Here is a 115,343-nt window from a genome sequence, read left to right as displayed (position 1 = left end):
CTTCCTTTACTGGAACGAACTCACGGAGGCTACGGGTGTTGGTGTCAAAAATGCGTAAAGTCACGTGATTTAGTCTAGCGGTTGCTAACGACTTTCTTTGAAGACAACCGCCGTCGCAATGGCAGCGCGTCCCTCTCCTCTGCCAGTGAAGCCCATGTGGTCAGTGGTGGTGGCGGAAACGGATACTGGAGCGCCAAGGAGCTCGGACATCACCTTTTCCGCTTCGGCACGGCGAGGCCCCATCTTTGGGGTCTGGCCGATGAGCTGCGCAGCCACGTTGCCAACGACGAAGCCTTCTTTGTCCAACAGCTCGCGGACCTCGCGGATTAGCTGAGCACCGGACACTCCGTCGTATTCAGGTCGGCCAACACCGACGAAGGAACCGAGGTCACCGAGCCCAGAGGCGGACAGCAGGGCGTCGACAACCACGTGGGCAACCACGTCGCCATCGGAATGCCCCTCGCAGCCATCCTGGCCTTCAAACAGCAGGCAAGCGATCCAACATGGCTTGCCTTGCTGAATCTGGTGAGCGTCGCTGGCAATTCCCACCCGCGGGATCAAGTTATTCACTAGGCACCTCAAAGATCGTTGGTTCGGCGTCATCGGTGATGACCTGGGCTAGGACCATGTCCATCGGTGTTGTCACCTTGAAGGCCATCGGATCGCCTTGCACGGTCACCACTTCCCGACCCGCCCATTCCATCAAACTGGCGTCATCTGTCGGGACGAAGTCGAAGGTACCCGCAAAGAACTTCTCGTTCACGGCCTTCAGTGCGGCCAGGTCAAAGCCCTGTGGCGTCTGCACCGCCCGCAGCGTAGCGCGGTCGGGCGTATCGACGACCACAGCACCATCTACTTGTTTAATTGTGTCCGCGACTGGCACAACAGGGATAACCGCTTCGCTACCAGCGAGAACCTCTCTCGCGACTCTGGCGATCATGCCCGGAGGGGTCAGCGCCCTGGCGGCGTCGTGGATGAGGACCACTCGGTCGTCGATAAGCGTTTGCAGCCCTTGCCAGATACTGTCGGCGCGCTCGCCGCCGCCGTGGACGAGTCGGATGGGGACGCCGGCGTCGAACATGCCACGTTTGGTGAGCAGTTCGCGGGCGTAGTCTTCAATGTCTGGGCTGACCAGGACGATGATGTCATCGACCACGGCCGAGTTGATCATGGCTTGGATGCTGCGCTCGAGAAGAGTTTTTCCGCGCAGCGAGACAAAAGCCTTCGGGATCGGCGCGCCGAGGCGAGTGCCTTTGCCGGCGGCGGCGATCAGTGCGGTGACGGGGCGACTAGTCTTCGTCGTCGAAGTTGAGGTCATCGAGGTCAATATCCTCTTCCAGAGGGGCAACCTTTTCCGGTTCATTGCCTGCTGCGCGGTGGCGCTCGATGGTGGCGTCCATCTCCGCGAGCACTTCGTCGGCCTTTGCCTCATCGACGGTCTCCGCGAGCGCGAGCTCACCGACGAGCACCTGGCGGGCCTTCACCAGCATGCGCTTCTCACCAGCGGAAAGGCCACGATCCTGGTCGCGACGCCACAGATCGCGCACGACCTCGGCAACCTTGTTCACGTCACCGGAAGCAAGACGCTCCTGATTAGCCTTGTAACGACGGGACCAGTTACCCGCTTCTTCAACGTCGGTTTCACGCAGGACGGAAAAGACCTTCTGCAGTCCCTCTTCGCCCACAACATCGCGCACGCCAACGAGCTCAGCGTTCTTTGCTGGGACGCGGACAACGAGATCAGACTGGCGGATTTGCAGAACCAGGTAGTCCATCATCTTGCCGCCAAGCTCGCGCTGCTCAATGGCCTCAATCTGCGCTGCGCCGTGATGCGGATAGACGACAGTGTCCCCGACCTTGAATTCCATATCCACTCCCGTTTGAAACATTGAAGACAGTGTCAGTCATTCTACCACGGCGGATTATCCGCTTGATTACCACCAATGAGGTGTGATTTTGGGGTGAAACCACCAGTTAGACTGGAATCGAGTGTGTGTTTCCCCACGCTGGGGGCTAAACTAGCTATTCGACAAATAACTTGCCCAAAAGCCTCAGATGGGGGACGTATCCAAGTGATGATCTTCAAGACTGCCCGCCGCTCCGTTCTCGTTGCCGTAGCAGGCGCAGCCGCAATTGCACTCTCCGCTTGCAGCGCAGGCCAGATCACCCAGACCGCTGACCAGGTTGCCGCAGTGGACGGCGCAGGCGCCAACACTGAAGACAAGACCGTGGCCGTGCGCGACGTCACCGTCATCGTCAACGAAGATCAGACCGCTGGCCTGAAATTCACCGCAGTTAACACCGATACCTCCGGCAAGGAGCACGCTCTGAAGTCCGTGAAGGTTGACGGCAAGGACGTTGAACTCTCCGAAAAGCCGACCCTTAAGCGTAACTGCTCCGTTGTTGCCGACACCAAGGAAAACATCGAGAAGCTGACCAAGAACGAGCAGATCTGCATCACCTACATCGACACCAAGATCGAGAACAATGGCCTCGCCGTTGGTGGTCAGAAGCCAGTTGAGTTCACCTTCGACTCCGGCAAGATCGACCTCAAGGCCACCATCGCCACCAACCACAATGAGGATGGCCAGGACAACCGCGTTGAGGCTCCAAAGGCTCACTAATTCTTAACCTCTAGCAGGCGAAGACGCCCCCAGACGGGATGTCTTCGCCTGCTGTTGTTTTCAACAATAAGAACAAATTGCGCTTGCCGTTGTGATGCTGAAGCCGTTTTCCACTTTGACGAATCTGTTTTGACGAGGATTGCAGGATGGGCCGTGCAGCGCAATGTAGTGACCTTGAATCTTCGTCTAATCATTCTCGTCAAACTTAATGGGTTGTCAGAGCATGGATGGACGGCTGTGAATCCCACAGGATTGCCTGAGTCAGGACGAGCATCAAATGCGATCGCAAATATGAATCCCGCACAATAACATGCCGACTTTACTGCCCGTGACCTCGCTTTCCTTGTTACTTATCCTTGTCTTCCGGAACTGATCTACGATCAACATCATGGCCAAGAAGGAACGAAGCATTCACACCTGCAGCGAGTGTGGATATTCCAGCCCGAAGTGGTTGGGCCGCTGCCCGGAATGCGGGTCCTGGGGGACCTTGGAACTGGGGGCAACGCAAAGGGCGGATACGAAAGTAACGGCCCTGACCCCAGCCTCCCCTGCCCTGCCGATGAGCAAGATCAGCGCGAGTGCTAGCACGTCCATTTCGACCGGAATCGGCGAACTGGATCGTGTGCTCGGCAGTGGCATTGTTCCCGGTTCGGTCGTGTTGCTCGCCGGCGAACCCGGCGTCGGCAAGTCCACGCTGCTGTTGGAAGTTGCGGCAGGTTGGGCACGGCAGGACCGCGTCGCCTTGTACGTGACGGCCGAGGAATCCGCAGGCCAAGTTCGCCTGCGAGCTGAACGCACCGGCGCCGTCATCGATTCCTTGTATCTGGCCGCGGAATCCAATCTGGATGTGGTCTTCGGGCATGTGGAGCAGCTGAAGCCCTCACTGCTGATCGTGGACTCGGTGCAGACCATGACCGCTCCGGGTGTCGAGGGTGTTTCCGGTGGTGTCGCGCAATCGCGTGCGGTCACGGCCGCGCTGACAACGCTGGCCAAGACGAAGGGCATTCCCGTGCTGTTGGTCGGCCACGTCACCAAGGATGGCAACGTGGCTGGCCCGCGCGTGCTGGAGCACCTGGTGGATGTGGTGCTGAATTTCGAGGGCGATCGACATTCCTCGCTACGCATGCTTCGTGGCATCAAGAATCGTTTCGGCGCGACTGATGAGGTGGGCTGTTTCGAGCAGCAGTCCGATGGCATCCACGAAGTGCCCGATCCTTCAGGGCTTTTCCTTTCGCACAAGGAGGAAACCCCGGACGGCACGGCCGTGATGGTGTCGATGGACGGCGTACGCCCCATCCTCGCTGAAGTTCAGGCCCTGCTCGTGCAGTCCCCTGCGAAGAATCCCCGGCGCGCGGTCACCGGCCTCGATTCCACTCGCGTCCCGATGGTGCTGGCGGTGCTCGCTGCCCGCGCAGGCCTGAAGACCGCCGACCAGGATGCTTATGTGGCAACGGTTGGTGGCATGAAGATTTTCGAGCCCGCCTCCGATCTCGCGGTCGCCCTCGCCACCGCCTCTGCAGCCCATCATCGCGCTCTCCCGCAGCGCATGGTGGTGATCGGCGAGGTCGGTCTTGCTGGGGAAATACGTCGAGTTCCGAACATCAGGCGTAGGCTGCAAGAAGCTGCCCGTTTGGGCTACACCCGCGCGCTCGTTCCGGATGGTGAGCGTGTGGATGTACCTGGTATGAAAGTCACATACGTTAAAGACATTGCGAGTGCCCTCGCTGAAGTTAAGTTAGGTTCCTAAATGACTGAAATCGTCGCGACGCCACCATCTTCCCTCCGCGCCACCCTGGAGCGCCTCGCCCCTGGCACCGGGCTTCGCGACGGCCTTGAGCGCATCCTCCGCGGCCGCACCGGCGCCCTCATTGTGCTCGGATACGACGAGCAGGTGGAAGCCATCTCCGATGGCGGCTTCGAGATCGACGTTCCGTTCGCCCCTACTCGCCTTCGCGAACTCTGCAAAATGGACGGCGCCGTCATTCTCTCCACCGACGGCTCCCGCATTCGCCGCGCAAATGTGCAGCTCATGCCGGATCCCATGTTCCCAACCGAAGAGTCCGGCACTCGCCACCGCTCGGCAGAACGCACCGCGTTGCAAACCGGCTACCCGGTGATTTCAGTGAGCCAGTCGATGAACATCATCACGGTGTATGTGGACAAGAAGCGCCACATCCTGGAAGGCTCTTCGGACATTCTGTCGCGCGCCAACCAGGGTCTGGCCACGATGGAGCGCTACCGCACGCGCCTGGACCAGGTCAATGAGCGCCTGTTCATGGCCGAGCTTCACAACTACGCTTCCCTGTCTGACGTCATTACGGTTGTCCAGCGCCTCGAGATGCTGCGCCGTGCTGCGGAGACCATTGACCGCAGCGTCGTTGAGCTCGGTACCGACGGCAAGCAACTGCGCGTCCAGTTGGAGGAGCTATTCGGCGATAACGACAAGGACCGCGAATTCATTATTCGCGACTACCTCGTGGCCGCAGGCCTTCCTTCAGACGATGAGGTCAAGGACGCGCTGGCCGAGCTCGAGGCGCTGAGCGATATCGACATCGTGAAGCCGAGCCACATCGCCCGCATTTTGGGCTTCCCGACGGCTGAAGAAGCCCTCCACCAGTGGATTGTGCCTCGTGGTTACCGCATTCTGGGTCGCGTGCCTCGCGTCCAGCCGTTCCTGATGGACAAGCTGATTCTCGCTTTCGGCGATTCCAATAAGTTGCTGGAGGCCAGCGTCGATGAGATCGCTGCTGTCGAAAGCGTCGGTGCGCTGTGGGCCCGCCACATCCGTGACGGGCTCCTCAGGCTGAAGGCTTAGCCCAGGTTGAAGGTGAAGGCCTCGGAGTTGTTCTTACCCACCAGGGTGTGGAGGAAATAGCTGCCTGCTGGCACTGGCTGGCGAGCGTCGCACTTTCCTGGCTCGGAGGTGGTGCGGGACCAGATCGCCTCGTAGTGGCGTTCCTCGCCTGCTGGGAAGATGCGCTCGCTGGTGTCTTCGCTTGGGTTGCAGTCGGTGTCGGCCCAGACTGGCTTGTTGGTGGCCAGGTCGTAGACCTCGAAGCGCAGACCGTCCTTGCGCAGGTCAATCTTGCATTCTGCGGCGGTTGGGTTCTTTACCGTCAGGTAGAACTTTGGTCGCTCGTCGGGGCCGTAGGATGGCTTGTCAGCTGAAGCCGAGATGATGAGGTCTTCCAGCGCGCAGGTCTTCTTCACTTCCGGGGTTGGAGTCGCGGAAGAAGATGGGGTTGCAGAAGCTGATGCGGACGCCGAAGGAGACTGCGACGGGGTTGGCGTTGCCGAGTTCTGCGCGAACGCATTGGTCGGTTCTGGGGCCGCATTAGGGCTTTCCTTGGAGCCTCCGAGGCTAACCATGAGCCAAATGGAGAGAGCGACAACGATCAGCACGATGACGGCCGCCGCGACGCGACGTCGAATGTAGATAATCTCTGGAAGTCTCTGGCTCACACACTCAGCTTAAAGGGCTAGCTGCCGGAAAACAGCTAGCCCCGTGTGGTGTGTCTAGACGCCAAGCTCGACGATTGCCTCAACAGCGCCAGTGCCGAGGCGGTAGCGTGCGCCCACGACGCCGAGGGAACCCTCATCGAGGCTCTGCTTGATCACTGGGCAGCGATCGAGGATGATGTCGACGGTTTCGCGGACGTGCTCGATTTCAAATTCGTCAGCAGTGGTCATGCCCTGGCGCTTAGCCTTGAGGATCGATGGGGCAACCTTCTCTACCAGCACGCGCTGGAATCCCGGTGGGATCTCCCCGCCTTCCAACGCAGCCTTCGTGGCCTTTACAGCGCCACAGGACTCGTGGCCCATGACGATGAGGTTCTTCACGCCCAGCCCCTGCACGGCGAACTCCAGGGAAGCAAACACTGCCATGTCCAGAACTTCGCCCGCGGTACGGATCACGAAGATGTCGCCAGCACCTTGGTCAAAGATGTGCTCCACTGGCGCGCGGGAGTCCGAACAAGCGAGCACGACAGCCATTGGCTTCTGGCCAGCAACCAGCTCTTCACGACGAGCAGCATCCAGATTCTGGTGCAGCATTTCGTGATCTTGGTAGCGCTTGTTGCCCTCTTTCAGAGCGGTCCAAATATTTGCAGGGTTTACAACTGTGACGTCTCGCATACCTTCCATTGTGCTCTTTTGAGGAAAGTTTCGAAACCTTTTACAGTGACGGATTATGCTCCACACCCGACTCATCGACTGGTACCGCGCAGTCGGCCGCACCATCATTTGGCGAAACCCACACACTTCTGCCTGGGGAATTCTGCTTTCCGAGGTGATGAGCCAACAAACCCCAGTCGCTCGGGTGGAGCCCATCTGGAAAGAGTGGATTGAGCGCTGGCCTACCCCCGCCGACTTCGCCAAAGCCACCCCCGATCAGGTACTCCGCGCCTGGGATCGACTCGGCTACCCACGGCGCGCCCTCCGGTTATTGGATTGCGCCCGCGCGATCGTCGCAGAGCACGGGGGCGAGGTTCCATCGGATGTCGACAAGCTTCTCGCTCTGCCCGGAATCGGCGACTACACCGCCCGAGCCGTCGCCGCCTTCGCCTACGGCCAGCGCGTGCCCGTCGTGGACACCAATGTCCGACGCGTGTACCGCAGGCTTATCGACGGCCAGTTCCTCCCCGGCCCCGCCCGCAAGAGCGAGCTCGGGTTGGTTTCCGAGTTGTTGCCAGCAGAAGGCGCGGCCGAATTCTCAGTGGCTTTGATGGAATTGGGGGCGCTGGTGTGTACGACTCGCCCTAGGTGCGATGAGTGCCCGGTTATGGATCTGTGTGCCTGGCAGCAGGCAGGCTGCCCTTCCCCTACCGAAGAGGAGCTGGCGGCAGCCAAACGTCGGGTCCAGAAGTTTGAGGGAACAGACAGGCAGGTACGGGGCCTCATCATGAGCGTGCTGCGAACTGCGACTGCGCCAGTTCCCCAGTCAGAAATTGACGTGGTGTGGCCCGATGCGGCCCAGCGATCGCGGGCCTTGTTTTCATTGATCGAGGACGGGCTGGCGGAGCAAACCGAAGACAATCGTTTTCAGCTACCCTCGGCCACATGATCACTTATCTATGGGGCTTCGGAATTGTCATTTTCATGATCATTGGTGGACTTAGCAGTCTGAAAAGCCGGCCGGACAAGTCCATGGACGACCATGACCCGGAAATGCGCGAGGCTGCGTCCGATATTCAGCGCGACATCGACCGAGGTTGAGCTGGGTTTTAGCGGTTTACTTCCAGCGACCGCGGTAGGTCAGTCCACCCGGGAGCTTCACCCAGACGCCACCACGGCTGTTGATGGTCACTGGACCGATCTTTGTGGAACCGGAGGCGCCGGAGCCGGAGATGTTGATCCAGCTGTTCTTGCCGACCTTCTTCTTTTCACGGAATTGAATACCCATAGAGACGGATTCTACCTTGGCACGCTTGCCTAGGTTCGCCGTGTTCGTAACGAGTTGGTCGTAAATCCACTTTTATTCAAGGGCCCTCCCACTCTTGTCCTTGATTCTACGACCAGTTTGACACGACAAACGCGCCAAATGCAGACAAAGCAAAAGCCCGGCAGGACACGCCTGCCGGGCCGACCTAGAAAGGCTTACTCTACGTCAGACACCGCTTCGACTGCCTCCGGAGAAATCTCGGAGAACGTGCCCTCTGGCAGTGGCTTTGGCTTAGCGCCGAAAACGAACTTGGCGTCCTCGCCCTTGGACTCGCCGTCCCAGCCTTCGACATCCACGGTGACGATCTCGCCGGCACCGAATTCGCCGTAAAGGATCTTCTCGGAGAGGACATCCTCGATTTCTCGCTGGATGGTGCGGCGCAGCGGACGTGCACCCAGCACTGGGTCAAAGCCGCGCTTGGCCAGCAGGTTCTTGGCAGCCTCGGTGAGCTCAATGCCCATGTCCTTGGCCACGAGAGCCTTGTCCACGCGAGCAATGAGCAGGTCCACCATCTGAACGATCTGTTCCTGGTTGAGCTGATGGAAGACCACGATCTCATCGATACGGTTGAGGAACTCTGGGCGGAAGTGCTTCTTCAGTTCGTCGTGAACCTTGCCCTTCATGCGCTCGTACTGGCCCTCGGCATCTTGCTCGCCGGAGCCGGAGAAGCCCATGCCCACGGCCTTGGAGATATCGCTAGTACCAAGGTTGGAGGTGAAGATGAGGACGGTGTTCTTGAAGTCCACCATGCGGCCCTGACCATCGGTGAGGCGGCCGTCTTCAAGGACCTGGAGCAAGGTGTTGTAGATCTCCTTGTGGGCCTTTTCGATCTCGTCGAAGAGCACGACGGAGAACGGCTTGCGACGCACCTTCTCGGTGAGCTGGCCGCCCTCTTCGTAGCCGACGTATCCCGGAGGGGCACCGAAGAGGCGCGACGCGGTGAAGCGGTCGTGGAATTCGGACATGTCGATCTGAATGAGGGCATCTTCCTCACCGAACAGGAATTCAGCGAGCGCCTTGGACAGCTCGGTCTTACCCACGCCGGAAGGACCAGCGAAGATGAAGGAACCGGATGGACGCTTTGGATCCTTCAGACCGGCACGGGTGCGGCGGATCGCGCGAGAGACAGCCTTGACGGCGTCTTCCTGGCCAATGATGCGCTTGTGCAGCTCGTCTTCCATGTGGAGCAAGCGGGAGGACTCTTCCTCGGTGAGCTTGAATACCGGGATACCAGTCCAGGAGCCGAGCACCTCAGCGATCTGCTCCTCGCCCACCTCGGCGATCTCCTCCAGGTCGCCGGAGCGCCACTGCTTTTCCTTCTCAGCGCGCTCTTCACCCAACTTGCGTTCTTTGTCGCGCAGGCCAGCCGCCTTCTCGAAGTCCTGCGCGTCAATGGCGGCTTCCTTCTCGCGGCGCACGTCTGCGATGCGCTCGTCGATCTCGCGCAGGCCTTCTGGGGCGGTCATGCGCTTAATGCGCATGCGAGCGCCAGCTTCGTCGATGAGGTCAACGGCCTTGTCTGGCAAGAAACGATCGTTGATGTAGCGGGAGGACAGGTTTGCAGCTGCCGCGAGGGCGCCATCAGTGATGGAAACGCGGTGGTGTGCCTCGTAGCGGTCGCGCAGGCCCTTCAGGATCTCGATGGTCATCTCCACGGATGGCTCCGGGACCTGAACTGGCTGGAAGCGACGCTCGAGTGCGGCGTCCTTCTCGATGTGCTTGCGGTACTCATCCAAGGTGGTGGCACCGATGGTCTGCAACTCACCACGAGCCAGCTTTGGCTTCAGCAGGGAGGCAGCGTCGATGGCCCCCTCAGCGGCACCCGCGCCAACGAGGGTGTGGATCTCATCGATGAAGAGGATGATGTCGCCGCGCTGGTTGATCTCCTTGAGCACCTTCTTCAGGCGCTCTTCGAAGTCACCGCGGTAGCGGGAACCAGCGACCAGGGAACCGAGGTCCAGGGAGTACAGCTGCTTATCCTTCAGCGTCTCCGGTACCTTGCCATTCACAATATCCAGAGCCAGGCCCTCGACCACAGCGGTCTTACCAACGCCAGGCTCACCGATGAGCACTGGGTTGTTCTTGGTGCGGCGAGACAGCACCTGCATGATGCGCTCGATTTCCTTCTCACGGCCGACCACTGGGTCCAGCTTGCCTTCGCGGGCAGCCTGGGTCAGGTTACGACCGAACTGGTCCAGGACCAGAGAATTAGAGCGCTCGCCTACTCCGCCCTGGGAGCGGCCACCTGGAGCTGCGCCAGCGCCGGCAAGATTACCGCCACCGGAGGCGTCGTCAGGCGCGCCCTGCTCACCCTCGTAGCCGGAAAGCAGCTGGATAACCTGCTGGCGCACGCGAGGCAGGTCTGCGCCGAGCTTGACTAGCACCTGTGCAGCGACGCCTTCACCCTCGCGGATCAGGCCGAGTAGGAGGAACTCGGTACCGATGTACTTGTGGCCCATCTGCAGGCCCTCACGCAGGGAAAGCTCGAGCACCTTCTTGGCGCGTGGGGTAAATGGAATGTGGCCGGTCGGAGGGGTCGAACCGTGGCCGATAATCTCCTCGACCTCACGGCGCACGTCTTCAAGGTTGATGCCCATGGACTCCAGCGCCTTCGCAGCAACGCCTTCCCCCTCGGAAATCAGGCCAAGCAGGATGTGCTCGGTGCCGATGTAATTGTGGTTGAGCATGCGAGCCTCATCCTGGGCAAGCACAATCACGCGGCGAGCGCGGTCGGTAAACCTCTCGAACATGGAATTCTCCTTTTAATTGCTAATTGCACCTACTCTAACGCGGGCAGCGACGGATAATTTCCACTTTCGCGCCAGCAGCACGCTTCTCGACGCCAAAAGGCACGCCTACCAGCAGAAAAGGCGCTGTACGCCTTGAGCGAACAGCGCCAAAAACATCATAAAACGGGCCTACATGTACCACTTCGGCAGTGGGTTAAGCGATGGATTCGTAGCCAAGCAGACCCACGTGGCAACCATCTGCACTGGCTGAATCTCGGCACTACCGGACACTCGGGTCACGCACTCCCCCAAAGGACCAAATGCTTGAGGAGCATCCGGCACAGCCATACCCAGGAAGGAGGCCTGCATCGTGCTCATCAGGGCTTGATCTTGCAGCTTCTGAATAGGTGACTTCGCATTTTCGCGAGCGATTTCACCTGGAGCAAGTGGCATGTACCCACCGTAGCCAGGCTGAGCGGATGCCAACGGGGCGACAAAAAGGGAGCCAACAATAACAACAATCGATGCAATTAGTTTCCTCATAAATAACAAAATATGCGACGCCACAGCCTTCCGCAGTAGATCCGCGTAAATCATTAGAATGTGAGGGCATGAGGAAACTTGTGCGTCGAGGTGGCCTTGCCGCCAGTATTTTTGGTGGGCTTGCTATTGTCTTGTCCGGTTACCAAAGCGCCACCACCCCTTTTCGGGATTGGCCCGCTTTTGCAACACCCTCTCAAAAGTTGGTCACACACTATTCGTATTTCACGCTGTGGTCGAACATTATCGGCACCTACATCGCCACGCAATATGCTCGGGAAAGGCTCCCACAACGCGAGGCGTTTCTGCGCATCAATGCCGTGACGATGCTAGCGATTACTGGCGTGGTTTTTAATACCTTGCTAGCCAAAACCAGCGTGATTGAAGGCCTTGGAAAATTCACAAATCCAATTGTGCATACGGCAATGCCTATTGCTTTGCCCGCATTGTGGGTAGCTGACCGAACCATTTCACAGCAACGAGACATGACAGTCAACGCAATGGCGTGGTCTTTCACCATCCCCGCCGTGTGGCTCGCCTACACATTTTGCCGTGGGGCCCGCACTGGCGGCTACTACCCTTATGAGTTCTTGAACCCCACTGTTTTGGGATACCCAGCTGCTATCCGAAACGTTTGTGGTGTGGCGGCCGTTTTGGGATTGCTACTGGCAGCCATGACGGCCGTCGAGAAGCAACTGATTAAGCAATAAATCCTTGTCCGGCCCGCCAGGTCTTGGAAAGGGCTACCTCCACCGGTGAGTTTGGATCCTCAACGTTGGCTACTCGAACAAAGTCAAGGGTAACTTCGTCGCTAAGCATGCGCGCGATGCTGTACCCGTGGGCGTCGAAATCGAGGTGTTTGACCCACGGGTTTGCGTCGGTAAGCATGCCTTCGACGAGTAGTGAAGTCGAATTATCGGGTGCATGTTCAATGCCAGTCTTTTGGGTGAGTAGGTCATCGATATTCGGTGAGGTGACTGAGGTGCACACTACCTCGCAGCCGATTTCTTTGTCCTGATAAAAGACGCTATTAGCCCATTCGGAGTGGATATCTCCGGTAATGAACAGCGTGTGAGCGTTCTGGGCGGCGAGAATCTCGAGCAATCGATCGCGTTCAGCCGAGTAGCCATCCCACTGGTCGGAGTTGATCGCTGAGCCGGAGTTTTGCTGCTTTACGTATTGGATTGCTTCGTTGGCTTCCTGGTTACCCGGAATTGTAAAGATTTTCAGTGGGGTGACCATCACGGAGTTACCAAGCACATTCCACTTAGCACTATTTTGCGCCACTTGTGCCGAGACCCAGTTGAATTGCTCGCTGCCCAACATCGTACGACTTGGGTCACCAAAGTTAGCCGACGACGTTTCCGAATCTCGGTAAGTACGCAGGTCCATCATGTGCAGTTCCAGCAGGTTGCCGAACCGCAGTGAACGATAGAGGTGCCCCTGTTCAGAAGGGGACGTCGCACGGACTGGCAGCCATTCGAAGTATGCCTGCATGGCTGCGTCTCTGCGCCTCAGCCAAGGCCCTTCCGTATCCTCGGTGTGGTTTTCCGCCCCATCACGCCACGAGTTGTTCGCCGTCTCGTGATCGTCCCACATCACAATCCATGGCAGCGCCGCGTGCGCTGCCTGCAGGTTTGGATCGGTTCGGTAATGGCCATAGCGGATGCGGTAATCCTCAAGCGTGAGAATTTCCCATTCTGGGTGGGTTGGTCGAACCACACCATGCTTTCCCGAATAGTCACCGGTTCCATATTCATAGATGTAGTCACCAAGGAACACCACGAAATCCAATTCATCCGATTGCCCCCGGGTCGCTATGTCTCGATACGCAGCGAAGTGACCAGCTTCCCAATTCGCACAGGAAGCAAGCGCGAAATTTAGCCTCTGAAGGTCAACATCGCGGCGCGGAGCAGTTTTAGTGCGACCGATTGGGGACTTTTTCCCTGCATATGGACCCTCTGTAATCATGAACCGGTAGAAGTACTCGGTGGCAGGTTGCAATCCACCTGCTTCAATCTTGACAGTATGATCCTTTTCAGCGCTGGTCTTTACCTCGCCCGATCCCACTACTGCTTCAAAGTTCATATCGGTGGCAATTTCCCATTGCACTCCGGTGGGGTCACCGAGGGTTGAACCAGGTAGAGCCGATCGATCGGGGGTCACGCGCGTCCACAGAATAATGGAGGTAGGTAATGGATCTCCCGAGGCTACGCCGTGAATAAAGGGCATTTCGCTTTGCGACGCTCCCGCTAGCTCTTCGATGCGTCCCTGACCTCGTCGTCCGCCGTCTTGCGCAAAGGCAACCGCCCCTGTCGCACTGGCAGTGACCGCCGCAACGGCCGAGTATTGCATGAAAGATCGACGAGAGACTTTGTTAGACATGGGACTTAGATTCCGACACGCATCGTTCGTTAGGCAACTCCAAACCTTAACATTTGCCAATATTTCACCTAAGATTCACCTAACAAGCGGAGGGATAACTATCGCTTAACCTTGTGGTCGCCTGTTAGCAAATTTGGCCTGCTTTACTGATCTGCAGCTTTCATCAACAGACCTACCGAAGGACCCCTCATGTCACGTCGCCTCATCGCCGTCTTGACCGCCTCTACGATCAGCTGCAGCGCACTCATCGCACCCGCAGCCCTAGCTCAACCAGGACCAATCAAGCGCGTTATCTTAGGTCAGGGCGCTGACGAGACAATGTCAACAGTTTCCTGGCGCACCACCAGCAGGGGCGCTGAAGAGCTCAAGTTTTTCCCCACCAATGACCCGAGCTCAGTCACCACAATCGAGGCCAAAGAACAAAACAACGGCGCTCTACTCTACCGTTCGATGGAAGCAACCATGGCTGACCTCAGCGCCAATACTTCCTACACGTATTTCGTCGGCTCCGACGAACATGGCTGGTCCGAGCACTACACCTTCACCACCAGCGATTTTGATTCGAACTGGAACTTCCTCGCCCTTGCGGACGCCCAAATCGGCGTAAACCTCAAGAACCACGAGCAAGGTGCTAACTGGCGGACAGCTCTTAACAACGCAACAACAGACTTCCCAGACGCCGAAATGATTCTTTCCCTCGGAGATCAAGTCGACGGCTGGGGCGCCATCGAGCCACAATATGACCAATACTTCTCCCCTACCCAGCTTCGCTCCACACCCGTCGCAGCGATCGCCGGCAACCACGAGACCTATGTCGGTGGCAACAAGCACTTCCAAGAGCACTTCTCCCTCCCCAACGAACTCGAAGACACCGGCAACTACTTCTACGAGCGCAACAACGCCCTGTTCATCGGCCTGAATTCCAACCGATCCTCAGCCTCCGAAATCCAAGAGCACATCGAATTTCTGCGTGCGGTTGTGGCAAAGCATGGCGCCTCAAACGACTGGATCATCGTGACCTACCACCATGGCCCGTTCTCCCAAGGCAGCCACGTGACCGATGACGATGTCGTTGCGCTGCGTGAGGAACTCACCCCAGTGCTATCCGAACTCGGCGTCAACCTTGTGCTCTCGGGCCACGACCACATCTACACCCGCAGCCACCTCATGAATGGCAAAGTCCCGGTCATCCCTTCTAAGCGACCCGAACGCGGCGACCGCCTCACCCCCAATGCCGGAGAAGTACTGTACGTGACCACAACCACCGCAGGTGGCGGCAAGTACTACGACTTCACCGATCGCAACGGCGTGACGCACCCAGGAGCACGTCGCGAACTCATCGACCCAGCCCTCGAGCAACCTTGGACGGCCTACTGGCGCCAGGACTACACCCCGGACTACATGAACGTTTCGGTTACCCCAGAAGAACTAACACTAACCACCTACAACGTGGACAGCCCTTACGTAGTCGACAAAGTTACCTTGACCAACCCGAAGACCCCAACGGCTTCAACCGAAACATCGAAAACACAATAGTCTACTGCCTGTTCTTGCTCCGGTAGCGCTCCGACGTTCATAAGCTAGCCGCCCGCCCTGATAGAACAAGGTATACAGAAAAACCGCCGAGGCACCATGTACCTCGGCGGTTTTACTTTACTTTCTACTGCTTACGTCGCTTGGACCAAGCTAGGAACCCAAGTCCGAGCAGTGCGGCAACGCTTGCGATGCCCACGATCAGACCAAAGTTTTCCACACCAGTCTGTGCGAGGAAGCCCTTGCCTGGAATTCCCTTCTGTGGTTGACCAGGCTGGGTTGGCTGACCTGGCTGACCAGGAGCCGGCTTCACCGGAGAACCTGGCTCCGAAGAACCGGAGGAGCTCTCAGAGGAGCCGATCAGGCCGCCCACGATTGGCACGATCGGGATAATCCACCATGGAATGTCAGGCCAGTTTGGCTTGCTTGGCTTTGTGGTTCCGATGGCATGTGCCACGTCGGAGTCCTCAACTGGCTTGACCGGGGTGCCGTCGGCAAGTGCTGGCGGCTGGCCCACTACCTTCGCGGTGTTGACGTGCTGGACGCCGTCCGCTGGGGTGTCGATCGTTGCGCGGCAGGTCATCGATTCACCCGGAAGCAGGTCGTACTTCGGGCAGGTGATCTTGTCTGCGGCGATGACGTCGTCAGTGAGCTTGATGTCATTCAGCGCGCCGAGGCCCTTGTTGGTGACCTTGAAGGTGACCTCCATGGAGGTGCCAGGCACGACCTTGACACCAGGTGCCTCGTTGGCGTCGTCGCCGTTGATCATCTTGATCACTTCGATCGCTGGGACGTAGGCGTTCGCATTGTCTTCGTCGCTGACTGGTGGCTGCTGTGGCTCGCCATCATTCGGCTTCGGCGTTGCGACGACCTTTGCCACGTTCTCGTGCTGGTCCCCGATTGCCGGAGCCTTCAGAGTTCCAGTACAGGTCATGGACTCACTAACAGCGAGTGCGTTCTTTGGACAGGTGATCTCAGAGATCTTGTTGTCCGTGACCGTCACGTCCGTCAGGTCGACGTCACCGTTGTTGGTGACCTCGAAGGTGACTGCCATGTCGGAATCAGCGTCGACCACGACACCTGGCTTCAGAGAAGCGTCCTGGCCGTTGATCTTCTTAATGATGACCACTGATGGGTGGCCTTCCTTAGGAAGCGCGTAGGCATTTGCAGGATCGGTGGCGCTCACGTCACCAACCGGCAGGCCTTCTTGGTCGTAACCGCGAGCCTTGACCTCACCAATGTTGGTGTGGGTCTTGCCTGCGGTCGGCGCCTTGAGGGTACCGGTGCAGATGATGGTCTCACCGACATGGATTTCCGTCTTCGGGCAAGTGATGTCAGCGAGCTTGTCGTCCGTGACGATGACGTCGCGGAGGATCGTCTCACCCACGTTGGTGACCTCGAAGGTGATAGCCATGTCAGATTCTGCATCCACGCGCACACCAGGTGCGGTGTTCGCATCGTCGCCGTTGATCTTCTTCACCAGCTTCACGGCAGGCGTGCCTGCCTCTGGCTTAGGAGCGACCACTGCCCGGGCTGGGTTCTCATCCTTCACAGGCGGTACGGATGGTCCGTCTGGGTTGGATGGAACGTTACCGATCACCGTTGCGTTGTTCACGTGCGTAACTCCGTCGGCAGGTGCCGGGAGGGTTGCGTAGCACAGCATCGTCTCGCCCGGCGCCAGCGTCGTCTGAGGACAGGTGATGCCGGAAGCGATCACGTCGTCGGTGAGCTGGACGTCGGTAAGCGCTGCGAGGCCGGTGTTCGTGACCTCGAAGGTGACGAACATGTCCACGCCGCGAGGGACGGTGACTGGGTTGACGTCAGCGTCGTCGCCGTTGATCTTCTTGATCACCTTGATGCCCGGCGTGTACGCGTTGGCGTTGTCCTCGTCGGTCACAGGTGGCAGGAGCGGATCGGATGGCGTTGCGACGACCTTGCCCACGTTCGTGTGCTGCGTACCCACAGCTGGCGCGAACTCAGTAGCGGTACAGGTCATGGTCTCGCCCGGCAGCAGCGTCGTGCTTGGGCAGGTGATTCCGGCGACCTTGTCGTCGGTGACGCTGATGTCCATCAGCTCGACGTCACCGGTGTTGGTGACCTCGAAGGTGATGTCCATGACGGAACCTTCGGCAACTGCCACGCCTGGGACGACGGAAGCGTCCTGGCCGTTGATCTTCTTCACCAGCACGATTCCTGGCGTACCAGGTGTGGCTGGAGTGTGAGCGTTGGCTGGGTCGGTGTCATTGACACTGCCAACTTCCTTGCCGTCTTCATCAACACCGGTGCCGATAACGGTAGCCATATTGGTGTGCGTGGAGCCGGCTACAGGTGCCGGGAGCTGAGCAGTACAGATCATGGTCTCACCGATTGCCAGGTCAGTCTGCGGGCAGGTGACGGAGGCTTGATCGTCGGTGACAGCAACGTTGATCAACTTCGTCTCACCGGTGTTGGTGACCTCGAAGGTGATGTCCATCATACTGCCCGGCTGCGTGAGCGCACCCGGCGCGGTGTTGGCATCGTCGCCGTTGATCTTCTTCACCACGCTGACGCCTGGCTTACCCGCTGGAGCTGGAGGAACAACAGCGCGTGCGATGTCCTCGTCCTTCACAGGCGGTACCTGGGATCCGTCTGGGTTTGGTGGAACCTCACCGATGACGGTCGCGGTGTTGATGTGCTCAGTTCCCTCAGCAGGTGCCGGAGCGGTTGCGGTACAGACCATCGTCTCGCCTGGGAGCAACGCGTCCTTCGGGCAGGAGATGCCGAGCTTGATGACGTCGTCCGTGAGCTTGACATTGATCAGAGCAGCCAGGCCCTTGTTGGTTACCTCGAAGGTGACGAACATCGGCGCGTCAGCTGGGACGGTGACTGGAGTGTCATTGGCGTCCTCGCCGTTGATCTTCTTCACTACCTCGATGGCAGGAACGTAGGCATTGGCGTTGTCCTCGTCCTCAACTGGTGGCTGCTGTGGCTCACCAGTGTTAGGGGTTGGGGTGCCGATGACCTTGGCCACGTTGGTGTGTTGGTCGCCCACAGCAGGAGCCGCGAGGGAACCGGTACAGGTCATCTGCTCACCTGGAGCAAGGACGTTCTTCGGGCAGGTGATTCCCGTGACCTTGTCGTCGGTGACGGTAACGCCGGTCAGCTCGACGTCACCGGTGTTGGTGACTTCGAAGGTGATCGCCATTGGCTGGTCAGCAGGAACTGCGACACCTGGCGCAGAGGAAGCGTCCTGGCCGTTCAGCAGCTTCACGATTTGGATTGCTGGGTGGCCAGCCTTGGTCAGGGAGGTGGCGTTTGCTGGGTCAGTGTCTTGAACCGTGCCAACTTCCTTACCGCTGAGGTCCACGCCCACGCCCACTGCGGTAGCGGTGTTGGTGTGGCTCTCGCCTGCCTTTGGAGCAGGCATGGTGCCGGTACAGATCATGGTTTCGCCGACGTGCAGCTCGGTCTTCTCACAGACGACATTCTGGATCTTGTCGTCCGTGACCTCGACCTGGGTGAGAAGCGAGTTGCCAGTGTTCACGACCTCGAAGGTCACATCCATCGTCTCGCCCTCGCGCACGGACACGCCAGGTAGCTCATTGGCGTCATCGCCATTGATCTTCTTGACCACCTGGATACCAGGCGTACGCGGGATGTCGCGCGGCGTGGCGTTTGCTGGGTCAGTGGCCTCGACCGGAGCGGCGGTGGAGCCGTCTGGGTTCGGCACTGGCTTTGCGACGACCTTGCCGGTATTCGTGTGCTGGACGCCTACCGCAGGCGCGGTCAGCGTCGTCTCACAGGTCATGGTCTCCCCTGGCAACAGCTCCTTCTTAGGGCAGGTCAGTTCGCCTGGGATGACGGAGTCAGTGAGAACGATGTCGGTGAGGGTTGCCAAGCCGGTGTTCGTGACCTCGAATGTGACCGTCATGTCAGATCCAGCTTCAACGGAGACACCTGGTGCGGTGTTCGCGTCGTCGCCATTGATCTTCTTGACCAGCTTCACACCTGGGACGTAGGCGTTGCCCTTGTCCGTGTCAGTCACTGGTGGCTGCTGTGGCTCGCCAGGGTTCGGTACCGGAGTACCGATGACCGTCGCCGTATTGGAGTGCTGGACACCAATTTCAGGTGCTGCCAGTTCACCAGTACAGGTCATGGTCTCGCCGGCGGCGAGTTCAGTCTTCGGGCAGGTGATGTTGGCGATCTTGTCGTCAGTGGCCTTCACTCCGGTGAGTGCAACGTCACCGAAGTTGGTGACGTCGAACGTGACAGTCATTGGCTTGCCAGGCTCAACTGCCACACCTGGGGTGAGTTCAGCATCCTGGCCATTGATCTTCTTGACCACCATCACGCCAGGGTTGCCTGGGGTGACAGGGACGAAGGCGTTAGCAGGATCCTTGGCTTCCACACCACCATCAGGCAGTGGATTGCCCTTGTCATCCGTACCAGTGCCAGTCACGGTACCGGTATTGGTGTGCTGGACGCCTGGAGCCGGTGCCGGAGCAGACGCGGTACAGGTCATGACTTCACCAGGAAGCAGGGTTGTCTGTGGGCAGGTTACTGCCCCGACCTTGTCGTCGGTGACCTTCACATCGATCAGCGGTGCGGTACCGGTGTTGGACACCTCGAAGGTGATGTCCATGGTGTCACCTGCAGCCAGCAGAATGCCTGGCGCCTCATTGGCGTCAGCACCATTGATCTTCTTCACGATCGCGATGCCCGGGGTGCCCGGCGCTGGAGCTGGGACAATCGTGGCATTTGCGACGTTGTCGTCGGTCACTGGGGTGCCATCGGTGCCGTCGGTGTTGCTTGGCGTACCCACAACCGTGGCGGTGTTGGTGTGCGTGCCGTCGGTCGGCGCGTACATCATCGCAGTACACTGCATGCCTTCACCTGGGGCAAGCTCGGTCTTAGGGCAGGTGATGCCCGTGAGCTTGTCGTCGGTGACGGTCACGTTCTTCAGTGGCACCTGGCCGGTGTTGGTGACATCGAAGGTGAAGTTCATCGGTGCGAGTGCATCGACGCTCACACCCGGCGGGGTTTCCGCGTCATCGCCGTTGAGCTTCTTAATGATCTCGATGCTTGCCAGGCCTGGGGTGTAGGCGTGAGCCTCGTCGGTTGCAGTCGGCGGGGTCGGCTGGGAGCCGTCCGGGTTAGCCGGTGGCGTGCCGATGACCGTCGCAACGTTGGTGTGCGTCTGGCCGGTACCTGCAGGAGCCGGAAGCTCCGCGGAACAGGTCATGGACTCACCTGGGTTCAGGCTGGTCTGCGGGCAGGTGATGTTTTCCGGAGCTACCTTGTCGTCCGTGACCTTGATGTCATTGAGCACGGTGGAACCCGTGTTGGTGACGTAGAAGGTCAGGTACATGGTCTCGCCCGGCTGCATTGACACGCCCGGTGCCACGTCAGCGTCATCAGTGTTGATGCGCTTTTCGATGGAGATGCCTGGCACACCTGGGGTGTGCGCATGCGCCTCATCGGTGTCCGTTGGTGAAGGTGGCTGGGAGCCATCTGGGTTTGCCGGAGGCTTACCCACCACCGAGGCAACGTTGGAGTGAGTTTGAGCGTTATCAATCGCTGGGATCGTTGCGGTACAGGTCATCGACTCGAATGGAGCGAGCTCCGCCTTCGGGCAGACGATGTCCGTTGCAGCGATCTTGTCGTCGGTGACCTTGATTTCCGTCAGGTCGACGGAACCGGTGTTGGTCACCTCGAACTCGACGTTCATCGGCTGGCCTGGGGTCACAAGGACACCAGGTGCAGTGTTCGCGTCGTCACCATTGATCTTCTTGATCACCTGGATGCCGGCCACACCTGGGGTGTGAGCGTACGCAGGGTCGGAAGCCTTTGGCGATGGAGGGACGGTGCCGTCGAGGTTGACTGGAGGCGTGCCTTCTGCGGTCGCGACGTCGTCGTGAACCATGCCGCCGTCCACAGGAGCTGGGTACGTTGCGGTACAGATCATTTCCTCGCCGGAGGCAAGTTCCGTCTTCGGGCAGGTGATGCCGTCGAGGATCTTGCTGTCGGAGACCTTAACGTCCGAGAGCTTCACGGAACCGGTGTTGGTGACCACGAACTCGATGTTCATCATCGAGCCTGGGGTAACCAGAACACCTGGTTCAGTGTCAGCGTCATCACCGTTGATGCGCTTCTCAATGGAGATGTCAGCGAAGGTGCCGGAGTAAGCATTGCCTGGGTCAGTCACAGGAGGCAGCTCTGGGGTGTTGCCGTCTGGGTTCGCAGGCGGCTTCGCCGTGACGGTCGCCGTGTTGGTGTGCTGCTCGTTGGCTGCAGGGGCAGGCATCGTGGCAGTACAGGTGATCGTTCCACCGACCGGCAACGTCGTATCTGCAGGGCAGGTGAGGTTGCTGATCTTGTCGTCGGTCACGGTGACCTCGGTGAGAGGCACGTTGCCGGTGTTGGTCACCACGATCTCAATGTTCATGGTGGAACCCGGTTCGACCTTCACACCTGGGGCGGTGTCAGCGTCTTCGCCGTTGATCTTCTTTTCAACGGTGAAGGACGGTGCGCCCGGTGCCCATGCGTTAGCTGGGTCGTGATCTTCAACAGGGGTTACGGTGCCGTCCGGCGCGGTGTAGTCACCGGTCACGGTGGCATTGTTGACGTGCGTCTGTCCAGCTTCTGGGGCCTTCAGTGGCGCGTCAGCGCTGGTCCATTCACCTGGAGCCAGGGTGCCGTCGAATGGCACGATGTAGCCCTCGCGGGTGTACTTGTAGGTCGGTGGGATGATGTCGCCGGCGGCAACCTTGTCGTCGATCACCTTGAGGTTGGTGATGACGGTGTTGCCGAGGTTGATGACCTCGAAGGTGACGTTCATCGTGGAACCTGGGACCACCTCAACACCTGGAGCGGTGTTGGCGTCATCGTCGTTGATGCGCTTGATGATCGCGATGATCGGTTCAGGGGTTTCATCGGCAACGGCGTTGGCAGGGTTGGTGTCATCCACCACTGCCCCATCGCTGCCGTCGGCGTTGACCTGGGTACCGGTAGCTGTAGCCATGTTGGTGTGCTGGGCACCCACAGCAGGAGCTGGGACGAGTGCGCTACATTCCATGGATTCGCCAGCGGCGAGTTCGGTCTTCGGGCAGGTGACGGCCGAAATCATGTCGTCAGTGACTGTCACGTTGCGTAGGTCCGTGTTACCGATGTTGGTGACCGTGAAGGTCACATCCATCAGCGTGCCTTCACCAACGTGAACGCCTGGTGCCGAGTTAGCGTCATCGCCGTTGATCTTCTTGATCACTTCGATGGCAGGCGCCGGCTTGTCGGTGCCAGTTGCGAATGCTGGGTCAGAATCGGTGACGGTATTCGTGCTTGGGGTGCCGTCAGGATTCGGAACTGCGCCCGTGCCGGTGGCGGTGTTCTGGTGCAGCGTGCCGGAGGCAGGTGCTGCGATAGAACCGAGGCAGTACATGTCTTCGCCCACTGCCAGCGTGTTCTTCGGGCAGGTGATGTCGGTGACCTTATCGTCAGTGACCTTTACGTCAACCAGTGGCACGTTACCCGTGTTGACCACGTGGATTGCCACGGCCATCGTAGAGCCTTCGGCCACGGTGATGCCTGGGGAGGTGTTGGCATCATCACCGTTGAGGAACTTGGTCACGTCGATGCCAGGCTTTGCCTCCACAATTGCGTTGGCTGGGTCTTCATCGGTAACCACTGGTGGTACGGAACCATCCGGATTATTCGGCGGGGTTGCCGTGACCTTCACATTGTTGGTGTGCTGCTGACCAGGGGCCGAAGCCTCGGCTCCAGCAGTACACTGCATGGTCTCGCCAGGGGCGAGGTCAACCTTTGGGCAGGCGATGGACGTGAGGAATGGATCCTCAAGAGTGACACCCGTCAATGGCACGTTGCCGGTGTTGGTGACGTCGAAGGTGAAGTTCATGGCTTCGCCGTCGGCAAGCGTCACTCCCGGCGCGGTGTTGGCGTCGTCGCCGTTGATCTTCTTGACTACCTGAATGCTTGGCGCAGCAGGGACGATGGCGTTTGCTGGGTCATCTGCTGATACCGGGCTGTTTGGTGTGCCATCTAGGTTTGGTGGCGTATCCGCGGTGACGTAACCAAGGTTGGTGTGCTGCTCGTTTGGTGCAGGAGCCGCAAGCGTTGCGGAACAGGTCATCGACGCGCCAGCAGCCAAGGTGGTCTGCGGGCAGGTGATGGTGGAAACCTTGTCATCGCCAACGACTACGTTGGTCAGCTCGGTGTTACCGGTATTGGTGACCAGGTAGGTGATCTCCATCTGGGATCCCTCGGCAACGCTGACACCAGGAGCGGTGTTGGCGTCATCGCCGTTGATCATCTTCTTGATCGTCACAGCTGGAGCATTCGGCACGTAGGCATTGAATGGGTCCTCGTTGGTGACGGTCGTACCCGCCGGATCGGTGCCGGAAGCGGTCGCGATGTTGGTGTGCTGCTCACCCGGAGCCGGTGCTGGGCCGGTGGCAGTACAATCCATTTCCTCACCTGGGGCAAGGGTGTTCTTCGGGCAGACGATGTTCGCGATCTTGTCGTCAGTGACGCCCACGTTGTTCAGCACAGTGTTACCGGTGTTGGACACATGGAAGTTGTAGTTGATGGTCGAGTTCTGCTCCACCTTGATACCTGGAACGGCGTTCGCGTCAAAGCCGTTGCCGGATTTCACCACATTGATGCCAGGCACTGGCTTTGCGACGGCGGTGGCGTTAGCAGGGTCTTCTGCCGTCACCGGGGTCGCCGGGGTTCCATCCGGGTTAGCAGGCGGGTTGGCCGTGACGTTGCCGGTGTTGGTGTGCTGGGTGCCCACAGCTGGCGCAGGGAGAACAGCGTGGCAGGTAATGGTCTGGCCAGGCAGGATCGTATCGGTTGGGCAGGTGATGCTGCCGGCAGGGATCTTGTCGTCCGTGACGGTGACACCCGTCAGGGTGACGTTACCGGTGTTGGTGACGTCGAAGGAGATGGCCATTTCGGAGCCCTCACCGACGGAAACGCCAGGTGCGGTGTTGGCGTCATCGTCGTTGATCTTCTTCATGATCTTGATGCCAGGAGCAGCAGGAACCAGCGCGTTAGCCGGGTCGTCATCGGTGATGACTGGTGGCGTGGAGCCGTCGATAAGCGTTGGTGGCTGCGCAACAACCTTGGCGGTGTTGGTGTGCTGGACGCCAGGTGCGGCTGCGGTGCCGGTGGCGGTACAGATCATGGTTTCACCGGCGGCGAGTTCGGTCTTAGGACACTCGATGCCCACGACCTTGTCGTCGGTGACGGATACGTCCGTGACAGTCACGTTGCCGGTGTTGCGGACTTCGAAGGTGAAGTTCAGGGTCTGGCCCTCGGTGACGGTCACACCAGGTGCGGTGTTGGCATCATCGCCGTTGATCTTTTTGATCACTTCGATCTTTGGCGCAGCAGCAACGAAGGCATTAGCCGGGTCGGTGTCATTGATCGGGGCCTGCAGCGTGCCGTCTGGCAGCTGAGGAGACGCGGTCGCGGTACCCAGGTTGCTGTGCTGCACGTTTGGATCCGGTGCTGGCATGGTGCCAGTGCACTGCATGGTTTCCCCCACAGCCAAAGTGGTCTTCGGGCAGGTGATGTTGGTGATCTTGTCGTCGGTGACCTTGACGTCCACCAGTGGCAGGTTGCCCTTGTTGGTGACGTCGAAGGTGACGTTCATCGTGGAGCCCTGCGGCACGGCAACGCCTGGGATGAGGTTGGCGTCATCGCCATTGATCTTCTTGATCACCTCGATGGCAGGGGCTGCCTTCGCACGAGCGTATTCCTTGTCCGTGTCAGTAACCGGGGTAGCTGGGGTTCCGTCAAGGTTCTTCGGCGGAATACCGGTCACAGTCGCGGTGTTGACGTGTTCCTGACCAGGCTGCAGCGCAGGCAAAGTCGCGGTACAGATCATCTTCTCACCGATGGCGAGAACGTCCTTAGGGCACGTGATGTTGGTCAGCTTGTCGTCGGTAACCTTCACACCGGTGAGCTGCACGTTACTGGTGTTGGTCACTTCGAAGGTGACATTCAGTGGCTGTCCAGGTTCAACGATCACACCAGGAGCTTCATTCACATCCTGGCCGTTGATCTTCTTCACCAGATCGATGGACGCCAATACCGGCACGTAAGCGTTTGCTGGGTTGGTTGCCGTAACGTTTGGTGGCTGAGTGCCATCAGGGTTCAGCGCAGGGACTGCCGTGACGGTTGCAACGTTGGTGTGCTGAACGCCTGGGGCCGGAGCCATCAGCGCGCCAGTACAGGTCATGGACTCACCAATTGCGAGGGTCGTCTTAGGACACAGGATGTTCTGGACCTTATCGTCCGTGACCTTTACATTGTTCAGAACCGAGGTACCGGAATTGGTTACCACGAAGCTGATGTTCATCAGCTTGCCGATTGGCACCTGGACACCTGGCGCAGTATCAGCTGGGTCACCGTTGATCAGCTTGGAAATGGAAATAGCTGGAGTGCCCGGGGTAAATGCATAAGCATTGTCAGTGTCAGACACTGGTGGTTGAGAAGGCAGATTCGGAACCGTCGGCACAGCAACAACGTTTGCGGTGTTTGCGTGCGTCTGACCTGGCGCAGGGGCGAGCAAAGTCGCGGTACAGGTGGTCGAACGGCCAGCTTCAATGCGGTCAACAATGTTGTTGTTCTGGGAAGAACCCTCACACACGATCGAATTAGCTGCCACTCGGTTGTCGGTCACGGTGACATTCGTCAGTGGAGCGTTACCGGTGTTGGTCACGTCCAATGTGACCGTCATGTTCGATCCGGCCGGAACCGAAACACCAGGTGCCGTGTTGGCATCGTTATTGTTGATGCTCTTCACAATTTGGACACTTGGCTTGAGCACATCCACACATGTCGAGTCAGCACCACCGGACTGCGTCGGATCATCAGAGAGGATTGCACCTTCGCCAGAGATGAATGTTGCAGTGCCCTGGTTACAAACCTTGGTTTGCCCTGCGGCGACCTTGACCTGGAAGGTCACGGTAGCGGAGTCGCCCTTTGGAATAACGCCCGCGAAGTTGGTCATGGTGCCGTGCACTTCACGAGTGGTGACGTAAGGGGACGTACCATTCACGTCAGCGATGGCGGTGCCATTGAGCTTGGTGGAACCAGCAACGTAAGTCGTGCCAGCAGGGATCGCATCCTGGAAGGTAGCGCCGGTGGCGTTGATCTCACCGATGTTCTTGATCTGAATGGTGTAGGTGACGATGCCATTTTCCGGAACCGGGTTCGGATTCGCCGTCTTGGTTACCGTCAGACGCGGGGTTGGCAGTGCACAGGAAGAAAGGTCGCCCCATGTAGTGCCAGAAACACCGGACGTCGTGATCAAAGTCGGCTTACCCGTATTCATGTCAATGACATAGAGCCCGGAGGTGTTGGTAGTCGCGTCGGTCGACGAGGCGTACAGGTTGCCCTTGGTATCAAAAGCGAGGCCGTTGAAGTAACTTCCCAGCGTTGGCGTACCCATGTCCCCGATCAGGTTGCCCACCACGCCGGAGGACTTGGTCAGCTGATCAGGGTCGATGGCGATCAGAACAGTCGGGACCTTACTTCCACTAGTCGATGCTGGAGCTGCCAGAACATACATCGTTCCAGCACCATCGAAGGCGATGTCGCCCGACTGCAGAGATGCGAAACTCTTGGTTGTGCCCGAGGTCTTATCAAAGTAGGTAGGCACACCGTGGCTAACGACCTGAGTGGAGGACAGTGGCTTGCTGTATGCATCCAGTGGCGCACTCTGAGTCAGCGAGTTCACGTTTGGAACGCTGTACAGCACACCGTCATTGGCGAAGGACCACAGAGTTCCGTCAGCATCCACGGACATACGGTTCGATGCGAAAGCAGGGCTGGTGCCCAGCGAGGTGATCTGTCCGGTCAGCAGGTCGATGCGGTAAAGCTCGTCGCTGAACCAGTCGCCGTCACGTCCGCCGAAGTAGGCGTACTGTGGATTGGTTGGATCCACTGCCATAGCTGAGGAACCGGTGACCACGCGGTATTCACCAACCATTACTGGTGAGCCAGTGTTGTAGGTGGTCTTGTAGTAGGTGCCGTAGTAGGAGTCGTAGGCCCAGTAGAGCAGCTGTCCCGCAGAGTTGCGCTCCTGAGTCTGACGGGTGGTAACGAAGTTGATAGGCCACTTGGCTAGGGTTTGACCGGTAGTGGATACAGTACCGATTTCGCCCGGCGCATCGAATGCGGTGTACCAAGGTGTATCACAGGTGCCGAGACCACCTGTGGCGGTCGCGACAGTGACTTTATCCGTAAGCTGAACCGTCTCGGTGGCGATGCCAGTGCTGTACGCAGCATCGTAAGAGTCAAACTTGAAGGTCTGTTTGATGTCCGTGGTCTGGCGAATACTTGCTGTACAGGTGAATGTTGCCGTTCCTCCTGGCGGGATGTAGTCGTCATACGCACCACGAATGAGACCGGTAGCCGTCACATTAGTACAAATGGAGTTGGAACCGCCCATGTAGAACAGATAGCGGTTTCCCTCTTTGGATGTGTTGGTCACCGTGTAGGTGATCGTTACGTCTCCACCACCCACTGGAAGCGTCGATGGCGTCACCGTAGAGGACACGGTAAAGGCACCACTGGCGGGAGCAGTGGGGCCGGCAGCTTCCGCTTCGGGAGTGACTGGGTTCCATGGAATTGCCAAGATTCCAGCGATCACTGCGAGTGTCGCGATGATCGCCCCCACAGTCATAGTAGTTTTGCGCGAGCTTTGAAAGACCTTCAAGGTTTCTCCAATAAGTATATTGGCAGGGATATTCAGAGTAAGAGTATCCCAAGGTTTATTGATTCGATACCTGAAAATTCAAGGTTTTTTCGCAGGTTAAAACTACAAAGTTGTAATTTATAAAGTCCTTCGAGACATCCAGCGAATATAGGAATTCTTTCAAAGGGGAGATTCAATAAGAAGTAATTCAATTAACTATAGTTCACCCCCTAAAATTACCCCTTGCTTCACATTGGATAACTTTTTTCACGGAGGGCTTAGAAGATGCCTGCACACAGTTCCCCCATTAAGGTGAAATCATGCACCGCCACGCCCGATTTGTTGCAGCCACGCTTACCATCTTGTCGCTTTCCACCCCCACAGCTCACGCAGCAAGTTCAGCACTCGAAATTGCACCTCAAGACCTCGCTCCAGGAGCGCTGTTCTACCCCATGATCTACCGTCCGATTTTGGGTGTCGGCAGCCAGGACTCGGAACTAACCGTGACGTGGCGCAGCAGCACAATGCAGCCAACTGAGGTGGAACTCACGGATACAATTACGGGCGAAACACACCAGTTTTACGGCACCGAGCGAGATCGTGGTGCCCTTCTATACCGGTCAATGGAAACGACTCTCACCGATTTGAAGCCCGGCCGGACTTATTCCTATCGCATCGGCTCCCCCGAAACGGGCTGGACACAGAGTTCAACATTCACCGCCGACGGCGGGAAAAACATTTGGAATTTCCTTACAGTGAGCGATCCGCAAATCGGCGTGAACTTAAAGAACTCTGAGCAGGGCGCCACCTGGCGATCCACCTTGGACGCAGCAACTCAAGCACATCCCGATGCCGAAATAATCCTCACCTTGGGCGACCAAGTTGACGGATGGGGACCCGCGCAGCCACAGTACGATGAATTCTTCTCTGCTCCGCAGCTACGCTCCTACCCCACCGCCATCATCCCCGGCAATCACGAAACCTACCTGGGCGGAATGCGCCACTTCGACGAGCACTTCACTCTTCCTGGAGCCGAGGATCGCAATTACGCGTTTGTAAAGAACAATGTGCTGTTCATAGCCCTGGATTCCAACCGATCCACCCCGCAGGATATCGCCCGGCACCAGGAGTTTGTGCGGTCAGCCGTCGCGAAGCATAGTGGCGTGGATTGGACGGTGGTGACCATGCACCATGCTCCGTTTTCTCACGGTTCACATACTGCCGACACGGATGTGGTGGCGCTGCGAGAAGGGCTCGCCCCGGTGTTTTCCGAGGCCGGAGTGGACGTGGTCTTAAGTGGCCATGACCATATCTATACGCGCTCGCACCAGATGTCCGGCACCGCTCCGCAAGGGACGGGGCGCGGAGTGGCCGGAGATCGGCTAGCTCACCGCGATGGCGAGACGCTGTACCTCACCACGACAACAGCCGGCGGTGGCAAGTACTACGACTTCCACGATCGCTTCGGCACGTCGCACCCCGGCGCGACAATGGCGAACACAGATCCTGCGCTCGACCAGCCGTGGGCCGCGGTGTGGAATCAGGACTATACCCCGGATTATTTGGCGGTGTCAGTGCGCGCGGACGAGCTCACCTTGCGCACCGTGGACGTCCCAACGGGCGCGCTTATCGACGCCGTCACCCTCGCGAAGCCCTAGTCCCGGCGCAATCGCGCAACGTGCAACGCTAGGTAGGAAACCTCGTCGGCGGTGAGTGGTTCGCCAAGGCGGAGTTCGGCGAGGGCTGCGAGTTGGGCCGCGCGATCCATTGCTTCGGGATAGGACTTGGCCACGGCTTCGCTGACCGCAGCGGGCTCCCCCACGAGCTGCTTGTGTTGGGAGACACGGACGAATAAATAGCGCAGGTGGGTGATGAAGCGGGCGATGCTGATCTCGTCGAGCTCCCGGCCGGTGCCTTCGCGAATGATCTCAATCATTTGCTCAATCAGCCCGGTCATTTTGTAGGTATAGGACAAGTCGCCGCTGGTGAAGCTGGCGTTGACCAGGTGCATCGTGAACGCGACGGCTTCTTCTTCGCCGATGGGTACGCGGAGTTTCGAATTGATGGCGTCCACAAGGGCGCAGCCTTGCCGATATTCCTCCGCGTAGAGTTGCTGGACTTCCTCTTTGAGAGGCATCTCCAGGACTTGGCCTTCGTGGGCGCGTCGAATAGCGCCGCCAACGTGGTCAGCCAGGGCGATGACCAGCGTCAACTTGTCGCGGTGTTCTTGACGCATGCCCGCTTCGACCATCGCTTCGATGATCAGGCGTATGTGTTCGGCGGGGATGAAGGCCAGCATTTCAGCCAAGTGATCGGGGTCGCGGCCGTCCGCTGGGTAAAACACCTTCGCGATTTTCGTCTCGTCAATCCGGTCCCCATGCTTGGCTTGGAACCCAATGCCCCGCCCAGTAACAACAACTTCGCCGCCCTCGCCAGAAGTGGCAAGGACGACGTTGTTGTTGAATATTCGCAAGACACGCATGTTATGCAGTGTACTTAGTTCTCCACTGTTAGTACTTCATCACCTGCGGTTACTGCACCAGAGGCCGCTGGGACAACTCCGGCGAACTTCTTGGTGTTGGTGACGGTCATGATGACGGTGTCGTCGTAGCCAGCGGCACGCACGGCATCGAAATCAACCTTTGCCAGTGGCTGGCCGACGGTGACGCGATCGCCCTTGTGGACGAGCTGCTCGAAGCCTTCGCCCTTCATCTTCACGGTGTCTACACCGATGTGGACAAGAACCTCGACGCCTTCGTCAGTCTTCAGGCCGTATGCGTGGCCGGTCTTCATGGCGGTCACTACGGTGCCTTCAATTGGGGACACCACGGTGGCCTCGGCTGGCTTGATGCCTACGCCATCGCCAAGCGCGCCGGACGCGAATGCTGCATCAGACAGTTCCTTGAGCTGTACGAGCTGGCCGGTTGCTGGGGCTGCCACCGCTGCAACCTTGGTGAGCGTTGCGACGCCACCAGCAGCTGGGGCTACCACAACCTCTTCTTCTTCCACGACTTCGTCTTCGCCATTGATACGAGCGAGCGCCTCAGCCTTCTCTTCTGGAGTGCGGTAGTCAGTGAAGGCAATCAGAGCGAACGCTACGAAGAAGGCGACTGCGATGGAGATCGCGTAGGTCAGCATTGGGCTGAACACTGGGATGGTGAGCAGAGAGGTGAAGACGAATGCGGAGGTCTTCACGCCATCAGATGCCATACCGAGGATTGCGATGGTCAGGCCACCTGCAAAACATCCGACGAGCATGCGTGGGTAGATGCGCTTGAAGCGGAGGTGAATACCGTAGAGGGAAGGCTCGGAGATACCACCGAGGAGGCCAGCGGCCAGTGCGGAAGCGGAGGTCTGACGCATTTCGGTGTCCTTGTCACGGATGGACAGGAAGAGGACACCAGCGGTTGCGCCGAAGCAAGCGAAGTTCCATGCACCCATTGGGCCCTGGATGAAGTCGTAGCCGAGGGTCTGGATGTTGACCAACATCAGGGCGTTGAGTGGCCAGTGCAGGCCGAGTGGCACGAGGAATGGGTAGAGCATTGGGATCAGGATGGCGAACACGAACGGAGCGTGAGAGTTCATCCAGGACAGGCCGATGCCGATTTCGTTGCCGAGCCAAACACCGAATGGGCCGATAAGGAATGCGGTGAGCGGGATCATCACGACGAGGGTGAGGAATGGTACGAAGACCATGTGCACTGCGGAAGGAATGATCTTCTGGAAGAACTTGTAAGCAGCAGCAGCGACAGCAGCCATGATCAGTGGCACGAACACGTTTCCGCCGTAGCCCTGGAGCAGCATTGGCAGACCGAAAATGGTGGCCTTACAGGTGTCGGTGCCCAGTGCCTCGTTGGTGGTGCAGACGGTAGCTGCGTTCTTGGACAGAGACAGGAACTCTGGGGTAAGCAGGGCGAACATGATAGAGCCCGGTACCCAAGGATCGATGCGCAGCTTCTTACCAGCGTTGAAAGCAACCATCACTGGCAGGAAGTAGAAGACTGAGTGCCACATGGCATCGACGAAGACCCAAGAAATTGGCTTGTCGGCGGCGCGGAAGTCAACGATCTTCAGTGCGTCAAGAACGGCGGCAAAGGCGATGATGAGGGAAGCGCCGAGGAGCACGCCGAGGATTGGGCGGAAGGAGTCAGACAAGTACTCGAAGAAAGCATCAAGCCAAGGCAGCTTGCCCTGAGCCTTAGCGCGCTGAGCAGCCTTGACGTCGTCGTTGGACATGGCCTTGGCGCCCTTCATCTCTGGGAGCGCGTTCATGTCGTCGAAGACGGAGGCAACGTCGCCACCGATGACAACCTGGTAGTGGTTGCCGCCCTGAGGAACAGCACCCATAACCTTCTTGATCTTTTCCAGACCAGCCTTGTCAACCTTCTTAACATCATTGAGCTCGAAGCGGAGACGAGTTGCACAGTGAGTGAATGAGGCGATGTTGTCGGCACCGCCGATGCCGTCGAGAATGGCCTTGGCAGTCTCTTGACGAGTCGTGCTCATGTCCATCACTCCTTCTTTTGTGAGCGGGCTGGACCCCTTTGGCTTACCCGAGAAAACAAAAAAGACCTGAGACATCAGGCGCTGAACTAGAAATAGCTCAGAACCTCATGTCTCAGGTCTTGCCTCAAGAAAGTCGTTGAGTAACAACCCTGAATGGTTTGTATGTTCACAAGTTTAGCGCTGTGAGGGCGCTTAGCCAAGCCAACGGATTGTGACTTCGGTCAAGCACTTGTCGTATTAAGTTGGTCGTAAAACCCCTTGTTTTTCGCGGATGTTGTCTCGCGAAACTAGGTTTTACGACCAACTCGTCACGACGCTACCGACAGCGACTTAAGCCTCTGGCTTCACCATTGGGAAGAGCACGGTCTCGCGGATGCCGAGGCCGGTGAGGGCCATCAGCAGGCGGTCAATGCCCATGCCGTTGCCGGAGGTAGGAGGCATACCCTGCTCCATTGCGGTGAGGAAGTCTTCGTCGAGAACCATGGCCTCGTCGTCGCCGCCAGCGGCCAGACGGGCCTGGTCTTCGAAGCGCTCGCGCTGGATGACTGGGTCGACGAGCTCGGAGTAGCCGGTGGCCAGCTCGAAGCCGCGGACATAGAGGTCCCACTTTTCGGTAACGCCCGGCTTGGAGCGGTGCTGGCGAGTAAGAGGAGAGGTTTCGACTGGGAAGTCGCGGACGAAGATTGGGCCGTAGAGCTGGTCTTCGCACAGGTGCTCCCAGATCTCTTCGACGAGCTTGCCGTGTCCCCAACCGCCCTTGGCTGGAACTTCCAAACCAATCACAGCAGCAATCGCCTTGAGTTCCTCCACGGTGGAGTCGATGGTGACCTCTGGCTGGCCAGGGAACTTGCGCTGGAGAGCCTCGTTAAGAGATGGGTACATCTCGATCTGCTTCCATTCGCCACCGAAGTCGTACTTCGTGCCGTCGGCAAGCGTGACCTCAAGGGTGCCGAACACCTCCATGGCCACGGACTGGATGAGGCGCTTGATCAGGTCGGCGCCGTCGTCGTAGGTGCCCCAAGCCTGGTAGGTCTCGAGCATCGCAAATTCTGGGGAGTGGGAGGAGTCGACGCCCTCATTGCGGAAGTTGCGGTTGACCTCGAATACGCGCTCGATGCCACCGACGACGCAGCGCTTGAGGTAAAGCTCAGGGGCGATGCGCAGGTAGAGGTCGATATCGAGGGCGTTGGAGTGGGTCTGGAATGGGCGAGCCGCGGCGCCGCCGTGCAAGGTCTGCAGCATCGGGGTTTCCACTTCAAGGAAGCCTTCGGATTCCAGGAAGTTGCGCAGCGCGCGCATGACCTTGATGCGGATCATGGCGTTGTCGCGGGCAGCCTCGCGCATGATGAGATCCGTGTAGCGGTGACGCACGCGGGAGTCCTCGGACATGTCCGCGAAGGCGACTGGGAGTGGGCGCAGGGACTTTGCTGCCATGCTCCATTCGGAAGCCATGACGGAGAGCTCGCCACGCTTGGAGGCAATGACGCGACCACGGACTGAGACGAAGTCGCCGAGGTCAACGTCGGACTTCCAAGCAGCGAGGCGCTCCTCCCCTACCTCAGCGAGAGAAAGCATGGCCTGGATGCGAGTGCCGTCGCCTTCCTGGATAGACGCGAAGCAGAGCTTGCCGGTGTTACGCACAAAGAGGACGCGACCTGCGATGGCGACGACGTCTTGGGTTTCTTCGCCAACTTCCAGATTCACTGCACCATCAACAGGCTCGACGCCTTCTGCCAAGACGTTGTACTTGGCGCGCACATCCTTGATGGAATGAGTGCGGTCGACAACTACTGGGTACGCTTCGGTACCTTCCTCGAGCAGGCGCGCGCGCTTTTCGCGACGGATGCGCAGCTGCTCTGGGAGGTCTTCGTTCGGGGCAGGAATATTCTGAGAAGTCACGGCTTCTAAGCGTAGTCCATGCCCCTTAAACGGGACTAGCTGACCAGCCAGTCGTTAGGGGAAAACAGCTCGAAGTGAACAGCAGCTGGTTGCTCTTCCAGGTCTGCAATCTGATCGCGGACATTTTGCAGGAAGCCAGTGCCACCACAGAGGTAGACGTCAGCGTCCGAAGGAATGAGACCTGCCACGGACAGGCGCTGGCCCTCGGAGCGGAAGAACTCGTGGTGGTTCTTGGCCAGCTCGAGAGTCTGAGCCCGCTGGGCGTAGGTGTCCACAGACTCGTCGGCGTGCAGCACGACAACCTCGCGGTCAGAGCCCTGCAGCGCTGCCAGCATGCCCACCATAGGAGTGGAACCGATGCCCTGGGAAATCAGGACAACTGGGGTCGTGCCCTCGCGCAGCACCAGGTCACCGGCAGGCAGGGTGATGTCAACCTCGTCACCAACCTTCACTTGGTCGTGCAGGAAGGTGGAGACTTCGCCGTCGCGCTCGATCGCGACTACCCAACGGCCCTTCTCAGCGGAAACGAGCGAGTATTGGCGCAGCTGGCGGGCACCATCTGGGAGGACGACGCCGATGGAGGTGTACTGGCCAGGCAGGGCTTCCGTGAGCGCGTCTGCTTCAAAAGTGAAGAGGGACACGGCGTCGTTAAGCGCCTGCTTCTCGGTGAGGGGGGCGCGGCGGAAGACGTCACCGGCTTCGACGCCGGCGGAATCGTAGAGATCCTTTTCGAACTTGATCAGTACGTCGGCCATGAGCCAGTAGACGGCGTCCCAGGCTTCGGCAACCTCTGGGGTGACGGCGTCGCCGAGGACCTCAACGATCGCTGCGAAGAGGTTATCGTGCACGATCTGGTACTGATCAGCGGTAATGCCGAGCGAGACGTGCTTGTGGCCGATGCGGGAGAGCATCTCGACAGGGTCCGGAGCCTCAGGATCGACCAGCATGGACGCGAACACCGCAATGGACGCCGCCAGGGCCTTTTGCTGCTCGCCCTGCTTTTGATTACCACGGTTGAAGGTGTCCTTGATCAGCTCAGGGTGAGCAGTGAACATCTTGTTGTAGAACAGCGGGGTGATCTCATTAATGTGCGCGCCGACGATCGGCAGGGTGGCCTTGATCGTTGCCTCGTGCTCTGGGCTGAGGTGCGCGGACTTGGTATCAGGGTTGTGGGCCACGAACATGCGGTTGAGCTCCTTTTTGGGGGTCAGGTGGCTACCGGCAGCCCCAGCGCAACGATGGTTTTTTGCTCATTGTCCGCAAGGAGGTCTGCAACGGTGATGTCATCCATCGAAGCGAAGAAGGCTTCTTTGGCAGCAGCAAGACGAAGACGTAGCAGACAGTCGCGGGTGCGATAAGGACATTCCTCGCAGTTGATCACTTCGCCCGGCCCCTCCAGGAGCCGAAGGATATGACCGATGGACATGTCGTGGGCATCCTCGCTGAGGTAGACACCACCGACGCGGCCACGAACGCTGCGGGCGATGCCAAGCTCTGCAAGCTTTGCGACGACCCTAGCTACGTGCGCTTCAGACCCATTGATATCTGCTGCCAGGTTGGCAACAGTGCTGCGCCGGTTCGGTTCAACTGCGAGTCCTTTTTCATACTCACCAAGCCGAAGTACCAGGCGCAGACCCAGGTCAGAGAAGCGCGTCAAGTGCATGGTTCCACCTTACATTAAAGCTGAGTTTCATCTACATGTTTATTTTCGGAGCCTTCCTTAAATGTATCCCGAAGTGGGACATAATTAACAGTTTGTTCACCTTGAGGTCACTCACATTCGACCTTGCTGCAACTCTGCTTATCTAATGTCTTCTGGGCAATAACTCGCCCCATACGAGCAAACCGAAACCTTTAATTGAATTTGGAGGCCCCAAGTGGGACTTAAAGGATTGAACCTGTTTACTTCTAGCCGCACCAAGCAGACGTGTACCTACAAGTGTGGCAACGCATGCTTCGGCGCATGCGCAAACGAGTCCGACAACGAGTACTTCGGCGACATCACCCGTCGTTCCGCACTGAAGGCCGGTGCCGTCACCGTACTGGCTGTTGGTGGCGCTTCCGCGCTCGCAGCGTGCTCCCCTTCCGGCCAGAAGGATTCCGGTTCCGCTGGTTCTTCCTCCTCCGCTAAGGCTGCTCCAGCTAAGTCCCTGAAGGGCATGCAGTTCAAGGCCGTCGAGCCAAACACCAAGACCGAAGTTGTCGTCCCTGAAGGCTACGAGCAGAAGGTCCTGATCGCATGGGGCGACCCAGTGATCGAGGGCGCTCCAGAGTTCGACATCGACAAGCAGACCGCTGAGGCACAGGAAAAGCAGTTCGGCTTCAACTGCGACTTCGCTGGCCTGCTCAAGCACCCATCTGACGACAAGCGCATGGTGTACGTCTGCTCCCACGAGTACACCACCGAGCCAAACATGTTCAAGGGCTACGACGCCAAGAACCCAACCGAAGAGCAGTTCAAGATCGGCCTGGCTGCACACGGCCACACCATCCTCGAAGTCTCCAAGGTTGAGGGCTCCGGCGAGCTCAAGCGCGAGTTCGGCAAGCTCAACCGCCGCATCACCGCTACCACCCCATTCAAGGTCACTGGCCCAGCTGCTGGCTCCGACCTGCTCAAGACCGCTGCTGACCCAGAGGGCAAGACCGTCCTGGGCACCCTGAACAACTGCTCCGGTGGCCTGACCCCTTGGGGCACCATGCTCTCCGGCGAAGAGAACTTCGACCAGTACTTTGGCAACGCCGACAACCTCTCTGACGAGGACGCCAAGAAGAAGCTCAAGCGCTTCGGCATCAAGGGTACCGAGACCGAGCGTAAGTGGGAGCGTTTCGACGACCGCTTCGACGTCTCCAAGACCCCTAACGAGCCAAACCGCTTCGGCTGGCTCGTCGAGATCGACCCAATGGACCCAACCTCCACCCCGGTCAAGCACACCGCTGTCGGCCGCTACAAGCACGAGGCTGGCAACATCCACATCACCAAGGACGGCACCGTCGTGTGCTACTCCGGCGATGACGAGCGCAATGACTACCTCTACAAGTTCGTCTCCACCCGCAAGTTCAAGGAAGGCGACAAGGAAAACAACCTCAAGATCCTGGACGAGGGCACCCTTTACGTCGCACAGTTCGAGGGCAACTCCCCTAAGGAAGAAATCGACGGCTCCGGCGCACTGCCAAAGGACGGCGCTTTCGACGGCAAGGGCAAGTGGATCAAGCTGCTGACCGCCAAGGAAGACGGCTCCGCAGAGTCCCACGTTGAGGGCATGAAGGCTGACGAAGTTGCAGTCTGGACCCGTATCGCAGCTGACAAGGTCAAGGCAACCAAGATGGACCGCCCAGAGGACGTCGAGGTCTCCCCAAAGACCGGCCTGGTCTATGTCGCACTGACCAACAACAAGTACCGCGGTGCTGTCGAGGACGGCAAGAACTACCCAGGCGTCGAAGAAGTCGCACCAGTGAAGGAAAACAAGAACGGCCTCGTCCTGGAGATGGACGACGACCACGCCGGCGAATCCTTCTCCTGGAACCTGCTGCTCGTCTGTGGCGATCCGAAGGAGGCATACACCTACTTCGGCGGCTTCGACAAGACCAAGGTCTCCCCAATCTCCTGCCCAGACAACATTGCCTTCGACACCCACGGCAACCTGTGGATCTCCACCGACGGCAACGCCCTCAAGTCCAACGACGGCCTCTACGCATGTGCCGTTGAAGGCGAAAACCGCGGTGAACTCAAGTGCTTCCTCACCGTTCCAAAGGGCGCCGAGACCTGCGGCCCAATCGTCACCGACGAGCGCGTCCTGGTCAACGTTCAGCACCCAGGCGAAGGCGACGACGCCTCCGCCGACAAGCCAGCAATGCACTGGCCAGACGGTGGCAACTCTGTTCCACGTCCAGCAGTTGTCGTTGTATGGCCTAAGAAGGGCCAGGTTGGCGTAGACGCCTAAACCTGCTTGCTCTTAAGGGGCTTTTGGGGGCGCGTCCGAGTGGGTGCGCCCCCTTTTGGCGTTCTTTGGGCTGCTTCGCCAGGACGATAATCCCCGTTAGATAATGGGCCTGTAGCACTCTTGAAGTGGCCAATATCTAAGGCGGATTATCGCCCTCGCGTAGCGAGTCCCTAGTAAACCCCACCCAACCGATCGACAAGGTCCTTCACTGCCTCGGATGTAACTGAAGATAGGGCTTTGTATCGCAGCTTGCGGGCCTGCGCCAGGTATTCGAGTGCCTGGGCCAATGCTTCCCTTTCCTCGGCTGGAATGATGACGGGATTTCCGTGTAGCTCGGAAATGAGCACGCTCGCGACAGTAGCGGCGATTTCGTCGTTGGTTTCGACGATAATGTCCCCGTTGTACAGGCGGTGCATCGCTATTCCAACTGCTGGAAGCTCGATCAGTGGCGCAGCCCCGATTTCGAGGGCGGTGTGTATGACGATCTGATTGGCGGAAAGATGCTCTTCTAGGCGTGAAATGGCGTCGGGGAGGTCATCGGCAGAAACTCGTAGCAATACTGCGGAATAAGCGGATACATCCTGCCATTCGACGGGCCAGTGGACTCGGTGCCCCGCCTTGACCAGGGCAGATTCGAGGGCGTCTGCGTTGGGGTTAGTGCCGATTGCTGCGAAGTCGAGTCGGGGCGCAGTCACTAGCTGTTCTTCTTGAGGTTTGCCAGCAGCTCGGCAACAGAAATGGCGCCTTCGTTTTCGTCGCGACGACGGCGACCATGGGAAGGTCGCTCTTCCTGCGCAACAGGGGCAGGCTCAGGTTCAGGCTCAGGCTCAAAAACAGGTTCCGGTTCCTTTTCGGTGCCAGCAGTCAGATCAACTACGGCAAAGGATCCGGTATCGAAGCGATCAGCGCCGGACTCTTCTACGACCTCTACCTCTTCAACTGGTTCGTGAACAGCAGCGGCGGCCTTCTCCGTGACGGTTTCCAGCTCTCGGATGCGGGAGGCTTCTGCGGTGAGGGTTGCTGGGGCGTAAGTCAGGTCGCGACCGGAGAGCTCTTCCAGGTGTTCGCGGAGTTCAGCGAGCTGCTGGCGGATTTCGCGGAGCAGTTCGGTGTCTTGAGCGGATGCTTCGACAGCCTTTTGGCTCGCCAGTTCCGCCTGCTCAGCACGCAGCTCTGCTTCCAGAGCGTGAAGTTGTTGCTCGGAGCGCTCGCGCTCTTCAGTAGCAAGTCGGCGGTACTTCGCCACCAAGAACAGGCCAATGAATGCCGCCCAGAGGGCTGCCAACACGGCGATCTTCATCGCGGTCGCGCTGTTGGAGAACAGCATGACCACGCTCGCTACCACGGCGAGAACCACTAGCACCACCAGCATGATTTGGGATTTGTCGATGCCCGATTCAGCGGTGGTGTCGTCCTGGAACTGCGTCTGTGCCTCGTCGCTCATGGTTACATAATGTACCTGCTAGGCAGGCTCTGCGTCGGTAGGCGGTGGGGTTTCGCAGTGTCGTTCTAGATAAATACCCGCAGCGCTCAGTGCGATTCCGCCCAATGCGGAGGCGATGACGCCCGGCGTGTCCTCGGCTGCGGCAGCAAGCTGACCATAGTGTGGCAGCACGTACATTGCCATGCCGGCGTAAGCCCCACCTACCAGGGCACCGGTCCATGCCGAAGCTTTCGCGATCACCAAGTATTGCGCGGCCCGCAGCGGGCTGAGCTGGGAGCGATCCATCCCGATTGCGCCGCGTTCCTTCCGGTCCTTCATCGTGGCGGCGAGAAATACGCACACGGCAGCCAGTATCCACAGCATCAGCGAAGCACCTGGCGAGGGGGAAACAAGTTCGCCGTAAAAACCCCACGTCAAAATCGCAGCTGCGCACGCAACGAAGACAAAGGCTCCGACAAGAACTCCGACCGAAGTTTGCTTCATCAGAACTCCCCCACCTTTTTCACCTCGGCGGTATACATGCCACCAACCAGGTCAGCGACAGCCACGTCTCCCAGGGTCGCCGAAGGATCGGCTTCCAGCCACGGCACGAGGACGAACGCCCGCTCGTGGGCGTAGGGATGGGGCAAGGTGAGCACGGGGTCATCGGAGCGAACTTCGATGCCGTCGATAAGGCAGTGCACGATGTCGACGTCCAGGGTGCGCGGCCCCCACCGCACTTCTCGACGCCTATCGGCCGCGTTCTCTACCTCGTGCGCGGCGTCCAGCAGTTGGCGAGGAGTGCGGTCGGTGTCGATGATGAGGATCGCGTTGAGGAAATCGTTCTGGGAGACCGGCCCCCAAGGCGGCGTGGCATAAATGCTGGAGGCGACGACGAGTTCTGGCTGGAAGTAGTCGTAGGCGCTGCGCAGCAGGGCCTCGCGATTGTCCATGTTTGAACCGATGGAAAGCACAGCGCGCACGTTCTACCTCCGGTTGCGGGAGCGACGCGCTACTACAGCGACGTCGGCGAAAGTCAGAGGGATCGGGGCCGATGGCTTGTGGATCGTGATTTCCACGGCGTGGAGAAAGTCGTAGCGATCCATTACCGTGTCGGCGATTTCGGTGGCCACGGTTTCGATGAGGTCGCGTGGCTCGCCGGTGACGATGGTATGAATCAGTTCGGCCAGCTCGGCGTAGTTGAGTGTGAGCGTGAGATCGTCGGAGGCGGCGGCGGGGGCGCAATCGAGCCAGCATGTGGCGTCGACGTAGAAGTGCTGCCCGGCTTCCTTCTCGGAGTCAAGAACGCCGTGGTAGCCAAAGCATTCGAGGCCCTTGAGCTCGATACGATCCGCCATGTCACTCCCCTGCATTCCAGCGCGCGGCCACGTCCACTGCGTCGCGCGAAACCCCAACCTCGTGCACGCGCACGCACCAGGCGCCCATTTGGGCAGAAATGGCGGTGACGGCTGCCGTGGCAGGGTCGGCCTCTACTGGCGAGGCTAGTTCGATCCCGCGGTCCTGGCGAATTCCCGCGAGGAAACGCTTGCGGGACGCACCGACCAAGATCGGATAGTCGCCCGCCACGAACTCGGGCAACGCCTTCAGCAACGCCCAGTTGTCGGCGGCAGACTTGGCAAAGCCAAGGCCCGGATCAAGAGTGATCTGGTCTTCCTTCACACCGGCTTTCAGGGCGTTGTCGACCAGCACCTTGAACACGTTGTGCACGTCCTCGACAACGTCTCCGCTGGTGTGGGCTGTACCGGCGGCGTCGCCGAAGCGCACGGTCTTCCAGTGCATGAGGCACACAGGCAGGTCAGTGTCTGCCATGACGCGATACATGTCGGGATCAGCGAGGCCACCGGAGACGTCGTTAAGCAAGGAGACGCCTGCATCAGCGGCGGCGAGCGCGACGGATGCCCGCATGGTGTCCACGGATGTGCGGATGCCGTCGGCGGCGAGGGCCTTGATCACTGGCACCACGCGATCGCGCTCCACCTCGGCATCGACGCGGGTGGCGCCCGGGCGGGTTGATTCGCCGCCGATGTCGATGATGTCCGCGCCTGCCGCGATCAGCTCGTGCGCGTGGGCAATTGCCTTGTCGACGTCAATGTAGCGACCACCGTCAGAAAAGGAATCCTCCGTCACGTTCACAATTCCCATGACCGCGCAGCGGCCCGGAATGGTGAGATCGGCGACTCGCATTATGCACCTCGAATCAGGCTGAGGACTTCCGCGCGCGATGCAGCGCTGGTCTGGAAACCACCGCGGACTGCGGAAGTGGTGGTGACGGCGCCCGGCTTGCGGATGCCACGCATCGCCATGCACAGGTGCTCGCACTCAATCACGACTATGACGGCGTGCGCACCGAGCTTGTCGACGAGAGCGTCCGCCACCTGCGAAGTCAGGCGCTCCTGCACCTGTGGTCGCTTGGCATACAGATCAACCAGGCGAGCAAGCTTGGACAGGCCAGTGACCTTGCCGTCCTTGCCCGGAATGTAGCCGATGTGGGCCTTGCCGAAGAACGGCACCAAGTGGTGTTCGCAGGTGGAGTAGATCGGAATATCGCGGACAAGGACGAGTTCGCGATGGTCCTCGGAGAAGGTCTTGGACAACACTTCAGTAGGGTCTACGTGCAGGCCAGAGAACACTTCCTGGTAGGCCCGGGCTACACGGGCTGGGGTTTCCTTCAGGCCTTCGCGGTCTGGGTCCTCGCCTACCGCGATCAGCAGCTCACGCACTGCGGCTTCGGCGCGCGCTTGGTCGAACTGTGGATTAGTCATCCTTGTTGTCCTCGCGCTCCTTGTGGTCAGGCTGCTCATTGTCTGGCAGGCGGAAACCGATTTCCTCTGTTGGGGCTGCGCTTGGCGCCTGGTGCTTAGGGCCTTGAGGGGCAGGCTGCGCATCAGGTGCATAGTTGCTCATGCCTGGGTGCTGCTGCGCCTGCTGTGCGTATGGGTTGTTGGCATCGTTGCGCGGAGGCCAGCCTGGGGCAGACCAGTCGGCAGGTGGCGGGGTGCCACCATAGGTTGGGGCCTGGACGTCCGGCTGCTGTGGAGCTACCGGCACAGCGTTGCCCTGTGGGAGCTTGCCCTGTGCCTCGAGTTCCTTCTGGCGCTTTTCACGCGCAGCGCGGGAAGCCTCGAGAATGGAGAAGCGCTTAGGTGGTTCCTCGCCGCGCTCAATAGCGAGCTCAACTGGGGTCTTTACTGGCTCGAAGCCGATCTGGGCCGGGAAGTTTGCGGTTTCGCCAGGGAATACTTCCAGGGCGTCGCGAGGCTCAAGTCCCTCGAAGATCACCTCGAGGTCTGGGCGACGCAGGGTTTCCTTCTCCAGGAGCTTCTCGGCCAGCTTGTCCAGGTAGTGGCGGTTTTCGCGCAGGATGTCGTAGGCGACTTGGTGAGCCTTGTTCACCAGGTAGCGGGTCTGCTCATCGATGGTTGCCTGGACGGACTCGGAAGGATCGAAGATTCCGCCGCCACCGCGGCCAGAGAATGGATCGCCCTGCTCTTCGCCGTACTTGACGGTGCCGATTTCCGGGCTCATGCCGTACTCGGTGATCATCGCGCGGGCGATGCGGGTGGCCTGCTCGATGTCGTTGGATGCGCCGGTGGTTGGTGCGCCGAACACGAGTTCTTCAGCGGAGCGTCCGCCCATGGCGAAGACAATGCGCGCGAAGAGTTCGTCGCGGGTGTACATGCCCTTGTCATCTTCCTGGGCGGTCATGGCGAAACCACCAGTCTTGCCACGGGCCAGGATGGTGACCTTGTAGATGGACTCGATGTTCTTCATGCCCCACGCAGCGATGGTGTGGCCACCCTCGTGGTAGGCCGTCACCTTCTTTTCGTGCTCGGAGATGACCTTGGAAGAACGACGCGGACCACCGATGACGCGGTCGGTCGCTTCCTCCAATGCGTCGGCAGTAATCACATTGCCACCAACGCGAGCGGTGAGCAGCGCGGCCTCGTTGAGGACGTTCGCTAGGTCAGCGCCGGACATACCTGCGGTGCGCTTAGCCAGCGCGGTGATGTCCACGTCCTTGGCAAACGGCTTGCCCTTGGAGTGCACCTTCAGGATCGCCTCACGGCCCTTGAAGTCAGGGTTCGTCACAGGAATCTGGCGGTCAAAGCGGCCAGGGCGCAGCAGTGCTGGGTCCAGGATGTCTGGGCGGTTCGTGGCTGCCATGAGGATGACGCCCTGGCGATCACCGAAACCGTCCATTTCCACGAGTAGCTGGTTCAGGGTCTGCTCACGCTCATCGTGGCCACCGCCCATGCCGGCGCCACGCTGGCGACCGACGGCGTCGATCTCATCGACGAAGATGATGCACGGGCTGTTTTCCTTCGCCTGCTTGAACAGGTCGCGCACGCGAGATGCGCCCACGCCGACGAACATCTCCACGAAATCAGAGCCGGAGATGGAGTAGAACGGAACGCCAGCTTCACCTGCGACGGCACGAGCCAGCAGAGTCTTACCGGTGCCCGGAGGGCCGTACAGCAGTACGCCGCGTGGGATCTTGGCGCCCAGCGCCTCGTAGCGAGAAGGGTCCTGCAGGAAGTCCTTGATTTCCTGCAGCTCATCGACGGCCTCGTCCGCGCCAGCTACGTCCGCGAACGTATTCGTCGGCATGTCCTTCGTGAGCTCCTTGGCACGGGAACCACCGAAGCCAAACATGCCCATTCCGCCACCCTGCATGCGGGTCATCACGAACATGATGAGGGCGAAGAACAGCAGCATCGGCAGGAGCAACTGCACCATAGAACCGAGGAAGGTGTCCCTGGTGACCTTGGTGTTGTACTTCTCGGCCTCAGACTGGGAGACCTTGTCAAAGATCACTGGCGCGGTGCGGGCCGGGTAATCGGCGATGACCTTGGATACGCCTTCGCGTTCTTCGACCTTGATGGGCTCTTTCAGTTCCAGGCGGACGCGCTGCTCGCGGTCGTCGATACGCGCTTCTTTGACGTTTTTGGCATCGAGCTGCTGGAGCGCGATGCTGGTGTCGACTTTCTGGAAGCCACGGGAATCGCTGGTCAGCAGGGTGATGCTGAACATTGCGATCAGGAAGATCGCGGCGATGGCGCCGTATCGAAGCAGTTTCTTGTTATCCATCGATTACCGGCGGACCCTTTCACTTTTGAACATTTTCTTCTTTGCACAACGAACGACCACGGGCAAAAAGTTCCCGTGGTCGAAGGGGTGCTGACTAGTTGGAGTAGACGCGAGGGTGCAGCGTGCCGACGAACGGCAGATCGCGATAACGCTCGGCGTAGTCGAGCCCGTAGCCAATGACGAACTCATTAGGGATCTCAAAGCCGACGTCGAACAGGTCAACCTTCGCCTTCACAGCCTCAGGCTTGCGGAGCAGGGACACTACCTCGAGGGACTTTGGATTACGGTTCTGCAGATTCTTGATCAGCCAGGAAAGAGTCAGGCCAGAATCGATGATGTCCTCGACAATGATGACGTTGCGGCCTTCAATGTCGCGATCCAAATCCTTCAGGATGCGCACCACGCCAGAAGAGCTAGTGGAATTGCCGTAAGAGGACACAGCCATGAACTCCATCTGGCTAGGAATAGACAGCGCACGCGCGAAATCCGTCAAGAACAGCGCAGCTCCCTTGAGCACGCACACAAGGATCAGATCTTCATCCTCATCCTTATATGCCTCCGACACCTTGTCAGCGAGCTCCTGGATACGGGTGTGAAGCGTGACCTCATCAATCAGGACAGCTTCGACATCTTCTCCGTAGCGGTTGGCGGGAACGTTGAAGTCCTTCTTATCGTGCATGTCAGTCCTAGCGTATGGAACGAACAATAGTTATCTGCCAGCTTGCCACTTTTTACCCCAAAGCACCAAGAATTCTCGCTTAAAGCAATTTCAGGGTGCAGATTTACGGTTGTTGCAGAATCTGCACCCTCCAAAGCACCCCAAAGTACCGTTTTCCTGAATATCAGGGTGCAGATTTGTGGCCGGCACAGAATCTGCACCCTCCAAAGCACCAAAACTCACGAAATCACGCATTACAGGGTGCAGATTCGCGACCTAAACAAAATCTGCACCCTCCAAAGCACCTCAAGGCACCGTTTTCCCCAATAGCAGGGTGCAGATTTACGGTTGTTGCAGAATCTGCACCCTCCAAAGCATCAAAACTCACGAAATCACGCATTACAGGGTGCAGATTCCCGACCTAAACAAAATCTGCACCCTCCAAAGCACCAAAACCCACAGAATCCAGCACTTACAGGGTGCAGATTCGGCTAACGCTCACTCAACAACCAGCTGGTCCCCTAGGCGTTTGAGCCACACTCGTTTTCCTGCGGTTCCGCCGATCGCGACTGGCCCTTGCCCTTTCCAGTTGGTGATGAGCTGTTCAATGGCACTGATCGAGGCATGGGAAGGGCTGCAGTTGGCGTCGAGAAGCTTGGCGGCGATGCTCGCACTTCGGACGGCGGGGTGCATTGCGGCGAGTTCGGGAACGGTTGCGTTTGGGTTGGCGAGGGAGTCGAGGAGGTCGGCGCTAAGCGCGGCGCGGGAGGCGGCGAGTGCGAGGGCGGGTACGGCGGGGCCGTCGTTGATGTCTTCGAGGAGTGGGATCGCGCGCTGGCGGATCGCTACGCGACGAAAATCCATTGCCTCATTATGCGGGTCATCCCAGGGCTCAACTCCCAGCTCATCGCACGCGAGGCGGGTGTCGGTGCGGCGCACGCTGAGCAGTGGCCGGACCAGTGGCGTGTCATCCCAATTAGATACGGCGAGCATTCCGGTGGGATTGCCTCTTAAGGCTCCGAGCAGGTAGGTTTCCGCCTGGTCATCCATGGTGTGCGCGGTCCAGATGGGATGTCTGAAAGAGGCGAGGGCTTCGTAGCGCGCTTGCCTGGCTGCAGCCTCCATCCCGCTGGAACCGGTAACACGAACGGTAACGATTTCCGCAAGTGCTCCCCACTGAATTGCCTGCTCAGCTGCGGTAGCAGCGACACTGGCTGACCCCGGCTGGAGCCCATGGTCAACCACGACTGCTGTGACCGGCACGTTTTCCACGAGGGCTGCCGCCACGAGCGCTAGAGAATCGGCACCTCCGGACAATCCAATGGTCACTGGTTCGTCGGTAGCGTAGGCACGCACAGCCACGCGCAGCTTTAGGAAGGCCGGACTGTGGCGCGGGTAGTTGACTGGCATTAGCGCAGGGTGGAGACGAAATCGTCGAGCCCGGCGCGAGCTGCGAGGATCTCGGAGTCGTTGGAGAGCAGGGCGAAGGTATAGGTGTTTCCGTCAGCGGCCGTTACGGTGCCGGCGAGGGCGGAAACGCCAGTGAGGGTGCCGGTCTTGGCGCGTACCCAGCCTTGGCCAGGGAGGTCATGGTAGCGGCCTTCGAGGGTGCCGTTGGCCGCAGCGATCGGAAGAGTGTCGAGGAGCGGGCGCAACTTTGCGTCGCGGGTGGCGCGGTCGAGGATGTCGCAGAGCAGGCGCGGGGTGTTGTAGTTGGTTTCGGAAAGGCCCGAGTTGTCTTTCAGGTCCAGTCCGGTGAGGTCAAAGCCTGCCTCTTTCAGCGCATCTTGGGTTGCCTGAACTGCAGCTCCAACGGTGTTTCCGGTGCCGCGTTTGAGCGCTACTTCCCTGCCGATCGCTTCGGCCATGACGTTGTCGGAGTCTTCCATCATGGTTTCCAGGCGCTGCCACAGTGGCTCGGACTTCACGGAAGCAACAACTTCGGCGCCCTGGGGCGCGGTGCCGGTGCCAGAATTTGCGCCCAGTCGTTTGGCCAGCGCAGCCGCGACATCCGCAGCTGGAGTGGTGGACCTGGGCAGGTCGCCACGAGTGCCACCAATTCGGCCGCCGTACAGCATCGCGGGTTCCATCGGTGCGATGAAACCTGCACCAATGTTTTCCTTGCCCCAGCTTTCCAGGAAGGTGTCATTTGACCAGACTGAAGTATCGATGAGCACGGTATCCGCCGTGCCGATCTGTTGGGCAAGCGAATCGAGTTGCTTGTCCGTCATCATCACATCGCCCGCCGCCCGAATAACCACGGTCCCGGGCTCGGTGCGCACAACCTGCGTCTCGATGCGATCGTCAAGGTCCAGTGTGAGCAGCGCAGCCGCTGCGGTGAGAACCTTCGTGGTGGACGCCGGCTTGGCCGGATCGCTCGCGCCCCGCTCCCAGACAACGTTGCCGGAAGGATCCCGCACCACACCGCTCAACTTGCCGAGCCGTGGGTCCGCCGCTGCAGCGTCCAACCGCGCACGCAGCTTCTCGACGTCCGCCGGCTGCCCCACCACAGGAGAAAATTCCCTGGTTGCTTGGGGTAACTGAGCAGGGGGAGCTATTTCGGGTTGGGTGTTCAGGACTGCTGCCGTCGCTAAGCCAGCAACGCTCGTGGCCGTCACGACGACCGCAGTGATCCACCCAACCTTTTTGAACACCCCACTAGGTTACTATGAATGGTGTAAAAACCGACGCAAGCTTAGGAGCGCGCATGAGCATTGAAGTAACCATCGAGATCCCAAAGGGCTCCCGCAACAAGTACGAAGTTGACCACGAGACCGGCAAGGTTTACCTGGACCGCTACCTGTTCACCCCAATGGCATACCCGCTGGACTACGGCTTCATCGACCACACCCTCGGCGAAGACGGCGACCCACTCGACGCACTGGTCATCCTGCCTGAGCCAGTGTTCCCTGGCGTGATCGTCAAGGCTCGCCCACTCGGCGTGTTCAAGATGACCGACGAGGCTGGCGGCGACGACAAGCTCCTCTGCGTCATCGACGACGTCCGCTGGAACCACCTCCAGGACATCTCCGATGTCTCTGACTTCATGAAGGACGAGATCGAGCACTTCTTCGTTCACTACAAGGACCTCGAGCCAAACAAGGAAGTCACCGGCTCTGGCTGGGGCGACAAGGCTGAGGCAGAGAAGATCCTCGAAGAGGCCATCGCTCGCTTCAAGTAAATAAGCACTGCAAAAGGCTCCGTTTCCTTGGCGAAACGGAGCCTTTCGCTTTATTCGCCGGCTTGCCGGTATCCGCGTCGCAGGTCTTCCACGATGAACGGCCGATCAAGGGTCGAAGGTTCCAAATCTCGGGGCCCATTGTCCAGCCCAAACACGGCGGAGGCTGCTAGGACTTCGGGGGTCAGGTAACGCAGCCCGGATGCCGGTGGCATCTCAAGACTTGGCCCGCACAGGGCGAAACCCCAGTCGCCGAAGGTGGGCACGTGGGTGTGATACGGGATGACGTTCTCGCAACCAGCGGATTTCAGCGTCGAGTTCACGCGCCAGAACACATCAGGAGTGGTGTACGCGCTTGATGCTTGGACAACCATGCGCCCGCCATCTGCGAGCCGGGCGAGCGCCAGCGTGTAGAACTCTTCCGAATACAGCCGGGCCAGGGTCGGGTTGTCGGGGTCGGGGAGATCGATGATGATGGCGTCGTAATGCGCGCCCTCCCCGCCGGCGCGTAGCCAGGTGAAGGCGTCCTCGTTCAGGATCCTCACGCGCGGATCCATGAGGGCGCCGCCGTTGTCTTCCAGCAGGACCGTGTTGGCGACATCAACGACCGCAGGATCCAGCTCCACCTGGGTAATCGATGGGACCCCGAACTTGAGAAGCTCGCGGGCAGCAAGGCCGTCGCCTCCCCCAATCACCAGCACATTCTTCACGTCCGGAGTGAGAACGGGGTACACCAGGGACTCGGTGTAGCGGTACTCGTCGCGACTGGAATACTGCAGGCCACCGTTCAGGTACAGTCGCCGATCCACGCCTTTGCGTGTGACCACAATGTCTTGGTAGTCGGACTGCTGAGCGTAGATCACCGGATCGCGGTAGAGCGCAGCACGGGCCGTTTCCACGATTCCGTTGCTTTTGATCAGCAGCACAATGAGCAATGCCAAGGCCAGGACGAGCGCGATGACAGAGCTCCAAAAGGCCCGCAGCGGCAAAGTCTTGCGCAGCAGTACCACAGCAATGAACAGCGCAGCCGCCAAGTTGACCATGCCTGCCGCCAGGGTGCCCCGCATCATTCCGAGCTGTGGCAGAAGCAGAAATGGCCAAACGAGGCCGCCGATCAATGCGCCGAGATAGTCGGCAAAGTTCAGGGTTGCCAGGAGGGAGCCGACGCTGCGCGCGTCGGCAAGCTTGCCCTGCTGGATGAGCGTCATGAGCAGGGGCACTTCCATGCCCACCAGCGCGCCGATCAGGAAGGTGGCGATCACCAACACCACCACTGACTGGCCGAGGGTGGCGAAGACGATGTAGAGGACGAGGGCGGAGACACCACCGATAAGACCGAGCAGGGTCTCCACCACGAGGAAGGAGATGCCTGGCCAGCGAAGAAAAGGTTTAGCAAAGAGCGCGCCCGCACCGAGAGCCGCCACGTAGCCGGCCACGATCAGGGAGGTTTCCACTACCCCGCCACCGTTGAGGCTGGTGGAGAGCGTGAGGAGGGCGAGCTCGTAGATGAGGCCGGAGGCAGCGCAGATTCCTACAGAGATCAGCAGGAAGAAGCGCCACCATCTGCCACTTACGTCAGACATGCAGCATTCACAGCAGCAATCACGACGAGCATCACTGCGCAGGTAACGGCGCCGGCGCGGAGCTTGCGGTCAAGAATGAGATCGCGGAAACGACCAGGGATAAGCAGCTCCATGACGATGAGGGCGACAGCCTGCAGCACGACACCGAGCAGACCAATGACCACGACCTCGGAAATTCCCTCAATTAGGGATTCCGGGGAGCCGAGCACAGCGGTGACCACGATGATGCCGAGGCCGACCTGCTGCGCAATGGCGACGGCAGCAGCATTTGGCAGATGGTCGACGAACACCGCCCGGTAGAGCTTGCCAGGGGTGAGCAGGTCCAACATCCCGAAGCCTGCGAGGAGGACGAAGAGGGACAGGACGAAGTAGACGAGAGTGTCACGGACTTCGATGAGCAAATCAGGGGCCATGAGTTTTCCTTTGTTTATTTAACGCCTGTACCAGAACCGCCGGATCCAGAGGATCCGCCCGACGAGCCAGATGGGGAGCCTGGGCTAAAGCCAGGTCCGAGCCAGATCAGACCACCACCGGAGACTCGGTCGAGGTTCTCCACCTTGATTTCGCAGCCGGTTGGGCCAGATTTGGACACCGTGACCAAGCGCTTGCGGTACCGCAGGTACTCAGTGCCCGTCTTCGGGTCGAACTGCCGAGCCTGTGGCCGGTCCTTCGCCGCGATGTCACTGGCTACCTTTTGAATATCGCCCTCGCACGGGTACGTGCCGTAGTTAGCGTTGGAGTAACGCCCACTGTTCGTTGGCCCAATCATGCACGCTCCCATCAGGCTAAACACGGCGAGGAATGCGAAGAACCCGCCGATGATTCGGCGCATGTACGCGCTCATGACCGATACCTACTTACTGTCTTAACGATGATTTCTTCTTCCGGATACAAGTGAAATGTTTCCCACACCCACGTTTGTTCCTCGCACCGCCCCGTCACCGCGGTGACATGGAAGGGGCCGAGCCCTGGGAAACGCGCGAACAGCCAGTCCGGATCCTCGGCGAGCTCCAGGACTCGCCCCGCTTCCGCCTCGAAGTCGGCGCAGCGCCTTATCGACGCCTGAAGCTCGTATCCTGTTCGCTGCTGCGATACTAGGCTGCCGGGCTTTCCGGCGAAGCAGGAGATCTCTTCCCGGAAGCTACCGCGCGGATGCGTCACGGTTGCAACATGGGACGCGCCAATAATCCCGAGGTGCAAGCTCGAATCCCCGTGGGTGATTGTTCGCTCGGCCAGGATTTCGGGTAGGGGGCCGTCGAAAGCGACACCGAGGTCAAAGGCACTGACGTCGGCTGTCGGGCATTCGAGGGTGAGGAGCATGGTCTATACCTTAGGTGCTGGGTACACCATGAGTTCACCCGGCAGGATCGTGGTGCCGGTGGAGACTTCCCAAGATTCGTTGTTTGCCCAGCCTTCAAAGCCGAGCAGCTGGTTGCCGCTCATGTCCGCAAGGTCGATGTAGCGCATTTCGCCACGCTCAGGCAGGCCGGTGGTGCCGAGGGATTCGTAGGTCGCGTGGCCGCGCTCCTGCTCGAGGTAGGTGATGCCGTTAAAGGTGACAGAAGAATCCGGGCTGATGCCTGCGCCCTTCTGTGTCTTCCACCAGGTGAGGTTGAGCTGGCCTTCGTCAACTTCCACGCCGAACCATTCGGTGCCGTCGCCGCCGTCGAGAAGGTGCTCCCACCAGACATATGGACCTTGGCGCAGCGTCAAGGTGCCACGAACGACGTAGTCCTTGCCGCCCTTGGAGATGATGGCACCTGGCGCGATGTTCTGTGGCCCGAACTGGTCGGCGCCCACCACGTCCTTGAGTGGGTCTTGGTGGAACTTCTGTGGCTGCTCGAGTCCGTCATCGACTTTGGACGCGGAGACGAAGAAGTAAATTGCGGCGGCTGCAGCAACGACGCCGAGCACCGAAAGGAAGATAAAACCAGAAGTCATGCCCATGACTCTATTAGTTTGCCAGAGCTGCTGCACTACATAATCGATAAACTTGTGACAACAGACATTTTCGATGAAAGGAAAACTATGCGTACCACCACTGTTAAGGAAGTTCCTGCCGACGCCCAGCTGATCGACGTCCGCGAGGTCGACGAATTCGCCGCCGTGCACGCTGCGACCGCCGTGAACATGCCGATGTCCAATTTCATGTCTTTTGTTGATTCGATCGATAAGGACCGCGAAGTTTTTGTCATTTGCAAGAGCGGTGGCCGCTCCGCGCAGGTGGGCCAGTACCTGGAAAACGCTGGTTTTGACGTCATCAACGTTGAGGGCGGCACGGACGCGTGGGTAGCAGAAGGCTTGCCGACGGCTTAAGCAACCAGGGGTTTCTGCTTGACAGAAACCCCTTCTTTCACACTAATAGTGGATATCCACCAATGATTTAACAAAATAACCTTTGGGGTTTAACATAAGGCTATGACTACGCCTTTGGAAATCCCATCTACGCTCCTGGAGTCCCCATCCTTCCAGTTGGAGCGCCTGCGCCGTCGCACCCGCGACGAGGTCGAAGCAGCCCTCAGCGCCAAGAACACCACCCTGCGCGAATACTGGGTGCTCACCTGCCTCATCGAGGCCTCCGCCTCCAGCCAGGTTTCCCTCGGCGAACTGCTCGCGATCGACGCCTCCGACATGGTGCGCCTTATCGACGCCCTAGAGAAGAACAACTGGGCCAAGCGGGAGCGCGACCCTAAGGATCGCCGCCGCCAGATCGTAGCTGCCACCAAGAAGGGCAAGAACGCGCACGTCGAGTTGACTGCGCTTGTCAGCGAGGCAGAAGGCCGTGTTCTCAACGATTCCACCGAGAAGCAGCTCAAGCACCTGCGCAAGCTCGCCACAACGGTCATCGTCACTGAGGAGGCTCCTCAGTAGCTGTGATTCCTTCCCAGTATTTGCGCAGCCCTCACGCGCCTGCGCCCCGCACTCTGTACGAATTACTCCAGGACACAGCCAACAAGTACCCGGAAGCTGCCGCGATTGACGACGGCACAATCTTGACCTACTCCGAGCTGATGGAGGAAGTCGATACCCTCGCGGCTCACCTGCACGAGCATGGCATTCGCCGTGGCGACCGCATCGGCGTCCGCATGTCCTCCGGCACGAAGAATCTGTACCTGGCGATCCTCGGCACCATCGCAGCCGGCGCAGCCTATGTCCCGGTGGACGCCGACGACCCAGACGAGCGCGCCGCCACCGTGTTTGAGGAAGCAAACGTCAACGCCATCTTCACGGACGCTGGACTGACGATCAAGCACCTTAACCCGGAAGGCGACACCGACCGCCCGCACCTGGACAACGATGCCTGGATCATCTTCACCTCCGGCTCCACCGGCAAGCCCAAGGGCGTGGCCGTGTCCAACCGAAGCGCCGCCGCTTTCGTGGATGCCGAAGCGCAAATGTTCCTGCAGGATGCACCGCTGGGTCCCGATGACCGCGTTCTCGCCGGCCTGTCCGTCGCCTTCGACGCCTCCTGCGAGGAAATGTGGCTCGCGTGGGGACACGGCGCCTGCCTCGTGCCAGCGCCCCGTTCCCTCGTTCGCTCCGGCATGGACCTCGGCCCATGGCTGATCCGCAGAGACATTACCGTCGTGTCCACCGTTCCAACCCTGGCCGGCATGTGGCCGGCAGAAGCGCTGGATAACGTTCGCCTGCTGATTTTCGGAGGCGAAGCCTGCCCGCCAGAACTGGTGGAGAAACTGGCTACGGCGGATCGCGAAGTGTGGAACACCTATGGCCCGACGGAAGCGACCGTGGTTGCCTGCGCCACGACCATGGAGCCAGGCAAGCCAGTCAGCATTGGCCTGCCGCTGGCTGGATGGGACCTGGTGGTCGTCGATAAGCAAGAGCAACCCGTTGCGGTGGGCGAGGTCGGCGAGCTGGTCATCGGCGGTGTGGGCCTCGCGCGCTACCTCGACCCGGAAAAGGACGCGGAGAAATACGCGCCAATGCCGAGCGTTGGTTGGGAGCGGGCATACCGTTCCGGCGACCACGTGCGCCTGGAGAAAGACGGGCTGTACTTTGTCGGGCGCGTCGACGACCAAGTCAAGATCGGTGGTAGGCGCATTGAGCTCGGCGAGGTAGAAGCTGGCGTTGCTTCCCTGCCGAACGTGCGTCAGTCCGCAGTGGCCGTGCAAACCACGGGCGCTGGCGACAAGGTGCTTGTCGGCTACGTTTCCTTGGAAGATGCCTCCCAGGAGTTCGACCACGCTATCGCGCACGCTACCTTGGCGGACATCATGCCGGCCGCGCTCGTTCCGCGCATCCACGTGATGGATGACCTGCCAGTTCGCACCTCCGGCAAGGTGGACAAGAAGGCGCTGCCGTGGCCACTTCCGGGCACCGCCGTTGAGGCCCAGGGCCTGACGGAGACCGAGTCCTGGCTGGCGCAATTGTGGGTGGATACCCTCGGCGTTTCGGTGAGCGACAAGAAGGCAGACTTCTTCGAGCTCGGCGGCACCTCCCTGGCTGCTGCTACTTTAGTAGGCGCCATTCGAGACCGCGTGCCAACCGTGTCCGTGCGCGACCTCTACGATCACCCGCGCCTTGAATTGCTGGCAGAGAAGGTCGATCAGATCGCCGCTGAGGCCGGCGTGGCCACCGCGACCACCCAAGAATCTGCCGTGCGACCGGTGAGCATGGGCACCCGCCTGGCCCAGTTCCTGGTGCAGATCCCAGCGATGACCCTGTTCGCTGCACAGTGGATGACCGGCCTTGCCGTACTCAACTGGGTGCTCGGCCTCGCCGGCGTCAGCTGGGCGCTTTCCTTGCCACTCTGGCTGCTGATCGTGCTGGTAGTGACATTCTTTACCCCTATTGGACGCCTGCCACTTGGCGCGCTGCTCATCCGACTTGTGCGCGGACGCATCGAGCCAGGCACCTACCCACGTGGTGGCTCCGTGCACCTACGCATTTGGGCTGCCGAACGTCTGGCCGAGACCTCCGGAGCCACCAGTATTTCTGGTGCGACCTGGATTCTCACCTATGCCCGATTGCTCGGCGCGAAGATCGGCAAGCAGGTTGATCTGCACACGCTGCCACCGGTTACCGGATTGCTTACACTCGGCGACCACGCTTCTGTGGAACCCGAGGTAGACCTCACTGGATATTGGGTGGAGGGCGACAAGGTGCACGTTGGCGCCATCACGATCGGTGCCAACGCCCGCATCGGCTCCCGCTCCACGTTGCTGCCGGGTGCTGTGATCGGCGAGGATGCCCACATCGAGGCCGGCTCCTGTGTGACCGCGCACAAGCCAGTCAAAGCGCGCGCTCGCTGGTCCGGCTCCCCTGCCGGCAAGGTCGGCCGTTCCAAGCACCGTTTCCCCGACGAACATCCGCCGCGCCGCAGCTACTGGGTTGCGCTGTATGGCATGACGTCATTGCTGCTCAGCTTGATTCCGTTGGCCGCGCTATCTGTCGCGATGCTCATCATGGTTTCCCCAAACCTCGTTCGCGAGCTCTCCCCTCTCGAGGCTCTTGGTTGGGCGCTAGCGCTTGCACCCGTCGGCGCTCTGTCCGCGATGGCAACTTACCTGGTGTTTGTGTGGCTCACCGTGCGCCTGGTCGGTATCGGCCTGCGCCCTGGTGTGTTCCCGGTGCGCAGCCTGCAGGGCTGGCGCCTGTGGGTCACTGAGCGCGTGCTTGACGACGCCCGAACGCACCTCTTTGTGTTGTATGCTTCGCAGCTCACGCCTCTTTGGTTCCGCTCGCTCGGAGCCAAGATTGGCAAGAACGCGGAGATTTCCACTGCGGTGATGATCCCGAAGCTGACTGAGATCAAGGAAGGCTCCTTCCTCGCCGATGACACCCTCGTCGGTGGCTACGAGCTCGGTGGTGGCTGGATGCTCACGGAGCATGCGCGCATCGGCAAGCGATCCTTCCTGGGCAACTCCGGTATTGCAGGCCCTGGACGCAAGCTGGGCAAGAATTCCCTGGTCGCTGTGCTCTCTTCGACCCCGAAGAAGGCGCGCGCTGGTTCGAACTGGTGGGGTTCTCCTCCGGAGCGCCTACGCCGCGTAGCGGTGACTGCCGAGTCCGGCGAAGACTTGACCTACAACCCGGGTTTCAAGGTGAAGGCTGCCCGCGGTTTCATCGAGACGCTGCGCCTGCTCGCCCCGATCACCTCTGCGCTGATCTTCGTATCCGTGCTGGCAGGCATGCAGTTCCTGTGGAGCTACTTCGGCTTCTGGATCGCATGGGCCCTCGGTGGCGTTGTGCTCATGCTCGGCGGCCTGGTCGCGCTGCTGGTGACGGTGCTGGTGAAGTGGGCGTGCGTCGGCCAGATCCGCGCCGCCGATCACCCACTATGGTCCCGATTTGTGTGGCTCAATGAGCTCCAGGACTCTTTCGTCGAAGGTGTCGCTGCGCCGTGGTACCTCAACCACAACCTCGGCACCGGATCACTCAACAATGCGCTACGTTTGCTGGGCGCACACATCGGCCGTGGCGCATGGATCGAGTCCTATTGGTTCCCTGAGGCCGACCTGTGCTTCGTGGGCCGCGGTGCGACCGTCGGACGAGGCTGCGTGGTGCAAACCCACCTCTTCCAGGACCGTGTCATGAGCTTGGACACCGTCACGCTTGCCGACGGCGCCACCCTCGGCCCACAGTCCGTCGCACTGCCAGCTTCCGAGCTGCGTATCGACGCCTCCGTTGGCCCAGCATCCCTGGTCATGCGTGGCGACCGAGTACCAGCCGCCTCTGCCTGGCAGGGCAATCCGATCGAGCCAGTGGCGTAGCTTGTTGTAGCTAGTTGCAGAATCTGCACCCTGAAATACTGTTTTCAAGCAATGAAACACTTATTTCAGGGTGCAGATTTGGTTTTTGCCCACAAAATAAAGGGCCCACCCATCCGGGTTGGCCCTTTTCTCATGAGTTTAGTCGCCGATCTGATCGCGACCACGAAGCACGATCAGCGGATCAGGCTCCCCGACAAGTTCGTGATCCTTGCCGGTGTATTCGAACTTGGAGAGCACGTAGCGCATCGCGTTGAGGCGGGCGCGCTTCTTGTCGTTGGACTTAATGGTGATCCATGGGGATTCATCGGTGTCCGTGTAGCGGAACTGTTCTTCCTTGGCGCGGGTGTAGTCGTCCCACTTATCCAGGGAGGCAAGGTCCATTGGGGAGAGCTTCCACTGACGCACAGGGTCAACTTGGCGGATGGCGAAGCGGGTGCGCTGTTCCTTCTGGGTCACAGAGAACCAGAGCTTGGTCAGGGAAATGCCAGAGCCCATAATCATGTTCTCAAGCATTGGAACCTCGCGCAGAAACTCTGCGTGCTGCGATTCGGTGCAGAAGCCCATGACGCGCTCCACACCGGAGCGGTTGTACCAAGAGCGGTCGAAGAACACGATCTCGCCTGCGCACGGGAAGTGCTGAATGTAGCGCTGGAAGTACCAGGACGTAGATTCACGTGGTGAAGGCTTCTCCAGGGCCACTGTGCGCGCACCACGAGGGTTCAGGTGCTCGTTGAAGCGCTTGATGGTGCCACCCTTACCAGCGGCATCACGGCCCTCGAACAAGATAATGTGCCTCTGGCCCGTTTCCTTGGTCCAGTTCTGCCACTTCAGCAGCTCAATCTGAAGCTTGCGCTTTGTGCGCTCATATTCCTCACGAGTGATCCGCTCGTCGTATGGGTAGTTCTCCCGCCAGGTGTCAATTGCTTCACCTTCGGGAGTAAGAAGTACCGGATCATCCTCGTCCGAATCATCGACTACATACCCCTCGGTAGCCGCGAGGTCAACGATGTGGAATTCCTGCTCTTGTGCTTCAGCCATGACTTAATCCTACCCTCTAATCCCATTTCCTATCAGGTCAAAAGCGCACGAAAAAGCCCCCGCACAAGGCGGGGGCTCTTCATCAGAACCGCGTTAGCGAATCAAGCTTAAGGCAGCAGGCCGATCAGCTTGGAAGCAGCCTCAGCAGCCTTGCCGAAAGGAGCAAGGAACTCAAGGATGGAGATGAATGGGTTGAGGATGATTGCGGTGTCCAGGGAAAGAGCGGTGAAGAATTCAGCCATTTTAAAGCTCCTAGGTTAGATTTTGAAAGATTTACTTGTCGTCAACGACGGAAGAGGTGAAGCCACCATCGTTGGACAGGAGATCGTAGCCTGCCTTGGTGCCTTCAGCGTCAACCAGGTTCTCCCAACCAGCAGAGGTGGAGAGGGAGATGAACTCAGGAATTGCTACAAGAGCAGCGTTCCAGAGGTTCAGGGACTCCTTGACGAAGGTGCCGAAGTCAGCGAGCTGATCCTTGATGAGGGAAAGATCCATGAGAATATTCTCCTTGAGAGGCACCAGCGGGTTGCTGGTGAAGTGTCCAGTTACTGACGCCCCTCAGGACGTCATGGTTAAATTAAAGCACATTTCTTCCAGCGGTCAACCTGAAACGTGTAGTTCTTTCAGTCAAATCTGAATTCGATTCAATTTTCCATGCAAAACAATCTTGAGTTTCAGAAATCGCCACGACCAGCACCTTTACATATCACACAGTGAATTGAATCACCCATACAGGGTCTAGACAGGTGAATTTTAGAGAAATATCCCCGATGGGCGTAACACCTTCAGAAGCACTTTCGATTAAGCGTTTTCCACACGAACAGACATGAAAAAACTTTCCAAAATACCCTAATAAAGGGGTGTTGTCATAACCTTGATCGCAGCATTTTCACTATATGACATGTCCATATAAAAAGATCCCGTCTCCCCAGCACAACCGGGGAGACGGGATACCTTTATATATAAAGGCTTAGAAACCGCCCATGCCGCCCATAGCATCAGCATCAGGCATAGCCGCGCCTGCAGGCTGAGGCTTGTCTGCAACGACAGCCTCAGTGGTCAGGAACAGCGCTGCAATAGAGGCAGCGTTCTGAAGTGCAGAACGGGTCACCTTCACTGGATCGTTGATGCCAGCAGCCATAAGGTCGACATACTCGCCCGTAGCAGCGTTCAGGCCCTGGCCCACAGGAAGGCCAGCAACCTTGTCGGCTACGACGCCTGGCTCGAGGCCAGCGTTCTCTGCGATCTGCTTCAGCGGAGCAGAGAGCGCGGAGCGGACGATCTTGACGCCGGTTGCCTCGTCACCCGCAAGGCCGAGGTCGTCGTCAAGCACGTGGGAAGCCTGCAGCAGCGCGACGCCACCGCCGGCAACGATGCCCTCTTCCACAGCAGCCTTTGCGTTGCGGACGGCGTCCTCGATGCGGTGCTTGCGCTCCTTGAGCTCAACCTCGGTGGCAGCGCCAACCTTGATCACAGCAACGCCACCAGCGAGCTTTGCGAGGCGCTCCTGGAGCTTCTCGCGGTCGTAGTCAGAGTCGGAGTTCTCGATTTCGGCGCGGATCTGGTTCACGCGTCCCTCGATCATGGCAGCCTGGCCAGCGCCCTCGACGATGGTGGTGTCGTCCTTGGTGATGACTACCTTGCGTGCGGAGCCGAGCAGCTCAATGTCAGCGGTCTCCAGGGAAAGGCCGACTTCCTCGGAGATGACCTGGCCACCGGTGAGGATAGCCATGTCCTGCAGCATTGCCTTGCGGCGGTCGCCGAAGCCTGGAGCCTTAACAGCAACGGACTTGAAGGTGCCACGGATCTTGTTCACGACCAGGGTGGACAGAGCCTCGCCCTCAACATCTTCAGCGATGATGAGCAGTGGCTTGCCGGTCTGCATGACCTTCTCCAGCAGTGGTAGGAGCTCCTTGATGTTGGAGATCTTGGCGGAAACCAGGAGGATGTATGGGTCCTCGAGGACTGCTTCCTGGCGCTCCATGTCGGTTGCGAAGTAACCGGAGATGTAGCCCTTGTCGAAGCGCATGCCTTCGGTCACGTCGAGCTCAACGCCGAAGGTGTTGGACTCTTCAACAGTGATGACGGATTCCTTGTTCAGCTTGCCGCCACCAACGGCGTACATAGCCTTAGCGATCTGAGCGCCGATTGCAGGGTCAGCTGCAGAGATGCCGGCGGTAGCTGCGATCTCTTCCTCGGTCTCGATCTCCTTAGCGGTAGACAGCAGCTGCTCGGTAACCTTTTCCACAGCCTTCTCGATGCCGCGCTTAATGCCCATTGGGTTGGAGCCAGCAGCAACGTTGCGCAGACCCTCGCGAACGAGTGCCTGAGCGAGAACGGTAGCGGTGGTGGTGCCGTCGCCAGCGACGTCGTCAGTCTTCTTCGCTACTTCCTTGACCAGCTCAGCGCCGATCTTCTCGTAAGGATCCTCGAGCTCGATCTCACGAGCGATGGAAACGCCGTCGTTGGTGATGGTTGGGGCGCCCCAAGACTTCTCCAGAACAACGTTGCGCCCCTTTGGGCCAAGGGTGACCTTGACTGCGTCAGCCAGGGTGTTCAGACCCTTTTCCAGGCCACGGCGTGCTTCTTCATCAAAAGCGATGATCTTAGCCATGTAAGTATGTACTCCTTGATAGTTGAGGACGACACTCACGTCTGAGTCAGCGGGCGCCCGCGACGGCACGGTCGGTGAGTGTGTTGCCAACCTCACCCGCTAAAGTTTCCTGGCACTTAGGCAATGCAAGTGCTAATACTCGTTTTTAGCAGTCAGAACAGTCGAGTGCAAGGTTGATCGCTGACAGCAACTCAGCAGGCTGGGGTTCCCAAATCCTGCTGCTGAATAAACTCCTGGGCACGCGCAGCCAGAGCCGTCAACATAGCCTGGTCATTGCCATAGGAACCAGCCTTAGCAGCAATTGCGACGCCCACCGTTCCGCGGGGAGTCTGCACGAACCCAAACTGCCGAGCCAGGTAGTTACCATTCACGTCGGGCCCCCAACCGCCCTTAAAAGCAGCCTGGTCCAAGGTGCCCAAACCGTAGCCACCACCATTACTAATGGCACCCATGTGCGGGGTCACCGACGATGCCAAATCATGGCACTGAAGTTTGAAGCCAAAACTCGCCTGATCTGTGAGCGCCCATTGGGTCTGCCCGAACGCCGAAAAGCCCGGCCGGGTCACTTGAGACACCACCTTTGGGGCAGGCGCCACCTTCCCAATCTCGGTAGCCACCAAGGACCCGGCCTGAGGGCCTAGCGAGTCCCACAGCACCTGCGCAGACGCATTATCCGATGCTCGGATCGCCGAGGAAACCAGCGCAGGATCAGCACTGCCCTGCCTCGTGGCGGCCAAGACAATCGGCACCTTGATGGTGGACCATGCCACATCCGACTGCAGCGGGCCTGCGGTGTGGGTGCCGGTGGCGTCGACAAGCGCGATGCCCGCGGTACCACCGTATTGGGCGAGAATATCGCTGATGTCCAGGGTCTTTGTATGCGCAATAGTCGTAGTTGTGGGCGCCTCGGTCACCGTCTCGACGACCACTGTGGTGCGCTCGGCCGGCTTCGTGTCCGTGGGGATCGTGCAACTGGCCAGCCCGCACGCACCGAGGGCGATCAGTGCTTTAGTGCGGGACAAGGTAAACCACCGCGTTGTCGCCACCTTCACAACGCAGCGTTCCACCGCCCTCATCCATGCAGCCCATGTAGTAGCTCTTCTGCGTCACCGGGCTATAAACCTGCATGCCAAAACTCGACCCCGACTGCGTATCCGCGGCCTGACCGGTGGCCATCGAGAATGGGCACGAGGTCACCGATGTCGCCGCAAACACCTTGTACTTCAGCGAATTACCGCAGGACGAGCTACCCGCAGGGGCCGCGACGGGCTCCTTCTTTGCAGGCTGTGGCGCGGGTGCCGACGCCGGCGCAGGGGGCTTTACGACGACCGTAGTCACCACAACCACATCGTCCTGCGCGGCCATCCGGTCCTGATAGAACTTGTAACCCACCCAGCCGAGAGCGCCGAGGATAGCGACACTCAACACGGTGAGAAGAACAATCAACGCCGGATGCATCCCCGACTTTTTCGGTGCCTCATATTGAGGCACCGGCTGCTGGTAAACCGGTGGCGCTTGCTGAATAGGTGGCTCGATCGGTTCTTGCGGCACTTCCTGCGGTGGCTGCTGCGGCGGAAAAGCCTGAGTTGGCAGATCCTGCTCGGGAGGCAGCGCCCACGGGTTGTTCGGAGTAGTAGCCCACGAATCTTCTTTCGGAGGCAAGGCCCACGGGTTATTTTCCGCCATGTCAGGCTACCTTTCAGGAAACTATGTATTTCCTTCCAGTTTATCGTGTGACTAGTTGACGCCTTTGATCAAAGGGTATTTTCTGGCCGAAAGTATGGCTATTTCAGGGGCAGCAGGTGCGCCTCGCCATTGTCGCCACCACGGCAAGCGAACGCTCCGTCTTTACCCGGAGTACAGGTGACCTCGTAGGACTTCTTGGTGGTGGGGCTCGTCGCCTTCACCTTCACAGCCTTGTTCGCGACAGCCTTGGAATCCATCTGCTTGGCGATATTCACCACAAATGGGCATGACGTTGTCTCATTACCCGCATAGGCCATGAATTTCTTGGACTCGCCACATTTCTTAGCGCCTGCGGGAGGCATTGGCATCTTTGAAGACGTGGGAGTTGGCGTCTTTGTAAGAGTCGGGGTTGGAGTTGGAGTAGACGTTGGCGTCGGACTTGAAGTGGGGGTTGGACTTGGGGTTGGCGTGGGCTTTTGCGATGGCGTCACGCTGGGGGCGGCGACGGCAGTGGTTTCTTCCGTCACTGTTTCCCCACCAGTGGCCACGCGGAGCAGAGTGAAGAAGCTTAAGGTCGCGATGACAGCAATGAAGGCCAAGGCCCCCGCGATGAGGATTTTTGACTGTGGGCGTCGATAAGCCATGCTCCCAAGCTAGCAGTGCAGCGGTGAGCCGAGACGCGGGAGGGCGTCGGCGAGCTCATTCAACATGGCCTGAGCTGCTGCGTAGCTGCCGTCACCGGCCTGGGCTGCGATCGCGACGCCCATTGCGCCTTGATCAGTGTGCAACACGCCGAGCTGACGCACGTACATCTTGCCGTCATCCATCGGCGACCAACCGCCCTTGAACAACATCCCTGGCACGCGCCCCAAACCATAACGCTGCTCAGGAACCACATTACCCATGTGATGGGTGATGGAGCGGTCGGGATCCACGCAGTCGAGGCGACGGGCAAACTGGGCCTGCTCGACAACACCCCACTGGTTGTTTGCCCACCAGCTCCCCGCATTGATAGCTGGAGCTGGAGAGATGACACCCCGGATCTTCGCATCCGCTTCCGGGCCCAATCCAGCGTAGAGGCGGTCGGTGGCTGCGTTGTCAGACCAGGTCAGCGCGGCTGCAACATCATCGGGATTGGCAGTGCCATTGCGTTCCGCAGCGATCGCGATAGGAACCTTGATCGTTGACATCGCCGGGCCGCCGCCTACATTCCCCGCGAAGTACGTGTGCCGACCATCATCAATGGACACCGCAGCAACCCCACCGTGACGTGCGAGAACTTCGGCGACTTTCACATCCAGCTGCGCCTGGATGGCCGGATCAAACGCAGGCTTCGGAGCAACCACAGGAGGAGGTGGTTTCGGCAGCCACTGACTAGATAGCTGCGCCGGATCAGGTAGCTGAGCCTGCGCCAAACCGGCAAACAGAGCGGAACAAACAACAGCAGAAAAAACGCCAGCAAACTTCTTCATTTGTCATCTCTTTCTCTTATGAATCCAATGTAACCCAGATGTCTACACTTGGAAGCATGACTTTCAAGAACACTGACGCCATCCGCGAGCATATCTCCGGACAACGCGATCAAATCTTTTCTGATCTTTCCGAAATCACCTCTTTTAACTCGGTGCATTCCACTCCTGAACTCGCTGATCAACTCAGTGGCGCAGCCGATTGGGTTGAGAAGGCACTATCCTCTGCCGGCCTCGACGTCACCCACCACGACGGCATCGACGGCGCCCGCATTTTCATCGCCACCAAGGACCCGGAGCCAGGCCAGCCAACCGTACTGCTGTATTCCCACTACGACGTAGTCCCTGCAGGCCCACTGGAGAAGTGGACCTCCGACCCATTCACACTCACCGAACGCGACGGCCGCTGGTACGCACGTGGCGCTGCTGATTGCAAGGGCAACCTAGTCATGCACCTCGCGGTACTGCGAGCTCTGAACGACCTCGGCGGCACGCCACTCGGCCTGCGCGTCGTCATCGAAGGTTCCGAAGAGATGGGTGGCGAGGGCCTCGACAACCTCATTGAAACCCGCCCCGAACTCTTCACCTCCGACATCATCTTCATCGCGGACTCCGGCAACGCAGCCGTCGGCACGCCAACGCTCACCACCACCCTGCGCGGCGGCGGCCAGATGAAGGTCACCCTCGACACCCTGCGCGCGCCGGTCCACTCCGGCAGCTTCGGTGGCGCTGCCCCGGACGCCGTCTTCGCGATGGTGCGCCTGCTGGACACGCTTCGCGACGAGCATGGCCTCATCTCCATCGACGGCCTGGACTGCTCTCAAACCTGGGACGGCCTTTCCTACGCCGAAGAAGACTTCCGCTCTGACGCCGGCGTACTGGACGGAGTGTCCGTCATGGGCTCCGGCGTTGCCGGAGTCGCTGACCAGGTATGGGCACGTCCTGCCGTATCCATCACCGGCTGGACCTCCACCCCAGTTGCCGAGGCTGTGAACGCCGTGCCTGCCACCTGCTCCGTGAACCTGCAATACCGAGTCCCACCAGGACAAACCTCGGCCCAGGTCGCGACTGCACTCGAGGCTCACCTGCGAGCACATGCTCCATGGGGAGCGCACATTTCCATTGAGACCTCGGGAATGAACGATCCATTCGCCACCGACACCTCAGGAGAGGCAGTTCAGTTCTTCTCCCAGTGCATGGCAAACGCGTTTGGCAAGGACGTTGTGACCGTTGGATCCGGTGGATCGATTCCGCTGTGTGAAAAGCTGCAATCCATCATGCCAGCTGCGGAAATCACCCTGTTTGGCGTAGAGGAGCCATCTTGCGTCATCCACTCCCCTGACGAGTCTGTATCTCCAGAGGAAATCCGCGACATCGCGATCGCTGAGGCGCTGTTCCTGTCGAACTACGCAGCCCGGTAGGTCCTGGTTTTCCGGAAGGCCCGGGGGAATCTTGCTCACGTGAGAGATTCCTCCGGGCCTTTTGGCGATAATCCCAGCAAGCAGACCTGATAACCCGGAGGAATCTCACACGCGCCAGCAAATCCCTCCGCCTCAACCCTGTCCACAGCGAAGACAAAGCCCTGAAGGCACAGTCAAACCCCGGAGGAACTTGTCACCCAAAGCAAATTCCTCCGGGCCTCTTGGCGATAATCCCAGCAAGCAAACCTGATAACCCGGAGGAATCTCACACGCGCCAGCAAATCCCTCCGCCCAAACCAGATCATCCCACTATGTAAGACGAAAAGTCTCACCACCCCCTTTCATTACCCCACTCTTGCCCCACCCCTGTGACCCGCATTACTGTGACTTACATGACTTTTGCAAACCTTAATCTCCGAGTGGCCAAGGCTACGTACCCCAGCGAAGGAAGATGAGACTGACCCCCTTCGCATGGGGAAGTAGTCGTTAGCAAACCAGCACCTGGGTCGGTCCAAGAAGATCCCAAGCCAAGAAAAAAGGACCACGTAGCAATGTTTACCCAAACGACCACCTCCCCAAGCACCGGTTTCAAGCGTCATACCAACGAGCTGGCAGCTGATCCTTTCCAAGCACGATTCGGTCACTTTCTGCCCAGCGGACTCAAAGAAGAAGCTCATGGAATGTCCTGGCGGACGTTCACAGAGACTTATGCACCCACCAGTGCAATTCGCATTCACAACATGTTTGCAGCGCCACTTCCTGGCCACACGTTCAATTACTTCACCAATATCACCACGTTCCGTGGTGGTCGTCGCATCACCTTAGGGCGCGACATTCAAGCAACGGGCGCTATTTCTGCTTGCACAAACATCCTGGCAGAGATGGGTTTCCCGCTGGAGATCGTCAACTTCCACCAAATGGACATCTTCGAGGCCACGGTCACCTTCATCCAGGCGACTCACCGGGGCCGCACTGTCTGGGCCATGGGTTTTGGCCCAGACCGGGACAACTCGGGCGCTGCTGCCATGAGCTCTGCAGCGCACCGTATTCACGGGCATAAGATCAATAACTCGCAGCGCATTCGTTAACAAACGGTTACAATCGATTACATTGTCGCGCCTAGCGACTTGAGATTGTGACGGCTGTTCTCGGGGTTGGCCGGTGGGTCGCTGGGCCGGACATTTCCTGCCCGCTGCCCGCCAACGAGCCCGAAAACCCACCTGGTGATAACACTTCTTTCAAGCCTTTTAGTCAATTCTCTACTCGCACCGATCTTGATCAGGATGCTCGGAAGGAAAGCTTTCGGGCTCCTGGCCATCACTCCTGCTGTCGGTTTCCTCTGGGTAACCAGCCTTTTCCTGGATGACAGCTTCTCCAGGCACGCTTCCTACGCATGGATGCCGAGCGCTCATCTCAACATTGAGCTCACGCTGGATCCCCTCGCGGGGTTTTTCAGCCTGATCATTCTCGGTATCGGTGCCCTGGTCCTCCTTTATTGTTGGGGCTACTTTGATAGCGCCCCGAAGCGATTGCAGGTCTTTGCCGGAAACATGGCTGCGTTTACTTTCGCCATGTTCGGCCTGGTCATCTCCGACAACTTCCTGTTGATGTTCATCTTTTGGGAGATCACCAGCGTCCTGAGTTTCCTCCTCGTCGGGTATTACTCGGAACGCGCGTCGTCAAGGCGCAGCGCCGGCCAGGCACTGTTGGTGACCACTCTGGGCGGACTCGCGATGCTGGTCGGCATCATCATGCTGGGGTACGGCGCGGGCACATGGCGCCTCAGCGATATCACGCACCACAGCTTCACTAGCGCTCCGCTAGCCACTACCGCGGTGGTGCTGATCCTGGCTGGTGCGCTGTCGAAGTCGGCGATCGCACCGATGCACTTTTGGCTGCCCGGCGCGATGGCTGCCCCAACTCCGGTGAGCGCGTACTTGCACTCTGCGGCGATGGTGAAGGCGGGCATTTACTTGGTCGCGCGCGTATCTCCTGCGTTCGCGGCGGTGCCGACCTGGCACTTGGTGGTGATCCCGCTGGGTTTGTTCACGATGTTGCTCGCGGGCTGGATGGCGCTGCGACAGAAGGACCTGAAGCTCATTTTGGCTTATGGCACGGTGTCTCAGCTGGGGTTCATCATGACGTTGGTGGGCATCGGTTCGCGTACCGCGATGCTGGCCGGTTTGGCGCTGACGCTTAGCCACGCGCTGTTCAAGGCCGCGCTGTTCATGGTGGTCGGCGCGATTGACCATGCGACGGGCACCCGCGATATTCGTCAGCTGTCTGGCCTGGCTCGAAAGGAGCCGGGTTTGGCGGCGATTTCGTTGCTGTCCGCGGGTTCGATGGCCGGACTGCCACCGCTGCTTGGTTTCGTGGCGAAGGAATCCGCACTGGACGCGGTGCACAAGGAAGAACTGCTGGTGGGTATGCCTGGCATCATGACTCTCACCGGCATCGTCGCGGGCTCAATCCTGACGATGGCCTACGCCCTCTACTTCGTGTGGGCCGCCTTCGCCACCAAGCCGGGCATGGGCACCTCGCAGCCAGTTCGCGACATGCACCGCATCAGCATGTGGCTGTGGCTGCCACCTACTGTTCTCACCTGCCTCACCGTGCTGCTCGGGCTCACCCCGCAGCTTGTCGACGCACTCCTGACCACCCATCTCGACCAGGCATTCCCCACCGAGCATGCCTCCACCCACCTGGCCTTGTGGCACGGTTTCACCCTGCCGTTGGGTCTGACAGCGGTGATCATAGTGGTGGGCGCGATCCTGCACTGGCAGCGGGAACTGCTGTCCAAGCTGTACTTTGAGCAGCCTGCTCTCGGCGACGCCAACTTGGCTTACGACCGCGTCTTGGATTTCCTCCGCACGATCTCGCTTCGACTCACGGCAACCACGCAGCGTGGTTCCCTGCCGATCAACGAGGCGATCATCCTGGGCACCCTGGTGTTGCTACCTCTGCTATCCCTCATCGCGGGTGAGCGCACCGAGGTGCGCATGGAAATGTGGGATTCCCCGATCCAGGGCTTCATCGCTCTGCTCATCATCATTGCTGCGCTGGCCGCAACAGTGCTGAGCAATCGCATTTCTGCGCTCATCATGGTGGGTATGACGGGCTATGGCATTTCCGTCATCTTTGCCCTGCACGGTGCTCCCGACTTGGCGCTCACGCAGCTGTTGGTGGAAACCATCTCGATGGTTGTGTTCATGTTGGTCCTGCGCAAGTTCCCACCAAGTACCAAAGACAACAGTCGGGGCACGCTGGTGCGTGGCAGGGCGTGGCTGTCTGTCGCGGTTGGTGTCACCGTGATGGTGGTGGCCGTATTCGCCATGAACGCGCGCTCTACCTTGCCGATTTCCATGTACATCCCAGACCTGGCCAAGACGATTGGTCATGGCTCTAACGCGGTGAATGTGCTGCTCGTGGACATTCGCGCGTGGGATACCTTCGGTGAGATTTCGGTCCTCGTAGTGGTGGCGACCGGTGTTGCGTCGCTGGTCTACCGGACTCGGGACTTCTCCCGCGATTCGAGGCGCCCCACGCTGCAGACGGAGGGGCGTCGTTGGCTGGTCACCTCTGAAAACGACCGGGCAAGGAATCGCTCGCTCATGGTGGACGTGGCCACCCGAGTCCTGTTCCCGTCCATGCTGGCCCTCAGTGCGTACTTCTTCTTCGCTGGTCACAACGGCCCAGGTGGTGGCTTTGCCGGTGGTCTCGTCGCAGCACTTGCTTTCACGTTGCGCTACCTTGCCGGTGGCAGGAAGGAACTCGACGAGGCCCTCCCCGTTGACCCGTCAGCACTGCTCGGCGTAGGACTATTGCTATCCGCTTCAGCGGCCGTGGTCCCAATGTTCTTCGGCCTGCCACCTCTGACCAGTGGCTACTGGGAACTGCACCCGCCACTCATCAGATACATGGCGATCGTCAGCCCAATCGTCTTCGACGCCGGCGTCTACCTCATCGTCATCGGCCTGATCCTGCACGTGCTCCACAGCCTGGGCTCGCAACTCGATCGCGACGATGAACGACGCAAGGAACGCGCACGTCAACTACAAGAAAAACTCAAAGCAAAGGAGGTGGCACAGTAAATGGTTGCCAATTTTGCTTTGCTGCTCACCGCGGCCGTCCTCATCTCCTGTGGCGTGTACCTGCTGCTGGAACGTGCCATCACCAAGATGCTCATGGGCCTGCTCCTGATGGGCAACGGAGCCAACCTGCTCATGCTCACCGCCGGTGGCGGCGCCGGAGCACCACCGATCAAGGGAAGGGATTCCACACTGACCGGCGTCGACTCCGACCCATTGGCCCAAGCGATGATCCTCACCGCCATCGTCATCTCGATGGCCATGACCGCATTCATCCTGGCCCTGGCGTACCGCCAGTACCAGTACCGAACGGCAGATATCCTGCAGGACGATACCGAGGACACCGTCGTCGCAAAGCGCCCGCTTACGGCCGCAGCCGCCCCGGACCACGACCGTTCCGACGACCCCGAAACCGGCCGCCCCACCGATGTGGGCGACAAGTTTGGTCCGAGCTCCTTCGAGAAGCCAGTGCAGGAGGGACGCGATGCTTAACTCCCTCATTGCGCTGCCGATCATCATCCCGGCGATCGCCGCGGCCCTGGTGATGCTGCTGTCCAAGGCGCATAATGCACAACGCGCGATTGCCCTCGGCGCCCTATTCTCCCTGATCGCGCTGAGCGTGTGGCTCGTGATCCTCGTCGATCAATCCGGCATCCACGCCCTACGCATCGGCGGCTGGGACGCGCCCGTCGGCATCACCCTCGTCGCCGACCGCCTCTCCGCCATCATGCTCGCCGTCTCCTCCCTCGTGCTGTTTTGCGTCATGTGGTACGCGATCGGGCAGGGGCTTCGCGACGGCACAGAAGACGAACCCGTGGCCGTCTTCATCCCCGCATACCTGCTGCTCACTATGGGCGTGAACCTGGCATTCCTCGCCGGTGACCTCTTCAACCTGTACGTCGGATTCGAAGTTCTCCTGGTGGCGTCCTACGTGCTGCTAACCCTGGGCGCCTCCCCATCCCGCGTGCGCGCCGGGCTGTCCTACGTGATGGTGTCCATGCTCAGCTCGCTGATCTTCCTGCTGGCGCTCGGCCTGGTGTACGCCTCGGTGGGCACGATGAACATGGCGCACATTTCCCTGCGGATGGAATCGGTACCGGCGGGCACCCGCACCGCCATCTTCGCCGTGCTGCTGATCGCCTTCGGCATCAAAGCGGCAGTATTCCCGCTGTACTCCTGGCTGCCGGACTCCTACCCCACCGCCCCGGCGCTGGTCACCGCGGTGTTCGCTGGCTTGCTCACTAAGGTGGGTGTCTACGCGATCATCCGCGCCCGCACCGTCCTCTTCATCGACGGCCGACTGGACCACGTCCTCATGTGGGCCGGCCTGTTCACCATGATCTTTGGCATTCTCGGCGCGATGGCTCAGAATGACATCAAGCGTTTGCTGTCATTCACGCTGGTCAGCCACATCGGCTACATGATCATGGGCATCACCTTCGCCACGCCACACGGCCTGTCCGGCGCGATCTTCTACGCGGTGCACCACATTCTCGTGCAGACGGCCCTGTTCCTGGTGGTGGGCCTCATCGAGCGCCAGGCAGGTTCCTCCTCGCTGCGTTCCCTCGGCTCGCTCGCCTACACTGCTCCCTTGCTCGCCGTGCTCTACCTGATCCCGGCGCTCAACCTGGGCGGCATTCCACCGTTTTCTGGGTTCCTGGGCAAGGTCATCCTCGTCGAGGCGGCCGCCGAGCGAGGCGGTTTCATGGCGTGGCTCCTGGTCGCGGGCGCAGTGATCACTTCGCTGCTCACCCTCTACACCATGATCCTCGTGTGGTCGAAGGCGTTTTGGCGCGACCGCGCCGACGCACCAGATGGCCACCTCGCCACCGCCCGGCCAACCCCGCTGTCCGATGTGCAAGACATGGTGTCCCTCGAGGACCGCGCTGACGTGGGACGCATGCCCGTCGGCATGGTTGCCCCAACTGCCATGCTGGTAGCGGCATCCCTGCTGGTCACCGTGCTCGCCGGCCCGTTATCCGCCGTCACCTCGCGCGCCGCCGACGCCTCACTCACCGTGGACACCTACCGCTCTGCAGTGCTTGGCGATGCCGGGCTAAAGCCAGGACGCACGTTGGAGGTGAAGCAATGAATTTCGCAGGCTTCCAAAGACGCTTTCGGCCGCTGACCATCGCTTGGATCACCCTGATGTGGTGCCTGATGTACGGCGAGTTTTCCTGGGCGAACGTGATCGGTGGCTTCGTGGTTGGCTTCGCCATCGTCATGCTTTTCCCTTTGCCAGCCCTACCGATCGCAACCATGCGTATCCGCTGGTCTTCCGCGCTGGGGTTGGTGTGGTTCTTTATCAAGGACCTCGTCGAATCTTCCATCCGCGTCAGCTGGATCGCGGTGCGCCCTGCCCCACTGCCTCCTGCGGCAATTGTTAAGGTGCCGATGCGCGTCCAAGAGGACTTCGTGTTTTCCCTGGCAGTGTCGTTCCTCAACCTCACCCCAGGTGGCTCAGTTCTCGAGCTGGACATCGCCGACCGCACCCTCACCATGCACATTCTCGACGCCAGTTCCACCCGCCAGCTCCAGCACAGCATCGATGGCATCGCGGAGCTAGAGCGACGACTGATCCGCGCCTTTGAGAAAGGAAACTAAATGGATCCCACTATTTACAACGCCTTCCTCACCGCAGCGGCAATCGGCTTCGCCATCGCTTTCCTTATCAACGGATACCGCCTGCTAGCAGGCCCGAACTCCTTGGACAGGCTCGTTAGCCTCGATGCGACCGTCGCGATGATCCAGTGCGTCCTTGCACTCTACATTTGCTGGACGCTCGACACCACGGTGTCCAATGCCATGATCGTGGTCGCGCTGCTGGGATTCATTTCCTCTGTGGCTGTGACGCGCTACCGAAAGAAGGACAAGTCATGAGTTTGGTTTTGGATATCGCTTCGCTTGTCTGCATCATGCTTGGCACACTCTTGGTGCTGGCCACTGCCATCGGCATGGTCCGTTTCCGGGACACCGTCTCTAGGCTGCACTCTGTAACCAAACCGCAGACGCTCGGCCTGATCTTGACGGTCATCGGCGCGCTGCTTCGCTTGCTCGGCTCGGGCCCCCTGACACCGGGCAACAAGGGTGACATGGGAGTGTTGGTGCTGGTCATCTTGTTCGCACTGCTGACCGCACCTGTGGTCGCTCAGCGCATTGGTCGCCTAGCAAAGAAGGAAGGTCTCTACGACGCCGAGCATCTGATGCGAAACGATTCTGCTAGTTAAGGGGCTTATCCAGTTCTTCGCAGGCCAGGTCCACCACGGATTCCCACGAACCAGTCTCTTCGTAGACGGTTCGCTGGCGCTGGTAGGCAGCCCCTGATTCCATGATGTCTCGGACGTAGCCCAGCTCGGTCGTGCATCCCAGGCGCTCGGCTACCGGTGCGAGGACACGAAGCAACTCGTTGAGGTCGTCGGTGACCAGCACTTCATCGGTGTCACGAGAAGTGATGATGATCGCCTCCATGCCGTAGCGAGCAGCACGCCATTTATTTTCATTGTTGTGCCATTGCTGCAGGCTAGGCAGGGTTTCTCCGGCTTCAAAAAGCTCGTCATAGTAGACGATCAGGCAGTGCGTCAGGGCAGCGATCGCTGCCAGTTCCTGCAAGTTCGTCGGGGCGTCAGAGAAGCGAACTTCGATGGTGCCCCACTTTTCCGCCGGGCGAATATCCAAGTGCATTGAGCCATCGTTGTCGATGACTCCGGACTTCTTCTGATCGGCGATGAAGGCTGAGTATTCGTCCCAGTCTTTGAAGTCATAAGGAATGCCAGCGGTGGGAAGTTGCTGGTAGAGCATAGTGCGGTTGGAAGCGTAACCGGTATCCTTGCCATCCCAGCCAGGAGAACTGGCGGAGAGTGCGAGCAAGTGCGGGTACTTGGTCATCATGGCGTTGATGACGGGCCAGACTCGGTCGGCGGTGTCGATACCGACGTGGATATGCACGCCCCAGATGAGCATCTGCTGGCCCCAGTATTGGGTGCGCTCGATGATCTCGTTGTAGTGGGACTTATCCGAGATGACTTGCTCAGAAGAAGACGCAAACGGGTGCGAGCCACTAGCCCACACCCGTGCACCATGCTTGTTTGCGGCAGCTTGAACTGCGCGCAGGCCTTCCTCGAGTTGTTCCACTGCCTCCCCTACCGACTCGCACACCCCGGTGACGAGTTCGACAGTGTTAGCTAGGAATTCCTTTTCCACCCGGACCTGCAGGTTGTCCTGGTCAAGTTCACCCATGACCTGCTCGGCAAGGGGAACGAGGTCGCGGGTTTCCGGGTCAATTAGCGCGATTTCCCATTCCACGCCAAGGGTATGGTTCTGGGTTTGCGCAAACTCGATGGCCATAGCCTAAAAGTTTAGCGGTTCAAGTCCTCAGTGATCACGACAACTACACCTGCTGGCAATTCTTTCAGGGCATCGATACGCGGTTCCGCAACAATTCCCAGCTGCTGCGCGATCTGGCGCGCTGCTTGCTCTTCATTTGCATTGCCCTGGGTGTAGAAAGCGACGGACTTCGGCAGGATTTCGTGCGGGAAATTGCCGGACTCGACGTCCTGGAAGCCCTTCTTCTTCAGATCATCCGCGACACGATTAGCCAGGCCTTGAACAGTGGAGTTGTTAAGTGCAAAGACCTTTGGCTGCGCGCCATCAGCCGGAGCTGCTGGTACTGCCGGGGGGCCGGATGCTGGCGCCGGAGTTGCGGAAGCAGGTGCAGAGCTTGGCGCAGCGGATGCTGGGGCTGCGGATGCTGATGCTGGTGCTGCCGGGGCTGCTGGAGCTGCGGTATTAGCTGCTGGCTGGGTGACAACAGCTTCCTCTTGCCCAGAGTTAGTCAGGGAGTACACACCCCAGGCAAGAAGCAGCACCGCAACGGCGATGATGATCATGGCAATGCCGCGCAGCGGCAAACGAGGGGAAGTTTCATTGGTAGACACGAGTCACAGCTTACCCTCCAGTCACATTACTTTCGGATATTGGCGTGGCCGTGTCGGATGCGGGCGAGCCTATTGATCAACATGGGAAACTCGGAGGCGGCCTCTGGGTCGTCGATAAGCTGGTTGAGTCGGTAAAGGTAACGCATGGGCGTGAGCCCCAACTCGCCCCGAATTGCCTCTTCTTTCGCGCTGACGTTGCGGGGCGCGCGCGATTCGAATTCGAGGATCGCCCGGTCAGTATCGCTTAAAGCCATGGCTACAAGGGTATAAGCTTGTGTGTCATGAGCGTTCGTCCCATCGTCATTCACGGCGACCCAGTCCTCCACAACCCGACCGAGCCAGTAACGGAAACCCCAGCTGAGCTCGCTGAACTCATCGCGGACATGTATGAAACCATGGATCGCGCGCACGGCGTCGGGCTGGCCGCGAACCAGATCGGCGTGGGCAAGCGCCTGTTCGTCTACAACTGCCCCGACGTTGAGGGCCCGAATGGCGAACTGAAAACCCCGGAGGAGATTGAGGCGCAGGGTGGCGAATACCGCCGTGGCTGCGTGATCAACCCGGTCCTGGAAACCTCCGAGATCCCGGAGTCCATGCCGAACGATGACGGCACCGATGACGAAGGCTGCCTCTCCGTCCCTGGCGAGTCCTTCCCTACCGGTCGCGCCGACTGGGCCCGCGTGACTGGCACCGATGAACACGGCGAGCCTGTCACCGTGGAGGGCTACGGCTTTTTCGCGCGCTGCCTGCAGCACGAGGTCGGCCACCTCGATGGCTTCCTGTACACCGACACCCTGATTGGCCGGTGGAAGCGCGCAGCGAAGAAGGCCATCAAGAGCAACGGTTGGACCTCCGCTGGCAACACGTGGACCCCAGGCGTAGACGAGGACCCGTTTGGCTACGACGATTAAGGTCGGCGACCGCGTCATTGTCCGGCGCCACTTGCCGGACACACCGGGGCACCTTACCGACGTCATCGGCCACGTCATCTCTGTCTCTCCGCTGCGCGTTCGCCCGCAATCAGTCGGCGGGTTCGTTTCAACCTCTGATTTCGTTGAAATCCCGTCTGAACTCATCCAGGTAATCAAGGTGCTGCCACCTCGTCGGGTGCGCAATTCTGAAATCCGCGCCATCGAAGTAGCCAACGCGAAGGCGTTTCCTGGCGTGGAGCACACCTGGGTGGATGGCTGGCTGCTGCGCGCCGGCGACGGCATAACTGAGCGTTCCAATTCTGCGGCTCCGCTGGGCCCTTCTGCCGGCCTGTCCGCGGTTCCACTGGTCGCAATTCAAGACTTCTACCAGCGCCATAACCTGCCAGCGCGCATGCTGCTGCCCGACCGAATCGCCCCCGCAGCCATGCGTTTTTCCACCTCGGCGGGCTGGGAATTCGGCCCGGACATCATCGTCATGACCCGCTCTCTTGCTGAGCCCGTGGAACTGCGCGACGACCTACGCTTCGAAATCCTCGACCAACCCGACGATGCCTGGCTCGAGCTCTACCACTTCCGTGGCCAGCCCCTCCCTCCGCAGGCCCTGGAGCTGCTGCGCACCCAGATCGACGGGCACATGTGTTTCGGCCGCATCCTGAATGGCTCTGAAACTGTGGCCATCACCCGCGGCACGCTTACCGACGGCTTCCTCGGTTACTCCGCCGTCGAGGTCGCACCTGCTTTCCGACGCCAAGGGCTCGGCACTGCGCTAGGCCAATGCATGCTGAACTGGGGCCTCACTAACGGAGCCCACACCGCATATCTGCAGGTCCTTGGCACCAATGATGCCGGAATCGGGTTATACGAAAAGCTCGGTTTTATCGAGCACCATAGGCATCGGTACGCTAGCGAGCCCGGAAGCTAGCTCCACACCCTCTTTCAGCATTCCCCAACAGCTTGGTCTTAGCACTCCGCCGGGCGAACCACCACTTTTGACAAACAATATCAATTAGGTAACAACTTCCACTTTTTGAAAACAGGTTCACATAAGGAGATATTGTGAGACCACGGCCACAGATCGTGGCTGAAGTCCTACACAGAGGAGTTGGAATGAGATACAAAAAATGGGAGCTTTGCTGACCTCCACTTATCTGGCAATTCTCCCGACGGCAGCATCCGCCTCCCCATCGGAAATTGCGATCGCTGACGAAGTCATCATCCGTGTTAACGAGGACGGCCAAATTGCCTCCGTGAGCCCGAGCCCTCAGACTGGTGATCAGGTCAGGCTCATGGGAGAACGCGCTCCCGATTGCATCCGGGCGCAATCCGAGTGGGGTTTTGTGCAGGTCTACAACGATTGTCCATTTGACCTGCGCGTAAAGGTTATCTTCGCCTTTGGCCCAGACTCCGCGTGTAAGCTCGTCGTGGCCGGCACCCGAACGAATATCTCACCACACACCGGACGGATCGACGGGATAGAAACATGCTGACGAAAATGAAGGTCGCTCCACTTCGGAGCGCAATAGTGTCCGCACTAGTCGCCCTATCCTGCACCTTTGGCACCCCAGTCGCCTCGGCAGACATCGGCCAACGCCTCTACGAGACAAAGGACCAGTGCATTAGATCTCTTGAGGCACTACGAAACGATCCGAGCACAGCCTTTTGGGCTCTTTCAGCAGACTGCTACTGGCACCAAGACCTCAATGATGGCAATAGAATGTGGTGGCTGTACTAGACGAGAGAGGGCAGAATGTTAGAACGCTATAACGAGCTCTTTGGACATAGGTTGCGCAGCTTTGAAGAAATCGAAGTACCCAGGGTGTTCAGACAGATCGCCGAGCTCGATCAGACTGCGGATTTCGCCGCAGACTCTGCGTTTCCGCGCCAGCTTGTTGAATCGCTACGCGATGGGGACCAGAAGTCTGACCAGAAGATTGTCTCGATCCTCGTAGTCATCGGCTCTTGGATGAATGCCACGGCCGGGACGATGTGGTCCATGGGGCCGATAGCAGATGGTATGTACTCTGAGCGCATCGGAGTTGGCATTGCCTCTAGAAGCGGAGACTCTTTCACTCCGTTAATCGCCATCTGCGAAGAGATCGTTGCCGAAGGCCACAACGACAGCACCAGATTGGACATGGTCCAATCGTTGGCCGAATTCGATCAAAGAAACGCGTGACTCACGTTTCCTGTAGCTGGACCGCCGCCGACGACTAGGCTAACTCTCCGATGAGATCCGCTTAACCACCCGGGTTCGGGAGAGCCGGTCGTGCGGCGCCACTCCAAAAGCATCCGCCTTCGCTACACCTGCGTACCAGAGGCCGACTCCTAGGCCCACGAACGGCCCGGCGATGGGGATCATGGGGATGAGGAGCCACAGGTTTCGGCGGGCTGCTTGACCGGCGTCGACAGGCGTGTGCGCTGGCCCCACCACTCGCAGTCCCATCATTCGCTTCCCTAGGGAGCCCCCTGCGGCATCGAGCATGGTTTGCCAGATGTAGAACAGCACGGGGAGAGCAAAGATTCCCGCAAGAGTCCAGGGCTGGGCAAAGGCGATGGACAAGCCAACGAGGACGGTGATGAACATGCTGGAAAACAGCGCCAAGTCAATCGCAAGGGCGCTCACTCGGCTGGCCACCGGTGCGTTGTCCACAGAACGAGGCCCCGTGTTGCGCCCCGGCAGGAACGCATTGTATTTTTCCAGCTCACCGTAGGTTATCGGCACTGACATTGCATCCCGAACCTCACGAGCTAGACGTTCGCGCACCGGTTTCGCATTCAACTGCAAGGCTCCTTCCATGGGTTCTATTGATAGAACGACCGAAGCGCTCTTTTGGTTCCTTTCCTATTAGCTCGCGCCGAAAACGCGGGATTTAAAAGTACACCTACTGGGATTATGCGCAGAGGCGGTTCCAGCGTGGCCAGCCAACCCTCCCAGCAACCACCCAGGTATCTTGGACATATGCGCATCGCCACCTGGAACGTCAACTCCGTGCGGACTCGAATCGATCGAGTCACCGACTTCCTCGCACGCCACGACATCGATGTCCTTACGCTGCAAGAAACCAAAACCACCGACAAGAACTTCCCCTACGCCGCGTTCCAAGACGCTGGCTACCAGGTGGCCCACTTCGGCCTCAACCAGTGGAATGGTGTGGCCATCGCCTCCCGCGTGGGACTGGAAGACATCAAGACGCACTTCGAGGACCAGCCAGGTTTCCACAAGGACCCAACGAAGCCCCAGGACCGCGAGGCCCGCGCGATCGGCGCGACCTGCAATGGGGTCGAAGTCTGGAGCCTGTACGTTCCTAATGGCCGCGAGATTGCGGACCCTCATTATGACTACAAGCTGCGCTGGCTCGACGCCCTCGCCAAGGATGTCAAAGACCAGCTCACCCACACCCCAGAGAAGCAGTTGGTCCTGACCGGCGACTTCAACATCGCCCCGCGTGACGAAGACGTGTGGGACATGGCCTTTTTTGAAGGAAAGACCCACGTCACTGACCCCGAGCGCGTCGCCTTCGAAGAACTCCTCGAGGCAGGACTTACTGAAGTGACCCGCGAGTTCACCCCGGGGCAGTTCACCTACTGGGATTATGTGCAAATGCGGTTCCAGCGTGGCCAGGGCATGAGGATTGATTTCCAGTTGGCGTCGAAAAGCCTGCGGGCGGTGGCTGCCTTCATTGACTCGGAGGAACGCTCGACGAAGGGGGCGTCGGACCACGCGCCGGTCATCGTAGATTATGAGACCGCCAGGCTTGACGACGTGCGTTAAATGCTGGACTTTCTGAATAACCCCACGTGGCAGACCATCGGCCTGGTCCTGGATTACGCCATCAAGATTCTGGCCATTGGCATTGTGCCGGAGGGTCGTAAGCCGGCTGCGTCAAGCGCGTGGCTGCTCGCCATTTTGCTGATCCCCGTGGTCGGCCTGCCCCTGTTCTTGCTGATGGGCAGCCCATACATCAATCGGCGCAGGCACCGGATCCAACAGGAATACAATACGCAGATCAAAAACGTGCAGGTTAATGTACCTGATGTGCCACCGCACACGGATCTTAGCCCCGAGCTGGAGTCGATCATCCGGCTGAACCGTCGCCTCACTCGTCTGCCTGCGGTGACCGGCGAAAACTGTGGCGTCTACTCGGACTACAACGAGTCGATTAGCGCGATGGTCCGCGCCGTTGACGAGGCGAAAGAGACCGTCCACGCGCAGATCTACATCATCTCGTGGGACGACACCACCGACCCATTCTTCCGAGCCCTCGAACGAGCAGCGAAGCGTGGCGTCAAGGTCCGCCTCCTCTTCGACCACGTCGGCTCCTGGAAATACCCCGGCTACTGGAAGCTCGGCCGCCGCCTCAATTCCCTAGGCATCCAATGGCACCTCACCCTTCCGCTGCAGCCATGGAAGTGGCGCTTCCGCCGCCCAGACCTGCGCAACCACCGCAAGATGCTGCTTATCGACGGCAACCGCGGCTTCATCGGATCCCAAAACATGATCGATTCCAGCTACCTCCTCAGGCGCAATAGGCGCCTGGGCCTGCACTGGATGGACCTCATGGTGGAGCTGACGGGGCCGGTGGTGTCCTCGATGGAAATGGTGTTTTCCGTGGATTGGTACTCGGAGTCCGGTGAGGAGATCGCGCTGCCGGAAACCGGCTCCGGCCCTTCCATTCCTCCTGGCCGCAACGACATTAACGTGCTGCAGCTCGTCCCTTCCGGCCCTGGCTACAACACGGAGCCGAACCTACGGCTGTTCAATTCGATCGTGCACCACGCGAAGGAACGGCTCGTGCTGTGCAGCCCGTACTTCATCCCTGATGAGACGCTCCTTGAGGCCGTCACCACCGCCTGCTACCGGGGTGTGCGCGTGGAGCTTTACGTGAATGAGAAGGGTGACCAGTTCATTGTCAGCCACGCACAGTCCAGCTACTATGCAGCGCTGCTGGAAGCCGGGGTTCATATTTATCGCTACCCTGCGCCCGCGATTTTGCATTCCAAGTTCGTCCTCGCTGACCCTCACACCGAAGACGCCGTCGGTGTTCTCGGCTCCTCGAACCTGGATATGCGCAGCTTCGGCCTCAACTACGAAATTTCTTTGCTCGTGGCCCACGGCAATTTGATCGACGAACTGTCCGCGCTCACCGATACCTACCACGCTTCGGCTACCGAACTCACCACAGAGGTGTGGTCCAAGCGGTCGCTGATCAAGCGCTACGTGGACAACGTCATGCGTTTAACCTCAGCCCTGCAGTAGGTTACGATGAAATGAATTAATCGTTACACCCTGGGATCGGAGGCTTGTGAGTACACACACGCCTAAGTTGTATTTCCCAGGCACGGTTCATTACATCAACCCGCTTCACAGCGAGCACGATGAAGACGCAATCCTGATCTCAGAGTTCGGTCGCGCGGTGCGCTGGGTGGGCATCGCCCTGTGCATCTACGTCCTCGTCGTTGCGATCAACCTGATCAACAACGGCATCCACATCCTCGGGTACGACGCCGTCCACAATTTCGTCGGCACCATCAATCACCCGATTCTTGCCGTCCTCGCGGGCGTGCTGTTCACTTTCACGGTGCAATCCTCGACAGTAGTCACGACCCTCACCGTCGCCACCGTCGGCGCGGGCATCGTCCCCCTCGACATGGCCGTCATGCTCATCATGGGCTCCAACGTGGGCACCTGCGCCGCCTCCCAAATCGTCGCCTTCGGCTTCTACCGCAACGCCTGCAACCTGCACCGCGCCGTCGCCGCCGCGATGACCCACTGGTGGTTCAACGTTCTCTCGCTCCTGGTCCTCTTCCCCATCGAGCTCATTTTCCACCCCCTGTCGCGCCTCTCCGGCGCGCTGAGCACACGCCTTTACGACGCCGACGGCCACGCCATCGATGCAGATGGCCTCGTCGGACACTTTGTCCGCCCCGTCTCAGACGCACTCAGCTCCGGCATCGACCAGCTGTTCCACCCCCTGTCCGGAACCCTAACGCTCACACTCGGCGTCTTCCTCATTGTCCTGACGATCCACTACATTGCCCACCTCATGCAGGACCTCACCGCCAGCGGATCGCACCACATGCTGGAAAACTCCACCCACAACAAAGTGGCAACCGCGCCAATCCGCTCCACCCTCGCGGGCCTGGGCCTGACGATGATGTCCCAATCCTCCTCGGCTACCATCTGCTCGGCCCTCCCCTTCGCCGGAACCGGAAATCTCGCCATCCGACGATTCCTCGGCATCGTCCTCGGCGCCAACCTGGGCACCACGCTCACCGCCGTCCTCACCGCCTTCGCCTTCCCCGGCGAACACGGAGAACTTGCCCTGCAAGCAGCACTCATTCACGTGCTCTTCAACCTAATCGGCATCATCGCCGTGCTCTCCGCCAAGCCAGTCAGCCGAACAATCCTCACACTCTCGGAAAAGACCGCAGGTCTTGCAGGTAAACAGCCATTCCCCGCATTCCTCTGCATCATCGCTAGCTACACACTCATTCCGCTGGCGATCCTCAGCCTTTCCACCCTCTAGAAATCTTTCCCGTCAAAAGGACGCTTTCCTGGCGTTTCCCCAGGTCGCTCTGTCCGAATGGGGGATGTTTTTCGGTGCGATCGAAATCTTTCCCGTCAAAAGAACGCTTTCCTGGCGTTCCCCCAGGACATTAGGAACAAACAGGGGAAAGATTTCCCCACACCGGAAATCTTTCCCCTGAAATTCACGTCTGAAACCTATTCCCCCAGGACACTAGGCCCAAATACGGGAAAGATTTCCTTACGCGTCCCGCTTGATGAGCAGCACCATCGCCACGATGTACAGCACCGCAGCCCAGGCGCCGAAGTAGCCGAGGGATCCCCATTCGCCCCAAGGCACTTTGTCGATGACTTCGCCTCGGTAGAAGGCACTGAGGTTCTTGAATGGCGCGTACGGCGCGATCTTGTCGCCGACCTTGTAGATCATCGGAATGACGAGGGTTTCGAGCGTCATGTACCAGCCGAGAAGAATGACGATCGCTGCTACTGCGCTGCGCAGCAGCCAGGCGAGGCCTTGGGCAAAGGTGACATAGAAGGCCATGTAGATGGGGGTTTTCCAGAGGAATTTCTGGACGGCCTCGTTGCCGAATCCAAGGTTTGGTGCCATTTCCTTTCCGACGATGAGCTGGGTGACCGGAAAGGCGATGAGTTGGAGGATGAATCCGAGGAGCGCGGCGACGATGATCGTCATGACGAGCTTCGCCAGCGCCAGGACGACGCGGTTAGGCGTGGCCTGGAAGCTCATGGAGACGTACTTGTGGGAGTACTCGTTAGTCACGGCGATGATGGCCATGATGCCGAGGATCATCGCTCCAGGCATGGTGATCGCTGGGGCCACCATTTCTGGTGGCACGGTAAGGCCTGGGGTGTCGTTGGCGTAGGTCTTCATCATGAAGATGGAGAAGACGTGGAAACCAAGGGTCATCAGCACGAGGATGATGAGGTTGAACCACACCGCGCGGGTGGTGAAGAGTTTGGTGAACTCGGATTTGAGAACGTTGAAGAACATTTAGGCCCCCACTCGGTCGGTTCGGTACTGGACGGTGTCGCCTGTCATGGCGAAGAAGGCTTCCTCCAGGGATGCCTTGCGCTCCGAGAGCTGTTGCAGCATGATGCCCGTCGAGTAGGCCAGGGCGCCGATGTAGTCGGTGGTTTGGTCCGCGATGACGATCACCGTGCGACCCTCCGGGTCGGTTTCGCGTACGAAGTTGATGCCCTCCTCGGAGAGGACACCTTCAAACTCGGCAAGGTGCTCGGTGCGCACCAGGACAGAGGAGCTCGAAGCGTTCTTCACAAAGTCGTAGGTGGTGGTCTGGGCGATCAGGCGACCCTGGCCAATCACCACGAGGTCATCGGCGGTCTGCGCCATTTCGGACAGCATGTGGGAACTAACGAGCACGCTGCGGCCTTCGGCTGCCAGGCCTTTGAGGAAGCTACGCACCCAGCGGATGCCCTCTGGGTCGAGGCCGTTCACGGGCTCGTCGAGGAGCAGCACTTCCGGGTCACCGAGCAGCGCGGTGGCGAGGCCGAGGCGCTGCCCCATGCCGAGTGAGTAGCCCCCGGCGCGCTTGCCCGCGACGTCGGAGAGGCCGACGAGGCCGAGGACTTCATCAACGCGAGAGGTCGGAATGCCATTGGATTGCGCAATCCACTTCAGGTGGTTGGCGGCAGAGCGGTTGGGGTGGAGGGCTTTAGCGTCGAGAAGCGCGCCCACCTCGCGCAGCGGGTTGCGCATGTCGGCGTAACGACGGCCATTGATCAGCGCAGTTCCGGACGTGGGGTGATCAAGTCCAACGATCATGCGCATCGTGGTGGATTTTCCGGCGCCGTTTGGGCCAAGAAATCCGGTGACAACGCCTGGCTTCACAGAGAAGGTGAGATCGTCCACGGCGCGCACACTTCCAAAGTGTTTGCAGAGGTTGGCTACTTCAATCATGCACACCAGTGTGTCACAAAGTAACTAATTCGCTATCTCACAATGGGAATTGTGATCATTTATTGATACCGAGAATCTCTCGGATAATGGGGAGAGCGTCAATGAAGGCGGGCAAAAGATCCAGCTCTTCGAGCTGATCCACTGGCACCCACCGCAATTCCAGGGACTCCTCGTCCGATTCCACCTCCAGCTCGACCGGCGCCTTGGCCACAACGGTGGTGTAGGTCCAATTGCCGGACAACTCAGGGCGATCAGGGTCCGCCGGATACGGGCCCGCGGTGACGGCTGATCCGATGACTTGCACCGGAACGACGCTCACCCCAGTTTCCTCATGCGCCTCGCGCAGGGCGGCGTCGACGGCGCTCTCGTGTGAATCCCTAGCGCCACCCGGGATGCCCCACATGCCACCGCTCGCCGTCCAATAGGCCCGGTGCTGCATCAACACTGTGTGGGTGCGCTCGGCATACAGAAACAGGCCGGCGGCCCCGTACTTTCCCCAGCGCCGCGTGCCGTCTGGCCCAGCGGACCAACCATCACCATCGCCGTACATGCCTCCCAGCTTAGCGATGAAACGCTTGTGACCGCGGTTACGATATATCTGGTTAGACCCGCTGCTCTCACGCCCAGACAGAAAGAACTATCCTGCAATTATGAGTAAGGCGCAGCCTGGAGGCACCCCGGTGACCGTCATGGTCCCTGGCGACCCCGCGTCCGCGCGCGCCGAAGACCTCTGGCTGGAAGTTTCCCAGTCCACGCAGGAGCAGCGCTCCCTAGCTCACAGGATGCGCGAGTCCCTCGGCCTACCCGCTATTTGGACCCGCAGGCTGCGGTTTTTCAGCCGGACCACCCTGGGCATGATGACGCTGATCACCTTGATCCTCACCGTCGCAATCCTGGCCGCGGGCGTGTCCATGTCCCAATCCACTGATCGGCGCCAAAACGCCCTGGGGAATCTGATTTCGGCCACCGAGCCGATGTCGACGAACGCTCAGGACCTGTTCACCTCCCTATCCCTCGCGGACACGGTTGCAGCCACCGGATTTGTGCAGGCAGGCGTGGAACCACCGGCCACGCGGGATCGTTACCAGCGGGCTATCCAAAGCGCGACGGTAGCTGCCACCGAGGCCGCGGCGGGCCTGAGCTCGCAGCAATCCCGTGAGCTCGAGCTGATCATGGAGATCCAGACGCAGCTCCCGGTGTACACGGGCCTAGTGGAAACCGCGCGCACCAACAACCGCATCGGCAACCCTGTGGGCGTGGCGTACATGTCAGAAGCCTCCTCGCTGATGCGCCTGACCATCCTGCCTGCTGCCCGCGAGCTCCTGGACATCTCCAACCAGCGCCTTAACGACGAGCAGCGCGAACTCACCCAACCACAGTGGATCCCGCTCTCCGGCCTGTTCGCAGCCGTGATCATGCTGCTGCTCGCTCAGCGTTGGTTGGCTTCCCGCACGCGCCGCCGCCTGAACAAGGGCTTCCTGGTGGCCACCGCCTTCATGACCATCGCCCTGCTCTGGGTAGTTTCCACCAATGCCTACACCTGGTATGTCGGCGCAAAGGGCTACGAGGAAGCCACCGCCCCACTCAGCTCGCTTGCCGACGCCCGCGTGCTCGCCCAGCAGGCGCGCACGCAGGAAACCATGGCGCTGGTCCGGCGCGAGACGTCTAACCAGTCCATTGAGGACTTTGACCGGGTGATCCACAAGGTCAATGACGAACTCGATTCCTACTCATCCTCCAAGCTGATCGAGCGAGGAGACAATCGCGCAGAGATGGATTCCATCACCGCTGCGATGAGCCAATGGGAGACCTTGCACTCCAACCTGCGTCGCCACCTCGACCAAGGCGAGTACGAGGAAGCAACTGCGCTGTCCTTCCAGTCCAAGGACGGCATCGCCACACCTGGTGGCACCACTGCCGAAGAGTTCAACACCGTTGATTCGGGCCTGGCAAAGCTGATGGCCGATGCCCGATCCTCGCTGCACACTTATCTGAACAACAGCCTGCGAGCCACCCGCTGGGTGTCCACCCTGGTGCTCATCCTGTCGATCGCGTCGGTAACTGCGATGTGGCTTGGTATTCGACCTCGATTGCAGGAGTACTTGTAAATGAAGAAGCTCCTCGCCGTCCTCTCAAGTTGCGCGCTGATCACCGCCTGCTCCCATTCCCAGGAAGAACAGCTGGCTGCACCAGATGTCACCTACCGCCCGGTCGCTCCGGCGGGCGCCTCCTTTGAGGCTGCGGGTTCTGTTGAGGCCCGCGTTCCACAGTTCGACAATTTGGTGGGCAGCCTACGCCCCGACGACAAGAAACCGGAAGAGCGCGTGCCCGGCATCGTCAAGCGTGGCCGCCTCATCGTGGGTGTGGATCAGTCCCACAACCTGCTGAGTTTCCGCGATCCCGTCACCGGCGAGCTCCGTGGCTTCGAGATCGAACTGGCCCGCCAGATCTCCCAGGACATTTTCGGCTCCCCTGATCGCGTTGACTTCCGTTTCGTCGATAGCGGCGACACCGTCAAAGCCCTGGAATCGGGCCAGGTAGACATCATGCTGCGTTCACTGTCGATCACCCGCGCAGCCCAAGACCAAGTGACTTTCTCCGTGCCGTACCTGTCCACCGGCACCCGCATGCTTGTGCTGGAGTCCTCCAATGTGAGCTCGATCCAGGACATGAGTGGCCGCACAGCCTGCGCGCTGGAAGATTCCACCGCTGTTCAGCTCATCCGCCAGAACAACAATCACGTCAACATCATGAACGCGAAGACCTGGTCCGACTGCCTGGTGATGCTGCAACAGGGCAGCGTTGACGCGATCGTAGCGCACGATACGATCCTGGCCGGCATGGCAGCGCAGGACCCCTACCTGCGGATTGTCGGCAAGTCTCTCAGCCTGGAGAATTACGGCGTTGCCATCGCCACCCCGGGCTCGCGCCACGACACCAGCGGCCTGGTCCGCCAGGTCAACTCCACCATTGAACGGATCGTCTCCGACGGTACCTGGTGGGACATGTACAACCGATGGCTCGCGGTCTACCAGTTCATCAAGGGCCCACCGCCGATCATTTACCGCCCGGAGGCAGAGCAGTGAGCGACAACGATCCACGCACCGAAGCCGTCAAGTTCGACCCCTTCGCCGAGGACACCGAAGGCGAAATGCGGGCGCTTATCGACGACCTTGAAGACCTTCGTGATTCCGTCACCCACACCTCTGCTGTGCCTTTCGATCCCTTCGCGGACGATGAGGACGACGAAGACGTAGCGTTAGACACGGAAGCAGTGCTGCGGGTAGCTGGGATGCAGAAGGCTCCCGAGCCTGAAGATGTGAATTCGCGGAGCCGTCGAGAAGCACTGTCGACGTTCCGTGAGCGTCGTGGCGCGACCCGCGCGGGCCGCGTCGTGGCTGATGGCATGGTGCAGCTTCCCTTCGTGCCACTGACGAATCCGCAGGACGCGATCATCGAGCCGGACCCAAACGTCAAGCCGCCGACGCTGCAGCCTGGCGATATGGTGGCCGGGCAATATGAGGTGCTCGGAGTCATTGCACACGGTGGCATGGGTTGGATCTACCTGGCCAATGACCGCAATGTGTCCGGGCGTTGGGTGGTGCTCAAGGGCATGATCGCGGGTAAAAATGAGCGCGATCATGGCACTGCGGAGGCAGAGCGCGAGTTCTTGGCGGATATTACGCACCCGGAGATCGTGAAGATTTACAACTTCATTGACGATCCCCGCGTGCCCGGCGGCTTCATCGTGATGGAGTACGTGGGCGGGCCATCACTGCTGGATAGGCGCCGAAATCAACCCGGCGACGTACTGCCGGTGGATATCGCAATCGCCTACATTCTGGAGATCCTGCCGGCACTGGAATACCTGCACTCGCGTGGCGTTGTGTACAACGACCTGAAGCCGGACAACATCGTGGTCACCGAGGAGCAGATCAAGCTCATCGACCTCGGCGCCGTCTCCGGTATCGGCGCCTTCGGCTACATCTACGGAACGAAGGGCTACCAGGCACCGGAGGTGGCGTCGTCCGGCCCGTCGGTCGCATCCGACGTGTACACGGTCGGTCGCACCCTCGCGGCGCTCGTCTGCAACCTGCCGGCAACTGATGGGGTCCTCGATCCCGGCCTGCCGTCCCCGTTCGACGAGCCACTGTTCCGCAAGCATCTCTCCCTTTACCGCCTGCTGCTGCGCGCCACCCACGAGGACCCCACCCAACGCTTCCGCGACATCCACGAGCTGCGCACCCAGCTTTACGGCGTGCTCCGCGAAATCCTCGCTGTCCGCGACGGCAAACAATTCCCGGCACAGCACTCACTGTTCTCACCCCAAAGAACCACGTTCGGCACCAAGCACCTGGTGTTTCGCACCGATCAGCTTATCGACGGCATCGACCGCGCCGTCCGCATTACCCCACCGGAAATCGTGGCAGCCCTGCCCATCCCCCTCATCGACCGCACCGATATCGGCGCGCCCATGCTCTCCGGATCCTCCTACGCCGAGCCATCGGAAGCACTGGAGACGCTGCGCCAAGCGATGAAGAACCCGGAATACGAAGGGTCGGTTGAGATTCCGTTGGGCGTGGTGCGCGCCCTCCTTGACCTGGGTTTTACCGCCGAGGCCCGTAAGTGGCTCTCCTCCCTGTCCTTCCATCTTGAGGGCGACTGGCGCTACGAATGGCACTCCGGCATCACGAACCTGCTGCTCGAGGACTTCCCCACCGCGCAGGTGCACTTCAACAATGTGCTGTCGATCCTGCCCGGCGAGGCCGCACCAAAGTTGGCGCTGGCGGCCGTCGATGAGCTGCTGTTGCAGCAGGCGGGCTTAAGCGACGAGTCCCTGCTCACGCCGGAGATCGCCAAGGCTACCGCGGAGCTGGGGTCTTCCCTGGATGACATCGACATCACCTTCCTCAAGGACCTCGAAAACACCTGGTCCCACATCACCTCCGATCCCCTCGCCCTGCGCTTTCACTCCTTGCGGCTCTACCGGCTCGTGTGGGCAACCAACCCCACCACCGTGTCCTCCGCCTTCGGTATGTCCCGCCAGCTCATGGCAGAAAATCACCTTGAGCTGGCCGTCGCGGCCCTCGACAAGGTGCCGCAGAACTCGCGCCACCACCGCATGGCGAAACTCACGACAATCCTGCTGCTCGTCTCCGATTCCCTTTCCGAATCGCGCATCCGCCGCGCCGCCCGCCGACTCGAAGAAATCCCCACCAACGAGCCACGCCTCCTCCAAATCCGCACCGCGGTCCTCGGCGCAGCTCTCACCTGGCTGCGCTCCAACGACCTCGACCACGCCGCCAGCCCCAACGACCTCTTCGACTACCCCTTCACCCAGCGTGGACTACGGGCTGGCCTTGAGGAAACGCTTCGTCTGCTCGCCCGCTCCGCTCCATTCGCACGGCACAGGTATGCACTCGTAGACATGGCTAACGCGGTGCGGCCGACGACGTGGTTTTAGTTTGGTGTTTCGTTCCAGCGAAATCCGAGATTAGGAACCCGAGTTTGGGAGCAAAACGAGGCTCCACAGGTGCTATTTCCGGGATTCCCGCCCGAAGCTCGGGTTCTTAAACCCACGCATCGCTTGGAAAAACGGAGTACAGGCACGAAACCGCTACAATCAGGAGCTCCTAGCGCCACACCTCGCGGAAACCTGAGTTTAGGAACCCGAGTTTGGGAGCAAAACGAGGCTCCACAGGTCCTATTTCCGGGATTCCCGCCCGAAACTCGGGTTCCTAAACTCACCATTCACGAAGAAACACCCCGCACGCAAAAGCGCACGGAGGGGAAATCCCATCCGTGCGCTAATTGCAATCGAGGCTTACTGTGCCAACGCCACCGCGTAGCGGGCGATCGCCAGCTCTTCGTTAGTTGGAACGACGCATACCTTGACCTTGGATTCTGGTGCGGAGATGATGCGTGGCTCCGAGGAGCGGATCTTGTTGGCTTCTTGGTCGAGGATGATGCCGAATTCCTCGAGGTCAGCCAGGGCGTCTGCTCGGACGAAGTTGTCGTTTTCGCCTACGCCTGCGGTGAAGGTGATGGCGTCGACGCGACCGAGGGCGATCATGTAGGCACCAATGTACTTGCGCAGGTTGTGGATGTAGACGTTGTATGCGAGCCAGGCGTCGGAGTCTTCCTGCTCGATCATGGCGCGCAGTTCACGGAAGTCGTTAACGCCAGAGATGCCCTTGACGCCGGACTTCTTGTTGAGCAGCACGTCAACCTCGTCAACGGACATGCCGTTGCGCAGCAGGTGGAACACGATGCCTGGGTCGATGTCGCCGGAGCGGGTGCCCATCACGATGCCGGCCAGCGGGGTCATGCCCATGGAGGTATCTACGGCGCGACCGTTGTGGACAGCGGAGATGGATGCACCGTTGCCGAGGTGGCACACGATCTGGCGGGTGTGGTCAGCGTCACGGCCGATGAGGGCCGGCACCTGCTGGGAGACGTATTCGTGGCTGGTGCCGTGGAAGCCGTAGCGACGAATTCCCTGCTGGCCTGCGACTTCAGCGTTGATGGCGTACAGCGCTGCAGCTGGTGGCAGGGAGTGGAAGAAGCCGGTATCGAAGACGGCTACGTGTGGGATGTCTGGCAGCAGCTCGCGAGCGACCTCGATGCCGGTGATGTTCGCTGGGTTGTGCAGCGGGGCAAGCGGAATGAGATCGCGGACCATGCCGAGGATCTCATCGGTGATCACTGCCGGCTGGGAGAACAGCAGGCCACCGTGGACCACGCGGTGGCCGACAGCAGTGATGTCCAGCGCGGATGGGCCGATGCCATGCTCGTCGAGGAGATCGAACACGCGCTTGAGGCCAACGCCGTGGTCTTCGAGCGGTAGCTCCTCAACCCACTTGTCTTCACCATGCTTGATGGTGATGCGGCCCATTGGCTCGCCAACCTGTTCCACGAGGCCGGACGCAAATGGTGCTGCGGTGGCGTCGGAGGTTGGGTCGATGATCTGGAACTTGATGGAGGAAGAACCAGAGTTCAGGACGAGAGCAAGGCTCATCGAGCACCTCCGGCCTGGATCGCGGTGATCGCGACAGTATTAATAATGTCTTCAACGGTTGCGCCACGAGAAAGGTCATTGACCGGCTTGTTCAGACCCTGCAGGATCGGACCAACAGCAAGTGCGTGGCCGGTGCGCTGCGCAGTCTTGTAGCCAATGTTGCCTGCCTCCAGGTCTGGGAAGATGAAGACGTTGGCCTGGCCTGCCACCTTGGACTCTGGCATCTTCTTTGCCGCGACGCCCGGGTCGACCGAAGCATCGAACTGCAGTGGGCCGTCGACAAGCAGCTCAGGGTCGAGCTCGCGAGCCTTCGCGACGGCCGCAGTGGCGCGGTCCACGTCAGGGCCCGAGCCGGACGTTCCGGTGGAGTAGGACAGCATTGCGACGCGTGGCTCGATGCCGAACTGGGCAGCGGTGCGCGCGGAAACAACGGCGATTTCGCCGAGCTGGTCGGCCGTTGGGTTCGGGTTGACGGCGCAGTCGCCGAAAGCCCAAAGGCGGCCGCGCATGACCATCAGGAAGATGGAGGACACGACGGTTGCTTCCGGAACAGTCTTGATGATCTGGAAGGAAGGCTTGATCGTGTGGGCGGTGGTGTGGTTGGCACCGGAGACCATGCCGTCGGCGAGACCCTTGTGCACCATCATGGTGGCGAAGTAGGAGATGTCGCGCATGGTTTCGCGAGCCTTCTCCTCGGTCATGCCCTTGTGCTTGCGAAGCTCGAAGAAGTCGTTGGCGAATTCATCCGCAAGTGGGGAGGTCAGGTGGTCAATGAGGTTGGCCTTGGACAGGTCCAGGCCGAGGTGCTCTGCGCGAGCGTTGATGGCAGCTGGGTCACCGAGGATGGTGAGCTTTACGGTGTCGTCAGCGAGCAGGTAGTGGGCAGCCTCCAGGATGCGATCATCGTCGCCTTCAGGCAGCACGATGTGAGAACCTGCTTCGCGAGCACGACCGATCAGCCAATCGGTGAAAACCTCTGCGCTCATTACTGGCTCGACCTTCACGTCGAGGTTTGGAGCTTGCTCCTTGTCATTGAACACGCCAAGTACCGTGGCGCCGAGCTCCTGTGCGTGCAGAACCGACAGGTCCGCGCGCGGAGTGCGTTCGTCAGCCAAGATGAACATGCCGACGCCAAGAGCTGCAGCAGCCTTCGCGTCGTAGTCAATGGAACCGGTACCAACGAGCAGGGCTGGGCCGTCTGCGAGTGGGCGCGATGCGAGGATTTCGGCGAGATCTGCCACCCCATCGGTGAGTGGACGGACCTTCAAGCCGTGTTCGGTTGCGAAGGCATCCAGGTCGAAGCCGTCCAAAGTACGCCCGACTGACGTGATCAAGACTGATTCAGTCATGAGCCGTCCTTTCTGAAAATGTTGCTTTTCAAGCAATTGGGTAAGTGATAAAACCTTCGTACAGTGAGAAACTGTGACTCATTTCCGAAGTCTACAGAATGTGTGGCGTTTCGACATACTGAGTGGCACCGTCAACAAAATTTGACTTTGCAGAATTGGGATGGCCCGCCAACTCACCTAGAATGGATCTACCTGTATCCATATTTCCGCGTATTAAAAGGACTCTGCGTACCTCATGTCTCGACCACTTCGTGTTGCTGTGATTGGCGCCGGCCCAGCCGGCATTTACGCTTCGGACATTCTGATGAAATCCGGGCAAGAGGTGAGCATCGACCTGTACGAGCGCATGCCCGCACCATTCGGCCTCATCCGCTACGGTGTCGCCCCAGACCACCCACGCATCAAGGGCATCGTCAGCTCTCTCCACCGCGTCCTCGACCGCGATGAGCTGCGACTACTGGGCAACATCGAGATTGGTAAGGACATCACTGTCGACGAACTCCGCCGATTCTACGATGCCATCATCTTCTCCACCGGTGCCACCCTCGACCGCGATCTTGAAATCCCAGGCATTGACCTGGAAGGCTCCTTCGGCGCTGCCGACTTCGTTGGTTTCTACGACGGCAATCCGAACTTCAAGCGCACCTGGGATCTCTCCGCTACTTCCGCAGCCGTGATCGGCGTGGGTAACGTTGGCCTCGATGTCGCCCGAATCCTGGCCAAGACTGCTGACGAGCTGCATGTCACCGAAATTCCTGACAACGTGTACAACACCTTGAAGGAAAACAAGGCCACCGAGATTCACGTCTTCGGACGCCGTGGCCCAGCCCAAGCAAAATTCACTCCGCTGGAGCTCAAGGAACTGGATCACTCCCCTAATATTGAGGTCATCGTCGACCCTGAGGACATCGACTACGACGAAGCTTCCATCGCGGCACGTCGCGACGCAAAGTCTGTCGACCTCGTCTGCCAGACCCTCGAGGGCTACGCGATGCGCGAACCAAAGGGCGCGCCACACAAGCTGTACATCCACTTCTTCGAAGCCCCAGTGGAGATCCTCGGCGAAGACGGCAAGGTCACCGGCCTCAAGACCGAGCGCATGGAACTCGACGGCAACGGTGGCGTCCGTGGCACCGGCAAGTTCACTGAATGGCCAGTCCAGTCCGTCTACCGCGCAGTCGGCTACAAGTCCGACGAAATGCCAGAGGTACCTTTCGACGCCGCTAAGAACGTGATCCGCAACGACGGTGGCCACGTAATCAATGCTGACGGTTCCATCGTTCCTGGCCTCTACGCCACTGGCTGGGTCAAGCGCGGACCTGTCGGACTGATCGGCAACACCAAGTCCGATGCCAAGGAAACCACCGACATGCTCCTCACCGATTACGCTGCAGGTGCGTTGGCGGAGCCAGCTTCCCCAGCTCCAGAAGCCGTGATCGAGTTCCTGGATTCCCGCAACATCCCATTCACCACCTGGGATGGCTGGTACCAGCTCGATGCAGCTGAAAAGGCACTCGGCGAGGTTGAAGGTCGCGAGCGCAAGAAGATCGTCGAGTGGGACGAGATGGTCAAGCATTCTCGTGGCGACCTGTCCGCTGACTAGGTTCGTTTCTTAACTAGTGCGGGTTTAGTTCCGCGGGGATTACTGGTTATCAGTCGTTTTCATTAAACGGCACCGGGGATTCCCGCGGAACTAAACCCGCACTTTCTTTTGCCCCCACCTCGAATCGTTCCCTGACTCAGGGGGAACGATTCGCACCCGATAAACAGACGACCCCACCACCCCCATCGCATTCAAAAAACAAAAACCGATCACCGAAGAAAGCTGAAAATTCGGACACCGACCTGACCCCGAAACGATTCCTAATTACACTTGGGCAGCATGACTCACCACGTCGAAATTTCGCAGCTAAAGGACCTCACTGCACTGGAGGTTCACGAAGTGTACAAGCTCCGCGTGGGCATTTTTGTTGAGGAGCAGAACACCGCTTACAAGGAAGTCGACGAGACTGACGCCCTGGAAACCACCAGGCACATTCTGGCGTGGGATAGCCCAGAGAAGAATGAGCTGTTGGGCAATATTCGCGTGTATGAGGATGTCGTGGATGGCCACGATGTCATGCGTCTTGGTCGCGTGTGCGTGGCTGAAAAGGAGCGCGGCTCGGGCCTGTCCAAGAAGCTCATGGAGTTCGTGATCAATTGGGCTGACGAGACATATCCGGAAAAGGACCTCGTTCTCGATGCCCGCACCCCACTTAAGGGCTGGTACGAGCGTTTCGGTTTCCGACAGATCGCCCCTGAGTACCCATTCGCGGACATCACTCTGACCCCAATGATGAAGCTCCACTAGCGAATCCGGAAAAAGTTCCCGGGATAATAATCACGATTACAGCCGTGTAATTCAGTAATAGGGTTGGCTGTATGACTGTCATTGACTCGACGAGCACGATTCAGGAGTACCTCGATAGGCGGGACTGGCGCGTTAACGCCAACGCGAACCAGGATTATTCCCTTGGCGGCATGATCTTGAACTCTGCCGGCAAGGTGGTGGCTAACTATTGGCTGGACGAAGTGTTCAGCCCGGAAGCCGGCCAGGCGCACCGTGACGGCGATATTCATATTCATGACCTCGATATGCTGGGCGGATACTGCGCCGGCTGGTCCCTGCGCCAACTGTTGGCGGAGGGTTTCGGCGGTGTTCCCGGCACTATTTCCTCTACCCCACCACAGCACTTGTCCAGTGCGCTTGGGCAGATGGTGAACTTCCTGGGCACACTCCAAAATGAGTGGGCTGGCGCCCAGGCGTTCTCGTCCTTTGACACTTACTTGGCCCCTTACGTGCGCAATGACAATCTCACGTACGAGCAGGTCTACCAGCAGATTCAGGAGTTCGTTTTTAACCTGAATGTGCCAAGTAGGTGGGGCACCCAAACCCCGTTCACCAACGTGACGTTGGACTGGACGTGCCCTGAAGACCTGAAGGATGAGTACCCGATGGTCGGCGAGGTGCCTTATGGGGAACTCCAGCATGAAATGGACCTTATTAATAAGGCCTTTATCGCAGTCCTTTCCGAGGGCGATGCCGACGGCCGCCCGTTCACCTTCCCGATCCCGACGTACAACATTACGAAGGATTTCGATTGGGAGTCAGAGAACGCAAAGGCGCTGTTCACGATGACAGCGAAGTACGGCCTGCCATACTTCCAGAACTTCATCAATTCTGATCTCGATCCGGGTGATATCCGTTCGATGTGTTGTCGTCTGCAGCTGGATCTTAGGGAGCTTCTGAAGCGCGGTAATGGTTTGTTCGGTTCTGCTGAGCAGACTGGCTCCATTGGCGTGGTCACGCTGAATTGCGCCCGCCTTGGCTACCGCTGTGAGTCGATGGAAGAAATCGAGGCCGAAGTAACGAGATTGGTAGCCATGGCCGTCGATACGCTCGAGCGACGGCGTGCAAAGGTCCAGGAGCTGCTGGAGAAGGGCCTGTACCCGTACACGGCGCGGTGGCTTCCGACACTCGATAATCATTTCTCCACGGTCGGCGTGAATGGTGTGAATGAGATGATCCGCAATCTGACCGGCGGGGACATCACGGAGCACAAGGATTTGGCGACGCGCCTGCTCCTGCACATCCGCGACTTGCTGACGCAGGCCCAGGAGGAAACCGGGCACCTGTACAACCTGGAGGCTACGCCGGCGGAGGGCACCACGTATCGCTTCGCGCGCCTGGACAAGCAGAAGTACCCGGACATCATTCAGGCGGGTACCCCGGAGGAGCCGTACTACACCAACTCCACCCAGCTGCCGGTCAGCCACACTCCAGACCCGTTCCGCGCGCTGGAGCTGCAGGATGATCTGCAGACGCTGTACACCGGCGGCACGGTGCTGCATCTGTACATGGGTGCATATTTGGACGATGGTGTGGCGTGCGCAAAACTGGTTCGTCGCGCGCTGGAGAACTTCCGGCTCCCTTATCTCACCATCACTCCGACGTACTCGATCTGCCCGACCCACGGATACCTTGCGGGCGAGCAGCCGGTCTGCCACTGCGGTGAGGAAACTGAGGTGTGGACGCGCGTGATGGGCTACTTCCGACCTGTGGCCAGCTTCAACACGGGCAAGAAGGGCGAGTTTCATGAGCGGGTCTACTTCGCTTCCTGATCTCGCCGGGGTCATCCCCTTCTCCGCCACGGACTGGCCTGGCCACCTCACCGTCACCGCATTCACCCAGGGCTGCCCGCTCGCGTGCCGATACTGCCACAACCCCAGCTTGCGGCCGATTGTGCCGGGGCAGCCCTTTGACGCCGTCTTTGAGGTGCTCGAGCAGCGTCGCGGGCTTATCGACGGCCTAGTCATCTCCGGCGGCGAGCCGACGATTCACCCGGGCCTTGGTCTCGCCATTGCCCGGGTGCATGAGATGGGCTTTCCTGTGGGACTGCATACTTCTGGTTATCGCCCTGCAGCAGTGGAGGCCCTGTTGCAGAAAAAAGACACGACACCTGACTGGGTTGGCTTGGATATTAAGGGGTTTCCGGCCGATTGTGAGCGTCTCTTTGGCATGTCCGCCCGCGCTGCTCGGGGCGCGTGGGAGTGTCTTGACTTTTTGACCTCGTGCAACGTGGAGGTGCAGGTCAGGACAACCGTCTGGCCTGCGTTTTCTGAGCACTTAACGCAGCTTCAGGAAGCAGTAGCAGAAGCAGGGCATAAATTAGTGGTACAACATGCCCGCGGTGTGAATTCAGAGGGCTGGTTCACAAACTCAGTTCAATAACATTGTTGAACAATTGCTTATATTCACTGCAAAACGTGGATGTACCTCAAAGAACGCGTTGCAATGCAATAACACATTCCCACGTGTGATAAATTTCACAGACGTTTTTCTTTTGCATATTTTTCATTGCTTTGCAATTTTTCAATCGCGCACCAACCATAATCCCAGCACTTCCTTAACCGCAGCTAATAACAACTGGCTTTTATTTAATTGCAACAATCTTCGTCGATCAGACTATTGTCAGTTAACTTTCAAGAACATGTCCATTGGGATAGTGTCACTTATGTCCAGAACTAGCTTCTGCCGCTGCGCACTTTGGGCCGCAAAAGCAGACTACAAGGCCACATTTGAGGAAATATCACCCAATGTCTTTGAATAAGAACTCCACACGGCTCGGGGCCATTATGTGCTCCCTTAGCCTTACTTTGGGAGCAACACATGTCCCAGCAGTTGCGCAGGAGCAAGCTCCACAACCTGAGAACCAGGTTAATTTTGAAGAAGATCGCTACCTTCCACACGTAGACGTCGCTCCAGATGAAGTCGTAGACCGACTGGTTATCCGCTTCCAGCAAAACATGGATCTGCTGACGGAAGAGCGCAAGATGGCTGTCGTCGACGAGATTCTCAAGGAACACGCTCCCGATACCACCGTTGAAGCAGGTAAGTATGCCCACAACGGCGACATGGTCATTCAGCTGAGCAAGCCAATCGTCGGCGCCGACAAGATCAACGCACTGCGTGGACACCTTGAGTCCAAGGCTGAGATCTACCACGCTGACATCGACAAGTTCATCCGCATCACCCCAACCATGACCAAGGAACAGCGCGAGCTGATCCAGGCATCCGCCAAGATGTCCGCCATGGCTGCGCCTAATGACACCGATTACCCCTACCAGTGGTACCTCAACGGACCTGAAGCTAAGGGCGCCAACGTTATCAAGGCCTGGGACCTCGGCTATAAGGGTGCTTCCCAGAACATCGCCATCGTCGACTCAGGCATCACCGACCACTCCGATCTGAACTCCAAGGTCATCCAAGGTGCGGATATGCTGTGGGATTCCTCAATGTCCCGCGACCACGACGGCCGTGACAACGACCCTCAGGACGAGGGCGACTGGGTAACTTACAACCAATGTGGTCAAAATGACCCAGCAAACTCCGTCTGGCACGGCACCCACGTGGCGGGCATTGCAGCAGCTGCAACCAACAACTCCAAGGGCGTTGCCGGCGTCGCGCCAGACGCTAAGATTCAGCCGATTCGCGCCCTGGGCGCATGTGGCGGTTACACCTCTGACATCGCAGACGGCATTGCCTGGGCTGCTGGCAAGACCATTTCCCCTCACTTGAAGGGCACCGACAGCACTACCTTCACGTACAAGAACCCTAACCCTTCCAAGGTCATCAACCTTTCACTGGGTGGCGACGGCACTTGTGGCACCATCACCCAGGATGCAATTGACTACGCAAACAGCGTAGGCGCAGTTGTCCTGATCGCTGCCGGCAACGAGAACGAGCCTTCCGTAGGTAAGTCCCCGGCAAACTGCAAGAACGTCCTCACCGTTGGTGCAACCGGCCCTGAAGGCTACCGTTCCACATTCTCTAACTACGACGCCCCTGGCGACCCACAGGTGGTTGACTTCGGCGCTCCTGGCGGCAACATGGCCCCCAACGGTTGGAATAACGAGCCAATCAACCCAGAGGCTGGCATCTACAACACCGTGAACACCGGCGCTACCGTGCCTGTGTCCGAGTCCTACGACATGATGCAGGGCACCTCCATGGCTACCCCACTGGTTGCCGGCGTTGTTGCGATGATGCTTGATGCAAACCCTGCTCTGAAGTGGAACGACGTTGAGCGCATCCTGAAGTCTACGGCTTACGCATACGAAACCGAGCCATCTTTCATCGATCCGTACAACGGCATGGAGCGCAACGCCCCATACAAGACTGAAGGCTTGGGCGCCGGCATCGTCGATGCCTACGCCGCTGTGTGCCAGGCAATGGAGGAAGGTGGCAAGTCCTGTACTCAGGCCGTCACCACCACGCCTGCTACCACTGCACCTGCGACGACCGCTCCTGCAACCACCGATCCGGCAACCACGGTGAACACCACGACCACGTTCACCACCACCGTGACCTCTACTTCCGTGGCTACCGTGACTGCACCAGCTCAGACCGTAACCGCCACTGTTGAGCCTGCGCCGCAGACCACCACCGTCACTGAGACTGCCCCTGTGGAGACCATGACTGTTGGCGTTCCAACCACCGTGGTTGTAACCACCACCGAGAATGGTGTTCCTTCCACTGTCACCGAGACCACCACGCTTCCTTCTACGGTGACCGCTGCTCCAATCACCACGGTGATCACCGAGCCTACGACCGTTGTTCAGACCACCACCGTGAGCGGTACTCCAAGCACCATCACTGAGACCACCACGGCAACCAACACGGTTACCGCCGCTCCTGTGACCATCACGCAGACCGATACGGTTCCAACCACGATCACCACCACGCTGCCGGTTGTCACCGAACCAGCGGTGACCGCGACCGAGACCGCTCCAGTTGCTACCGAGACCCAGGTTGAGGTCACCACTGAGCCTGCTGTGACCGTGACCAAGGAAGTTCCAACCACGATCACGACCACCAACAACGGCACCCCAACCACCGTGACCACCACGGCTCCAAACGTTGAGGTCACCGAAGTCGCAACCGAGACCGTCACCTCCACCACGACCGTGCAGGAAGCACCAGTTACCGTCACCACCACCCCAGGCGCTCCGGCTCCTGCACCTGGTGACAGCGGATCTTCCACCTCCGGCCTGTGGTTCCTACCTCTGATCTTTGGTGGTGTCTTCGGCCTGATCGCTCACTTCTTCGCACCGAACCTGTTCGGTAACCAGGACAACGGTTCCTCCACCCAGGCTGGCTTCGCTGGCATCTTCGCTGGCCTGGCTGGAATCCTGGCTCGCATCTTCAACGTCGGCGGTGCTGACGGAAGCTCCCAGCTGAGCTAAGAACTCCTCCGGAGGGCCCGGAGCCACGCGCAACGGGCCCACCGGAACTAACCCTCATTCTTCTTTGACTTAGGAACACCATGAAACTAGGAACTCTGAAGCGCGCCGCCACGGCACTGTTCGCGCTTTCTCTTCCTCTTGCTGCTACCGCAGTCCCGTCTGCTGTTGCTCAGCCAGTCGACAACTCGATCGCCATCGACGCCAATGACACCCCAGTTGCTCTCGCTGAGAAGCCAGCTGAACGCATCATCGTTGTCTTCCGCGATTTGGAAGCCAATGACACCGATGCGCGCGACGCTCGCATGGCGCTGATCAACGAAGTCGTCGATAAGCACTACCCACAGGCTGACGCCAACTTCTTCCGCCTCATGCTCGACGGCTCTTACGTCGTGAAGATGTCCGAGACCGTCCCTGTTGATCCGGCTAACGAGATCATCACCGAGCTGTCTGCACACCCTGACATCAACTTCGCGGCTGTGTCTCAGATGATGCGCCCAATTCTTCCTCCAAAGCCAGCAAACCCACCAGCTCCTGAAGAGGAAATGATGGGCACCAAGGCTGCTACCAACGACATCCACTACTCCAAGCAGTGGCACCTGTTCGCTGAGTACGGCGCGAACGTGGAGAAGGCGTGGGACCTGGGTTACCTGGGCGGTTCCCAGACTGTCGGCATCGTTGACTCTGGCCTGACCCGTCACCCTGACATCTCTGAGGTTCCGGGCAAGCTCGCTAAGGAGCCAAACATCCACAATGGTGGCCTCGACTTCATCAATGGCCCAAACGAAAACGACCCAGACCCGGGCCGTGACTACGACTACCTCGACACCGGCGACTGGCATGACAGAAACTTCTGCTTCGATGGCGATCCTGGCGGATACTCCTCTTGGCACGGCACCCACGTCGCTGGCCTGGTCGCAGCTGCAGCCAACAACACTGAAGGCGTTGCTGGTACTGCTCCGGAAGCGAAGCTGCTCATCGGTCGCGCACTGGGCACCTGTGGTGGCGCAACTGAAGACATCGCTGACGCCCTGAAGTGGCTCGCGGGTGTCTCCCTGCCCGACACTCCGGCTAACCCAAACCCAGCCAAGGTCATCAACATGTCCCTGGGTGGCAACTACTACACCTGTGACCCTGTGTACGGTGCAGCTATTTCCGCTGCTCGGTCCAAGGGCGCAACTATTCTGATCGCCGCTGGTAACGACAACGTCAACACCTCCGGCATCACCCCTGCTAACTGCCCAGGCACCATCGTTGTTGGCGCTACCGGCCCACAGGGCTACCGCTCCAACTTCTCCAACTGGGGCACCCACGTTGACATCGGAGCTCCAGGCGGCAACTCCGCACCTTTCGGCTTCGATCCTTACACCGGTATGCCAAATAAGGGTGAGTACAACACTGAGGACGGCATCTACTCCGCTGTTAACCTTGGCGAAACCAATCCTGGTGCTGCAGGCTACGGATACATGGACGGCACGTCCATGGCTACCCCAATCGTTTCCGGCATCGTTGCCATGATGCTCGACGCAAACCCTAACCTGAGCGCTGACCGCATCGAAGCAATTCTGAAGGAAACCGCTCGAACCTACCAGGACGAGCCAACCGACTCCTACGGCAACAGCTACACCAAGACTGCTTCCCAGATGGGTGCTGGCCTTGTCGACGCCTACGCCGCAGTCTGCCAGGCTCTGACCGACGCTGGTAGGGGCGACGAGTGCGCCACCGGCCAGGCTGTTCCAACCACTGTCACGAACACTGCTACCGCCACTGCAACCGCAACGGCAACCGTCACCACCACCGTGACCCCTGCTCCGCAGACCGTCACCACCACGGTGGAGCCTTCGGTCATCGAAACCACCACGACCGCTGCTCCTGAGACCACCACGATGATCGTGGACGTCCCAACCACCGTTGTTGAGACCACCACCATCGACGCTGCTCCTGTGACCACTACAGTCACCACCGTGGCCCCTACCACCGTGACCGGCCCAGTAGCTTCCATTACCTCCACGGTCCCAACCACTGTCGTGAAGACCACCACGGTTGATGCTGCTCCAGTAACCACCACCGAGGTCACCAACGTGACCACCACGGTTCCTGGTGTTGAGGTTGTTGTTACCGAGACCGACTCCGTCCCAACCACGGTGACTCTGCCAGGCCACACCGAGCCTGCAACCACCACCACTGAGACCATCGCACCGACCACTCAGACCGAGGTTGTTACCTCCACTGAGCCTGCGCCGACCGTAACCAAGGAAGTCCCAACCACTGTTGTAACCACCGAGAACGGTGCTCCAACCACTGTGGTTACCACGGTTCCTGGTGTTGAGGTCACCACCACCGAGATGACCACCACCACGACCACGGTCACCGAGACCGCTACCGACGCCCCAGTTCCTGTAGTCACCACCACCGTGACCGCAGCTCCAGCTCCTGGCGACAATGGTTCTTCTTCCTCCGGCCTGTGGTTCGTACCGCTGATCTTCGGTGGCGTCCTTGGCCTGATCGCTCACTTCTTCGCACCGACGATGCTGGGCAACCAGGACAACGGCTCCTCCACTCAGATGGGCTACCTGGGCATCTTCGCTGGCTTGGCCGGCATTCTCACCCGCCTGTTCCACTTGGGCAATGGCGCTGAGGGCAGCACCACCCGCATTACCTCTTCTGATGGAAGCTCTAACTAGCTCCTAGAAGCACGAAGTGCCTGTCACCGAAAGGTGGCAGGCACTTTTTGTATGTTTTGGACTATTCCACAACGCTCACGGCAGCGGATGCGGTTTGAGCGCGCTCGCGGGCCTCGTCGGTGTTTTCGCCGGTTGCTACGGCAACGCCCATGCGGCGCTTCTTACCGGCAATGGGCTTGCCGAACAGGCGCAGATCAGACTCTGGGACCGCCAGTGCGTTAGCGACGCCTGTGTAGGACACAGGGCCTTCGGAGGCGCCGTAGATGACGGCGGAGGCGCCTGGGGATACCAGGGTGACGTCGATAGGCAGGCCGAGGATCGCGCGGGCGTGCAGCTCGAATTCGGAGAAGCGCTGGGAGGCGAGGGTGACCAGGCCGGTGTCGTGTGGGCGTGGGGAGACTTCGGAGAAGTACACTTCATCGCCGGCTACGAACAGTTCAACGCCGAACACTCCCCTGCCGCCGAGGGCGCCGGTGATGCGGGCTGCGACGGAGCGGGCGTTTTCCAGCGCCAAAGCGGACATTTCCATTGGTTGCCAGGATTCGACATAGTCGCCGTCTACTTGGCGGTGACCGATTGGTTCGCAGAACCAGGTGGCGTCCTTGCCGGTGGCCTGGTCGATGGAGCGGATGGTGAGGAGGGTGATCTCGTAGTCGAACTTGACGAAGGATTCGATAATCACGCGGCCCGCATCGACGCGAGCACCGGACATGGCGTAGTCCCAGGAGTGCTGGATATCCTCGGCGGAGCGCACCACGGACTGGCCTTTGCCGGAGGAGCTCATGACTGGCTTGACAACGCATGGGTAGCCGATGCGCTCGACAGCAGCGGAGAATTCGTCGAAGGTGGAGGCGAATTCGTAGGCGGAGGTTGGCAGGCCAAGCTCTTCGGCTGCGAGGCGGCGGATGCCTTCGCGGTTCATGGTGAGCTGGGTGGCGCGGGCAGTCGGGATTACGGTTGTGCCAGCGGCTTCAAGCTCGGCGAGGGCGTCGGTGGCGATCGCTTCGATTTCTGGGACGATGAAGTGTGGCTGGATCTCCGCTGCGAGGGCCTTGACGGCGTCGGCGTCGGACATGTCGATGACGTAGGCGTGGTGCGCGACCTGGTGTGCTGGGGCGTTTTCGTAGCGGTCGACGGCGTGGACTTCTACTCCGAGGCGCTGGAGCGCGATGGTTACTTCTTTGCCGAGCTCACCGGAGCCGAGCAGCATGACGCGGGTGGCGTTCGGGGCAAGTGGGGTGCCGAGTTTGTCAGGTGTGTACATGCCCCTCAGTATAAGTTAGGCGACTTGCAGGATAGCCCCGTTTGTGCAGGGTGCAAGCTTTTCGACGCGCCGAAGGCTCATCATTCCCCCGGCGAGGAGGAATGTGCAGGCCATATCGAGTGGGAAGAGCTTGAGGGAATTGTCTACGACTGCCTTGAGGAAGGTGTATCCGCCGGCTTCGCGTTGGTGTGCGATTGCGTCCTGGAGGTTGCATGGCAGGTCACCATAGGTCATGGCCACCATTGGGCCTGCGAGCATGGCAATGATGAGGCCGACGGCGGCGCCAGTGATGGCGGTGGTCCAAATGTTGCGGTAGCCACCGAAGTAGCTGGCTAGGCCCGCGAGTAGGCCCACGACCGCGTAAATGGAAGCGAAGGAAATGTAGGCCGGGGCGATGAGGCTTCCGAGAATTGCCGTTGCCAGGCCTGATGCCACACCAGCACGTGGGCCACATTTGATGCCAATGAAGACGGTGGCTAAGCAGACTAATTGAACAGGAAGCTTGACTAGGTTCACTACTTGGAACACAGCCAAGTTGGCCGATGCAATGGGAATCAGCAGAAGGAAGGTGCGCCAGGAATGCAAGGGGCGCATGCGGAGAATCAGGGCGCCGAGGCCGATCATGGCGAACACCAGGGTTACCGTGGACGTGGTGGATGCGTGCGTCCAGTCTGCCGGGAGCTGGTACACCGGGTAGAGCCATGAGGCCATGATGGAGATGATCGCTACGTAGAAGAGGTAGCGCGACTTGGCGACCGCCATACGAATTTCCTTTATTGAAAACCAGCCACCTTAGCAAATCTCATCCAGATTGATATGCATTCATTTCCATTATCTATGCAGGTAAACTATAGAAAACTGCAGGTGGTTTACAAGTCCATTAAAACATCATTGCTTAAAAACAGCAAAAGATTGGGTGGCTTTTTGATCATAATTGACAGTACTTTAGGTCGCCTTTTCGACGGCCGGTGGCGGGGCTTACTTTCCACCAATAGTAAAGAGGGTAGGTCCCGTTTCCGGTTCCTACCCTCTTTGAGGCTGCGACTCTAGCGAGTCAGTTTTGGCTTAGTTCTCGCGACGCTTTGCGACGAAGAACAGGCCGAGTGCGAGCATGAGTGCTGCCAGTGCGGACAGACCCAGAACGCTAGCACCAGTGGAGGCAAGCATCTTCTTTGCAGGAGCCTGCTTTACCTGGTCGGCTGGGATACCCTTCTGTGGGGCATCTGAGATGCCTTGGATTCCATCGGCCGGCTTGGAAGCTTCAGGCTTTGGAGCAGGCGCCTGCTGATCTGGCTTCTCAGAAGATCCCTCAGAGGAGCCACCGCTGGACAGCATGCCGCCGCCGATCAGAGCGATTGGGGTTAGGTAGACCCACCATGGAACCTTGGAGGAACCATTGTCGCCTGGGGTAGGCCCTGGGTTTGGACCAGGGGTTGGGGCCTTGTCCAAGTCAGTAACGGTCAGCTTTGCACCATCAGCGACCACCTTGTTTCCTGCATCGTTGACTACGCTTACGGTGCCATCTTCCTCAACTAGGAAGGTAATGTTGGTGACCTTTTCGTAGCCTGCTGGGGCCGCATCTTCGATGAAGGTGTAGACACCTGGTGCGAGTTCAACGCGATGCGTCTGATCTTCCTCAGAGGTCCACTTTGCGACTTCCTGGCCCTTTTCATTGATGATTCGGATATCAGCACCACCGATCTCCTTGCCGCCGAGGTTGACCTTAGAGATATCGATTGGCTTGACGTTGGCAGGGACAGCTTCGTCGGTAACTACAAGGACGCCGTCCTGCCAGACAACGGTGTTGCCGTTTGCATTATCGACGGTTACGTTTCCATCCTTATCCACAGTGAAGGTGATGTCCGTGACGGCAAGGTAGCCGTTAGGAGCAACTTCCTCGTGGAAGGTGTAGGTCCCTGGGACAACCTGGAACTTGGAGTTCTCGCCAATCTTGGAGATCCAAGTGTGGACGATGTTGCCATCCTTGTCCTTGATCTCAATGCCAGCGCCGGCGAGCTCTTCGCCACCGAGGTTTACCTTGTCGATCTCCACGAATGGAGCGTCGGCAGGGATGGTGGTCGGAACGGTGACCGTGGTAACAGGAACAGTCTTCGTCGCAGTGACAGAGGACGTCTCGGTTGCCGTCGTTGTCTCCGTCTCCTTGACGGTGGACGTCGTGGTTTCAGTGGTGTTCTCGACGCTCGTAGCCGTGGACGTCGTCGTCTCGGTAACAACGGTTGGTTCAGTCACGGTGGTTGGCTGTGTAACAGTTACCGTGGTGGACTCGGTCGACGTACCGGTGGTGGTCTCGGTGGTTCCAACAACACTGGTAGCGGTAGACGTGGTCATCTCGGTGACAACGGTTGGCTCGGTAACTGTGGTCGGCTGAGTAACCGTGGTTGGCTCAATAGTGGTCACCGTGGTGGTCTCAGTTGCGGTACCAGTGGTGGTCTCGGTGGTGCCGATGACCTCAGTGGTCGTAGAAGTCGTGGTCTCAGTAGTCGGCTGAGTAACCGTGGTAGGCACAAACTCGGTCACGGTGGAAGACGCGATGGTCTCCGTAGTTACCGTGGTAGTCGGAATCGTCGTGACAGTTTCCGTAGTTGCAGGAGCAGTGAAGGTCGAGGTCTGGGTTGGGGTAACCGTAACTACGGGAGCTGGTGCTGTAGTGGTCTCACCTGGAACATACGGTGTTCCGTCTGCATTCACAAAAGAAGCGCCAAGCAAGTTTTGATAATCTGCATCCAACTTATCTTTATCTGTAGTTGCAAAGAGTTCAAGGGTTGCATCGGGAACCGGCTGAAGTTCCACAAGCCCATTCAGTGTTAAACCGAGACTGCTAGCAACAGCAACGGGATTTTCACCAAGGAGAATGCGGGTTGCGGCCTGGACTTTGTCGGATACAGGTGTCGACGAATTAGCCCAATCTGCAATCTCATCTACAAAAGGCTTGTCAGTAGCATCCCAGATCGCATACTGCGTAGCCTGATAAAATTCATAGCCGGTCAGACCAAGTGCAGACTGGATACCTGCAACATCTTTGCCGTCATCGTTCATGCCATTGTAGACATACGTTAAGACATCAGCACGCAGTGCTTCCGGAGTTCCGCGAAAATTGCTTGTGGCCAATGAACCGAATTCGGCACCTACCGTATCAACAATCTTGCTGAACTCTGGCGGAGTATCACCAGCCCAACTCTGCTCATCGGTTGGCCAAACATAATTCATATTGAAGCAATACGCAAGCGTGGATTCTGGCAAGTTTGCCAGGCTAGGATCTAGGGCATACCTAGGAGGTTGTGCTGGTGGAGTGCCAGGAGCCACACGGATTGGCACAACTCCCGGAACTCCCGGATCCGTCGCGAGAGTATTCTCCGAGTAAGCCCAGAAACCACCAGTTGCCTGCGCCTGCGCCGTCGGCAGCATCGCAACGGACATGATGACGCTCAATACGAGCGCAATCAGTGCCTTCGTTTTGTTAATTACCAATTTTTCTAACTCTCCTGAGTCACTACCTTCAGGCCAACCTGGAGGTGAAGCTTGATTGAGTCAGTGCCGGGGCACTGTCGGAAAACCGAATGTCGCCGAATCCGAACTTCCCACCCGGCAATTGATAACTAGGCGTGATAATGCAGATCTCAGACTGTTCAGAATTTTAGCAGGAAATTCATAATGATCAACAAGAAGCTTAACTTTCATAAGGGAAAATCAAACTAAACGTGTTATTATTCGCCCACTACCTGGACTTGTAACAATTTAATAACGACAGTTTTCTGTCGGAACCTGACAAACCAAACGGGTGGTTGGTTTGAAAATTATCCATTCAACCTGGACTTTCAACCATTAACCACAGCATCTAGAGCGGTGAGAAAATTTTATATAACTTACCCGACTTGAACATCAGGTTACTAAAATCAATGTGCAATAGAACACCGTTTAGCTAAGTCTGCATTAAGTTCTCACGTCAAAATGAAGGGAAATCCTTTCAATTTGCACGCTTAGAGCACGAAACAGTCACTGCAACCTGAAGACAATCTGGACGCAATTGAAGCAGCATCCAAAAGCGAAGCTAGATAATGCAGGCTCCCCACACCACTATCAAAGGTGCTTACGCATCCAGCAGCAGCGGCTTCTCAATCTTGAGCCACCGCGCCACTCGTGGCGCCAGGAAGAGGATCGCCAGGAAAATGATGGCCTTATCTAGCGGATCACTGATAAACCCTTCGTGTGCAAGCCCGCCAAAGAAGACTCCGAGGAACATCCTGAGGAGCTCCATTGGCGTGTAGTCGAGCTGGGTAGGGTCGTCGCCAAGCCCCAGCGACATGAGCGGGGCGGCGATGAGGCCGACGAGCGCTCCGGCAATCAGACCGCTGACCGCGGTGGAGATTCGGTTGGCAAAGCCACCGTACCGGGCGGCCAAGCCCGCTAGCCAGCCGACCATCACGTTGATCATGTAGAACGGGATGACCGAGGGGTAGAAGATCAGCAAAATCCCCTGGCTGAGCATCGAAGTGAGAGCACCAAACTGGGCGCCCAAAATGGCCGCGACTAGCACTGTGCCCACGGTATCCAGGTAGACCCCGAGATTGACGTTGAAGAACATGGAGCCGATGGCGAGGTCGAGGACAACTCCGATACCAACGAGGGACAGGTTCTTCTTGTTCAGCATCCCCGGCTCGGAAAGGGCGCTAAGCCCCAAAATGACCAAGAAAATGACCACCTGGGGCCAAAACACGGAAGGAGCAAACTGGCTCCGGTCATCAAAGGTGGGGCGCGTTGCAATCACATATGCCCAATCCAAGGAGAGCAGAATTGGTGGAACAGCGCGCAACCAATTCCGTGTGAAAGTCATGCGAACATCATAGCAATTGGTGCTCGTTCAACAATTTTCAAAGGAAAAAGGGCAACAGCCGAAGCCGTTGCCCTTCCCGCAATAGCGAGAGTTAGTCAGCCATTACGTCGTGGCGGACGATCGTTTGATCGCGACCAGGGCCAACGCCGATGTAGGAAATGCGGCAGCCGGATAGCTCTTCCAGGCGCAGCACGTAATCCTGAGCCTTCTGAGGCAGCTCTTCAAAGGTCTTGCACTGGGTGATGTCCTCGTCCCATGCAGGCATGGTCTCGAAGATTGGCTGTGCGTGGTGGAAATCAGACTGCGTCATTGGCATTTCGTCGAAACGCTTGCCGTCCACGTCGTAGGCCACACAAATCGGGATCTCGCCAATGCCGGTGAGCACGTCCAGCTTGGTCAGGAACAGATCCGTGAAGCCATTGACGCGGGAAGCGTAGCGAGCAACGACGGAATCGTACCAGCCACAACGGCGCTTACGGCCGGTGTTCACACCGATCTCGCCGCCCGTCGTCTGCAGGTACTCGCCCCACTTATCAAACAGCTCCGTTGGGAACGGACCAGCACCAACGCGAGTGGTGTAAGCCTTGATGATGCCCAGGGAGTGCGTGATGCGGGTTGGGCCGATACCGGAACCAACACAAGCGCCACCAGCAGTTGGGTTGGAGGACGTCACGAATGGGTAGGTGCCATGGTCAACGTCAAGCATTGTGGCCTGGCCGCCCTCCATGAGGACGTGCTTGCCAGCATCCAGAGCCTTGTTCAGCTCCAGCTCCGCCTCAATGACCATTGGGCGCAGGCGCTCCTGGTAGCCAAGGAAGTACTGCACGATCTCCTCAGCCACAATTGCCTTGCGGTTGTACATCTTCACCAGCATCTGGTTCTTCACATCCAGTGCGGATTCGATCTTCTGGCGCAGGATGGACTCGTCAAAGATGTCTTGGACGCGGATACCAACGCGGGCAACCTTGTCAGCGTAGGTTGGGCCGATGCCACGGCCCGTGGTGCCGATAGCGCGCTTGCCCAGGAAACGCTCCTGAACACGGTCGAGGATCTGGTGGTACGGAGCAACCACATGCGCATTAGCGGAAATGCGGAGGCGGGAAGCGTCGCAGCCACGGGCGATCAGGCCGTCCATTTCGTCGAAAAGCGCTTCGAGGTTGATCACCACACCATTGCCCAGCACTGGGGTCGCGTTCTCACTCAGCACGCCGGCTGGAAGGAGCTTCAGCTCGTACTTCTCGCCACCCACCACAACAGTGTGGCCTGCGTTGTTGCCGCCATTTGGCTTGACCACGTAGTCAACGAGGCCGCCGAGGATATCTGTGGCTTTGCCCTTACCTTCGTCGCCCCACTGGGCACCGACGATCACGATTGCAGCCATGTTTAACGTCACTTCCGATCAACTCGAGTAGCACCCGCTGAAGCAGGCGCAAAAGACGTTAACTAATTCTACATGCCCCAGAGGCAAATGAACCTAATTAAGCCCGAGACTGATCCGGCCAATACCGCTTCGCGATGAGTGGCGCCACCCAAAATACCAACAGGAAAATCAAAATCTTGTCGATCGGATCCGCAATCAGGCGCCAGAACGTGAACGGCTGAGTGAAGTAATCGCCTGCTGCTTCGAGCACGCAGAACAGATCAAATTCTTCCCGGTCAAGCGGGCTGTTGAGCAGGATATAAGTCAGCGGGGCAGAAAGAATGCCTACAGCAAGACCCGCGATAACACCGCTGACCACCGTTGTCAGCCAATTGGAGAAACCATCCAGCTTGGCCACCAAACCGGCAAACCAACCGGTGACGATGGACGCGAGCGAAAACGGAAGTCCTGACGGTGCAATGATGATCCACAAGGAACAAGAAACCGACGCAGTGAAGGCACCCGCAGCTGGGCCCAGCAAAGCACCTACCAGGATGCAACCGATCGTATCCAAGTAAAGAGGAAGATCCAGGCGATAGACCAGCTCACCAATACCCTGGTCCAACAGCACACCAAGAAGAATGAGCAGCGTTTTCTTCCGATCCAACGTGGGTGCCACGATGAGTCCCAGGCACACCACCGCAATGAGCAAGGTGACCACGATAATCCAGTTCACATGGGGCCCTACCGCATACAGCAAAACGTCGTCCAACGGCATGAGCACCGGCAGCGCCCAGTGGATCGCCAACATCACTACGGTGATGGCAATCAAAACAGATCGGTAAGTTCTGAGCACTAATTAAGCATAGGTCTTTCCTTTTGGAAGCACTAGTCTTGCCACGTCTCAGGAGGCACCCCAGGAGTATCAACAGTCGGGATGAGTGCCGCCACAGCGGAAGTCCGAGAAAGACCACAGACCTGCAACAAGTCCACAATCAACGAGCGAGTCTGCCCCATGATCATCAAGCCAGAAAACACTGGTGGCTGCACCAAATCCGGGTCTGCCTGCGCGCCAAGTTTGCGCAGGCGCACCACCAAATCCGGAATCTTTGGCGAAAGCGCAGCGTCAGGCTGACGGTAGTAAATTTCGGACAGTTCTTTAGCAATACCAGACAGCTCGAAGAGCATGATTACTTGGTGCTGGGTGACGGGGGAACGGTCGTCGAGAAGCACGCCCGCACGGCGCACCAGAACGCGAGTCGTGCGCATCGCGTTGTCCACCGGGGCAAGCACACGCAGGATGGAGCGCAGCTCTCGGCGACGCTTCCACATCAGTGGCGACGTGCGGATCACTTCTTTGCCGGTATTGGCCGCGGCGATCATGGTGTTGATGGCGGCTTGGGAGCTGCGGGCGCGTTCAAGGGCGTCGGAGACTTGGTGGGTGTCCTCATCTGTGAGGGCTTCGCCGACTTCCTCCAGCACCTCGGAGATGATGGCGAGGATTTTCGCGATTTCTTGGCGGCCATCCTTGAGCGGGGACTTTGGCACCAGCCCCATCACGGCAATGCCGATGAGGCCACCGATCAAGGCGTCAGTCGCACGCTCCACACCTCCTGAGGTGCCGGGCGGGAAGATCGTCGCGATCAGCACGGAGGCGAAAGCAGCCTGGTTAGCAGCCAGAACACCTCGGTCGATGAACATCACAGCAGTCACGGACACGACCACGCCGAGCGCAATCTGCCAGACGCCGGTACCGACCATCGCGATGAGGAGGTCGCCGAGGATGACGCCGACGGTCACGCCAAGGACCAGCTCGAAGGACTTGCGGACGCGGTCGCCGCCTTGTGTGGACAGCACAATGATCGTGGCCATCGGTGCGAAGAACGGCAGTGGGTGGCCGAACACGTGCATCGCAGCCCAGTAGGACAGGCCCGCAGCAAAGCCGATCTGCAGGATGTACGGCCACGAGATCGCTACGCGCTGCGCTCCCTCGCGCAGCTTGTCCATTGATTTCACACAGTGCAGTTTAGTAACGAAGTGGATCCGACTTCAGGAGACGTAGTACAGGAGTGTGCATCAGCCCACGAATAATCCAGTAGACCAGCCAAAACACCACAAGCTTGTCCAACAGGTCGCTGGGGGTGCCACCGCTAAACGGCGGGCCGAGCAGGGATCCAATGATGCTTTCCGCTACTGAGAACTGCACATTTTCACCGTTGGTGGAGTAATTCATTGCCAAGTAGAGCGACACCGGGGCAGACACGATGGTGGACACCACACCTGTGAACAGCGCGTTCATTGTGATTGGCCCAGGCCCGTTGAATCCACCGAACTGCGCCATAATACCGGCCAGCGCCGCAACCGTAATGTTCACGATCGCCAGTGGCAGCAACGCTGGCGCTACTGGGTACAGCAGCAAGCTCACACCGGCGGCGCAGATCGCGCCCTGTCTCGGCCCGAGCAGCACCGCAACCATCACGGCGCCAATGGTGTCTAGATACAGCGGAATCGAGGTGGCGAAGATCGCGCGGCCGATAACCAAATCAATGAGAATGCCGAACAGCAAGATCGCCGCATCTCGCCAGTTGGTCACGCCAACAATCGAGAAGATTGCGAACCCCACAGCGACGAGCAGCAGCAGAAATTGCTGGATCTCAAAATCCGATTCCCACTGGCCTGTCCACTGAATATTTGGTCGCACTACGCACAGGTAAGTCCAGTTGCCGACTACGATCGCCACCGCGACCGCAAACAATAGGTTCCTGAAAATAGTGTTCGTTGAATCACCCACCCGATCTAATCTAACTGTTGGTAGATTAAATATCCATGCAATTGCTTACGTTGAGCTGCGATTCCAGCAGGTTTCCAGCTGATATCGAGCTCCCCGAGATCCCTTCGCAACGTGATTTGCGCTTTCTGGAGGGCATCGCCCGCGCCGCACTCCCCCACGATGCAACGCCGTCACTCGAGGACATCCAGCGCCAGCCCGATGTAGAGCCGCAGGGCGCGCCACAGCCAGCGCCGCAAACACCGCTTCGCGACGTCCGCCTCATCGTCATCGGCTCCCCTGCCGCCCACTCTGCCGTGCTGACCCGACTGATGCGCCAGGACGACCTATGGATTCAGGTCGGCTTCCTTTCTCCAAAGGCCTCGTTCTCTGAGTATGAGGCGCTTCGCGTTGGCAAGGTCACCCCAGCTCCTCTAGTTCGCGATGATGCTGGCGTAGCCGTCGCGAAGTCCGCAGTCATCACTGAGTGGGACGGCGGTGAGATGACGGGTGAGATCATTGTCGATGACCACGTCCTCCTCCACAGTGAGCAGCAGATTCACAATTTCGGCGCGCGGCTGGTACCGATGCCCGACGCGCCCGGTATCGCAGCAGTGAAAAAGGTAGCGGCCAAGTCAGGCCTGTTCCGCAAGGAGTACGACGCAGCAACTCTTGCGACCGGCCGTGCGCTGCAGGTCGGAGGCCCCAACCTGCGCATTACTGTTGATGGTGTGAGCCGTAAGCGCCCCGTCGACCGTGCCACCTTTTATCGACACCTCCGCGACGCCCAGCTCATATTGCCATCCGTCTAATTGATCCGTTATTGTTGACTCAACAACACCTCAGCCCTTTCCCAGAAAACTGTAATCATTGTGACAGTCAACAGTCGCGCATTGAGCCTCGCGTGGGGACTCGCTTTTATGGGCCTCGTTTATTCCGAGCTCAACACTCCCCCGACGCAAAATTCGCTGACCGCGCTTCTCGACGCCCTCACCATCGACGGGCCCGCAGCAGGCATGGGGCTGCTCACCGGCGCAACTGTTACGCACATGCTGAAGAACTGGGAGGACCCAGCTGTAGCACGCCACCGCGTATTGGTTTTTAGCGGATTCCTGATGATCTCCGGCATGGTGCTGGCCAGCATTCAGTCGGCAATCTATCCGATCAGCTTCATCCTCGGCGTGGTCGCGCTCTGTTCCCTCGGGTTCGCACGGCTAAACAGCTTTACGCTCACTTGCCTCCTGGCATTTACGACGTTTGCTTCCGCTTTCGTCCACACAGTCTTCGCCATTCGCCCTCCAGTTGGAGGCCAATACCCTGCGCTTGCCTGGCTCGCCTATGGCATTTGTGGCGTGCTGCTTTTCCGGGTAATCGATAACAAAAAAGTGAGCGTTAGCCTGCTTTTCATCACGGGCGTGATCGTGGGAATGGTTGGAATGCTCACCGTCCTACCAAATTATCTTCCGGATCTGTTTGGCGTGGATCCTGCAGTGAGCAAGTACTACCGAGAAAACCCACCTACCACCACCATCCGGTACTTCTCCTCGATCGCAAACTCCGGTGGCCTGCTGAATGTGGTGGGCAACTTTGCGGCGGGCACTAACCTGCTCACGCTCGGTTATTTGCTGCAGCGCTTTCGATTCTTCGAACCCGTGGTTGCCTCCGGACGCATGTCCTTCAGCACATATCCCTTCTACATCATCATCGCGGCCATCACGATGGGCGGGTTCAGTGGCTTCGCTGAAGAAATCAACACCGCCATTGACAACCCAAATACCACGGTCGCCCACCACAAAGCGCTCGACTGGCAAACCTTTGACTCTTGGGTAGAAAACTCCAACTCCTGGGCAGACTTGTCCAGTCACGAAATCGCCTACTACGGCCCTGATTCCGAATCCCTCATCAATGAGACCAAGACCAAGCAGATCGAACCTACATCCTTCTTGATGGCCTACCCTGTGGCCATCATCGGAAATCTTGTGGTTTCCACCCTGTGGATGCGGTTCTTCAGCGACGGCCTCATTGAACTACTGCTTTTCCGCCGCCAACGGCGCGAAGGCGTTTAAGTTTCTAACGCATTAGGGCACTCTCTTTGAGAGCGTGTTCTCCGCTTCACTTGGTGTTACTTCGTCTGGCAGTCCCGGCATTACTACCCGCCATAAGCCCGGGTTCTCGGACCGGGGCGCGCGTATGGGCCTAAGATTGTTTGCCATTGGCATAGACCAGGCTTTGGCTATGCAGACTGTCGTTAATCCGATACAACACAAAGTAGCCCCACTCCTTTCTGGAGTGGGGCTACTTGTCTCGCTTTAGAAGCTAGCTATTAGCTTTCCTTGCGGCGTGCTACGAAGAACAGGCCGAGTGCGAGCATGAGCGCTGCCAGTGCAGACAGACCCAGAACGCTAGCACCAGTGGAAGCAAGCATCTTCTTTGCAGGAGCCTGCTTAGCCTGGTCAGCTGGGATGCCCTTCTGAGGAGCTGGGTTGTTTACGCCCTTAACCTCGTCCTGCTGAACAGGAGCTGGGTTGTTGATGCCGCGCACTTCGTCAACTGGCTTTGCGGAAGAACCTTCGCTGGAACCAAGGTTAGACAGAACCAGCAGGCCGCCACCAATGATTGCAACTGGGATCAGGACCTTCCA

Annotated in this window: 97 protein-coding genes (1 of these 97 running past the window's edge); 39 read left to right on the top strand and 58 right to left on the bottom strand. The window is 59.1% G+C overall.

Features of this window, described 5'->3' with window-relative positions:
- The 4 genes in view from cysS to WG939_RS11630 are tightly spaced (at most 20 nt apart) and all read right to left on the bottom strand, a layout consistent with a single transcriptional unit that may run on beyond the window.
- Positions 1–64 carry the 5' end (the start) of a cysteine--tRNA ligase gene (gene cysS, locus WG939_RS11645; RefSeq protein WP_339985985.1) on the bottom strand. It extends 1,295 nt beyond the left edge of the window, so the window shows 64 of its 1,359 coding nt (coding positions 1–64); it begins with the start codon at positions 62–64; its stop codon lies beyond the left edge, outside the window.
- A gap of 20 nt (positions 65–84) precedes the next feature.
- Positions 85–603: a 2-C-methyl-D-erythritol 2,4-cyclodiphosphate synthase gene (ispF, locus tag WG939_RS11640; RefSeq protein ID WP_339985982.1), complete on the bottom strand. Its 519-nt coding sequence runs from the start codon at positions 601–603 to the stop codon at positions 85–87.
- A complete protein-coding gene (gene ispD, locus WG939_RS11635) occupies positions 563–1,318 on the bottom strand; it encodes a 2-C-methyl-D-erythritol 4-phosphate cytidylyltransferase (protein ID WP_339985980.1) in 756 nt (251 codons plus the stop codon). The genes ispF and ispD overlap by 41 nt, the downstream gene beginning before the upstream one ends.
- Positions 1,290–1,868 (bottom strand): CarD family transcriptional regulator, encoded by a 579-nt coding sequence (locus tag WG939_RS11630; protein ID WP_339986102.1) that lies wholly within the window; start codon positions 1,866–1,868, stop codon positions 1,290–1,292. Before WG939_RS11630 ends, ispD begins: the two co-directional genes overlap by 29 nt.
- A 207-nt stretch (positions 1,869–2,075) precedes the next feature.
- Between WG939_RS11630 and WG939_RS11625 the strand changes: the two genes are divergently transcribed.
- The 3 genes from WG939_RS11625 to disA all read left to right on the top strand — a co-directional run bounded on the left by WG939_RS11625 (position 2,076) and on the right by disA (position 5,439).
- A complete protein-coding gene (locus WG939_RS11625; RefSeq protein WP_339985978.1) occupies positions 2,076–2,624 on the top strand; it encodes a hypothetical protein in 549 nt (182 codons plus the stop codon).
- Between the two features lie 388 nt (positions 2,625–3,012).
- The gene (gene radA, locus WG939_RS11620; protein ID WP_339985976.1) at positions 3,013–4,371 is read left to right on the top strand and encodes a DNA repair protein RadA; all 1,359 of its coding nucleotides are present in this window, start codon (positions 3,013–3,015) and stop codon (positions 4,369–4,371) included.
- Positions 4,372–5,439, top strand: a complete 1,068-nt coding sequence (gene disA, locus WG939_RS11615; protein WP_339985974.1) for a DNA integrity scanning diadenylate cyclase DisA — start codon at positions 4,372–4,374, stop codon at positions 5,437–5,439.
- Here the strand turns inward: disA and WG939_RS11610 are convergent.
- Both WG939_RS11610 and WG939_RS11605 read right to left on the bottom strand, forming a co-directional pair.
- Positions 5,436–6,086, bottom strand: coding sequence for a hypothetical protein (locus WG939_RS11610; RefSeq protein WP_339985972.1), 651 nt, complete (start codon positions 6,084–6,086; stop codon positions 5,436–5,438). The genes disA and WG939_RS11610 overlap by 4 nt on opposite strands.
- Positions 6,087–6,140: 54 nt before the next feature.
- Complete coding sequence (locus tag WG939_RS11605; RefSeq protein ID WP_339985971.1) at positions 6,141–6,758, bottom strand: carbonic anhydrase; 618 nt, start codon at positions 6,756–6,758, stop codon at positions 6,141–6,143.
- A gap of 55 nt (positions 6,759–6,813) precedes the next feature.
- On the opposite strand from WG939_RS11605, the gene WG939_RS11600 reads away from it, so the two are divergent.
- Complete coding sequence (locus tag WG939_RS11600; protein ID WP_339985969.1) at positions 6,814–7,686, top strand: A/G-specific adenine glycosylase; 873 nt, start codon at positions 6,814–6,816, stop codon at positions 7,684–7,686.
- Positions 7,683–7,838, top strand: coding sequence for a hypothetical protein (locus tag WG939_RS11595; protein ID WP_339985967.1), 156 nt, complete (start codon positions 7,683–7,685; stop codon positions 7,836–7,838). Before WG939_RS11600 ends, WG939_RS11595 begins: the two co-directional genes overlap by 4 nt.
- Before the next feature lie 16 nt (positions 7,839–7,854).
- Here the strand turns inward: WG939_RS11595 and WG939_RS11590 are convergent, their stop codons facing one another.
- From WG939_RS11590 to WG939_RS11580, 3 genes are all read right to left on the bottom strand, one after another.
- Positions 7,855–8,025: a DUF4236 domain-containing protein gene (locus tag WG939_RS11590; RefSeq protein WP_339985965.1), complete on the bottom strand. Its 171-nt coding sequence runs from the start codon at positions 8,023–8,025 to the stop codon at positions 7,855–7,857.
- 194 nt (positions 8,026–8,219) lie between these two features.
- The gene (locus tag WG939_RS11585) at positions 8,220–10,814 is read right to left on the bottom strand and encodes an ATP-dependent Clp protease ATP-binding subunit (protein WP_339985963.1); all 2,595 of its coding nucleotides are present in this window, start codon (positions 10,812–10,814) and stop codon (positions 8,220–8,222) included.
- Positions 10,815–10,982: 168 nt separating this feature from the next.
- On the bottom strand, positions 10,983–11,336 hold the full coding sequence (locus WG939_RS11580; RefSeq protein WP_339985961.1) for a hypothetical protein: 354 nt from the start codon (positions 11,334–11,336) through the stop codon (positions 10,983–10,985).
- Positions 11,337–11,404: 68 nt separating this feature from the next.
- Between WG939_RS11580 and WG939_RS11575 the strand changes: the two genes are divergently transcribed.
- Positions 11,405–12,043: a Pr6Pr family membrane protein gene (locus tag WG939_RS11575; protein WP_339985959.1), complete on the top strand. Its 639-nt coding sequence runs from the start codon at positions 11,405–11,407 to the stop codon at positions 12,041–12,043.
- Here WG939_RS11575 and WG939_RS11570 read toward each other — a convergent pair.
- Positions 12,033–13,718: an alkaline phosphatase D family protein gene (locus WG939_RS11570; protein WP_339985957.1), complete on the bottom strand. Its 1,686-nt coding sequence runs from the start codon at positions 13,716–13,718 to the stop codon at positions 12,033–12,035. The genes WG939_RS11575 and WG939_RS11570 overlap by 11 nt on opposite strands.
- Positions 13,719–13,907: 189 nt before the next feature.
- Between WG939_RS11570 and WG939_RS11565 the strand changes: the two genes are divergently transcribed.
- Positions 13,908–15,254, top strand: a complete 1,347-nt coding sequence (locus WG939_RS11565; RefSeq protein ID WP_339985955.1) for an FN3 domain-containing metallophosphoesterase family protein — start codon at positions 13,908–13,910, stop codon at positions 15,252–15,254.
- Between the two features lie 124 nt (positions 15,255–15,378).
- Here WG939_RS11565 and WG939_RS11560 read toward each other — a convergent pair whose 3' ends face one another.
- Positions 15,379–27,972: a DUF7507 domain-containing protein gene (locus WG939_RS11560; RefSeq protein WP_339985953.1), complete on the bottom strand. Its 12,594-nt coding sequence runs from the start codon at positions 27,970–27,972 to the stop codon at positions 15,379–15,381.
- Between the two features lie 299 nt (positions 27,973–28,271).
- On the opposite strand from WG939_RS11560, the gene WG939_RS11555 reads away from it, so the two are divergent.
- The gene (locus tag WG939_RS11555) at positions 28,272–29,609 is read left to right on the top strand and encodes a metallophosphoesterase family protein (RefSeq protein WP_339985951.1); all 1,338 of its coding nucleotides are present in this window, start codon (positions 28,272–28,274) and stop codon (positions 29,607–29,609) included.
- Here WG939_RS11555 and WG939_RS11550 read toward each other — a convergent pair.
- The 5 genes from WG939_RS11550 to WG939_RS11530 form a co-directional block, all read right to left on the bottom strand.
- A complete protein-coding gene (locus WG939_RS11550; protein WP_339985949.1) occupies positions 29,606–30,433 on the bottom strand; it encodes a PRD domain-containing protein in 828 nt (275 codons plus the stop codon). The two genes, WG939_RS11555 and WG939_RS11550, sit on opposite strands and share 4 nt — an antisense overlap.
- A 14-nt stretch (positions 30,434–30,447) precedes the next feature.
- Positions 30,448–32,457: a glucose PTS transporter subunit IIA gene (locus WG939_RS11545; protein ID WP_339985947.1), complete on the bottom strand. Its 2,010-nt coding sequence runs from the start codon at positions 32,455–32,457 to the stop codon at positions 30,448–30,450.
- Positions 32,458–32,787: 330 nt separating this feature from the next.
- Entirely contained in the window at positions 32,788–34,356 is a 1,569-nt protein-coding gene (gene lysS, locus WG939_RS11540; RefSeq protein ID WP_339985944.1) for a lysine--tRNA ligase, read from the bottom strand.
- A gap of 35 nt (positions 34,357–34,391) precedes the next feature.
- The gene (locus tag WG939_RS11535; protein WP_339985942.1) at positions 34,392–35,540 is read right to left on the bottom strand and encodes a globin domain-containing protein; all 1,149 of its coding nucleotides are present in this window, start codon (positions 35,538–35,540) and stop codon (positions 34,392–34,394) included.
- A gap of 23 nt (positions 35,541–35,563) precedes the next feature.
- A complete protein-coding gene (locus tag WG939_RS11530) occupies positions 35,564–36,019 on the bottom strand; it encodes an RrF2 family transcriptional regulator (protein WP_339985940.1) in 456 nt (151 codons plus the stop codon).
- Between the two features lie 214 nt (positions 36,020–36,233).
- On the opposite strand from WG939_RS11530, the gene WG939_RS11525 reads away from it, so the two are divergent.
- Positions 36,234–38,297 (top strand): PhoX family protein, encoded by a 2,064-nt coding sequence (locus tag WG939_RS11525; protein ID WP_339985938.1) that lies wholly within the window; start codon positions 36,234–36,236, stop codon positions 38,295–38,297.
- Between the two features lie 170 nt (positions 38,298–38,467).
- On the opposite strand, the gene WG939_RS11520 is transcribed toward WG939_RS11525, so the two are convergent.
- From WG939_RS11520 to dacB, 11 genes are all read right to left on the bottom strand, one after another.
- On the bottom strand, positions 38,468–38,992 hold the full coding sequence (locus WG939_RS11520; protein WP_339985936.1) for a hypothetical protein: 525 nt from the start codon (positions 38,990–38,992) through the stop codon (positions 38,468–38,470).
- Positions 38,992–39,741 (bottom strand): DUF6779 domain-containing protein, encoded by a 750-nt coding sequence (locus tag WG939_RS11515; RefSeq protein WP_339985934.1) that lies wholly within the window; start codon positions 39,739–39,741, stop codon positions 38,992–38,994. The genes WG939_RS11520 and WG939_RS11515 overlap by 1 nt, the downstream gene beginning before the upstream one ends.
- Positions 39,742–39,759: 18 nt before the next feature.
- The gene (locus WG939_RS11510; RefSeq protein WP_339985931.1) at positions 39,760–40,224 is read right to left on the bottom strand and encodes a DUF3180 domain-containing protein; all 465 of its coding nucleotides are present in this window, start codon (positions 40,222–40,224) and stop codon (positions 39,760–39,762) included.
- The gene (gene folK / locus WG939_RS11505; protein WP_339985929.1) at positions 40,224–40,703 is read right to left on the bottom strand and encodes a 2-amino-4-hydroxy-6-hydroxymethyldihydropteridine diphosphokinase; all 480 of its coding nucleotides are present in this window, start codon (positions 40,701–40,703) and stop codon (positions 40,224–40,226) included. The genes WG939_RS11510 and folK overlap by 1 nt, the downstream gene beginning before the upstream one ends.
- A gap of 3 nt (positions 40,704–40,706) precedes the next feature.
- Complete coding sequence (folB, locus tag WG939_RS11500) at positions 40,707–41,078, bottom strand: dihydroneopterin aldolase (RefSeq protein WP_339985927.1); 372 nt, start codon at positions 41,076–41,078, stop codon at positions 40,707–40,709.
- 1 nt (position 41,079) lies between these two features.
- Entirely contained in the window at positions 41,080–41,925 is an 846-nt protein-coding gene (gene folP / locus WG939_RS11495; RefSeq protein WP_339985925.1) for a dihydropteroate synthase, read from the bottom strand.
- Positions 41,925–42,503: a GTP cyclohydrolase I FolE gene (folE, locus tag WG939_RS11490; RefSeq protein ID WP_339985923.1), complete on the bottom strand. Its 579-nt coding sequence runs from the start codon at positions 42,501–42,503 to the stop codon at positions 41,925–41,927. The genes folP and folE overlap by 1 nt, the downstream gene beginning before the upstream one ends.
- Positions 42,496–44,829, bottom strand: a complete 2,334-nt coding sequence (ftsH, locus tag WG939_RS11485) for an ATP-dependent zinc metalloprotease FtsH (RefSeq protein ID WP_339985921.1) — start codon at positions 44,827–44,829, stop codon at positions 42,496–42,498. The genes folE and ftsH overlap by 8 nt, the downstream gene beginning before the upstream one ends.
- Positions 44,830–44,923: 94 nt before the next feature.
- Positions 44,924–45,508: a hypoxanthine phosphoribosyltransferase gene (gene hpt, locus WG939_RS11480; protein ID WP_339985919.1), complete on the bottom strand. Its 585-nt coding sequence runs from the start codon at positions 45,506–45,508 to the stop codon at positions 44,924–44,926.
- 477 nt (positions 45,509–45,985) lie between these two features.
- Positions 45,986–46,897: a tRNA lysidine(34) synthetase TilS gene (gene tilS, locus WG939_RS11475; RefSeq protein ID WP_339985917.1), complete on the bottom strand. Its 912-nt coding sequence runs from the start codon at positions 46,895–46,897 to the stop codon at positions 45,986–45,988.
- Positions 46,897–48,141, bottom strand: coding sequence for a D-alanyl-D-alanine carboxypeptidase/D-alanyl-D-alanine endopeptidase (gene dacB / locus WG939_RS11470; RefSeq protein WP_339985915.1), 1,245 nt, complete (start codon positions 48,139–48,141; stop codon positions 46,897–46,899). Before dacB ends, tilS begins: the two co-directional genes overlap by 1 nt.
- Positions 48,142–48,194: 53 nt before the next feature.
- Between dacB and WG939_RS11465 the strand changes: the two genes are divergently transcribed.
- Positions 48,195–48,668: an inorganic diphosphatase gene (locus WG939_RS11465; protein WP_339985913.1), complete on the top strand. Its 474-nt coding sequence runs from the start codon at positions 48,195–48,197 to the stop codon at positions 48,666–48,668.
- Positions 48,669–48,718: 50 nt separating this feature from the next.
- Here WG939_RS11465 and WG939_RS11460 read toward each other — a convergent pair whose 3' ends face one another.
- The 5 genes from WG939_RS11460 to WG939_RS11440 are packed head-to-tail and all read right to left on the bottom strand — an operon-like array spanning position 48,719 to position 52,189.
- Positions 48,719–50,248, bottom strand: a complete 1,530-nt coding sequence (locus WG939_RS11460) for a polyamine aminopropyltransferase (RefSeq protein ID WP_339985911.1) — start codon at positions 50,246–50,248, stop codon at positions 48,719–48,721.
- Positions 50,236–50,661, bottom strand: coding sequence for a DUF350 domain-containing protein (locus tag WG939_RS11455; RefSeq protein WP_339985908.1), 426 nt, complete (start codon positions 50,659–50,661; stop codon positions 50,236–50,238). The genes WG939_RS11460 and WG939_RS11455 overlap by 13 nt, the downstream gene beginning before the upstream one ends.
- Before the next feature lie 14 nt (positions 50,662–50,675).
- The gene (locus WG939_RS11450) at positions 50,676–51,092 is read right to left on the bottom strand and encodes a DUF4247 domain-containing protein (protein ID WP_339985906.1); all 417 of its coding nucleotides are present in this window, start codon (positions 51,090–51,092) and stop codon (positions 50,676–50,678) included.
- A complete protein-coding gene (locus WG939_RS11445; RefSeq protein WP_339985904.1) occupies positions 51,089–51,568 on the bottom strand; it encodes a DUF2617 family protein in 480 nt (159 codons plus the stop codon). The genes WG939_RS11450 and WG939_RS11445 overlap by 4 nt, the downstream gene beginning before the upstream one ends.
- A 3-nt stretch (positions 51,569–51,571) precedes the next feature.
- Positions 51,572–52,189 carry a DUF4178 domain-containing protein gene (locus WG939_RS11440; protein ID WP_339985902.1) on the bottom strand — a complete coding sequence of 206 codons (618 nt, stop codon included), beginning with the start codon at positions 52,187–52,189 and terminating at the stop codon, positions 51,572–51,574.
- Between the two features lie 87 nt (positions 52,190–52,276).
- On the opposite strand from WG939_RS11440, the gene WG939_RS11435 reads away from it, so the two are divergent.
- From WG939_RS11435 to WG939_RS11425, 3 genes are all read left to right on the top strand, one after another.
- Complete coding sequence (locus WG939_RS11435) at positions 52,277–52,564, top strand: rhodanese-like domain-containing protein (RefSeq protein WP_339985900.1); 288 nt, start codon at positions 52,277–52,279, stop codon at positions 52,562–52,564.
- Positions 52,565–52,666: 102 nt separating this feature from the next.
- Positions 52,667–53,119, top strand: coding sequence for a MarR family winged helix-turn-helix transcriptional regulator (locus WG939_RS11430; RefSeq protein WP_339985898.1), 453 nt, complete (start codon positions 52,667–52,669; stop codon positions 53,117–53,119).
- 2 nt (positions 53,120–53,121) lie between these two features.
- Positions 53,122–56,982 (top strand): Pls/PosA family non-ribosomal peptide synthetase, encoded by a 3,861-nt coding sequence (locus tag WG939_RS11425; RefSeq protein ID WP_339985896.1) that lies wholly within the window; start codon positions 53,122–53,124, stop codon positions 56,980–56,982.
- 138 nt (positions 56,983–57,120) lie between these two features.
- Here WG939_RS11425 and ppk2 read toward each other — a convergent pair whose 3' ends face one another.
- The 8 genes from ppk2 to WG939_RS11385 all read right to left on the bottom strand — a co-directional run bounded on the left by ppk2 (position 57,121) and on the right by WG939_RS11385 (position 63,792).
- On the bottom strand, positions 57,121–58,020 hold the full coding sequence (gene ppk2, locus WG939_RS11420) for a polyphosphate kinase 2 (RefSeq protein ID WP_339985894.1): 900 nt from the start codon (positions 58,018–58,020) through the stop codon (positions 57,121–57,123).
- Between the two features lie 107 nt (positions 58,021–58,127).
- Positions 58,128–58,262: a hypothetical protein gene (locus WG939_RS11415; protein ID WP_339985892.1), complete on the bottom strand. Its 135-nt coding sequence runs from the start codon at positions 58,260–58,262 to the stop codon at positions 58,128–58,130.
- A 31-nt stretch (positions 58,263–58,293) separates the two neighbouring features.
- The gene (locus WG939_RS11410; RefSeq protein WP_339985890.1) at positions 58,294–58,515 is read right to left on the bottom strand and encodes a hypothetical protein; all 222 of its coding nucleotides are present in this window, start codon (positions 58,513–58,515) and stop codon (positions 58,294–58,296) included.
- A 475-nt stretch (positions 58,516–58,990) separates the two neighbouring features.
- The gene (gene groL, locus WG939_RS11405) at positions 58,991–60,634 is read right to left on the bottom strand and encodes a chaperonin GroEL (RefSeq protein ID WP_339985888.1); all 1,644 of its coding nucleotides are present in this window, start codon (positions 60,632–60,634) and stop codon (positions 58,991–58,993) included.
- Between the two features lie 191 nt (positions 60,635–60,825).
- A complete protein-coding gene (locus WG939_RS11400; RefSeq protein WP_339985886.1) occupies positions 60,826–61,701 on the bottom strand; it encodes a hypothetical protein in 876 nt (291 codons plus the stop codon).
- Positions 61,643–62,320: a hypothetical protein gene (locus WG939_RS11395; protein ID WP_339985884.1), complete on the bottom strand. Its 678-nt coding sequence runs from the start codon at positions 62,318–62,320 to the stop codon at positions 61,643–61,645. The genes WG939_RS11400 and WG939_RS11395 overlap by 59 nt, the downstream gene beginning before the upstream one ends.
- Positions 62,321–62,418: 98 nt before the next feature.
- On the bottom strand, positions 62,419–62,964 hold the full coding sequence (locus tag WG939_RS11390) for a hypothetical protein (protein ID WP_339985882.1): 546 nt from the start codon (positions 62,962–62,964) through the stop codon (positions 62,419–62,421).
- A gap of 9 nt (positions 62,965–62,973) precedes the next feature.
- On the bottom strand, positions 62,974–63,792 hold the full coding sequence (locus tag WG939_RS11385) for a hypothetical protein (RefSeq protein WP_339985880.1): 819 nt from the start codon (positions 63,790–63,792) through the stop codon (positions 62,974–62,976).
- A 56-nt stretch (positions 63,793–63,848) separates the two neighbouring features.
- Here WG939_RS11385 and WG939_RS11380 point away from each other — a divergent pair, with 56 nt between their 5' ends.
- The 8 genes from WG939_RS11380 (at position 63,849) to WG939_RS11345 (ending at position 72,525) form a co-directional block, all read left to right on the top strand.
- A complete protein-coding gene (locus WG939_RS11380) occupies positions 63,849–65,210 on the top strand; it encodes a dipeptidase (RefSeq protein ID WP_339985878.1) in 1,362 nt (453 codons plus the stop codon).
- A 551-nt stretch (positions 65,211–65,761) separates the two neighbouring features.
- Positions 65,762–66,298, top strand: a complete 537-nt coding sequence (locus WG939_RS11375; protein ID WP_339985876.1) for an acetyl-CoA acetyltransferase — start codon at positions 65,762–65,764, stop codon at positions 66,296–66,298.
- A gap of 135 nt (positions 66,299–66,433) precedes the next feature.
- The gene (locus WG939_RS11370) at positions 66,434–69,301 is read left to right on the top strand and encodes a Na+/H+ antiporter subunit A (protein WP_339985873.1); all 2,868 of its coding nucleotides are present in this window, start codon (positions 66,434–66,436) and stop codon (positions 69,299–69,301) included.
- Positions 69,302–69,790 (top strand): Na(+)/H(+) antiporter subunit C, encoded by a 489-nt coding sequence (locus tag WG939_RS11365; protein ID WP_339985871.1) that lies wholly within the window; start codon positions 69,302–69,304, stop codon positions 69,788–69,790. It abuts the gene before it with no gap.
- Positions 69,783–71,390: a Na+/H+ antiporter subunit D gene (locus WG939_RS11360; protein WP_339985869.1), complete on the top strand. Its 1,608-nt coding sequence runs from the start codon at positions 69,783–69,785 to the stop codon at positions 71,388–71,390. The genes WG939_RS11365 and WG939_RS11360 overlap by 8 nt, the downstream gene beginning before the upstream one ends.
- Positions 71,387–71,902, top strand: coding sequence for a Na+/H+ antiporter subunit E (locus WG939_RS11355; RefSeq protein WP_339985867.1), 516 nt, complete (start codon positions 71,387–71,389; stop codon positions 71,900–71,902). Before WG939_RS11360 ends, WG939_RS11355 begins: the two co-directional genes overlap by 4 nt.
- Entirely contained in the window at positions 71,903–72,178 is a 276-nt protein-coding gene (locus WG939_RS11350; protein ID WP_339985865.1) for a monovalent cation/H+ antiporter complex subunit F, read from the top strand.
- Positions 72,175–72,525 (top strand): monovalent cation/H(+) antiporter subunit G, encoded by a 351-nt coding sequence (locus WG939_RS11345; RefSeq protein ID WP_339985862.1) that lies wholly within the window; start codon positions 72,175–72,177, stop codon positions 72,523–72,525. Before WG939_RS11350 ends, WG939_RS11345 begins: the two co-directional genes overlap by 4 nt.
- On the opposite strand, the gene WG939_RS11340 is transcribed toward WG939_RS11345, so the two are convergent.
- The 3 genes from WG939_RS11340 to WG939_RS11330 are packed head-to-tail and all read right to left on the bottom strand — an operon-like array spanning position 72,518 to position 74,486.
- A complete protein-coding gene (locus tag WG939_RS11340; RefSeq protein WP_339985860.1) occupies positions 72,518–73,642 on the bottom strand; it encodes a glutamate--cysteine ligase in 1,125 nt (374 codons plus the stop codon). The genes WG939_RS11345 and WG939_RS11340 overlap by 8 nt on opposite strands.
- Before the next feature lie 11 nt (positions 73,643–73,653).
- Positions 73,654–74,232, bottom strand: coding sequence for a LytR C-terminal domain-containing protein (locus tag WG939_RS11335; RefSeq protein WP_339985858.1), 579 nt, complete (start codon positions 74,230–74,232; stop codon positions 73,654–73,656).
- A gap of 26 nt (positions 74,233–74,258) precedes the next feature.
- On the bottom strand, positions 74,259–74,486 hold the full coding sequence (locus tag WG939_RS11330) for a DUF3263 domain-containing protein (RefSeq protein WP_339985856.1): 228 nt from the start codon (positions 74,484–74,486) through the stop codon (positions 74,259–74,261).
- Positions 74,487–74,513: 27 nt separating this feature from the next.
- Between WG939_RS11330 and WG939_RS11325 the strand changes: the two genes are divergently transcribed.
- From WG939_RS11325 to WG939_RS11310, 4 genes are all read left to right on the top strand, one after another.
- A complete protein-coding gene (locus WG939_RS11325; protein WP_339985854.1) occupies positions 74,514–75,143 on the top strand; it encodes a peptide deformylase in 630 nt (209 codons plus the stop codon).
- Positions 75,127–76,086, top strand: coding sequence for an N-acetylglutamate synthase, CG3035 family (locus WG939_RS11320; protein WP_445227910.1), 960 nt, complete (start codon positions 75,127–75,129; stop codon positions 76,084–76,086). Before WG939_RS11325 ends, WG939_RS11320 begins: the two co-directional genes overlap by 17 nt.
- Before the next feature lie 208 nt (positions 76,087–76,294).
- Entirely contained in the window at positions 76,295–76,651 is a 357-nt protein-coding gene (locus tag WG939_RS11315; RefSeq protein ID WP_339985851.1) for a hypothetical protein, read from the top strand.
- 329 nt (positions 76,652–76,980) lie between these two features.
- Positions 76,981–77,340 carry a hypothetical protein gene (locus WG939_RS11310; protein ID WP_339985850.1) on the top strand — a complete coding sequence of 120 codons (360 nt, stop codon included), beginning with the start codon at positions 76,981–76,983 and terminating at the stop codon, positions 77,338–77,340.
- Positions 77,341–77,379: 39 nt separating this feature from the next.
- Here the strand turns inward: WG939_RS11310 and WG939_RS11305 are convergent, their stop codons facing one another.
- Positions 77,380–77,943 carry an RDD family protein gene (locus WG939_RS11305; protein WP_339985848.1) on the bottom strand — a complete coding sequence of 188 codons (564 nt, stop codon included), beginning with the start codon at positions 77,941–77,943 and terminating at the stop codon, positions 77,380–77,382.
- A gap of 180 nt (positions 77,944–78,123) precedes the next feature.
- Between WG939_RS11305 and WG939_RS11300 the strand changes: the two genes are divergently transcribed.
- From WG939_RS11300 to WG939_RS11290, 3 genes are read left to right on the top strand one after another with little or no spacing between them, the layout of a single operon-like run.
- Entirely contained in the window at positions 78,124–78,936 is an 813-nt protein-coding gene (locus WG939_RS11300) for an exodeoxyribonuclease III (RefSeq protein WP_339985847.1), read from the top strand.
- Positions 78,937–80,421 (top strand): cardiolipin synthase, encoded by a 1,485-nt coding sequence (cls, locus tag WG939_RS11295; RefSeq protein WP_339985845.1) that lies wholly within the window; start codon positions 78,937–78,939, stop codon positions 80,419–80,421.
- Positions 80,422–80,467: 46 nt separating this feature from the next.
- Positions 80,468–81,691, top strand: a complete 1,224-nt coding sequence (locus WG939_RS11290) for a Na/Pi symporter (RefSeq protein ID WP_339985843.1) — start codon at positions 80,468–80,470, stop codon at positions 81,689–81,691.
- A gap of 240 nt (positions 81,692–81,931) precedes the next feature.
- Here the strand turns inward: WG939_RS11290 and WG939_RS11285 are convergent, their stop codons facing one another.
- From WG939_RS11285 to WG939_RS11275, 3 genes are read right to left on the bottom strand one after another with little or no spacing between them, the layout of a single operon-like run.
- Complete coding sequence (locus WG939_RS11285) at positions 81,932–82,699, bottom strand: hypothetical protein (RefSeq protein WP_339985841.1); 768 nt, start codon at positions 82,697–82,699, stop codon at positions 81,932–81,934.
- A complete protein-coding gene (locus WG939_RS11280; protein ID WP_339985839.1) occupies positions 82,700–83,626 on the bottom strand; it encodes an ABC transporter ATP-binding protein in 927 nt (308 codons plus the stop codon).
- A gap of 55 nt (positions 83,627–83,681) precedes the next feature.
- Complete coding sequence (locus WG939_RS11275; protein ID WP_339985837.1) at positions 83,682–84,176, bottom strand: NUDIX hydrolase; 495 nt, start codon at positions 84,174–84,176, stop codon at positions 83,682–83,684.
- A 100-nt stretch (positions 84,177–84,276) separates the two neighbouring features.
- Between WG939_RS11275 and WG939_RS11270 the strand changes: the two genes are divergently transcribed.
- Genes WG939_RS11270 through WG939_RS11260 form a run of 3 tightly spaced genes read left to right on the top strand, consistent with a single transcriptional unit; the run spans position 84,277 to position 89,090 of the window.
- Complete coding sequence (locus WG939_RS11270) at positions 84,277–85,734, top strand: phenol hydroxylase (RefSeq protein ID WP_339985835.1); 1,458 nt, start codon at positions 84,277–84,279, stop codon at positions 85,732–85,734.
- The gene (locus tag WG939_RS11265; RefSeq protein ID WP_339985833.1) at positions 85,735–86,712 is read left to right on the top strand and encodes a glutamate ABC transporter substrate-binding protein; all 978 of its coding nucleotides are present in this window, start codon (positions 85,735–85,737) and stop codon (positions 86,710–86,712) included.
- Positions 86,709–89,090, top strand: coding sequence for a tetratricopeptide repeat protein (locus WG939_RS11260; RefSeq protein WP_445227909.1), 2,382 nt, complete (start codon positions 86,709–86,711; stop codon positions 89,088–89,090). Before WG939_RS11265 ends, WG939_RS11260 begins: the two co-directional genes overlap by 4 nt.
- Positions 89,091–89,450: 360 nt before the next feature.
- On the opposite strand, the gene WG939_RS11255 is transcribed toward WG939_RS11260, so the two are convergent.
- Positions 89,451–90,644, bottom strand: a complete 1,194-nt coding sequence (locus tag WG939_RS11255) for an acetate kinase (RefSeq protein ID WP_339985831.1) — start codon at positions 90,642–90,644, stop codon at positions 89,451–89,453.
- Complete coding sequence (gene pta / locus WG939_RS11250) at positions 90,641–91,993, bottom strand: phosphate acetyltransferase (RefSeq protein WP_339985829.1); 1,353 nt, start codon at positions 91,991–91,993, stop codon at positions 90,641–90,643. Before pta ends, WG939_RS11255 begins: the two co-directional genes overlap by 4 nt.
- Positions 91,994–92,228: 235 nt before the next feature.
- On the opposite strand from pta, the gene WG939_RS11245 reads away from it, so the two are divergent.
- The 6 genes from WG939_RS11245 to WG939_RS11220 all read left to right on the top strand — a co-directional run bounded on the left by WG939_RS11245 (position 92,229) and on the right by WG939_RS11220 (position 102,459).
- Positions 92,229–93,596, top strand: a complete 1,368-nt coding sequence (locus WG939_RS11245; protein ID WP_339985827.1) for an FAD-dependent oxidoreductase — start codon at positions 92,229–92,231, stop codon at positions 93,594–93,596.
- 279 nt (positions 93,597–93,875) lie between these two features.
- Positions 93,876–94,343 (top strand): GNAT family N-acetyltransferase, encoded by a 468-nt coding sequence (locus WG939_RS11240; protein WP_339985825.1) that lies wholly within the window; start codon positions 93,876–93,878, stop codon positions 94,341–94,343.
- A gap of 71 nt (positions 94,344–94,414) precedes the next feature.
- Complete coding sequence (locus tag WG939_RS11235) at positions 94,415–96,154, top strand: ribonucleoside triphosphate reductase (RefSeq protein WP_339985823.1); 1,740 nt, start codon at positions 94,415–94,417, stop codon at positions 96,152–96,154.
- On the top strand, positions 96,129–96,764 hold the full coding sequence (locus WG939_RS11230) for an anaerobic ribonucleoside-triphosphate reductase activating protein (RefSeq protein WP_339985821.1): 636 nt from the start codon (positions 96,129–96,131) through the stop codon (positions 96,762–96,764). Before WG939_RS11235 ends, WG939_RS11230 begins: the two co-directional genes overlap by 26 nt.
- A 365-nt stretch (positions 96,765–97,129) precedes the next feature.
- The gene (locus tag WG939_RS11225) at positions 97,130–99,778 is read left to right on the top strand and encodes a S8 family peptidase (protein ID WP_339985819.1); all 2,649 of its coding nucleotides are present in this window, start codon (positions 97,130–97,132) and stop codon (positions 99,776–99,778) included.
- An 80-nt stretch (positions 99,779–99,858) separates the two neighbouring features.
- Positions 99,859–102,459 carry a S8 family serine peptidase gene (locus WG939_RS11220; RefSeq protein ID WP_339985817.1) on the top strand — a complete coding sequence of 867 codons (2,601 nt, stop codon included), beginning with the start codon at positions 99,859–99,861 and terminating at the stop codon, positions 102,457–102,459.
- A gap of 61 nt (positions 102,460–102,520) precedes the next feature.
- Here WG939_RS11220 and purT read toward each other — a convergent pair whose 3' ends face one another.
- The 8 genes from purT to WG939_RS11180 all read right to left on the bottom strand — a co-directional run bounded on the left by purT (position 102,521) and on the right by WG939_RS11180 (position 112,675).
- The gene (purT, locus tag WG939_RS11215) at positions 102,521–103,723 is read right to left on the bottom strand and encodes a formate-dependent phosphoribosylglycinamide formyltransferase (protein WP_339985815.1); all 1,203 of its coding nucleotides are present in this window, start codon (positions 103,721–103,723) and stop codon (positions 102,521–102,523) included.
- Positions 103,724–103,738: 15 nt separating this feature from the next.
- On the bottom strand, positions 103,739–104,485 hold the full coding sequence (locus tag WG939_RS11210; protein ID WP_339985813.1) for a hypothetical protein: 747 nt from the start codon (positions 104,483–104,485) through the stop codon (positions 103,739–103,741).
- A gap of 303 nt (positions 104,486–104,788) precedes the next feature.
- Positions 104,789–107,212 carry a SpaA isopeptide-forming pilin-related protein gene (locus tag WG939_RS11205; RefSeq protein ID WP_339985811.1) on the bottom strand — a complete coding sequence of 808 codons (2,424 nt, stop codon included), beginning with the start codon at positions 107,210–107,212 and terminating at the stop codon, positions 104,789–104,791.
- A 619-nt stretch (positions 107,213–107,831) separates the two neighbouring features.
- Complete coding sequence (locus WG939_RS11200; protein ID WP_339985809.1) at positions 107,832–108,575, bottom strand: hypothetical protein; 744 nt, start codon at positions 108,573–108,575, stop codon at positions 107,832–107,834.
- Positions 108,576–108,666: 91 nt separating this feature from the next.
- Entirely contained in the window at positions 108,667–109,956 is a 1,290-nt protein-coding gene (locus tag WG939_RS11195; protein ID WP_339985807.1) for an adenylosuccinate synthase, read from the bottom strand.
- 97 nt (positions 109,957–110,053) lie between these two features.
- Positions 110,054–110,791, bottom strand: a complete 738-nt coding sequence (locus tag WG939_RS11190) for a hypothetical protein (protein WP_339985805.1) — start codon at positions 110,789–110,791, stop codon at positions 110,054–110,056.
- Positions 110,792–110,823: 32 nt separating this feature from the next.
- On the bottom strand, positions 110,824–111,942 hold the full coding sequence (locus WG939_RS11185; protein ID WP_339986096.1) for an FUSC family protein: 1,119 nt from the start codon (positions 111,940–111,942) through the stop codon (positions 110,824–110,826).
- Positions 111,943–111,961: 19 nt separating this feature from the next.
- Positions 111,962–112,675 carry a hypothetical protein gene (locus WG939_RS11180; RefSeq protein WP_339985802.1) on the bottom strand — a complete coding sequence of 238 codons (714 nt, stop codon included), beginning with the start codon at positions 112,673–112,675 and terminating at the stop codon, positions 111,962–111,964.
- A gap of 86 nt (positions 112,676–112,761) precedes the next feature.
- On the opposite strand from WG939_RS11180, the gene WG939_RS11175 reads away from it, so the two are divergent.
- Together WG939_RS11175 and WG939_RS11170 are read left to right on the top strand one after the other, a co-directional pair.
- The gene (locus tag WG939_RS11175) at positions 112,762–113,514 is read left to right on the top strand and encodes a hypothetical protein (protein ID WP_339985800.1); all 753 of its coding nucleotides are present in this window, start codon (positions 112,762–112,764) and stop codon (positions 113,512–113,514) included.
- Between the two features lie 60 nt (positions 113,515–113,574).
- The gene (locus WG939_RS11170) at positions 113,575–114,768 is read left to right on the top strand and encodes a hypothetical protein (protein WP_339985798.1); all 1,194 of its coding nucleotides are present in this window, start codon (positions 113,575–113,577) and stop codon (positions 114,766–114,768) included.
- 257 nt (positions 114,769–115,025) lie between these two features.
- On the opposite strand, the gene WG939_RS11165 is transcribed toward WG939_RS11170, so the two are convergent.
- A partial coding sequence (locus WG939_RS11165; protein ID WP_339985796.1) for an LPXTG cell wall anchor domain-containing protein occupies positions 115,026–115,343 on the bottom strand: 318 nt, incomplete at its 5' end.

This window comes from Corynebacterium sp. H130 (assembly GCF_037572395.1).
GTDB lineage: Bacteria > Actinomycetota > Actinomycetes > Mycobacteriales > Mycobacteriaceae > Corynebacterium.
Note: the sequence above shows the minus strand (reverse complement) of the source record. Positions and strands in the feature narration are given on the sequence as shown.

Excerpts from the sequence above, each read along its gene's own strand:
- WG939_RS11585 (WP_339985963.1), bottom strand. The coding sequence starts at position 10,814 with ATGTTCGAGAGGTTTACCGACCGCGCTCGCCGCGTGATTGTGCTTGCC.
- WG939_RS11440 (WP_339985902.1), bottom strand. The coding sequence starts at position 52,189 with ATGACTTCTGGTTTTATCTTCCTTTCGGTGCTCGGCGTCGTTGCTGCA.
- ftsH (WP_339985921.1), bottom strand. The coding sequence starts at position 44,829 with ATGGATAACAAGAAACTGCTTCGATACGGCGCCATCGCCGCGATCTTC.
- WG939_RS11595 (WP_339985967.1), top strand. The coding sequence starts at position 7,683 with ATGATCACTTATCTATGGGGCTTCGGAATTGTCATTTTCATGATCATT.
- groL (WP_339985888.1), bottom strand. The coding sequence starts at position 60,634 with ATGGCTAAGATCATCGCTTTTGATGAAGAAGCACGCCGTGGCCTGGAA.
- WG939_RS11435 (WP_339985900.1), top strand. The coding sequence starts at position 52,277 with ATGCGTACCACCACTGTTAAGGAAGTTCCTGCCGACGCCCAGCTGATC.
- WG939_RS11455 (WP_339985908.1), bottom strand. The coding sequence starts at position 50,661 with ATGGCCCCTGATTTGCTCATCGAAGTCCGTGACACTCTCGTCTACTTC.
- WG939_RS11530 (WP_339985940.1), bottom strand. The coding sequence starts at position 36,019 with ATGCACTTGACGCGCTTCTCTGACCTGGGTCTGCGCCTGGTACTTCGG.
- WG939_RS11340 (WP_339985860.1), bottom strand. The coding sequence starts at position 73,642 with ATGGCCATCGAGTTTGCGCAAACCCAGAACCATACCCTTGGCGTGGAA.
- WG939_RS11360 (WP_339985869.1), top strand. The coding sequence starts at position 69,783 with ATGCTTAACTCCCTCATTGCGCTGCCGATCATCATCCCGGCGATCGCC.
- purT (WP_339985815.1), bottom strand. The coding sequence starts at position 103,723 with ATGTACACACCTGACAAACTCGGCACCCCACTTGCCCCGAACGCCACC.
- WG939_RS11185 (WP_339986096.1), bottom strand. The coding sequence starts at position 111,942 with ATGGACAAGCTGCGCGAGGGAGCGCAGCGCGTAGCGATCTCGTGGCCG.
- WG939_RS11545 (WP_339985947.1), bottom strand. The coding sequence starts at position 32,457 with ATGAGCACGACTCGTCAAGAGACTGCCAAGGCCATTCTCGACGGCATC.
- WG939_RS11580 (WP_339985961.1), bottom strand. The coding sequence starts at position 11,336 with ATGAGGAAACTAATTGCATCGATTGTTGTTATTGTTGGCTCCCTTTTT.
- WG939_RS11630 (WP_339986102.1), bottom strand. The coding sequence starts at position 1,868 with ATGGAATTCAAGGTCGGGGACACTGTCGTCTATCCGCATCACGGCGCA.
- WG939_RS11460 (WP_339985911.1), bottom strand. The coding sequence starts at position 50,248 with ATGTCTGACGTAAGTGGCAGATGGTGGCGCTTCTTCCTGCTGATCTCT.
- WG939_RS11230 (WP_339985821.1), top strand. The coding sequence starts at position 96,129 with ATGAGCGGGTCTACTTCGCTTCCTGATCTCGCCGGGGTCATCCCCTTC.
- WG939_RS11355 (WP_339985867.1), top strand. The coding sequence starts at position 71,387 with ATGAATTTCGCAGGCTTCCAAAGACGCTTTCGGCCGCTGACCATCGCT.
- WG939_RS11275 (WP_339985837.1), bottom strand. The coding sequence starts at position 84,176 with ATGTACGGCGATGGTGATGGTTGGTCCGCTGGGCCAGACGGCACGCGG.
- WG939_RS11565 (WP_339985955.1), top strand. The coding sequence starts at position 13,908 with ATGTCACGTCGCCTCATCGCCGTCTTGACCGCCTCTACGATCAGCTGC.
- cls (WP_339985845.1), top strand. The coding sequence starts at position 78,937 with ATGCTGGACTTTCTGAATAACCCCACGTGGCAGACCATCGGCCTGGTC.
- WG939_RS11330 (WP_339985856.1), bottom strand. The coding sequence starts at position 74,486 with ATGGCTTTAAGCGATACTGACCGGGCGATCCTCGAATTCGAATCGCGC.
- WG939_RS11430 (WP_339985898.1), top strand. The coding sequence starts at position 52,667 with ATGACTACGCCTTTGGAAATCCCATCTACGCTCCTGGAGTCCCCATCC.
- hpt (WP_339985919.1), bottom strand. The coding sequence starts at position 45,508 with ATGCACGATAAGAAGGACTTCAACGTTCCCGCCAACCGCTACGGAGAA.
- WG939_RS11255 (WP_339985831.1), bottom strand. The coding sequence starts at position 90,644 with ATGAGCCTTGCTCTCGTCCTGAACTCTGGTTCTTCCTCCATCAAGTTC.
- WG939_RS11450 (WP_339985906.1), bottom strand. The coding sequence starts at position 51,092 with ATGAGCGCGTACATGCGCCGAATCATCGGCGGGTTCTTCGCATTCCTC.
- WG939_RS11590 (WP_339985965.1), bottom strand. The coding sequence starts at position 8,025 with ATGGGTATTCAATTCCGTGAAAAGAAGAAGGTCGGCAAGAACAGCTGG.
- WG939_RS11210 (WP_339985813.1), bottom strand. The coding sequence starts at position 104,485 with ATGGCGGTCGCCAAGTCGCGCTACCTCTTCTACGTAGCGATCATCTCC.
- WG939_RS11175 (WP_339985800.1), top strand. The coding sequence starts at position 112,762 with ATGCAATTGCTTACGTTGAGCTGCGATTCCAGCAGGTTTCCAGCTGAT.
- WG939_RS11265 (WP_339985833.1), top strand. The coding sequence starts at position 85,735 with ATGAAGAAGCTCCTCGCCGTCCTCTCAAGTTGCGCGCTGATCACCGCC.
- WG939_RS11365 (WP_339985871.1), top strand. The coding sequence starts at position 69,302 with ATGGTTGCCAATTTTGCTTTGCTGCTCACCGCGGCCGTCCTCATCTCC.
- WG939_RS11410 (WP_339985890.1), bottom strand. The coding sequence starts at position 58,515 with ATGGATCTTTCCCTCATCAAGGATCAGCTCGCTGACTTCGGCACCTTC.
- WG939_RS11235 (WP_339985823.1), top strand. The coding sequence starts at position 94,415 with ATGACTGTCATTGACTCGACGAGCACGATTCAGGAGTACCTCGATAGG.
- WG939_RS11285 (WP_339985841.1), bottom strand. The coding sequence starts at position 82,699 with ATGTTCTTCAACGTTCTCAAATCCGAGTTCACCAAACTCTTCACCACC.
- WG939_RS11600 (WP_339985969.1), top strand. The coding sequence starts at position 6,814 with ATGCTCCACACCCGACTCATCGACTGGTACCGCGCAGTCGGCCGCACC.
- tilS (WP_339985917.1), bottom strand. The coding sequence starts at position 46,897 with ATGCCAGTCAACTACCCGCGCCACAGTCCGGCCTTCCTAAAGCTGCGC.
- WG939_RS11195 (WP_339985807.1), bottom strand. The coding sequence starts at position 109,956 with ATGGCTGCAATCGTGATCGTCGGTGCCCAGTGGGGCGACGAAGGTAAG.
- WG939_RS11625 (WP_339985978.1), top strand. The coding sequence starts at position 2,076 with ATGATCTTCAAGACTGCCCGCCGCTCCGTTCTCGTTGCCGTAGCAGGC.
- folB (WP_339985927.1), bottom strand. The coding sequence starts at position 41,078 with ATGGCGGATCGTATCGAGCTCAAGGGCCTCGAATGCTTTGGCTACCAC.
- WG939_RS11390 (WP_339985882.1), bottom strand. The coding sequence starts at position 62,964 with ATGGCTTATCGACGCCCACAGTCAAAAATCCTCATCGCGGGGGCCTTG.
- folP (WP_339985925.1), bottom strand. The coding sequence starts at position 41,925 with ATGCGAGTCGCCGATCTCACCATTCCGGGCCGCTGCGCGGTCATGGGA.
- WG939_RS11510 (WP_339985931.1), bottom strand. The coding sequence starts at position 40,224 with ATGAAGCAAACTTCGGTCGGAGTTCTTGTCGGAGCCTTTGTCTTCGTT.
- WG939_RS11375 (WP_339985876.1), top strand. The coding sequence starts at position 65,762 with ATGTTTACCCAAACGACCACCTCCCCAAGCACCGGTTTCAAGCGTCAT.
- WG939_RS11465 (WP_339985913.1), top strand. The coding sequence starts at position 48,195 with ATGAGCATTGAAGTAACCATCGAGATCCCAAAGGGCTCCCGCAACAAG.
- WG939_RS11300 (WP_339985847.1), top strand. The coding sequence starts at position 78,124 with ATGCGCATCGCCACCTGGAACGTCAACTCCGTGCGGACTCGAATCGAT.
- WG939_RS11575 (WP_339985959.1), top strand. The coding sequence starts at position 11,405 with ATGAGGAAACTTGTGCGTCGAGGTGGCCTTGCCGCCAGTATTTTTGGT.
- radA (WP_339985976.1), top strand. The coding sequence starts at position 3,013 with ATGGCCAAGAAGGAACGAAGCATTCACACCTGCAGCGAGTGTGGATAT.
- WG939_RS11535 (WP_339985942.1), bottom strand. The coding sequence starts at position 35,540 with ATGTTCGTGGCCCACAACCCTGATACCAAGTCCGCGCACCTCAGCCCA.
- WG939_RS11380 (WP_339985878.1), top strand. The coding sequence starts at position 63,849 with ATGACTTTCAAGAACACTGACGCCATCCGCGAGCATATCTCCGGACAA.
- ispF (WP_339985982.1), bottom strand. The coding sequence starts at position 603 with ATGACGCCGAACCAACGATCTTTGAGGTGCCTAGTGAATAACTTGATC.
- WG939_RS11280 (WP_339985839.1), bottom strand. The coding sequence starts at position 83,626 with ATGATTGAAGTAGCCAACCTCTGCAAACACTTTGGAAGTGTGCGCGCC.
- WG939_RS11385 (WP_339985880.1), bottom strand. The coding sequence starts at position 63,792 with ATGAAGAAGTTTGCTGGCGTTTTTTCTGCTGTTGTTTGTTCCGCTCTG.
- WG939_RS11350 (WP_339985865.1), top strand. The coding sequence starts at position 71,903 with ATGGATCCCACTATTTACAACGCCTTCCTCACCGCAGCGGCAATCGGC.
- disA (WP_339985974.1), top strand. The coding sequence starts at position 4,372 with ATGACTGAAATCGTCGCGACGCCACCATCTTCCCTCCGCGCCACCCTG.
- ispD (WP_339985980.1), bottom strand. The coding sequence starts at position 1,318 with ATGACCTCAACTTCGACGACGAAGACTAGTCGCCCCGTCACCGCACTG.
- WG939_RS11515 (WP_339985934.1), bottom strand. The coding sequence starts at position 39,741 with ATGAGCGACGAGGCACAGACGCAGTTCCAGGACGACACCACCGCTGAA.
- WG939_RS11225 (WP_339985819.1), top strand. The coding sequence starts at position 97,130 with ATGTCTTTGAATAAGAACTCCACACGGCTCGGGGCCATTATGTGCTCC.
- folE (WP_339985923.1), bottom strand. The coding sequence starts at position 42,503 with ATGACTAATCCACAGTTCGACCAAGCGCGCGCCGAAGCCGCAGTGCGT.
- WG939_RS11395 (WP_339985884.1), bottom strand. The coding sequence starts at position 62,320 with ATGGCGGAAAATAACCCGTGGGCCTTGCCTCCGAAAGAAGATTCGTGG.
- WG939_RS11555 (WP_339985951.1), top strand. The coding sequence starts at position 28,272 with ATGCACCGCCACGCCCGATTTGTTGCAGCCACGCTTACCATCTTGTCG.
- WG939_RS11570 (WP_339985957.1), bottom strand. The coding sequence starts at position 13,718 with ATGTCTAACAAAGTCTCTCGTCGATCTTTCATGCAATACTCGGCCGTT.
- WG939_RS11245 (WP_339985827.1), top strand. The coding sequence starts at position 92,229 with ATGTCTCGACCACTTCGTGTTGCTGTGATTGGCGCCGGCCCAGCCGGC.
- WG939_RS11550 (WP_339985949.1), bottom strand. The coding sequence starts at position 30,433 with ATGCGTGTCTTGCGAATATTCAACAACAACGTCGTCCTTGCCACTTCT.
- ppk2 (WP_339985894.1), bottom strand. The coding sequence starts at position 58,020 with ATGGCTGAAGCACAAGAGCAGGAATTCCACATCGTTGACCTCGCGGCT.
- WG939_RS11200 (WP_339985809.1), bottom strand. The coding sequence starts at position 108,575 with ATGACTTTCACACGGAATTGGTTGCGCGCTGTTCCACCAATTCTGCTC.
- WG939_RS11345 (WP_339985862.1), top strand. The coding sequence starts at position 72,175 with ATGAGTTTGGTTTTGGATATCGCTTCGCTTGTCTGCATCATGCTTGGC.
- WG939_RS11415 (WP_339985892.1), bottom strand. The coding sequence starts at position 58,262 with ATGGCTGAATTCTTCACCGCTCTTTCCCTGGACACCGCAATCATCCTC.
- WG939_RS11325 (WP_339985854.1), top strand. The coding sequence starts at position 74,514 with ATGAGCGTTCGTCCCATCGTCATTCACGGCGACCCAGTCCTCCACAAC.
- WG939_RS11220 (WP_339985817.1), top strand. The coding sequence starts at position 99,859 with ATGAAACTAGGAACTCTGAAGCGCGCCGCCACGGCACTGTTCGCGCTT.
- WG939_RS11445 (WP_339985904.1), bottom strand. The coding sequence starts at position 51,568 with ATGCTCCTCACCCTCGAATGCCCGACAGCCGACGTCAGTGCCTTTGAC.
- pta (WP_339985829.1), bottom strand. The coding sequence starts at position 91,993 with ATGACTGAATCAGTCTTGATCACGTCAGTCGGGCGTACTTTGGACGGC.
- WG939_RS11605 (WP_339985971.1), bottom strand. The coding sequence starts at position 6,758 with ATGCGAGACGTCACAGTTGTAAACCCTGCAAATATTTGGACCGCTCTG.
- WG939_RS11240 (WP_339985825.1), top strand. The coding sequence starts at position 93,876 with ATGACTCACCACGTCGAAATTTCGCAGCTAAAGGACCTCACTGCACTG.
- WG939_RS11270 (WP_339985835.1), top strand. The coding sequence starts at position 84,277 with ATGAGTAAGGCGCAGCCTGGAGGCACCCCGGTGACCGTCATGGTCCCT.